The 115,343-nt window shown below is 50.6% G+C and carries 89 protein-coding genes; 75 read left to right on the plus strand and 14 right to left on the minus strand.

The features are described from left to right. From VF399_06845 to VF399_06885, 9 genes are all read right to left on the minus strand, one after another. On the minus strand, positions 1-1,223 hold a 1,223-nt coding region (locus VF399_06845; GenBank protein HEX7320052.1), incomplete at its 3' end, for a class I tRNA ligase family protein. Between the two features lie 293 nt (positions 1,224-1,516). Beyond that, a complete protein-coding gene (locus VF399_06850; GenBank protein ID HEX7320053.1) occupies positions 1,517-3,307 on the minus strand; it encodes a TlpA disulfide reductase family protein in 1,791 nt (596 codons plus the stop codon). Continuing rightward, positions 3,304-3,780 carry an anti-sigma factor gene (locus VF399_06855; GenBank protein HEX7320054.1) on the minus strand — a complete coding sequence of 159 codons (477 nt, stop codon included), beginning with the start codon at positions 3,778-3,780 and terminating at the stop codon, positions 3,304-3,306. Before VF399_06855 ends, VF399_06850 begins: the two co-directional genes overlap by 4 nt. Before the next feature lie 62 nt (positions 3,781-3,842). After that, the gene (locus tag VF399_06860) at positions 3,843-4,406 is read right to left on the minus strand and encodes a sigma-70 family RNA polymerase sigma factor (GenBank protein HEX7320055.1); all 564 of its coding nucleotides are present in this window, start codon (positions 4,404-4,406) and stop codon (positions 3,843-3,845) included. Positions 4,407-4,776: 370 nt separating this feature from the next. Next, positions 4,777-5,595, minus strand: a complete 819-nt coding sequence (gene mutM, locus VF399_06865; protein HEX7320056.1) for a bifunctional DNA-formamidopyrimidine glycosylase/DNA-(apurinic or apyrimidinic site) lyase — start codon at positions 5,593-5,595, stop codon at positions 4,777-4,779. Positions 5,596-5,745: 150 nt separating this feature from the next. Further along, the gene (locus VF399_06870; protein HEX7320057.1) at positions 5,746-8,031 is read right to left on the minus strand and encodes an AsmA family protein; all 2,286 of its coding nucleotides are present in this window, start codon (positions 8,029-8,031) and stop codon (positions 5,746-5,748) included. A gap of 79 nt (positions 8,032-8,110) precedes the next feature. Then, positions 8,111-8,752, minus strand: coding sequence for a site-2 protease family protein (locus VF399_06875; GenBank protein HEX7320058.1), 642 nt, complete (start codon positions 8,750-8,752; stop codon positions 8,111-8,113). Further along, complete coding sequence (locus tag VF399_06880) at positions 8,742-9,914, minus strand: hypothetical protein (protein ID HEX7320059.1); 1,173 nt, start codon at positions 9,912-9,914, stop codon at positions 8,742-8,744. The genes VF399_06875 and VF399_06880 overlap by 11 nt, the downstream gene beginning before the upstream one ends. Continuing rightward, entirely contained in the window at positions 9,850-10,143 is a 294-nt protein-coding gene (locus VF399_06885; protein ID HEX7320060.1) for a DUF3467 domain-containing protein, read from the minus strand. The genes VF399_06880 and VF399_06885 overlap by 65 nt, the downstream gene beginning before the upstream one ends. Before the next feature lie 123 nt (positions 10,144-10,266). Between VF399_06885 and VF399_06890 the strand changes: the two genes are divergently transcribed. The 9 genes from VF399_06890 to VF399_06930 all read left to right on the plus strand — a co-directional run bounded on the left by VF399_06890 (position 10,267) and on the right by VF399_06930 (position 25,549). Then, entirely contained in the window at positions 10,267-12,312 is a 2,046-nt protein-coding gene (locus tag VF399_06890; GenBank protein HEX7320061.1) for an HD domain-containing phosphohydrolase, read from the plus strand. Between the two features lie 42 nt (positions 12,313-12,354). Further along, positions 12,355-14,430 carry a tetratricopeptide repeat protein gene (locus VF399_06895; GenBank protein HEX7320062.1) on the plus strand — a complete coding sequence of 692 codons (2,076 nt, stop codon included), beginning with the start codon at positions 12,355-12,357 and terminating at the stop codon, positions 14,428-14,430. A 62-nt stretch (positions 14,431-14,492) separates the two neighbouring features. Continuing rightward, on the plus strand, positions 14,493-15,881 hold the full coding sequence (locus tag VF399_06900; protein ID HEX7320063.1) for a hypothetical protein: 1,389 nt from the start codon (positions 14,493-14,495) through the stop codon (positions 15,879-15,881). A 27-nt stretch (positions 15,882-15,908) separates the two neighbouring features. Continuing rightward, positions 15,909-17,072: a kelch repeat-containing protein gene (locus tag VF399_06905; GenBank protein HEX7320064.1), complete on the plus strand. Its 1,164-nt coding sequence runs from the start codon at positions 15,909-15,911 to the stop codon at positions 17,070-17,072. Positions 17,073-17,213: 141 nt separating this feature from the next. Next, positions 17,214-19,763 (plus strand): TonB-dependent receptor, encoded by a 2,550-nt coding sequence (locus tag VF399_06910; GenBank protein HEX7320065.1) that lies wholly within the window; start codon positions 17,214-17,216, stop codon positions 19,761-19,763. Between the two features lie 42 nt (positions 19,764-19,805). Then, positions 19,806-22,514 carry a hypothetical protein gene (locus VF399_06915; protein HEX7320066.1) on the plus strand — a complete coding sequence of 903 codons (2,709 nt, stop codon included), beginning with the start codon at positions 19,806-19,808 and terminating at the stop codon, positions 22,512-22,514. A 14-nt stretch (positions 22,515-22,528) separates the two neighbouring features. Beyond that, positions 22,529-23,605, plus strand: a complete 1,077-nt coding sequence (locus tag VF399_06920; GenBank protein HEX7320067.1) for a PorV/PorQ family protein — start codon at positions 22,529-22,531, stop codon at positions 23,603-23,605. A gap of 18 nt (positions 23,606-23,623) precedes the next feature. After that, complete coding sequence (locus VF399_06925) at positions 23,624-24,487, plus strand: hypothetical protein (GenBank protein ID HEX7320068.1); 864 nt, start codon at positions 23,624-23,626, stop codon at positions 24,485-24,487. Between the two features lie 81 nt (positions 24,488-24,568). After that, on the plus strand, positions 24,569-25,549 hold the full coding sequence (locus VF399_06930; GenBank protein ID HEX7320069.1) for a T9SS type A sorting domain-containing protein: 981 nt from the start codon (positions 24,569-24,571) through the stop codon (positions 25,547-25,549). 192 nt (positions 25,550-25,741) lie between these two features. Here VF399_06930 and VF399_06935 read toward each other — a convergent pair whose 3' ends face one another. The 3 genes from VF399_06935 to lexA form a co-directional block, all read right to left on the minus strand. After that, entirely contained in the window at positions 25,742-28,756 is a 3,015-nt protein-coding gene (locus VF399_06935; protein HEX7320070.1) for a PHP domain-containing protein, read from the minus strand. 119 nt (positions 28,757-28,875) lie between these two features. Further along, entirely contained in the window at positions 28,876-30,144 is a 1,269-nt protein-coding gene (dinB, locus tag VF399_06940) for a DNA polymerase IV (protein ID HEX7320071.1), read from the minus strand. Between the two features lie 123 nt (positions 30,145-30,267). Then, on the minus strand, positions 30,268-30,828 hold the full coding sequence (lexA, locus tag VF399_06945; protein ID HEX7320072.1) for a transcriptional repressor LexA: 561 nt from the start codon (positions 30,826-30,828) through the stop codon (positions 30,268-30,270). A 538-nt stretch (positions 30,829-31,366) separates the two neighbouring features. Here lexA and rpsU point away from each other — a divergent pair. From rpsU to VF399_07240, 59 genes are all read left to right on the plus strand, one after another. Beyond that, on the plus strand, positions 31,367-31,561 hold the full coding sequence (gene rpsU / locus VF399_06950; protein HEX7320073.1) for a 30S ribosomal protein S21: 195 nt from the start codon (positions 31,367-31,369) through the stop codon (positions 31,559-31,561). Further along, positions 31,534-33,543: a hypothetical protein gene (locus VF399_06955; GenBank protein ID HEX7320074.1), complete on the plus strand. Its 2,010-nt coding sequence runs from the start codon at positions 31,534-31,536 to the stop codon at positions 33,541-33,543. Before rpsU ends, VF399_06955 begins: the two co-directional genes overlap by 28 nt. Beyond that, positions 33,540-35,207, plus strand: a complete 1,668-nt coding sequence (gene dnaG / locus VF399_06960) for a DNA primase (GenBank protein ID HEX7320075.1) — start codon at positions 33,540-33,542, stop codon at positions 35,205-35,207. Before VF399_06955 ends, dnaG begins: the two co-directional genes overlap by 4 nt. Continuing rightward, a complete protein-coding gene (locus VF399_06965; protein HEX7320076.1) occupies positions 35,204-36,772 on the plus strand; it encodes a sigma-70 family RNA polymerase sigma factor in 1,569 nt (522 codons plus the stop codon). The genes dnaG and VF399_06965 overlap by 4 nt, the downstream gene beginning before the upstream one ends. A 72-nt stretch (positions 36,773-36,844) precedes the next feature. Further along, positions 36,845-38,263 (plus strand): dihydrolipoyl dehydrogenase, encoded by a 1,419-nt coding sequence (lpdA, locus tag VF399_06970; protein ID HEX7320077.1) that lies wholly within the window; start codon positions 36,845-36,847, stop codon positions 38,261-38,263. 369 nt (positions 38,264-38,632) lie between these two features. Further along, positions 38,633-39,736 (plus strand): acyl-CoA dehydrogenase family protein, encoded by a 1,104-nt coding sequence (locus VF399_06975; GenBank protein ID HEX7320078.1) that lies wholly within the window; start codon positions 38,633-38,635, stop codon positions 39,734-39,736. A gap of 147 nt (positions 39,737-39,883) precedes the next feature. Next, entirely contained in the window at positions 39,884-41,026 is a 1,143-nt protein-coding gene (locus VF399_06980) for an acyl-CoA dehydrogenase family protein (protein HEX7320079.1), read from the plus strand. Between the two features lie 87 nt (positions 41,027-41,113). Next, complete coding sequence (locus VF399_06985; GenBank protein HEX7320080.1) at positions 41,114-42,256, plus strand: acyl-CoA dehydrogenase; 1,143 nt, start codon at positions 41,114-41,116, stop codon at positions 42,254-42,256. Between the two features lie 237 nt (positions 42,257-42,493). Beyond that, entirely contained in the window at positions 42,494-43,273 is a 780-nt protein-coding gene (locus VF399_06990) for an electron transfer flavoprotein subunit beta/FixA family protein (protein HEX7320081.1), read from the plus strand. Positions 43,274-43,496: 223 nt separating this feature from the next. Next, entirely contained in the window at positions 43,497-44,492 is a 996-nt protein-coding gene (locus VF399_06995; protein ID HEX7320082.1) for an electron transfer flavoprotein subunit alpha/FixB family protein, read from the plus strand. An 87-nt stretch (positions 44,493-44,579) separates the two neighbouring features. Next, positions 44,580-45,758, plus strand: coding sequence for a (Fe-S)-binding protein (locus tag VF399_07000; GenBank protein ID HEX7320083.1), 1,179 nt, complete (start codon positions 44,580-44,582; stop codon positions 45,756-45,758). A 6-nt stretch (positions 45,759-45,764) separates the two neighbouring features. After that, complete coding sequence (locus VF399_07005; protein ID HEX7320084.1) at positions 45,765-47,435, plus strand: glutamine--tRNA ligase/YqeY domain fusion protein; 1,671 nt, start codon at positions 45,765-45,767, stop codon at positions 47,433-47,435. A 22-nt stretch (positions 47,436-47,457) separates the two neighbouring features. Continuing rightward, a complete protein-coding gene (gene meaB / locus VF399_07010) occupies positions 47,458-48,414 on the plus strand; it encodes a methylmalonyl Co-A mutase-associated GTPase MeaB (protein ID HEX7320085.1) in 957 nt (318 codons plus the stop codon). Next, a complete protein-coding gene (locus tag VF399_07015) occupies positions 48,411-50,042 on the plus strand; it encodes a methylmalonyl-CoA mutase family protein (GenBank protein ID HEX7320086.1) in 1,632 nt (543 codons plus the stop codon). Before meaB ends, VF399_07015 begins: the two co-directional genes overlap by 4 nt. A gap of 223 nt (positions 50,043-50,265) precedes the next feature. Further along, entirely contained in the window at positions 50,266-50,727 is a 462-nt protein-coding gene (locus tag VF399_07020; GenBank protein ID HEX7320087.1) for a cobalamin B12-binding domain-containing protein, read from the plus strand. Between the two features lie 43 nt (positions 50,728-50,770). After that, a complete protein-coding gene (locus tag VF399_07025) occupies positions 50,771-51,988 on the plus strand; it encodes an MFS transporter (GenBank protein ID HEX7320088.1) in 1,218 nt (405 codons plus the stop codon). Positions 51,989-52,023: 35 nt separating this feature from the next. Next, complete coding sequence (locus VF399_07030) at positions 52,024-52,869, plus strand: MBL fold metallo-hydrolase (GenBank protein HEX7320089.1); 846 nt, start codon at positions 52,024-52,026, stop codon at positions 52,867-52,869. 54 nt (positions 52,870-52,923) lie between these two features. Beyond that, positions 52,924-53,355: a four helix bundle protein gene (locus VF399_07035; protein HEX7320090.1), complete on the plus strand. Its 432-nt coding sequence runs from the start codon at positions 52,924-52,926 to the stop codon at positions 53,353-53,355. Positions 53,356-53,387: 32 nt separating this feature from the next. Further along, positions 53,388-54,935, plus strand: a complete 1,548-nt coding sequence (locus tag VF399_07040; protein HEX7320091.1) for an acyl-CoA carboxylase subunit beta — start codon at positions 53,388-53,390, stop codon at positions 54,933-54,935. 139 nt (positions 54,936-55,074) lie between these two features. After that, positions 55,075-56,568 (plus strand): acetyl-CoA carboxylase biotin carboxylase subunit, encoded by a 1,494-nt coding sequence (accC, locus tag VF399_07045; protein HEX7320092.1) that lies wholly within the window; start codon positions 55,075-55,077, stop codon positions 56,566-56,568. Between the two features lies 1 nt (position 56,569). After that, on the plus strand, positions 56,570-57,067 hold the full coding sequence (locus VF399_07050) for a biotin/lipoyl-containing protein (GenBank protein ID HEX7320093.1): 498 nt from the start codon (positions 56,570-56,572) through the stop codon (positions 57,065-57,067). Between the two features lie 143 nt (positions 57,068-57,210). After that, positions 57,211-58,758 carry a methylmalonyl-CoA mutase family protein gene (locus VF399_07055; protein HEX7320094.1) on the plus strand — a complete coding sequence of 516 codons (1,548 nt, stop codon included), beginning with the start codon at positions 57,211-57,213 and terminating at the stop codon, positions 58,756-58,758. Between the two features lie 223 nt (positions 58,759-58,981). Beyond that, entirely contained in the window at positions 58,982-60,070 is a 1,089-nt protein-coding gene (locus VF399_07060; GenBank protein HEX7320095.1) for an alanine dehydrogenase, read from the plus strand. Then, a complete protein-coding gene (locus VF399_07065) occupies positions 60,067-61,362 on the plus strand; it encodes an acetyl-CoA hydrolase/transferase C-terminal domain-containing protein (GenBank protein HEX7320096.1) in 1,296 nt (431 codons plus the stop codon). The genes VF399_07060 and VF399_07065 overlap by 4 nt, the downstream gene beginning before the upstream one ends. Then, positions 61,359-61,751: a methylmalonyl-CoA epimerase gene (gene mce, locus VF399_07070; protein HEX7320097.1), complete on the plus strand. Its 393-nt coding sequence runs from the start codon at positions 61,359-61,361 to the stop codon at positions 61,749-61,751. Before VF399_07065 ends, mce begins: the two co-directional genes overlap by 4 nt. 31 nt (positions 61,752-61,782) lie before the next feature. After that, positions 61,783-63,177 (plus strand): PLP-dependent transferase, encoded by a 1,395-nt coding sequence (locus VF399_07075; protein HEX7320098.1) that lies wholly within the window; start codon positions 61,783-61,785, stop codon positions 63,175-63,177. Between the two features lie 13 nt (positions 63,178-63,190). Then, on the plus strand, positions 63,191-64,558 hold the full coding sequence (thrC, locus tag VF399_07080; GenBank protein ID HEX7320099.1) for a threonine synthase: 1,368 nt from the start codon (positions 63,191-63,193) through the stop codon (positions 64,556-64,558). 6 nt (positions 64,559-64,564) lie between these two features. Further along, positions 64,565-65,776 (plus strand): cofactor-independent phosphoglycerate mutase, encoded by a 1,212-nt coding sequence (locus tag VF399_07085; GenBank protein HEX7320100.1) that lies wholly within the window; start codon positions 64,565-64,567, stop codon positions 65,774-65,776. Positions 65,777-66,020: 244 nt separating this feature from the next. Continuing rightward, positions 66,021-67,067 carry a hydroxymethylglutaryl-CoA synthase gene (locus VF399_07090; GenBank protein ID HEX7320101.1) on the plus strand — a complete coding sequence of 349 codons (1,047 nt, stop codon included), beginning with the start codon at positions 66,021-66,023 and terminating at the stop codon, positions 67,065-67,067. A 228-nt stretch (positions 67,068-67,295) separates the two neighbouring features. After that, entirely contained in the window at positions 67,296-68,444 is a 1,149-nt protein-coding gene (locus VF399_07095; protein ID HEX7320102.1) for a thiolase domain-containing protein, read from the plus strand. A 240-nt stretch (positions 68,445-68,684) separates the two neighbouring features. Continuing rightward, a complete protein-coding gene (locus tag VF399_07100) occupies positions 68,685-69,074 on the plus strand; it encodes a Zn-ribbon domain-containing OB-fold protein (GenBank protein ID HEX7320103.1) in 390 nt (129 codons plus the stop codon). Between the two features lie 200 nt (positions 69,075-69,274). Continuing rightward, on the plus strand, positions 69,275-70,882 hold the full coding sequence (locus VF399_07105) for a carboxyl transferase domain-containing protein (GenBank protein ID HEX7320104.1): 1,608 nt from the start codon (positions 69,275-69,277) through the stop codon (positions 70,880-70,882). Positions 70,883-71,120: 238 nt separating this feature from the next. After that, positions 71,121-71,450, plus strand: coding sequence for a cupin domain-containing protein (locus VF399_07110; GenBank protein ID HEX7320105.1), 330 nt, complete (start codon positions 71,121-71,123; stop codon positions 71,448-71,450). A 24-nt stretch (positions 71,451-71,474) separates the two neighbouring features. Beyond that, the gene (locus tag VF399_07115; GenBank protein ID HEX7320106.1) at positions 71,475-72,272 is read left to right on the plus strand and encodes an enoyl-CoA hydratase/isomerase family protein; all 798 of its coding nucleotides are present in this window, start codon (positions 71,475-71,477) and stop codon (positions 72,270-72,272) included. 53 nt (positions 72,273-72,325) lie between these two features. Next, the gene (locus VF399_07120) at positions 72,326-75,874 is read left to right on the plus strand and encodes a tetratricopeptide repeat protein (protein ID HEX7320107.1); all 3,549 of its coding nucleotides are present in this window, start codon (positions 72,326-72,328) and stop codon (positions 75,872-75,874) included. Next, positions 75,867-77,363: an acetyl-CoA carboxylase biotin carboxylase subunit gene (locus tag VF399_07125; GenBank protein ID HEX7320108.1), complete on the plus strand. Its 1,497-nt coding sequence runs from the start codon at positions 75,867-75,869 to the stop codon at positions 77,361-77,363. The genes VF399_07120 and VF399_07125 overlap by 8 nt, the downstream gene beginning before the upstream one ends. Then, positions 77,360-77,878, plus strand: coding sequence for a biotin/lipoyl-containing protein (locus tag VF399_07130; protein ID HEX7320109.1), 519 nt, complete (start codon positions 77,360-77,362; stop codon positions 77,876-77,878). Before VF399_07125 ends, VF399_07130 begins: the two co-directional genes overlap by 4 nt. Positions 77,879-77,960: 82 nt before the next feature. Next, entirely contained in the window at positions 77,961-78,926 is a 966-nt protein-coding gene (locus VF399_07135) for a Gfo/Idh/MocA family oxidoreductase (protein HEX7320110.1), read from the plus strand. 216 nt (positions 78,927-79,142) lie between these two features. After that, on the plus strand, positions 79,143-79,376 hold the full coding sequence (locus VF399_07140) for a CopG family transcriptional regulator (GenBank protein ID HEX7320111.1): 234 nt from the start codon (positions 79,143-79,145) through the stop codon (positions 79,374-79,376). Then, the gene (locus VF399_07145) at positions 79,366-79,638 is read left to right on the plus strand and encodes a type II toxin-antitoxin system RelE/ParE family toxin (protein HEX7320112.1); all 273 of its coding nucleotides are present in this window, start codon (positions 79,366-79,368) and stop codon (positions 79,636-79,638) included. Before VF399_07140 ends, VF399_07145 begins: the two co-directional genes overlap by 11 nt. 65 nt (positions 79,639-79,703) lie before the next feature. Then, positions 79,704-80,945 carry a serpin family protein gene (locus VF399_07150; protein HEX7320113.1) on the plus strand — a complete coding sequence of 414 codons (1,242 nt, stop codon included), beginning with the start codon at positions 79,704-79,706 and terminating at the stop codon, positions 80,943-80,945. Between the two features lie 65 nt (positions 80,946-81,010). Next, positions 81,011-81,787, plus strand: coding sequence for an enoyl-CoA hydratase-related protein (locus VF399_07155; GenBank protein HEX7320114.1), 777 nt, complete (start codon positions 81,011-81,013; stop codon positions 81,785-81,787). A 9-nt stretch (positions 81,788-81,796) separates the two neighbouring features. Next, entirely contained in the window at positions 81,797-83,134 is a 1,338-nt protein-coding gene (locus VF399_07160; GenBank protein ID HEX7320115.1) for a 3-hydroxyacyl-CoA dehydrogenase family protein, read from the plus strand. Between the two features lie 224 nt (positions 83,135-83,358). Beyond that, on the plus strand, positions 83,359-84,606 hold the full coding sequence (locus tag VF399_07165) for a 3-ketoacyl-CoA thiolase (protein HEX7320116.1): 1,248 nt from the start codon (positions 83,359-83,361) through the stop codon (positions 84,604-84,606). Between the two features lie 71 nt (positions 84,607-84,677). Beyond that, positions 84,678-85,424: a biotin--[acetyl-CoA-carboxylase] ligase gene (locus VF399_07170; GenBank protein ID HEX7320117.1), complete on the plus strand. Its 747-nt coding sequence runs from the start codon at positions 84,678-84,680 to the stop codon at positions 85,422-85,424. Then, on the plus strand, positions 85,421-85,930 hold the full coding sequence (gene cobO / locus VF399_07175; protein ID HEX7320118.1) for a cob(I)yrinic acid a,c-diamide adenosyltransferase: 510 nt from the start codon (positions 85,421-85,423) through the stop codon (positions 85,928-85,930). The genes VF399_07170 and cobO overlap by 4 nt, the downstream gene beginning before the upstream one ends. 47 nt (positions 85,931-85,977) lie before the next feature. Then, positions 85,978-86,163 carry a hypothetical protein gene (locus VF399_07180; GenBank protein HEX7320119.1) on the plus strand — a complete coding sequence of 62 codons (186 nt, stop codon included), beginning with the start codon at positions 85,978-85,980 and terminating at the stop codon, positions 86,161-86,163. Further along, a complete protein-coding gene (coaBC, locus tag VF399_07185) occupies positions 86,160-87,326 on the plus strand; it encodes a bifunctional phosphopantothenoylcysteine decarboxylase/phosphopantothenate--cysteine ligase CoaBC (GenBank protein HEX7320120.1) in 1,167 nt (388 codons plus the stop codon). Before VF399_07180 ends, coaBC begins: the two co-directional genes overlap by 4 nt. A gap of 24 nt (positions 87,327-87,350) precedes the next feature. Beyond that, positions 87,351-88,718 (plus strand): replicative DNA helicase, encoded by a 1,368-nt coding sequence (gene dnaB, locus VF399_07190; GenBank protein ID HEX7320121.1) that lies wholly within the window; start codon positions 87,351-87,353, stop codon positions 88,716-88,718. Continuing rightward, on the plus strand, positions 88,705-89,448 hold the full coding sequence (locus VF399_07195; protein HEX7320122.1) for an ABC transporter permease: 744 nt from the start codon (positions 88,705-88,707) through the stop codon (positions 89,446-89,448). Before dnaB ends, VF399_07195 begins: the two co-directional genes overlap by 14 nt. A 33-nt stretch (positions 89,449-89,481) precedes the next feature. Then, on the plus strand, positions 89,482-90,168 hold the full coding sequence (locus tag VF399_07200; protein HEX7320123.1) for an ATP-binding cassette domain-containing protein: 687 nt from the start codon (positions 89,482-89,484) through the stop codon (positions 90,166-90,168). Further along, a complete protein-coding gene (locus VF399_07205; protein HEX7320124.1) occupies positions 90,161-90,889 on the plus strand; it encodes an MlaD family protein in 729 nt (242 codons plus the stop codon). Before VF399_07200 ends, VF399_07205 begins: the two co-directional genes overlap by 8 nt. A gap of 19 nt (positions 90,890-90,908) precedes the next feature. Beyond that, on the plus strand, positions 90,909-92,246 hold the full coding sequence (gene radA / locus VF399_07210; protein ID HEX7320125.1) for a DNA repair protein RadA: 1,338 nt from the start codon (positions 90,909-90,911) through the stop codon (positions 92,244-92,246). An 8-nt stretch (positions 92,247-92,254) separates the two neighbouring features. Then, a complete protein-coding gene (locus tag VF399_07215; GenBank protein HEX7320126.1) occupies positions 92,255-93,055 on the plus strand; it encodes a hypothetical protein in 801 nt (266 codons plus the stop codon). After that, a complete protein-coding gene (locus tag VF399_07220; GenBank protein HEX7320127.1) occupies positions 93,030-94,043 on the plus strand; it encodes a M20/M25/M40 family metallo-hydrolase in 1,014 nt (337 codons plus the stop codon). Before VF399_07215 ends, VF399_07220 begins: the two co-directional genes overlap by 26 nt. 122 nt (positions 94,044-94,165) lie before the next feature. After that, a complete protein-coding gene (gene mutL, locus VF399_07225; GenBank protein ID HEX7320128.1) occupies positions 94,166-95,806 on the plus strand; it encodes a DNA mismatch repair endonuclease MutL in 1,641 nt (546 codons plus the stop codon). 175 nt (positions 95,807-95,981) lie between these two features. Next, positions 95,982-97,685 carry a family 10 glycosylhydrolase gene (locus VF399_07230; protein ID HEX7320129.1) on the plus strand — a complete coding sequence of 568 codons (1,704 nt, stop codon included), beginning with the start codon at positions 95,982-95,984 and terminating at the stop codon, positions 97,683-97,685. Between the two features lie 4 nt (positions 97,686-97,689). Beyond that, on the plus strand, positions 97,690-98,373 hold the full coding sequence (gene deoC, locus VF399_07235) for a deoxyribose-phosphate aldolase (protein HEX7320130.1): 684 nt from the start codon (positions 97,690-97,692) through the stop codon (positions 98,371-98,373). A 178-nt stretch (positions 98,374-98,551) separates the two neighbouring features. Beyond that, positions 98,552-101,881 (plus strand): T9SS type A sorting domain-containing protein, encoded by a 3,330-nt coding sequence (locus VF399_07240; protein HEX7320131.1) that lies wholly within the window; start codon positions 98,552-98,554, stop codon positions 101,879-101,881. A gap of 16 nt (positions 101,882-101,897) precedes the next feature. On the opposite strand, the gene VF399_07245 is transcribed toward VF399_07240, so the two are convergent. Continuing rightward, a complete protein-coding gene (locus VF399_07245; GenBank protein ID HEX7320132.1) occupies positions 101,898-105,662 on the minus strand; it encodes a tetratricopeptide repeat protein in 3,765 nt (1,254 codons plus the stop codon). Between the two features lie 175 nt (positions 105,663-105,837). Between VF399_07245 and VF399_07250 the strand changes: the two genes are divergently transcribed. Together VF399_07250 and VF399_07255 are read left to right on the plus strand one after the other, a co-directional pair. Next, positions 105,838-107,121 (plus strand): pitrilysin family protein, encoded by a 1,284-nt coding sequence (locus tag VF399_07250; GenBank protein ID HEX7320133.1) that lies wholly within the window; start codon positions 105,838-105,840, stop codon positions 107,119-107,121. Then, positions 107,121-108,446 (plus strand): pitrilysin family protein, encoded by a 1,326-nt coding sequence (locus tag VF399_07255; protein HEX7320134.1) that lies wholly within the window; start codon positions 107,121-107,123, stop codon positions 108,444-108,446. The genes VF399_07250 and VF399_07255 overlap by 1 nt, the downstream gene beginning before the upstream one ends. An 11-nt stretch (positions 108,447-108,457) precedes the next feature. Here the strand turns inward: VF399_07255 and VF399_07260 are convergent, their stop codons facing one another. Beyond that, a complete protein-coding gene (locus VF399_07260; protein HEX7320135.1) occupies positions 108,458-109,936 on the minus strand; it encodes an HD domain-containing phosphohydrolase in 1,479 nt (492 codons plus the stop codon). Positions 109,937-110,303: 367 nt separating this feature from the next. On the opposite strand from VF399_07260, the gene VF399_07265 reads away from it, so the two are divergent. The 5 genes from VF399_07265 (at position 110,304) to VF399_07285 (ending at position 115,101) form a co-directional block, all read left to right on the plus strand. After that, a complete protein-coding gene (locus VF399_07265) occupies positions 110,304-110,810 on the plus strand; it encodes a CvpA family protein (GenBank protein HEX7320136.1) in 507 nt (168 codons plus the stop codon). After that, entirely contained in the window at positions 110,807-111,568 is a 762-nt protein-coding gene (locus VF399_07270) for an SAM-dependent chlorinase/fluorinase (GenBank protein ID HEX7320137.1), read from the plus strand. Before VF399_07265 ends, VF399_07270 begins: the two co-directional genes overlap by 4 nt. A gap of 225 nt (positions 111,569-111,793) precedes the next feature. Next, the gene (locus VF399_07275) at positions 111,794-112,864 is read left to right on the plus strand and encodes a hypothetical protein (GenBank protein HEX7320138.1); all 1,071 of its coding nucleotides are present in this window, start codon (positions 111,794-111,796) and stop codon (positions 112,862-112,864) included. 9 nt (positions 112,865-112,873) lie between these two features. After that, positions 112,874-113,839, plus strand: coding sequence for a hypothetical protein (locus tag VF399_07280; GenBank protein ID HEX7320139.1), 966 nt, complete (start codon positions 112,874-112,876; stop codon positions 113,837-113,839). After that, positions 113,839-115,101, plus strand: coding sequence for a sigma-54 dependent transcriptional regulator (locus VF399_07285; GenBank protein ID HEX7320140.1), 1,263 nt, complete (start codon positions 113,839-113,841; stop codon positions 115,099-115,101). The genes VF399_07280 and VF399_07285 overlap by 1 nt, the downstream gene beginning before the upstream one ends. Positions 115,102-115,343: the final 242 nt, after the last annotated feature.

Below are 115,343 nucleotides of genomic sequence, written 5' to 3' on the forward strand. Positions count from 1 at the left end.
CAAAGCTGTCGCGAGATCACCCAGTCGATAACGTTCTCCAACCAGTGGTTGTAGAGGTTTACCCAGCGCTTGGGGTACATCTTGACAACTCCATCATGAACTGCTTTTAAGGCCGGTTCGGCGAGCGGCTTCATCTTGACGAACCATTGCTTGGAAACGCGCGGTTCGACCGCGGTATGGCACCGTTCGCATGTCGTCAGCGGCACTTTATAATTTTCAGTTTTGTCGAGCAAGGATATCTCCAGCAGCATCTGCAGGACTTTTTTGCGGGCTTCGACGCGGTCGATGCCCTTAAGTTTACCCGCATTCTCGTTCAAGGTCGCATCGGAGTTCATTGTATTGATGATACCAAGTTTATGTTTTTTAGCGAGTTCAAAATCGAATTGGTCGTGTGCTGGTGTTACTTTCAAGGCACCCGTGCCGAATTCAGGGTCAACATACTCGTCTGCGATGATCGGGATCTCACGGTCCATGATGGGAAGAAGCGCGGTTTTACCAACCAAGTGCCGATACCGTTCGTCATTGGGATTGACGCAGACCGCCGTGTCGCCCAGCATTGTTTCCGGCCTCGTGGTTGCAACGGTAATGAATTCATCGCCGTTCTTTAATGGGTATTTTATGTAATAAAGCTTATCCATGGTATCCACGGTCTCGACCTGCTCGTTTGAGATCGCGGTCAAGCACCGCGGGCACCAGTTTATAATTTTCTCCCCCCGATATATCAATCCCTTGTTGTAAAGGTCGACGAATACCTTGATAACGCTGCGCGAGTACTCTTCCGACAGGGTGAACCTTTCGCGCGTCCAATCCAGGCCGCACCCTATGGTCCTTAGCTGTTCACGGATGATCCGGGCGTAATCCTCTTTCCATTTCCAAACCTCGGCGATGAATTTTTCCCGGCCCAGGGATTCTTTTTTTACCCCTTTTTCCAGGAGCCTTTCTTCAACAACTACCTGGGTCGCGATCCCGGCGTGGTCCATGCCTGGCAGCCACAAGACCTCAAAACCGCACAGTTTCTTGTAACGGATCAGAATGTCCTGGATCGTGCTGTTCAACACGTGCCCGAGCGTGAGCTTGCCGGTTACGTTCGGCGGCGGGATCGATATCGTGTAAGTTTCTTTTTTAGAACTGGCGTCGGGCGTGAAGAGTTTTTCCTTCAGCCAGGTGTCAGACCATTTCTGCTCGATCCCTTTCGGGTCGTATTTGCTCGAAAAATCATCCATGCGTTAACTATATACAATTTTATACTAATGTCAATTGAATGGGGGGAGAGCAGTTTGACGAGCCTGAAAGCTCTACTTCAGTCGCCGCAACCTTCAGGATGCGAAATATCTTCAGATTTCGGTCAATTATTACGCAGCCTAAAGCCCCGCTTTGCAGGATCATGACCTGCGGCTACAGTTCCTGGAGTAGGGCGTTCACGCCCTTGATCATAATCCCCCTTCTTTCACCTTTGGTAAAAGGGGATAAAGTGGGGGATTTGTATTTCGAGTGATAAGTTAATAAATATTTTACGCTATTTTATGCCTAATTTTTTCAGTTTGTTTGTTATATCTTTCTCATCATTTTCCTTGTCCGAGCCGTACCACGCATCCGCCACTTTCCCGTCACGGTCGATCAGGTATGTCATGGGGCTCGCTCGCCTGCCTGCTTTTGTTTGGTATTGCTTGCATTGTATATCCTGAGCAGCGGGTGATGCGTCAATAACATTGGGATAAGTGATCGAATTTTCATTGAGAAATCGCTTGGCAATTTCATAATCGTCGTCATTGTCAATGCCGATTACAAGAAAATTTTTGTTTTTGAAACGGTTATATATGCGCTCAAGTATTTGCAACTCATCGACTGAACAACCAACACTCCAGAAATACAACAATACAACCTTTCCTTGATAATCTGATAGCTTTATCGAATTACCTTCGATCGATTGCAATTCAAAATCGGGTGCGATTGTGCCCGGTTTTAGAAGGTCATCTTCCCACGAAGGTTCAAAATATTGAGTCCAACCAGCAGGCGGCTTCCATTGATATAGAGAGTTGGCAATATTCGCGTTTATTAATACATTGGTCCATAATTCATTATAAATAAAAATATCATTAGCGCGAATAATTTGACAGATCTTTCTTGGTAACCGGTCGTTTCTCGATACCCAAAAGAATCTGCTCATGGTGTTTTTCTGGATACTCACTTCTATTACGTCGCAGAGTTCACCATTGACCATTTCAACGCCAACGCTCCGAACCCCATCTATAATTTCGTTGAATTTTTTATAACCTCCTTTAAACCAGCCAAGTTCGTAAACCGGTGAAAAATCTGCCCGGAGAAGTTGTACTTGATGAGATAGAGATCTCCCTTCCTCTTGGTATGCCGGTATCCGCATGTATTGTCCGGTTCCAAAAATATCAAGGTTTACGCTGTCAAAAGGTGTCTGTTTGCCTCCCCAGTAAATCCAAAAATATTTGCCATCACAGATAAGCGTACCGGTGACCTTATTATCCCTAATCGCTTCGATGCGCGCAAAATTTGGTTTTTTCAGCCATGCCCTGTAATATGCCTTATTTTGAATAGTCCCCTCGCGCCCACTCCAAACAATTCCTTCAAAATATATGGCATTGGCATTGTAAAAAGCGTCATTCATTTTATTGAACAGCGCACGAGCAACAGGTTCGTCTTTGAAGTTTGGATCTATGGGGTATTGTGTTACCGTTTTTCTGCTCGCCTCCGCCAATGCATTATCAAAATCTCTGCCAGCATCATAAGCCGTTGTTTTGCTGAGAGTAACTGTGATTTCCTTGCCGATTTCAGGCATGACCGGAATGCACCAGCATATCAGTTCGTCATTTATTTTCCTGACCTTTGTCACCACCCACAATTTTTTATCAGCGACATTTGATGTAAGTGTTGCCCCGCCCTTTGTGAGCATAAGGACCGCATTTCCGTCAATGTCTTTAAAAACATCATCCCACATATAGCGTATATAGACTTTACGAAATTCTGTTTTAGCTTCTTCGGTATTCCGGAGCTTTATAAAATCATTGTATATTCGGGCGTAGTTTTTTGCTCTTTCTTTTGCTGCCGGTATGGGGTCATAATCAAAATATGCGAACGATATGGCTTGCGGATCCATTTCCGGCACATCAAGCACGACACGGATCGATGCATACTTCTTTTTCATTTCCTCCAGTTCTTTTTCGGAAAATGGACTTTTCTTTACATGATCCGCAGCCCACAGGTAGCCGAACGTCGCGATAACCGCCACGTTCAACGCTAAGGAGACGATAATTACGACTAAATGCCATTTTTTCATTGCGCACCTCCATTCTGCACGTCATAATTCAATCTATAATTGAGATAATTGGCCAATTCAATGCTAGCCTGTGTTTCAAATATTTCAATTACTCTTGTGTTATGAGGCAATCGCTTGCCAGTCGTTTCTTTATAAAGTGTCCTGCCGATATGATTACCAAATAATATTGATAACAATATTACTGCTACGCATGCTGCAGCCATTATGGTCCTGCCAAATACGCTGAATGGCATTGTGATTTCCCGGTTTTTTTCTAATGTCTTGATTTTGCCGATCAACTTCGCGCTGAATTCGTCAGGGACCGGCATATCATCCAATAGACCGAGTGTGTTGTGAAGCTTTTTTAAAGTTGAAAATTCTGCCTGACAGGTCGCGCAAGTCAGTAAATGATCCGCAATCACATCTTTTTCGTTATCCGGCAAGGCATTATCCAGATAGTTGGATAGTTTCTTTTGTATTTTAGAGCATTTCATTTTTTAGTTCCCCTGATTATTTTGACAAAAAATAAACCGATATTTCGCGCGGTATATTCGCATCACAGTAATTCCTTAAGCATCTTTCTGAGGGTGATCCGCGCGCGAAAGATAAGCGAATGCACCGAAGAAGGGGAGACCTTCATGATATCGGCTATTTCCTGGTGCGATTTATCCTCAAATTGGGCAAGGATCAATGCTAGACGCTGGCGTTTAGGCAGGCTCCTGATCGCTTTTTTGATAATTTCGACTTTGACCTTGGAATCACAATCATTTTGTACGATTAATGCAGAAGAGGTGCTGCCTTCTTTTGATACGTCCTCCAGAGGGATATCCCTTCGTTGTTTTTTAACTTTTATTTTGTAATTAAGGCAGTGATTAACGACAATTCTGTAAAGCCACGTTGAAAATTTGGATCTTTCCTTAAAACTCTTTGCGTTTTTCCAGACTTTTATAAAGATCTCCTGTGCGAGATCCTCAACGTCTTCCTTGTTACCGGTATAGCGGTATATTGTGCTGAAAACCGCCTTTTCGTACTTTTTTACAAGCAGGGCAAAAGACTGCTCGTTACCCTCGGCCGATTGCTTGATCAGGTCGTTATCATTATATGAATTATTGTTATCCATGATCCGGTTTATAATATTACACTATTATTCATTAACCTCACCGTTTTGACAATTTCAGCATTATCAAAATTATTTAATACTATTTAATTAGACAATGTTTTAACAGGAAATGCGCGCTATTATATACATATGGTATGTCATTTGATACGTCACCCCTCACCCTTACCCTCTCCCACAAGGGGAGAGGAAAAAAATGAGAATCTCGCCCACAGAGACACCAGTTATGATTAATATCCTTTTTATGTAGCCGCAACCTTCAGGTTGCGAAATATCTTCAGATTTCGGTCAATTATTACGCAGGCTAAAGCCCCGCTTTGCAGGATCATGACCTGCGGCTACAGTTCCTGGAGTAGGGCGTTCACGCCCGTGATCACTTCTGGCATTTCGGGCAGTAGCGCGTGCCGCGGTTGCCGATCTTTTTGACCACGATGGGCGTACCGCAGACTTTACAGGGCTCGCCTTCCCGGCCGTACACGCAAAGCAGTTTCTGGAAATTGCCGGTCTGTTCGTTAACCCTTTTGTAATCAGAGACGGTCGTGCCGAGATGTTTTATCCCGAGGTGCAGAACATCCTTGAGCGCCAGGAGGAGCTTAAAAACTTCAGCGGTCCGCAGGCTGGACGCCCGGCGGAACGGTCTGATACCGGCCTTGAACAGAGCTTCGTCCGAATAGATATTGCCAACTCCGGCGCAAACCCTCTGGTCTAAAAGCACCGATTTGATCCTGGTCTTGCGCCCCTTTAGTTTTTTCTTAAAATACGCAAAATCGAATTCAGGTGAAATAGGTTCATGGCTCAATTCGCGAAAACCCTTCAGGATCCGCGGTCTGTCATTCTGACCGATAAGGTAGACGCGTCCCAGCACGCGCGGTTCGTCAAATACGAGCAGAGAACCGTCGTTTAACTTAAAGACAATGCGGGCGTGCCTGCTTGGATCTTCTTTTATGAGCAAGGCGCCGGATAAGCGAAGATGAAAGATCAACATTGAACCGCTTTCCAGATCCATGATCAGATATTTTGCGCGGCGCCGGATCCCGGTAATGACCGCATTCTTGATCCGGCGTTTGAATAATTTAGCAGAAGGATAGCCGATGATATCGGAGCGCAGAACGCGGCAGTTTGTTATCGTTTTGCCGGTCAGGAGCGGCTGCAGCTCCCGCTTGATGGTTTCAACTTCGGGAAGTTCGGGCATGGTTCCTTAAAATTCTAAATAAACAGGTATCTCGTTATTCGTGATTCGGCATCGCCACTCGTATCGTTTTTCGTTTGTCGTTTTAGGTGGTCCTTTACCGTATAGCAATGCCGTATAACGATACCAGTAGCCACGCCGTAAAACCATTAACTATTTTTTGAACAGATCCTTCAGTTTCTTTTCCAGGTCTTTTTTCTTCTTGTCCCACTGATCCTGGATCTTGCCCTTAAGGCGCTGCTGGATCTTCTTGGTGTCGAGCGCGAATTTCGGGTCCAGCACTTTGCCGGTGATGTTCATGTCGATGACGGCCTTGCCGGCTTTGTCATAGAACAGAACCCAGTCCGCGTGGCGTTTTTTCAACGCATCGGATTCTTTCTTGTTCAGGGTGAACGTGAGGGCAAGGTTGATCTTGCCGTCGAGTCCGATCGTACCGTTGGTTAACATGTTGCCCATGGATGTTGCCAGCGCCCAGTCATTGACCTGGGTCTTGCCATTGGAGATCTTGAATGAACAAATGAAGTCGTTGAATGGCAGATTTTTCTGGTCCTTAAAACCGAGCCAGGTAAGAAGTCCTGTGACCAGTGCGAAGTTATTGAACGAGCCGCTGCCAAATTTGAAATTTCCTGAAGCATTCATGTTAGATATAACCTGCTTCTGATCAAATCCCTTGCCCTGGAAATTGCCAACGCCGTTCAATTTCGCTTCGAAATTCTCAAACTTGAGAAACCGCTTGAGCACTTTCTGCGCGGACATGTTGGTCATCCGCGAGTTGATCCGGTACGGTTCCGGGCTGTTGATGTTATAGTACAGGTCGAACTGAACCTTGCCGTCGAAGGCGTCGGCGTTGCAGTCCTTGAGGTCGATGACGCCGTTCTCGTACGTGATATTAGTCTTGACGTTCCTGAATTCCATGTCCATGCCGCTGACTTTATTGATCTTCACCGCGCCTTGCAGGGTGATCGGGACCGCGGCACCACCGGTCTTTTTTTGGCCGGCCGCAGGCTTGGGGAACAACTCGTCGAGATCGATGGCATTCGACGTATTGGATAGCTGGATCACGGGTTTTGCGAAATTCGAAATATTCCCGGTCAGGGCAAAATCGGAATTCCCGATGCGGCCGCGGCATACATTGATCTTTGCTCCCTCGTTCTGGAGCGTGCCGTTAAATTGGAAATTAGTGATCGGTTTTGCCAGGCCGATACCGTCAACCATGCCATTGCTGACCGCGAAATCGCCGTAGTATGAAGGCTTGCCCGCCGCACCTTTAACCGCTGTCTTGACATTCATGATTCCTGCGAGTTTCATCGATTTGGTCTCGGACGTCAACCCTTCGAGGTCCTTCAGATCGCCTGCGAGTTTGAGCATAATGTCAAGTAAGGGGTTTTTGGTGAGGTTGGCGATGCTGCCGGACACGTCGAATTTGGATCCGCCGATCTGCCCCTGTACGAGGATGTTCTTTATCGAATTCTGGTCAAAAGACAGGCTCCCGTTGATCTTCTCTACGGGTTTGGTAAAACCCTTTGGTTTGACTAATATGTTCTTTAATTCGCAGCGGCCATCAACTTTGGGCTCCTGGACGGTCCCGAGTACGGACGCGACCGCTTTTATTGCGCCGGTCATCGCCTCGGGTCTGGACTGGGTCGGGATCAGGACCAGTGCTTTGGATACGTCCGGGACATCTATTTCCGCTTTCATGTTCAGGCGCTCGAGTTTCTCGATGGTTCCGCTGGCCACCAGTACGACCGGCTCGTACACCGCCCTGATGTTATTGATCGAAACGTTCTTTTTTACCGAGTCGTACTCAATGTCATTCTCGATCTTGATTATCATTTCCGGCATACTGCCGCTTTTGAGGAGGTAAAGGGTTTGGCTGCCAGAGCAGGATATATTATCACGGGCAAACCTTATGTTCTGACTTATGTCTTTGACCTGGACCTCGCTCTTTGCTATGGCATCCTGGTAAACGACAGAGCAGTTGTGAAGGCCGATGGAATTCAGGGAAACCGTCCATCCACTGCCCTTGGCGCCGGTTTTGGGAACGAACAACCCTATGTTCATCTGACCCTGGGTGTTCTTTTCCACTCTCATCTGCATCCGGTTCAGATCCACGCTGTTGATGACCACATGCCTGCCCAACAGAGGCAGCAGTTGGAGGTTTAACGAGGTTTTTCGGACGCTGGCGAGCGGGTACGCACTGAATCCCTGGGCATTGGGGATAGTCAAGTCATCAACGACGATCCCGATCTTCCAGCCCAGTTTGAGATTGACCGCGCCCATCTGTACCGGATGTTGAAGCGCATCTGATACTGCCTTGGTCGCAATAGACCGGAGATAAGCAGGTGTCAGAAAAGCCCGGATCGCGAAAAACCCGATGATGATCACTATCAACACGATGGCGATCACCAGCAAAACTATCTTTATTCCTTTTTTCAACATCGCAGACCTCCTTTTTAGAGATAAGCTGATAAATACAGGTAAATCATTGGTTTTTGTAAGCCTGTGTCAGAGACGGTCATCAGAACATTCCTGATGTTCCGGCAAACAGCCGGCCGAAGAAAGCAACGAAAGGACCGATCCACCCCCATAGAACCGGCACGCCCGTGATCCGGTCGAAGAATATCAAGCCGAGTAGGATTATGACTCCGTAACGTTCGAGCCATAATTCTACTGGCGCGAAGGAGGTCGGCAATAGACTGAAAAGGACCTTGGATCCGTCAAGCGGCGGCACCGGGATCAAGTTAAAAGCGCAGAGAATTAAATTATAAAGCAGTCCCAGCTGGAGCATGACCGCCAGCGGGTATAAGAACTTCACGGCCGTGATATCCGGTAATAAGCGCAACACCAGTCCAAAGGGTACAGCCAGCAGAAAATTAGACAGGGGGCCAGCCAGCGAAGTTATTAATATTCCTTTTCGATAGTTATAAAAATTTCTCGGATCCACGGGCACGGGTTTTGCCCAGCCAAAACGGAACAGCAGGAACGCAAGGAATCCAAACCAATCAATGTGCTTAATGGGGTTAAAGGTCAGGCGTCCGGCATATTTTGCCGTGGGATCGCCCATTTTGAGCGCCGCGTAGCCGTGGCAGAACTCATGTATGGTCAGAGCCAGCAAAAGGGGCGGCAAAGACATGATCAGGACCGCGATCTCATTGGCCATGTTTTTTCAGCGCCTCCAGCGCTTTGCTTCTGTTCTTTGCGGAGATCTTGCCGTCAAGCTGAAGTTTAAATGTCTTCGCGAGCAGCCGCTTGTATGCAGGGCCTGGCTTCAATCCTATTTTTTTCAAGTCATTGCCCGTGATAAGAGGCTTAACGTGCCGCATTTTTTTAAACGCATTGACCTTATTGTTGAGCGTAGGTTTTAATGCCGGGATGACTGACATGATCTCGGGCGGGAGAGTCGCGAGTATTTCATAGATCTGGTGATAATGTCGGGCTCGCGACAATCGAGCGATGATCTGGTCCAGACGTCCAACTTCACGTACGAGCTGCGCTTCATGGCTGGGGAGGGGCAGATGCTTGAAACGAGTGTGCGCCATGAACGCATACAGCTTTAGTTCTCCCATCCGGTCCAGCATTATCAGCTTTGCCCTGGGCAGGCTGACAATGCCATAGCGGACAAGGTCTCGTAACACCTGCGCCTCACTTTTTTCAGCGAAGATAAGTCGCAATTCGTTCAAAACGCGCTGGCCCGAAAGCCGCTCGATCATGTTCTTGGCGATCGCATCGCGCAGCCTGGCATCGGTCGCTTTATCCAGCCTGAAACCGAAACGATTCTTATACCGCAGCGCCCGAAAGACCCTGGTCGGATCGTCGACGAAACTCTGGTCATGAAGGATCCTGATCAGTCCCTTCCGGATGTCGTTGACACCCGAGAATGGATCGTATAGTTCACCGAGATCCGCGCGGTTAAGCGACATGCAGAGCGCATTGATCGTGAAATCCCTGCGCTGAAGGTCTTCCTTGATGGTCGCGGGGATGACCCTGGGTAATTCCGCGGGCGACGGATAGGTTTCGGTGCGCGCGCCGGCCAGGTCGACCCTGTTGCCGGTTTTGGTAATGATGGAGGCGGTGTTGAAATCCTTATACGCCAGGAGTTTTCCTTTCAGGATCTTATTAAGTTCCCTGGCCGCCTTCAGAACATCCCCTTCGATTACGATATCGATATCCACCGGATCGACACCGAGCACCATATCACGCGGGCAGCCGCCCATGAGGTAGGCGCGGTATCTGGAATGAACAAAGAAATCGGCGATCTTATTTAAAACCGATCTCTTTGGATTCTTTGCCGAATATTTTAATTTTACCGAACCGCTCTTCATATTTTTTCAAATTTTCATCGAGCGCATCCCTGAGCAGGCAGGCGTTCTGCGGCGTCATCAGGATGCGCGCGAACACCTTGGCTTTCTGCAGACCGGGCAGGATCCGCGCGAAATCAAGAATGAATTCCGACGGCGAGTGGGCGATGAGCACGATGTTGGAATAGATCCCTTCGGACTGTTCCGGACTGATCTCGACGCTGATCTGCTGCGGCTGTTTTTTCTCATCCATGGCATCTCCTTGTGGCCAATTATACACACCGGTCGCGCATAATCAAGAACCACGCTTTAATATGCCTTTCCACCGGTCGGCCATGCTTGACTAAACGAACTGGATAAGTATAATGTTCCATTCATGCCGTTACATAACCATCACCGTGATCAATGGACGATCAAGAGGCTTACGCAGATCGTTGACCACGCCATCGGCGAGCTGGATGCTGATTCGGGATTGATACGCGGGTTCGACCCCAAGACCAGGACCTTGAAACTCATCGCGACCGGCAGCAGCCGGATCCATCTCGACGCGACGGCGTCGGTCAAAGTGGGAGAGGGTATAAGCGGTTACGTCGCGTTGAAGAAAAAGAACGTGGTGATCGGTAATGTTGACGGGCACCCGCATCTGGGATCGCGCGAGTTCATACGCAAACACGGGATCAAATCGGTCATCGGCGCGCCGATATTCGTCGGCCGCAAGTTATACGGCACTTTCACTTTCCATTCGACAAAGAAAAATCATTTCTCAAGCAAACATTTCAAAAGACTGAAGGATGATATCCTTTTCGCCAGCGTTTTTCTGCATTACCTGTCGCTGCTTGAAACCGCGAGCCGTGAAGCAAACCATTTCAAAGCCCTCGATGAAATGAACCGCGCGGTCGCCGCGGAACTGACCACTGAGAGATTATACAAAGAGATCTTCAATCACATTAAGAAGATAGTAGAACCGCAGAACTTCCGTATTGACCTGTACACGGAAGAGGAAGATAAAGCGCGGATGGTTTTCTGCATCGAGAACGGGAAGCCCAAAAATATCGATTTTCATCCTGTCATCGACTTGAAAGGGTCCAAGGTTGCGAGAAAGATCATAACGGAAAGAAAACCCGTGCGGTTCTCCAATTTGAACCGTAGTCTCACCGGGTACGGACGAAAAGTACCCTTGGACATGATGGTCGCGTCGTTTGTCGGGCTGCCTATGATTGTCCGTAACCGCTGCATTGGCTATATAATGTGCTGGGACCGCGTACGGAAGGATGTTTTTGACAAGCAGACGGTGAAACTGTTATCCCTGGCAGCGGCCCAGGCCGCGGTGACGATAAACAACGCCCAGTTGTTTGAACAACTGAACAAATCGATCAGTGATCTGACACTCTTATACCAGATCGAATATGTCATCAGCAGTATCCTCAACCTGGAACCGCTACTCAAAACGATCGTAGACCTTATCGGTCGGGCGTTCGATGGCGTCATCACCGCGATCCTGCTGTCGGACGAGAAAGAAGAGAACCTGACGATCGGAGCGATCTCCAAAGGCGTCGAGATCCAGCCGCGTTACGCAGTCGTGCCTTTTCACCAGGGGATCATCGGCGAGGCGATCAGCAGCAAGCGCGCGGTCTACGCACCGTGCGTGACGGATAACGCTTCGTATGTGGAGGCGATACCGGGGGTAATATGCGAACTCGCCATCCCGCTTATGGTGGGTACCAAGACGCTTGGCGTCATCGATTTCGAGAGCCGGACCGAGCATTGCTTCAACCGCCAGGCGCTTGACCTGCTTGATGACGTTGCGCACCGCATATCGGTTGCGTTGGAAAACGCGCTACTGTATGAAAAACTGGAAAAGAACTATGCGGCGACCGTGCGCGCTCTGGTGTTGGCTGTTGAGGCGAAGGACGCCTATACCAGGGGGCATTCGGAACGCGTCACCAGGTTGGCGGTTAAGCTGGCCGAGGGCTTGAAATTGTCCGAGCCGACGGTGCGCCGGCTGTACTGGGCCGGGTTGCTGCATGATATCGGCAAGATCGGGGTTAGCGAGAAGGTTCTCAACAAGCCAAAGACCCTTAATGATTTCGAATTTGAAGAGATCAAAAGGCATCCGATCGAAGGCGCGCGAATGCTGGAAGAGATCGAACAAATGAAGGATATAATCCCCATAATCAGGCATCACCACGAGAATTACGACGGAACCGGCTATCCTGACAAATTGAAGGGCAGCGATATTCCAATTGAGGCGAGGATATTGGCGGTGTGCGACATGTACGATGCTTTTACCTCGGCCCGGCCATATCGCCGTCCGTATGTCAAGGTAAAGGCGCTGGACCGTTTAATATCCTTCAAGGGAACCAGGTTGGACCCGAAGATCGTTGAGACGTTCATGGCGTTGTTCAGCGACAGTTCTCTCTGAAATTGCGTCCGCAGCAACCGAGTATAACATTGGCAAATATTAATGAATACTAAAGACCGTTTTTACGCACTGGGAACAAGATACGCCGAGCAAGGCAAGATCAAGAACCTTGAAAACCTATTAGAGAAACTAAAACGCAGGAAACCGACCGCCGAGTACTTCTATCTTAGCGCCCGGTTGTGGTACCTTAAAGGCGGTCTGGCTGAGGCATTGAGTTCTTGTGACCGATCGTACTCGCTCGCGACCCGCACTGGCAGGACATCTCTGCGCTGCCAGATCCTGATCATGAAATCGGCGATACTGCGCCGCCAGGGTGAATACCTCAGTTCCAACCGCGTCCTATTAGAATGTCTGGGGATCGCCAAAGGCAAGGACCCGGCACTGTGCGGGGACATCTACAACACTATGGGCGTCAACTATTGGATGATGGCGGAGTTCGAGCAGGCTAAAAAATATTATCGGAAAGCCCACCGGATATCGAAAAATATCAATGAAAATATCCTTTTCCTGAAGTCGTCCATTAACCTTGGTATTGTGCCGTTACATCAAGGTAATTTCTTTGAAGCCGAAGTCTACCTGCGCAACGCGATCGAGCTGTGCGAAAAAGAAAAACAGGAAAGACTGAAGATCTACGCTATGCTCAACCTTGGCGAGCTTTTCGGTTTCAGCGGAAAATGGGAACTGGGCAAAAAGGTATTGGACCAGTGCCGCCGCAGCGGATCCAAGCTTGGTCTTGTTTATGAGCAGGGGGCATCCATGTGGCTGCTGGGAAATATTTTCCGGGATGACCAGGATTTCATGAAGGCAAGACAGCTCTACACGGCGGCGCTGAAACTGCTGGAAAGGAGTTCCTCCTATTCCGAGTGCCTTTATGTCTATTTCAACCTGGGCGTACTGGAGCGGTTGTGCAAAGACTATCCGAAAGCGCTCGTGTACATGAACGAAGCGGAAAAGATAATCAACCAGACCAAAGAGCGGCTGGTCCAGGGTCTATTCCATCTGGAAAAAGGTTACCTGTTGTGGCTGATCGGCGAACACGATGCTGCATTCCTTTACTTGGAAAAGGGCCTGGAAGAAACCGGCGGACGTCAATACGACCATATGGTCGGCCTTCTCTATTCCTATATTATGCGGAAGGTCGATGGCGGGAAACACCCCCGTGAATTCGAGCGGTTGCTGAAGCTCTGCGCGAAAAGGGGATACTATACAATATTTATCAGGGAACAGGAGACGCTGCTTGGGCTGCTCAGCGACAGCATGGCGCGTTCCCGAAAAGCCGTGCTGCCCAGGGTAATCCTGCTCGATCTGGCAACCAGGGATAAACGCATCGTGGACGTACTGCTGCGCCAGGAATCGCGCGCCTGCCGGGAGGCGGCGTTCTACGTCATTGAGCGGCTGCAGTTGTTGACATATATCCCGGTCGTAAAGGAGCTTGTGTGGGACCTCAATTCACCCGCGACCCAGAAAGCTGTTGAAATGCTGGAACGGATGGACACGGGGGCAAGAGTGCCGCATCTCAAGATCGATCTCATGGGCCGGTTCAAGATCACCAGGGGCGGCGACGTGAACGTGCCGATCAACCGTGAAAAAGCCCGGAACCTTTTAAAGATCCTTATTCTCCATAATAAACGCGCGCTCGTTAAAGATCAACTCATGGAAATGCTCTGGCCCGGGGATCCGCCTCGGAAGTCATTCAACTCGTTGCGCCAGACGGTTTTCCTTTTAAGGAGAGATCTGCAACATTACGGTCTGGACGCTGACGAGCTTGTTCATCGGGACCATGGCATGTATGAATTCCGCCATCCCGACCAGAAGCTCGAAGTTGATTATTTCCAGTTCATCAGCCTGGCAAAAAAGGGTGATCTGCTGATGGATAAGGGCGATACGAAGCAAGCGCTTGTCACCTATGAACAGGCGCTGGAAAAATACCGCGGGCCTTTGCTGCCGGAAAACATTTACGATGCCTGGATCGAGCCGATCCGACGGCATATCAGATCGGTCTTCGCGCAAGTCGCCAGGATCGTGCACAAGAATCTGGAAATAACGGATGCACAGAGGGCGGGGCGATTTTGGCGGGATGTGGTCGAGCGCGACCATGATGCATTCAATTTAACCTAAATAACACAAAAATAACATAATTAGATATATTATATACTAGTGGATATAGTGAAGGAGGAACTATGATCTCATGTTTTGCGGTATTATGCATTTTCTCTCAGATCGTATGGCAGAACACCGGCGAGCTCACAGGTGCAGCGAGGGTAGGGGATATTACCCAGGGGCTGGGAGGATATATCTACGCCGGTACCAGGGCCGGTCCGATCCCCGGTTCGCAGGACAGCGGTTGGGTCTATGTTTCGCAGGATTTCTGGAACTGGAGCGTGACCGCCGACCTGCCCGGCAACCAGGAAGGCGTTTATTGTTTGATCAATGGACAGGGCGATACTCTTTTTGCCGGTACCGGCATGTGGGGAGATCTGCCGCGCGTGTTCAAATCCAGCGACGGCGGGTCAAGCTGGGCGGTTTTGAATTCCTACGGCACATACCGGCCCGGTTCACGGGTCACTGCTTTTCTTGAAGATAACCTGGGCATGCTCCATCTCGGGAATGATTACATGGGGATGTCGTCGGCGATACCCCGCCGGTCGCTGGACCGCGGTTCAATCTGGCTTGTGGACAGCGGCACGATATATTACAACAGCATGCATTACTGCCTTTATCAGAGTTCAGACAATACCATCTATTTCGGGAGTTGGGGCACGGGCGGAGGGATCCACCGCTCAACCAACAATGGCCAGGCCTGGAGTCCTTGCACCGCATTACCGGGTTTCAGCGACAGCTACGCGATCATTGAAGTCGGCGCCGATACGGTCTTCGTGGGTCTTGATTCGGCAGGTATCGGCAGGATAAAGAAAACCGCTGACCAGGGTACGACATGGTCGGATGTCGGAGCCGGTTATTTTTCTACGACCACGAGTATACGATCCCTGCTGCTGGCTTCCGACGGCATGATCTTCGCAGGAACCACGCCCAACGCCGAGGTGTTCGTGTCCAATGACCGCGGCAACACGTGGATCAGCACGGGCGCATTGAGCGGCGCGACGACCGTTTACAAAATGATCGAAGCCCGGAAGACCACCGGATACGGCGACAGCGTCTTTATTTTTGCCGCCACCGGCGCGAACGGCGATGTTTTCAGGGCCCTGCTATACACTGTCGGCATTGAGGAGGACCATGCTCCCGGACAAACTTGCCAGGGGATCACGGTCGCACCCAATCCGGCTAGCGGTAAGACCACGATTAAATTTCAAATTCACCCCTACCCTTACCTTACCCCCTCAAGGGGGAGGATTGAGGAGGGGGGGACCAAATCTCAAATGTCAATGAAGATTTACAATGCTGCTGGTCGACTAGTAAAGCAATTTAACTATTTAACCATTCAACTATTTAACCAAGTCATCTGGGACGGCTCAGATGACATTGGCCGCAAACTTCCTGCCGGCGTTTATGTGTTCCGGCATGAGCATGACGGTGGAGTGGATGCCGGAAAACTTGTCATTGTGGAATAGAGGTAGATAAAGGCCTAAGGAGGTGCTATGAGCCGCGTCGACAGTGTTCTGCGTTTGGGTGTCACTCTTGTTTTTTTATCCGCTGCACTTTTCCCGATCTCATGGCAGGTAAAATCCGAAATGCTCACGCCGCGCAGTTTCCTGGGGATCGCATCGGTAGGGGGCAAGCTGTACGCGATCGGCGGCAGGAACAGCGCCGGAACGCTCGATACGCTGGAAATATATGACCAGTCATCCGATACCTGGTCGACCGGCAATTCGATGCCATCAATTAGACGCGAGTTCGGGACCGCCGCGGTCCAGGACAAGATCTACGTTCTTGGCGGATATAATGGCACCGCTGTACTATCATCGGTCCTTGAATTCGATCCCGAGTCGGGTAACTGGACAGCGAAATCAGACATGCCGGCCCCGCGGGAAGACATGGCAACAGCCGTTATCAATGACCGTATCTATGTGATCGGCGGCGACAATGGTTCGATTTGCGTGGACACGGTATACGAATATGATCCAGTCGGAGATGTTTGGACTACGAAGGCACCTCTTCCAACGCCGCGCAATTGTTTGACGGCGCAGCAGGTCAACGGCAAAATTTACGCGATCGGTGGGTGTCTGGATACCGGGAGCGCGAGCAGCGCAGTTGAGGAATACGACACGGTCACCGGGTTGTGGGTTGCAAAAACACCGATGCCCACGGCAAGATTAGGTATTGCTTCTGCTGCCGTCAACGGCAGGATCTATGTCATGGGCGGATTTGCGCCAGTCAACTATTTTTATTCAACGGTCGAGTCATATGACGAGGGTGCGGATTCATGGACCACAGATGCTTCCATGTCTGTTGCGCGCTGGGCATTGGCCGCGGACACCGCCGCTCAAAACATCTATGCGGTGGGCGGTCAGACTCTATATCACAGCGGCTGGACCGGTTTGAACGAAGAAGCCTTGGTGATAGTATCGGTCAAGGAGTACAACGTAGAGGCCAGCGATGAAAGACGGCCGCGACAGGTTTTGTTCGCAGATCGCATGGTCATTCCGGGTCTTGAACATGAGTGGCTGGCTGTTTATGACGTGCATGGTTCACTGGTTGCAAAGCAGAGGGGCAGCGAGATCGGTCTGGGACTGGCTCCCGGCGTCTATTTTGTCGTCGGCACGCAGTCCGAAAAACCGTTTAGAGTCATTAAGATCAGATAACCATGCAATGATGGCGGAGCGGTTATCTGTACGATGATCAATTAATCATTGATTTAGCATCCCGGGTAATTATAATATATTCAGTATTTTAAGCGCATGGTGATGCCTTTTGAACGATAAAAGGTAAAAGGAGCAGAAGATATGAAAAGATCAAAGATAATGCCGGTCATATTACTCTTGATGCTAATGACGCTGTTCGCTGGCGCCGGGACGGTCGGTAAAATAAGCGGCTGGGTAAGTGACGCGGCGACCACCGAACCGTTGATAAACGCCAATGTCATTATCAAAAGCCTTGAGATCGGAACTTCAGCCGACGTGGACGGGAGTTATTTCATACTCAACGTGCCGCCTGGCATCTATGAGATCGAAGCGAGCATGCTCGGCTATCAGTCGGAGATTATGAAAGGCGTCCAGGTCTATGCCGACCGGACGACTTTTCTGGATTTTGACCTTACGGAAACCGTTCTATGGATTGAACCGGTGACCGCGGTCGCAACAAGACCGGTCATTGAGATCGCGATGACCTCGAAGGAAACCCGGGTGACGGGAAGTGAATTGGACCTCATGCCGGTGGAAAAACTTAGCGAGGCGATAATCATCCAGGGCGGCGTTACAACCGACGCTTCGGGCGACATCCATGTCCGGGGCGGCCGCAGCGGCGAAGTTGCATATTACATTGACGGGATTGAAGCATCTAACCCGTTGCTCGGCAACGCGCCCTTGCTGTCGAAGAACCTGGTATCCGAGATGTCCTTGCTGAGCGGGACGTTCAATGCCGAATACGGAAATGTCATGAGCGGCGTGGTTAATGTCGTGACGCCTGAAGGGCAGAGCAAATTTTCGTCGCAGATCGAGTACACATCCCTGATGGTTAACTCGTCCCCTTATCGGAAAAAAGACTGGATGTCGGGCGGGATCCCTCCGGCATACGATAGTCATCGGGATTCTGCCGATAATTCACTTTACAGTCCGCCGAATGTCATGGATGCCAATGACCTTCCTTTTCTGGGTGAGGTCAGTGGTCATATGGAAGGACCTTTATTCTTCGACAAGAGCACGAGATTTTTTGTCGGCGGTAATTATTCGAACCAGAACTCAGTCCTGCCTTTCGGCTATGAGCTTGTGCGTACGATAAACGGCAAGATCACTAAAAAGCTGGGACCATACCTGAAGTTATTCGCTGACCTGCAGTATGCGGAGAATGAAAGCCAGGGTTACAGCCATGTGTACAAGTACATCCCCGAGAATTATCTGGTCAGCGACAACAGCGACAGCCGGGTTCTGACCGGTATCAACCACGCACCCGGAAAGAATTTTTATTACAACCTGCGTTTCGGCTATATGAGATCCACGATCAACATTAAAGTCCCGGACCTGCCTGACAGCGTGATCGAAGAACCGGTCTATGACAATTATTCCGAGTTCTATATATCGGGTTACCCGATCTTTCGGCAGACCGTTGAGACCAAAAAGTACGTGGCCAAGGCGGACTTCAATCTGTTGACCCGCTCGATCCACAACTTCAAATTCGGTCTGGAGAACAATATCTATTCGTTCGCGCAGAACAACCGGCAGCAGCTTTTTACCCGCGGACCGATCGTCTATCAGGATTACACAAAACAGCCGGTTGCAGGAGCGGTTTTCATCCAGGATAATATCGAACATCGGTACATGATATTGAACCTGGGCCTGAGGTTCGACTATAATTATCCCAACGCGGTGATGTGGGAGGATGTCGAAAATCCCAATTCTGAAACGACCGAGGTAAAACCGAGTTATCAGCTTTCCCCCAGGTTCGGGTTGTCCCATCCGATCACTGACCAGGCAATGCTTCATTTCGCGTACGGGCATTTTTTCCAGAACCCGCCTTACGAGATCATGTACTTTAACAATAACTATGTCCTGCATCCGGAAAGCATCCCGAGGTATGGTCTGGTCGGGAACCCCAGGATCCTGCCGGAACGGACAACGACCTACGAGGTTGGCGTGAAGTACGCGATCGCCGAGATCTACGGTCTTGACCTGACGCTGTTCCTGAAGGACATCAAAGACCTGCTCTCAACCACCGAAGTCCGGCTGTTCCCCTACGACTACATTGTTTATACGAACGAGGACTTCGGCAGCGTCCAGGGGTTTGACCTGACGATCACCCGGCAGCTCATTTCCAGGTTCGGGTTCGATATCAATTACACGTACCAGGTCGCGCGCGGCAACCGGTCTTTCGCGATGCAGGGTTTCTACGATGTCTACACCGGTTTACCGGAGCGCATGGAGGAATATTACCTCGATTTTGACCGGCGGCACACGCTGGCGACCAACGTCGATCTTCTCTTTAACGATTTGGGCGGGTTCGTGGCGAATTTCCGGCTGGCCAGCGGTCTGCCGTATACACCATACATCAGCGAGGGCCTGGTCGTCGAGGCAAATTCAGGCCGCATGGCATGGGAATATTCTCTGGACCTGATGATCCATCAAGGAGTGCGAACCGGTTTTGGTACGGTCACACTATTCGCTAAGGGTCTTAATTTGACGGATCACATCAATCCGCGTTATGTCTATTCCCGTACCGGTGATCCCTGGGATTCAGGCGAAGAATCGGGCGGCTTGATGGGTTCGCGCGACTACGTTGTCGATCCAGCCAATGTCGGGCAGCGTCGGACGATCAAAGCCGGCTTGAGGATCGCGATTTGACCATGAGATCAATATTGCGGAATAACAGATAAAGGAGCGATGATGCTACTTATTATTTTCTTGCTCGCCTATCCTGAAGCTGACAAGGCGGTCGGGATATCGGATAAAGGCGAACTGTCCAATGTGTCTTCGAACTTCGGTCTGATCGCCAATCTTCACTATTTTACGCCCGCCTTTCACTGGCCCAGTTCCGCGCCATTCCAGCATCAGTACTGCCCCGGCCTGGGCATTCTGGCGGCCCGAAACGATACAATGATCGAATCCTTTTTGAACCTTGCCGCGCCGGAATGGGCGCCCAAAGTCGGTTCCTTCGGTACTCTCTATTCAGGCGAAGTCATGGCTCCGGACGGAACCCCGGTGACCGCGACCTCGGATAATGAGGAGACCTGGCCCAAGGACGGGACCGGCGAAAGGTTCTGGCCAGGCCCGTTTCGGAAAGATCCGGCAACGGGCGATGAAGTCGCGGGTGAGTTTACATCCGACCAGGACTTGTACTGCGTCTTCAATGACCAGGGTGCGTTCGGCCTGCAAGTCGACCAGTCGACCTATTCCTACGGCCGGATCTACGGACAGGATTTTATCTTTTATGATTTTCATATTTACAATTCGGGCACGGCACCAGTCGACAGCGTGTATCTCGGATTCCGCGGGAATTTCAGGTGCGACTATGACATGCAGGATTACATCGGTCTGTACCGAGATTCCAGCGTGAGCTTTGTCTATTACTGGGATGCGGACGGCATACCGCAGGATCCGTGGGTGTCCGTGGGCATGATCGGTGTCGGGTTCCTTAACCAGAGAATCGAAAATTTCCATTACTACCGCAAAGAGGACGAGCCGGTGGAAGATTTCAGGTTCTATCCGATCATTACTTCCGACCCAACCGACCCTGATATCGATTCATCGCTGTATTTCCACGGTAATGACATGCACATCGATGATTGCGGTTTGGTGCAATCGCTGCCGCCGGAATCGACCAGCGCTTATGACTTCATCGTTTCGACCGCGCCGAATACTGTCGGTCCGGCGGACACATTGCAGTTCACCATGGTCGTGGTCTGCGGCGGTGATTCCGCAGACCTGTTCGCCAACCTCGACATGGCGCTGGTGATGGCAAACAATTACTTTCTCGGCAGCGGCCCTCCCAAAACGCCGATACTTTCCGGCGTGCCCGGGTCCAGGAAGGTCACGCTTTACTGGGAGCGTGAGCCATCCGAGTCGTCGACCGATATTATAACCGGCAAAGCCGACTTTGAAGGTTACAAAATATATAGAAGCGAAAACCAGGGACAGACCTGGGGCAAGAAGATCACTGATTACAACGGCGAATTAGCGGGCTACGTGCCATTGGCCCAGTTCGACCTCAAGGATTCGATATCCGGTATTGATCCAGCTTTTCCATACCAAACACTGGGCAGCGAGACCGGCATAGTTCATACGTTCGTCGATTCCACGGTTTACAACGGCATTGAGTACTGGTATTGCGTTTCGGCCTATGATAAAGGCAACCAGCAGGTAGATTCGCTGGAACCATCGTATGAGAACCCCCGGGGCCGGCCGCAGTCGCCAAATGTCGTTTCGGTAATTCCCGCGCCCGATCCATCCGGCTACAATCCTGCAGCGATCCAGGGCGGCGATACTCTACAGCCGGCCGGCGGTCAGTGCGAGGGGCTGGCAATGGTAAAGATCCTGAACCAGTCGGAGATCATTGACCACACTTACGAGGTATCGTTCAACGATTCGGTCATGACGGACAGCGTTCATACCACTTTCAACCTGTACGATATAACAGACCAGGAAACGCTGGTTACTCATGGGTCGCTGTCAGATTCCTCGCTGGATAACATACCGGTGACCGATGGATACCGGCTGACCCTGCTGAATTGCGGCAGCGGCGTGAAATCAATGGGCTGGACGACCGTAAGCGCCGATACCTGCACGTTTTTGTGGTGGACGGGGAATGTCGGTTCAATGTCCGGTAACACTTATATCAGCGGAACCGCCGATTTCAGGATCGTTGTCGATCACGCCAATCCGGCAACGGCACAGGTCGACGATGGTTTCGGAGGTTCATACCCGCCGATTCAGATACCGATCAGGGTCTATGATATTTCCGATTCGACAAATCCAGTTGATGTCAGTGATTCGACCTGGCTCGTGGATTTTGCGTACGCGTTCCCGGGTAACCCGCTCTTCGGTCCTGAAGGCTGGGACCTGATCCCGGGCGGCGCGGGTTATAATCCCGACGCAACCGGACAGGAATACGGGTTTATCGACCAGATCGGCTGCTGGAACAACGAAGAGGAGGCGGTGTATTTCGCGACCCAGAACGGTCCCGGCACCGCGACCCCTCCGTCCGAAGGCGATGCATATACGATCAGGACTTTCAAGCCGTTCTCCATGGCAATAAAGTACCAATTCGACATGATCGCTTCTTTCATTGATACTGCTGGGGTAGACCTTGCCCGGGTGCGGGTCGTACCCAATCCTTATATCCTGCATTCCAAGTACGAGAGCACGCCCTACGACCGCAGGCTCATGTTCACGAATCTGCCGGCGCGGTGCGAAATACAGATCTATAATGTCGCCGGCGAGCATATAAAAACCATCGATCACACGAGCAGCCTCGGATATGAATTCTGGGATCTGCGTACCAAGCATGGTCTGGAAGTCGCTTACGGCATGTATGTCTACGTGGTCAAAACCGAAACGGGAACAAAAGCCAAAGGCAAATTCGTGATCATAAAATAAGAGGAGAAACGCAAATGACCGATTCCATAAAGAAACACCAAATCACGGCAAACCTTCGCTATCCGGGTGCTTGTTCCGGGCGTTCGGCCGTCGCCTGCATCATATCGCTGCTCATCGTTACGTTCGCATTTTCGTTCACTAAGGTCGGCACGACCGCGGCGCCTTTTTTGAAGATCGAATTCGGCGCCAGGGCCGCGGCCATGGCTGGTTCCTTTGTTGCTCTGGCCGATGACCCTTCTGGCGTGTATTACAATCCGGCCGGGATCGCGGAGTTGGACAAGACCTATTTGATGGGCGGACATACCGTGTGGTTCGCAGGATTGATGTATGACTACGCCGCATTCGTCCTGCCTTCGAAGAGATTGAATTTCTGCATGTGGAGTTCGTTCCTTTCGAGCGAAGCCATTGAAGTGACGACGGTCGAAAAACCAGACAGTTCCGGCCTGTATTACCGCTACCTTGACGGCCTGGTCGGATTCACCGTGTCGGCGTTCTTGTCAGACCGACTTTCCATTGGTCTCAGCGGTAAATATATCCAGCAGCAACTGTATCACGAGAACGCAGCGACCGCCGCTCTCGATATCGGCACCATACTGCGGACGCCTTTAAAGGGAGCCCGGCTCGGCATGTGCCTGGTTAACTACGGCGGCCGGATGCAGCTGAGCGGGAATGACCTGCTGGTCCAGACCGATCCCTGGCCCGAATACGAGGGGAACCCGGACGCCGAAGCGCGCTTGACGACCGAGTCGTTCCCGCTGCCGTTGGCTTTCAAAATGGGGATCGCGCTGGACGTGATCGCCCGCCAGGGCGACGGACTGTTCATAAACCCGAGCCACAGCCTGAGCATCGCCATTGACGGAATCCATCCTAATGACGGCGAAGAAAAACTGCAGGTCGGAGCCGAATATGGGTTATATGACATGCTGTTCCTGAGGGCCGGGTATAAGGTAAATTACGATATTCAGAATATAACCGCCGGTTTTGGTCTTAAAGCCGGTATTGGACACCGGGAAATAAAGATCGACTATGCTTACGTGAACATGGGTATTCTTGATGCTACCCATCGAGTCTGTTTGGGTATCGGATTCTAACCGCCTCAAGGAGGCAAAATGGCAATGACGAGAAGAAGTTTTTTAAAAGCGATCGGTTTTGCCGGACCGCTGATCGTTTTTTTGGGAAAGATCCCCAGGTTATTATGGGGCGGCAAACTGGAACATTCGGAAATGAATTTCTGGGAGAACAAAAAGTTTTTCCAGAAATCGGTTGACATGTCGGGTTATGCCAAAGGAGTGATCAAGGCGAAGATCGACGGGGCATGGAACGAATATCCAATAAGAAGCGCCAGCAAAGAGTTTATCGACTGGAATGTCAAGAAACGCCAGGAGTTCATCGACGCGATAAAGACCGGAGAGATGCCGGGTTTTGGCGGACCTCATTCGGGCGCGGTCGCGACCTATGGGCTGGGACGCAAGGATTCGAGCTTCACCCTCAATAACGCGATCAAAGGCATCGGCCTCGCGCCCAAGGACGAGAACCTGGACAAGACGATAAAACTGCTAAAGGACACGTACAACAAGACGATGCCCGAAAAAATGGATATCCTAAAATCCCTGTACACGGATCCCGAATATTTCGACTGGCGCAAACAGACATCGCTTGAGCTGTATTCGACGCCCGATTTCGAGACGCACACATTCTTGAATATAATGGAAAATCCGATATCCACGATCGTGTTCCTCGATATCCCGTCGTACGAACTGCGCGCCATCGGCCGCGTCGTACATCCGGATGACAATACGGCTTTGGAATCGGAAAAAAAGCTCCTGGAGTTCGTCAACCTGGCCCATGAATACATGCACGGCAAGTTCAGTAAGGTTTTTCCCTTGCTGCTGTTCTATATCGTCGAGGAATTCGATAATACCCCGGGTTCGAAACTTGGAATACGGACTGTGCCGGAAAGACCGGTGGAATAGGGAAGGAAAGGACGCAGGAGGCGCAGGAAATGCAGGAATCGCAGAAGAAATGAAAGAAAAAGAGATGAAAGGGAGGTTATTATGAAGAAAAAAATCATCATTATGAGCATGGTGCTGGCTGGTTTGATGTTCGGTCAGATCCTTTACGAGGATCATTTTACCGGCGGCGCCACGCAGCTTACCTGGCACGCCTGGTTCAGGGACAGCGCCGGTGTCGGCGACAGCATGGGGGTTATCAACGACCCGACAACGCCGGGCGGCGATAACTGGGCGGGCAGGATCTCTAACGAATGGATGGGCGCGGCCGGCCTGACTTATGCCGGGCTGGACACGCTGAAGGACTATTCGGTCGATGCCTGGATTTATACGCGGGTGACGAACGCAAACGGACCATACAACGGGATCTCCATCAGGATGAATCTGTCATCGCGCTATTTTTACCGGCTGGTCTCGGATTTCGATAATAGTGCCCGCCTGCGTTTGGGTTTCGTCGGCAGCGGGGGAATGCCCGTGGCGATCAGGGACTGGAACGCGGGGGAGATCCCAGGCGGCGTGCCGGCTACTTCATCCTGGCACAAGTTCAAACTCGTAACGGTCGGCGACCAGATATGGGCTTACTATGACAGTGTCCTGTTGCCTTCGTGCCCGATCACGTATGACAGCATCGCGAACGGATGTTTTGGCGTTTACACTTTCAACATGGCGGACACGTCAGGCACAAAGTGCGACGATATCATCGTGCGCGCGGAAACGTGGGGCGTCGAAGAGCAGGGGAGGACGATGACGAGTCGATTAGCAGTCTATCCGAATCCATTCGGTGGAAATCTCACGATTAAATTTCAAAGTTCAAATACCAAATACCAAATGAATGCCAAATCCCAGATCTCAATCTACAATGCTTCCGGCCGATTGGTGAAACAATTTAACCATATAACCAGTCAACCAATTAACCAAGTCACCTGGGACGGTACCGACGATTCGGGCGAACGGCTGGTTCCGGGGATCTATTTCGTGACCGACCGGCAGAACGGTGCCATGGCGAAAGCGATCAAGATCGATTAGCTGTTTTGCGTAAAGGTTTCGTTATTTGGGCGCTGGTTGTCTTGCCAGCGCCCTTTTTTCATTCTCGCAGTTATCCGTCATTCCCATGAAAATGGGAATCCAGTCTTTTGTTCCTGGACTCCTGCTGGAGTTTACCCCGTACTCTGATACGGGGTGAGTGACAAAACAATTCGCTATCATTTTATGTTATCGTCAGGCCGCCAGCAGGCCGGGCATATTCGCGCACCGGTAGGCGATCAGGTTCTGGTCTTTTATGACACCGCCGATCTTCATGATCGGGCCGGAGAGACCGGGCGCGTAAACTCGTGGAAAAACGACCGCCTCGAGGATCCCGGTTTCATCGTCAAGGGTGAGAAAGGACATGAGCTGTTTTGTTTTGGTCATAACGACGCGGCGGGTGATGAGCAGGCCGGTCAGTTCAATCGGTCTGCCTTCGACCGCATCGGCGATCCGCGCCTTTCTTTGCGGATATAAAAATTCCAGAGGATGGTATGCCGGGAAAAACCCGAGGGTCTTGAATTGTTCCTGAAGCTTGATCTTGTCGTCAAAGTCGGGGAGATCAGGGATTTTATCGGACAGCAAGATGAGATTGCTTCGTCGCTCCTTCGGAACTCCTCGCAATGACAAAGGGACTTGATCCCCGCAATGACGGTCCTCTTTTGTCATTCTGAGTTTCGCGGAGCGAAACGAAGAATCTCTCAGTAATATGTAATACATCCTCGGCCAGGATTCCCCAAGGCAGTTCAGGGCGCCGGATTTTATCAGAGCCGTGCCTTCGTCGATCGCCGGCCGCGCGTGGCGAAAAAGATCTTCAGCCGACCTGAAGGGACGGTGTTTGAGTATTCTTTTCATCGTTGTTAAGGAAAGATCCTTGATCTCGGTAAGACCGGTGAGCAGGGCGCTATCGCCAAGATCACAGTGATGAAAAGAGAGATTGCTTCGTCGCTCTCGCTCCTCGCAATGACCTGTCACTCTGTCATTGCGAGCCCCGACTTCACGGAGGGGCGAAGCAATCTCCTCTGCATGACTGCCGCATCTGTTTTGCACCACCGAAAACCCGATATCGCTCCTGTTTATGTCCGGACCAAGGATCTTTATGCCCCACCGTCTTGCGTCGTTGATATAGGCATGGGACGGGTAATAGCCGCCCTTGTTATTGATCACCAGGCGGAAAAAATCATGCGGGTAATACAATTTTTGGTAAGCGGACAGATACGCAAGCGTCGCGTAGGTCGTGCTGTGCGCCTTATTGAACCCGAAAGACGAAAAGGCTGCGACGCGCTGCCAAACCTTCTCGATATCTTTATTGTCGTAACCCAGGCCCCGGGCGCGGGAGAAGAACAACTCTTCTACTTCCTTCATCCGCAGGGGATTCCTTTCCTTGGTCATGGTGCGGCGTAGCAGGTCACCCTCGCTCAATGAAAAGTCGGCGAATTTCTGGGCGATCTGCAGTATCTGCTCCTGGTATACGGGGATGCCGAGCGTGTCCTTGAGCGTATCGGCAAGCGATGGATGCAGGCATTCGATCGCTTCTTCGCCGTGAAGTCGTTTCCAGAACCTTTCTTTCATGCCACCCTGTGCCGGGCCCGGTCTGATAATGGCGATCGCGTTGGCGATATCCATGATCGTCCGGGGTTTGATATTGCCGATCATGTGCCGGACCGCCGGGCTTTCGATCTGGAAACAACCCAAACTTTTCCCGCTGCTGATGAATTCGTAGACCCTTTTGTCTTCCAGGCTTATTTTTTCCCTTTTAAGATACAGCGCCGGGAAACCGCGGACGCCGAGAATGTCGATCTTGACCAGCCCTGTGATCTCGATGCCGTCCTTGTCATAGTGCACGATATTGCCGGCCGGGCTGGGATAGAGCGGCGCGTAACTGGTTACGGGCTGAGGGGCGATCACGATGCCGCTGGGATGGCAGGAAAAATAATGGGGGAAACCATCGATCCGGTCGGCCACATTGTTGATCCTCTTGATCAGGTATTCGCCGGTATGGTCGCGGATCGTTTTGAGCTCGAGCGGCGACACGCCGTACGCCCGCGCCGTGTCGCGGAAGCGCGCCCGGCGCTGGAAACGGTTTATGACCGCGATGTGGGCGACGCGATCAATGCCGAAACGGCCGTATATCTCGCGGATCAGTCTGTCGCGCTGGTTGAATTCGACATCGACGTCGATGTCCGGTGGTTCTGTCCGCTGGGGGTTGAGGAAGCGTTCAAAGGGCAGATCGAACTTGAGCGGATCCACGACCGACAACCCGAGCAAGTACAGGATATAGGACGAAGCGGCTGAACCGCGCACGTTCATCCCGATGTTCTTCCCGAGCGCGTATTCTTTGAGCCGGTGCACCAGGATAAAATACGGTTCAAAGCCCATGGCTTTTATGATCCGGTATTCGTAATCGGCCCGTTCTTTTTGAAGACGCGTGAGATTTCGGCAGCGCGGTCCGATGATATCCAGGAGTTTTTCGCTGGAACCGGGGAACACCCAATTGGAGTTTTCCGGGACAAAACCGCAGATACCAGCGAGTTCCCGGTTGTTCTGTACTGCCCGGGGATATCCGGCAAAGCACGCGGAAAATTCACGGATCGTCATCAGGTGGCCGAAAACCCGGGGGTTTGTTTCGTGCTGGTGTTTCTTGATAGCGCACATCAGGCGGTAGATGGTTTTTTCTTCGGGCGTGACATAAAAGACTTCGTTCGCCGCGGCGGCCGGAAAATCCGCGCAGTACACGTCGTGGCCCGGAGTGAGGAGATAGAAAATATCCTTAAAACATATTTTCAGTTCTTTGAGCGCGGGGATTGAATCGGACAAAAGCACCAGGCCCGCGGCGTGGTCCTTTACGGTCTGCAGATCGAGTTTCCCGAACGCGCGGGCGGTAAGGATGGCGCAGAGGTTCTCGTAGCCACCCCGGTCTTTCATGAAAAGATAGAGGTATTGACGCACCCTGAAGGGTGCGGCTACATCTTTATCCTCTCCCTTGGCGGGAGAGGGAAGGGTGAGGGGTGAAGAAACGGGGACTCTCGCTCCGATCACCGGTTTTACGCCGTACGCTTTGGCGAACTTCAGGAACTCGGGCAAGCCGAAGAAATTATCGTCGACGATCCCGCAGGTCGTGATCCGGTATTTCAGCAGACATTCGAAGAGCGTCTTGAGATCGGAGCCGCCAAGGCCGTAGTTGGTATGAAAAAATGGGATATGGGACATGATCGTCTCGCGGGCGCCGCAGTTAAATCCTAATATCTAATATCGAAATCCCGCTTCGTGTCGAATACTCAGCATGAGACATAAACAATATCAAAATCATAAATTTCAATGTTCTAAACTCAGCATCTTCTGTTTTTGTATTTTGGTATTTGTTTAGAGTTTAGGATTTCGGATTTAGGATTTGCATTTTGGGGTTTACGCCCCAAAATGTATGCGTTCCCCGAGAACAGGCAGGCGGATCCGAGTTTATCCCGCGCCCGGTCCAGTGCGTGATTGACATGGCTCCACCGTTCTTCCTTGACCGCGAACAGGGATGGTTGCTGCCCGTCATATTCAAGCCGGGAAAGCGCGATGCCGATGAGTCTTACCCTTTTCTTTTCCTGCATCAGGTTTGCCAGCAAGGGCGCGGCGTAGGCGTACACTTTTTGCTGGCAGTTGGTGGGTTCGGGGATCGAGGCTTGCTTTGATATCGTTTTGAAATCGGAGAACCGGATCTTTACGCTCGCGACGCGGGCGATCAGGTTCTTGCTGCGTAGTGAAGCGCAGGCTTTTTCGGTCAGGCGGTAGAGCAAAGCGTTCAGGAGGTCTTTGTTCAGCGTGTCCTCGTTCAGCGTCGTGTCCCGGCTCACGGACCGGACCGGCGGACCGCCGATGCCGCGAGCCGGAGCGTCATCGGCGAATAAAAACGGCCTCATCGTTTTGCAGTAGTTGCCCAGGGCCGTGCTCAGGATCTGTTCCGGGGTTTCGAACAGTTCTTTCACGGTTTTTATGTTCAGGTTGTTCAGGATCTCGCAGTGCTTGGGGCCGATGCCGGGTAACGCGCTGACCGAAAGCGGCGACAGGAATTCCATTTCTTCGCCCGGTTCGAGTATGAGCAGCCCGTCGGGTTTTGACTGGTCGCAGGCGATTTTGGAAAGCGCCCTGGTGCGGGCGATGCCGACGGAAGTCGGCAGTTTGAGTTCATCTCTAATTTGGTCTTTCAATCTGCGGGCAATAACGGGCGGCGGTCCGAAGAGCCGTTCAGTGCCTTTGATGTTTATGTAGGCCTCGTCGATGGAAACCATTCTAACGTCCGGCGAGTAGGTTTCGATTATGCTTTTGAACCGGCGGGAAAATTTTTCATATTCCCTGAAATGCGATGGCACGAACAGACCCCGGGGGCATAACCGGTAAGCCTTTGACACCGGCATCCCCGCGCGGATCCCGAAGACCCGCGCCTCGTAAGACGCCGACGTCACCACGCCGCGCTGGCCCGGCAGAGCGCCGACGATCACGGGTTTACCCTTCAGCGAAGGGTCCAGGATCTGCTCGACCGATACGAAAAAAGCGTCAATGTCAATGCAGAGGTACATGGTCGTTAAATCCGAAACACAGTTGTGTTTCGTCATACGTTATTCGGCGTCGCCGCTCGTATCGTTTTTCGTTTACCGTCACAGGCGATTCTTTGCCGTATGACAATGCCGTATAACGATACGGGCCGCCAGGACGTATAACGTTTGCCATGATCTGGGTCAGATCTTCCTTATCACCCCTATCACCTTTCCGATGACCTCGAACGGCCTGGTGAGCAGGGGGTAGGAGTCGTTCTCCGGTTTCAGGGCAAAATTTCCGTTGAGTTTCTTGAACCGTTTGACCGTTGTCTCGCCCTCGATATTGGCGACGACGATCTCGCCGTCAGAGGCTTCTTTGTTGGGTTTCACGACCACCATGTCGCCGTCATAGATCCGGGCGTTCACCATGCTGTCGCCTTTCACCTTGAGCAAAAAACAACCCTGCCAGTTCAGCGGATCGAAATAGCCTTCCACTTCCTCAAAGGCGAGTTCAGGCAGACCAGCGGCTACCCTGCCGATTATGGGAAGCTTTACAGGTTCGATCTTTATTCCCCTCGCTTTGGTGGGGATCTTTTTGATGAGGCCTTCTCTGGTCAGATTGTCAAGGTGAACTTTTATTGCTTTGGTGCTCTTAAACCCCAGAATCCGCGCGATCTCACGGATGGTCGGCGGATAACCGTAGTCATGCACAAAATCCTGGATTATCCTCAGGATCTCATCCTTGGTCTTTGTTTTGCGCATAAAACCTCCTTCCCCTGCTATGCAGGGGATAGATTACAGTGATAAAAGTACCGGTAAATCGTTGTAATCTATCTGTTATCACCGTAATCAAGCACGTTAGGGATTTATTACTAACGTGGTAAACATTTGTTTACATAGTCATTATAAGCACCAAACCGGTTTTGTCAAGGGGTGAAATGCATTTTTCTGCCAAGGCAGAAAAATACGATTACAGTGATTGAAGCACAAGATTACAGTGATAAAATAACAAAATATGTATTATTTACTAATCAATAATTACCAATTACCAGTTACCAGTTACCAAGAGCTATTTGACCTCTTGACAAATGCCCAATTTTCAATATAATATAGTGTATAGTGATGGCTAACCTAAAGATCAAAGATCATATTCATGTTAGCACATCCGCCATAATAGTGGCGGATTTTCATTGCTTATACTACGTACAGGTATAGATGACAGTGATTCACAATACGATTACCGTGATAAAAACGTCGCTAATTCGTTGTTATCAGTCTAATGAAAGGGGGTGTAAACTAAATGACAAAGATCACCGTTTACGAAGGTGAATCATTCGAGAACGCAATGCGCCGGTTTCGTAAAACAGTCGAACGCGCCGGTATTTTAAGGGCCATAAAAAAGCACGAAGTGTACGAAAAACCGAGCGAAAAAAGAAAAAGGCGGTTTATTGCCGCCCGTAAAAAGGAATGGAAACGGCAGCGAGAGGAATTATAGAAAGAACACATGCCGAAGAGGTTTTAGAACTGCCTAAAGTCCTTAATATTCTATCCGATTATTGCCAGACCGAACCAGCAAAGAGCCTGGCCCTGGCGATCGCCCCAAGAAAAAGTTTGGATGATGTCGAATATGAATTGAACAGGATAGATGAAGTAAGGAGTTTCAGCGATGTTCCTCAATTTTTCGTGCCATTTGAGCCGGGTAGTTTAAGGACATCTTCAGCTGTTCAGTCCTGCTTATCGATAGATAATATATGTTCAGTGAAGTTGTTTCTTATTCATGTTGGTACTTTAAAGGAAAAATTCAAGAAGACCAGTATTTATAAGTATTTTGATGGGGTTGGCGAATACCGGGATGTTATTGATAAGATTGAACACATGATCGATCAAAGCAACCAGATAAAAGATGATGCGACACCTGCCCTGTACAAAATAAGGCAAAGAAAGAAAACCGTGAACAATATGATAGGCGAAACTTTGAGGCGCATACTGGCCGAGCGGTCCAATATGTTCAGTGATCAGAATATCGTTAGCCGTAATGGCCGGTATGTTTTGCCGGTTAAAAACAATTTTAAAAAGGACATGTCCGGCATTGTGCACTCCTATTCAAACTCGGGCGAAACGATCTTCATTGAACCGATCGAGATCACGGACCTGAGTGCTGAACTGGTTGACCTGGAAAGCAGGGAAGCGAAAGAGATCGAACTGATCTTGCAAATGCTGACCGCGATCATAAACGAAAGGCTTGAAGATATCGAAGCCGATATCAAAAGGGTCGTTGATCTCGATCTATTGTTCGGAAAAGCCATCTATGCCCGCGAGTCTAATTCAGTGAGGCCTGAGTTTTCCAACCGATTGAACATAGTGGACGGGTATCACCCGGTCCTGAAGAGGATAAAGAATGATGCCGTCGCTTTGAACCTGATCATGGATGGCGATAAACGAGTATTGCTGATCAGCGGCCCAAATGCCGGCGGGAAAACGGTTGTTTTGAAGACTGCCGGGCTGCTGGTGCTGATGGCTAAGTGCGGCATGTTCATTCCCGCTGCCGAAGGCTCGGCGATGCCGTTCTTTGATGAGGTTTACGCAGACATCGGCGATGAACAGAGCCTTGAATCCGACCTTTCGACCTTTGCTGGTCATATCAAGCAAATCAATGCCGCCCTGCGTTCCAGCAAGGCTTCGTGCCTTGTCCTGCTCGACGAACTTATGAACCAGACATCGGTTGAAGAGGGTTCTGCATTGGCGCAGGCGATCCTTGATGACCTGGCATCCAGGAACCGGTTCGTGATCGCAACTACTCATAATGAGAACCTGAAGATATACGTGAGCCAGCAGAATAACATGCTGAATGCCGGCATGGAATACACTGACCATCCTACCTACCGTCTGATCACGGGTATTCCCCAGCCCAGTAACGCGATCAAGCTTGCCGGTTCAATGGGCGTTGACCCGGCGATCATTAAAAAAGCAATATCATACATGGACAAGGAAAAGGTCTCGCTCAACACGATATTCGAGGACCTGTCTAGCAAACTCCAGGCCATCGATGAAGAGCGCAAGACGCTTGCCCGGCTGACCGCTGAGTATGATTCCAAACTGACCGAGTTGAAGACCCGAAAGAAAAAAGAGATCGACGACTTCAAGGAACAGCACAAAAAAGAAATGATCCAGGCGAAACGGACGGTCGAGCGGTTGATAAAAGCGCTGAAAAAAGAGGGGCCGAAAAAGGATACGGTCCAGAAAGCCAATGAATTTTTTGAAAAAAATGTGGTCGAAGAAAAACACGAGCCCTATGTTCCAGAGATCGGGGAGCTCGTTCGGATCCATGGTCTGCAAAGGGCCGGCCAGGTGATCGCAGAGCGCCAGGGGAAGTTCAAGATCAGTTTGGATAACATGTTCTTCTGGGCGGTACCGGCGGAGATCGAAAAGCTGGGACCGGCTGACAGCGAAAAGACAAAGAACAAAAAGATGCCATGATCGAGCGCGAACAGATCGAAGAGATCAAGCGGCAGACCGACATCGTGGACGTTATTTCGCAGTTCGTCCAGCTGAAGAAAGTGGGGAAGAACTACCGCGCGCTGTGCCCTTTCCACACGGAGAAGGCGCCTTCGTTCTACGTCAGCCCGGACAAGGGTATTTACTATTGTTTCGGGTGCAAGAAAGGCGGCAACGCGATCAGCTTCCTCATGGAGTATGAACACCTGGATTTTCCCGATGCCCTGCGCAGGCTGGCAAAGGCGGCCGGCATCGAGATCGACACTTCCAAAGGTCTTAAACACAAAGAATTATACGAAGTGAACGAACTCGCGTGCCAGTACTACTCCATGGTTTTGACCAAAGAGATTGGGCGCCGGGGCATGAATTATTTGAACGAACGCAAGGCTAACCTTGAAAAACTAAAAGATTTCAGGCTGGGATACGCGCCGAGTTCGGGTCAGTTAGTGACCTACATGAAGCAGCAGAACGTCAGCGCTGACCGTCTTAATCAGGTCGGCCTTACCTCGTCGGGACGGGAGGTGTTCCATGACCGTATTATTTTTCCGCTCATCAACCTGTCCGGACGCGTGATCGGTTTTGGCGGCCGCGGCATTGACGATTATATCCAGCCGAAATACCTTAACAGCCCGGAAACGCCGATATTCAGGAAAGGCGATAACCTATACGGGTTGTTCCAGGCGAAGGAAACGATGAGGCTCAAGAACGAGTCGATCCTGGTCGAAGGTTACTTCGATCTGCTCAGCCTATACCAGCACGGGATCAAGAACATATGCGCTCCGCTGGGAACGGCGCTGACCGAAAAGCAGGCCGTACTGATCTCGCGGTACGGGCATAAGGTTCACCTGCTGTTCGACGGCGATATGTCGGGGATAAAGGCCGCGCTACGCGCCATCGGCCTGTTGATCAACGCGCAGGTCGACGTGCACGTGGCATCGCTGCCTCGGGATACGGACCCTGATGATTACATCAAGAAACACGGCGCCGATAGTCTGAATACGCTGATCGGAGAATCGCCGGACTTTTTCCATTTTTATAAGAACGCGGTGAAGATCCAGACGGTCGAAGACGAGATAACGCTGATAAAGGATTTGATGCAGATCATCAACACGATCCAGGATCCGATCAGGTATGACCGTTACTTGAAACACATTGAAACAGTATTCAATCTGTCGCCAGAGACGATCAGGAAAACGGCGGCAAAAAAAGAAGCACCGGTCGGTCTAAGCGAAAGCCCGAAACCGATAAAAGCCACTGATGAAGAGCAAATGATGGCGATGATCATCAACAACCGAGAATATGCTGAAAAGATCAAGGACATATTAACCGAAAAGGATTTCAATAGTGAAAAAGTAAGGAAGCTTTTCAATCATATTATAAAGAACAAAGACGTTGGGATCGACAGCCTTTCCGGTGTGGTTGATGCCGATCTCGAACACACTATGATGGAACTTGTATTGAAAAAAGACGAACGTTTATCAGAAGAAGATTTCTTGAAAGCTGTAAAAAAATTTAAAAATAAAATAGAAAATAAACGGTTGACTTTCCTCATTGCTGAGGCAAATAAGAAGCACGATGACGATGAGGTCACACGATTACAAAAAGAACATAAGGAGCTTAGAAATAACGAAGGGGTGACAAAGTGAAATATTCCCAGGCAGTATTCGATAAGGCGAAGGAGAAGGGGAAGATAACAATTAATGAGATCAACAAGTTGATCCCGGATAATGTTTCGCCGGAAGAGATCGATGAAATACTTGATCTGCTCGCGCGGTACGGTATCAGTATCGTTCAGGAAGAAACAGCACCGGCAGTCAAACCGCAGCCAGTGGCCAAGGCGTCGGTAAAGCCTGACGAGCCGATCCGCGCGTATTTCCGCGAACTTGCGCGGTACGACCTGCTGACCAAGGATGAGGAATACGAGCTCGCGGTCAAGATCGAGACCGGTTACCGGATGATCGAGCGGCAGTTCCTGCCGTTCCCCTGTACGGTCCGGAAGCTGATCGAGGTCTGCAAGCAGGTGGAAGAAAGCCGCAAGAGCCTGGACCAGGTGTCGCGCGTCGAGATCGAAGCCATGATGGACAAACACGCATTCTGGGCAGAACGCCAGCGGTTCATCCGGCGCGTAAAATCGATCGAGAAAGATTATAATTCGCTCCTTAACCTGTACAAAAAAACACGGCACGAAAAGGCGAGAGCGCTGGAATGGAGAGTTTTCGAGAAAGAAGAACGGATATTGAGAAAACTCGCGATCCTATCGCTCCAGCACGGCGCCGTGAACAACGCGATCACGGCTTTTAAGGACAAGGCTGCGCGGCTCGAAAAAGTGGAAAAAACGATTCCTAGATTGCGCAATGAAAGCGAGATCTCGCTCTTCGAGAAGGAAAGACGTGTGCTGTTCGGTGATCTCGGTCATGAGACAGAGCGGATCAAGGAATCGCTGAATATCGTGGACGCGTGGGAAGACCTGATCAACCGCGCGCGGCAGAGGATGATCGAGGGCAATATGCGTCTGGTCATTTCCATTGCCAAAAAATACGTCAACCGTGGTCTGGAATTCGCCGACCTGGTCGGCGAGGGCAACAATGGTCTGATCAAGGCGGTAGAAAAATTCGATTACCGCAAGGGTTACAAGTTCTCCACATACGCAACATGGTGGATCCGGCAGGCGATCACTCGGGCGATCGGCGACCAGGCCCGGACCGTGCGCGTGCCCGCCCACATTCTCGACACCATGAACAAGGTTGCCCGCGCGCAACGCGATATGATCCAGGATCTGGGCCGGGAGCCGACCGTTGAAGAGATCGCCGACCATCTTGACCTGCCAACCGACAAGGTCAGGATGGCACAGAACATATCGCTCATACCGATATCGCTCGACAAACCGATCGACGACGAGGAGTCGAGTTTTGTCGGTGATTTTATCAGCGACCCGATGGCGGATTCGCCGTCGCGCAGAGCCGCGATCTCGATCCTCAAAGACCGTTTCAGCGACGTGCTGAGGGATTTGCCAAAAAGAGAGGAAAAGATCATCCGGCTGCGTTTTGGCCTGAACGACGGCTTGCCCCGGACGCTCGAGGAAGTCGGGAGAATGTTTAACATCACAAGGGAACGCGTGCGTCAGATCGAAGCCAAGGCGTTGCGTAAACTAAGACACCCGACGCGCATTCGCAAGCTCCAGATGTTCAAGGATTTGATAGAAATGGAATGAACTTCATGTAATGCCAAATATCAAATGTCAAATACCAAATGAATTTCAAATTACAATTCCTAAAACTGGATAATGGGCAATAATCATTACGATACTATAATCATCGGCGCCGGGTCGGCCGGCTATCCATGCGCGATCAGGCTGGGACAGCTTGGCAAGAAAGTGCTCGTCATCGAGGAGAAAGAACTCGGGGGAGTGTGCTTGAACCGGGGCTGCATTCCAACAAAGGCGCTGAGTTTCGCGGCTGAAATGAAAGACAACCTGAAAAAAGCCAGGATCATGGGCTACCGGATAGATGATCAGGGATTAGACCTGGCGGTCCTGCGCGACTGGAAGGATAGTGTCGTGCAAAGGCTGCGCAGCGGTGTTATTTATCTTTTCAAGCAAAACAACGTGGAAGTTAAAAACGGCAAAGCGCAGATCCTTTCCGAACACAAAGTTGAATGCGCGATCAAAGATGGCGAAGGCAGCGGCACCGCGGCTGTTTTTGAAGCTGAAAATATCGTTGTCGCCACGGGCACCGAGATCATGCCCCTGCCCGGGCTTGATTTTGACCATAAGTTTATTATTGATACTGACGACGCGCTGGAGCTGAAGGAAATACCGGGACGACTGCTCGTCGTGGGCGCGGGCGCGAGCGGGCTTGAGCTCAGCAGCATTTACAGCCGCCTGGGTTCGAAGGTAGCGGTCGTGGAGATCATGGAGCAGATCCTGCCGGGCATGGAACATGAGCTCTGTGGACAGCTTTTTAAAATCTTAAAAAAGTCAGGGATCGAGATCTTTTTGAATTCCCGGGTCAGCGGTTATGAAATGATAGGGACTGGCGATGAAGGACTCGTGGCGACGATTAAAAAAGTCGATGGCGAAACGAAAATGACCTTTGACAAGATCCTGGTGACCGTGGGCAGGAGACCGGTGGATCACGCGCTTAAAAAATTCGGCCTTGCGACGGACAAAAAAGGGTATTTGACGGTTGATGGATCTTTGCGGACCAGCGTCAAGAATATCTACGCCATTGGCGATATGATCGGACCGCCGCTGCTCGCGCACAAGGCCACCAAGCAGGGGGTTGTGTGCGCCGAGATACTCGGCGGAGAAAGAGCAAAATTTGAACCGCGCAAGGTTCCTTCGTGCGTTTTCACCATCCCGCCGCTGTCGACGGTCGGCATGACCGAGAATGAAGCAGTGGCCAAGGGATTGAAAATAAAGATCGGTCGCTTCCCGTACCGCGCTTCAGGCAAAGCCCTGGCAATGGGAGAGACCGAGGGACTGGTCAAGATCATCGGTGACGAGAAAGACCGCCTGATCGGGCTGCATATCCTTGGCGCCGAGTCGCCGAGCCTGATCGCCGGAGGCATGCTTGAGGTCGAGCAGAGCGTTCCGATCCGTGACCTTACCGAGATCATCTATCCGCACCCGACCTTGACCGAGATCATCGGCGAAGCCGCAGAAAACTACTTCAAAAAAGCCACGCATATAGCCAATAAATAAAACGCATTTTCATTCGGCATTCGTTCCATTCATCACGGAAATCAGCCATTTTATCGCAGTAATCGATACAAAAGGACTAATCCTTTCGTATTGTATTGACTTCCATCCTTAATAGTATATAATATTAGGTTGCGCATCCTAAAAAAAGCCAACATTTTATGGTCAATGCGCACTTTTTTTATCAAAAACAGCGTAATTGACAAGGGCGGTAGCTTACTTGTTTGCCTTAAAAGGCACACTAATATAGATTACAGTGATTAAAATCGGTGATTACCGTGATACCAGACCAGACAATATACAAACATACACTATTCGTTAATTACCAATTACCAATAGCCAATTACTTTTTTATGCAATGATGGAGGTATTATGCCATTGATAACACTGGATAATGAACAGAAGATGATCATGAGCGAAGTAAGAAAATTCGCAATTTCTTCACTTGAACCGATTTCTTCAGATATTGACAAAAAAGCCGTAATTTCGGATGAAATATTCAAAAAACTCAATGATCTTGGTTTGTTGTATCCGATTATACCCGCACAATACAACGGCGCAGGAATGAACGCGACAAGCCTTTGCATTATTGTCGAGGAGATATCCAAATCGCTCGCTTCCTTAGGCGCGATACTGGTCGTTAACAACAGTATCTGCGCTTTTTTTATTGACCAATGTGCCGGGGATAGTCAGAAAAAGAAGTACTTTGACCTGATGAATTCCGGAAAGATAATGGGTTATATCATGGAACCCCAGGTCGATCCGTCAGGGGCAGACGCATCCATTGATAACGCGGGTGTGATATCTGGCAAAAGGAATTTCGCTTTGAATGCTTTGTATGCCGACAGCATGTTTATTCCTTTTACCGGCAAAGAGGGCGTGGTTGCTGCTATCTTCAATAAGAAAGACAGGGGCGTTAGACTGTCCCGGATAGATCTGCTGGGTTTGAACGCGGCCGGTATTATGAGTGCCGAATTCATGGGATTGTCAGTGAATCCTGAAGCGCAAATAAAGCCGTCAGCTGCAAAAGCAGCCAGTCACTTCACCGCTTTTGCGCAGCTTGGGTTTTCCGCGGTCCTCCTTGGTATCAGTCAGGCCGGATTGGACGCCGCGGTAAAATATTCGAAGGAGCGCAAGCAGTTCGGTCGTGCGATCTGTGAATTTTACATGGTCCAGGAAATGCTGGTTAATATGAAAGTTCGGATCGAAGCAGCGCGAAACCTTGTGTACGATGCGGCGTTCAAGTACGACCACAAGGAGGATTTCACGCTGGCATCCATGCTGTGCTTTATTCACGCGTGCGATACCGCAGTATACTGTGGCCTGAATGCGATACAAGTGCACGGCGGCTACGGCTATACCAAAGACTATCCAGTGGAACGATACCTGAGGGATGCCAAAACTATTCAGAATATCGCAGGAGTGCAGTATACGGTCAAGGAGCAGGTGGCGCGGGATTTACTTGGAAAATCTTAGGATTTTCCTGATGACAGTGATAAGAGGATAAAAATTGATCACTCCGTTCTGCATCATGAAAGTCATAAATGATGAAACAGGACGCAGAAATCAGCGCCGTGATTGCAAGAAAAATTTCGGTGATAAAGAAAATAAAAGGGAGCTGACATGTCGATGTTCTTGAACGAAGCGCATAAAAAATTTAGAGAAAAGATAATAGCGTTCGCGCAGAACGAGGTCCGTCCCCGCGCGAAAGAGATCGACCAGAAAAGCGAATTTCCCGCCGACCTGGTAAAGCGGATGGCCGAGCTGCAACTGCTTGCCCTGTACGTGCCGAAGGAATACGGCGGCGCCGGACTGGACGTGACATCGTACGCGATCGCGGTCGAGGAGATCGGTCGGGTGTGCGGTTCCACCGGGATATTTCTCGCCGCGCATTCGTCGCTTGGCGTGTTCCCGGTCTGGTATGCCGGTACCGAGGAGCAGAAGCAGAAGTGGCTCATACCGCTCGCCCGGGGTGAAAAGATCGGATCCTTCGGTTTGACCGAGCCCAACGCCGGTTCGGATGCGGCCGGTACCCAGACCACGGCAAAATTGGTCGGCGACAAATACGTTATCAACGGCGCCAAGCGGTTCATCACTTCCGGGCACGTGGCCGACGTGCTGATCATAACCGCGACCAAGGATCCTAAACTCGGGTACAACGGCATATCGGCGTTCATCGTGGAAAAAGGTATGACCGGGTTTTCCTGCGGAAAAGAAGAAGACAAGATGGGTCTGCGCGGTTCGATTACTTCGGAGTTGAGCTTTGAGGACTGCGCGGTGCCAAAAGATAATTTGTTGGGCAACGAAGGCGACGGGTTCAGGATCTTCATGGAGACGCTCGACGGAGGAAGGATCTCGATCGGCGCGCTCGCGCTGGGAATAGGCCAGGGCGCTCTCGATTCGGTCTTGGAGTTCGTGAACAAGGGCACCAAGGGCGGCAAACCGCTGAGCAAGTTCCAGCAGTACCAATCCGTGATCGCCGAGATCGCGACGGAGATCGAGGCGGCGCGACTGTTGGTTTACCAGGCCGCCTATCTCAAGGATAACGGGCAGCCTTACGTCAAGGAGTCGGCAATGGCCAAATACTATGCATCGACTGCCGGCATGAAAGCGACCAGTTTAGCCATTGACGTGCACGGCGCGCTGGGTATCACTAAAGAATACCCGGTCGAGCGGTACTTGCGAGATGAGAAATTAATGGAGATCGGCGAAGGCACAAGCGAGATCCAGAAGATCGTCATCGCGAGGCAGATGCTGGAGAAATGATACTGGTTAAAAGGTTAAATAATTAAATGGTTAAATATTCAACCATTCACCAATTACCAATGTAAATTTTCTGTGGAAGGAGGTATAATGGATTTTGATTTGACCAAAGACCAGAAAATGCTGCAGGATCAGGTGAAGAAATTCGCGGACGCGGAGATAGCGCCATTGGCGGCTGAGATCGATATCTCGCGGGAGTTCCCGTGGAAATCAATAAAGAAAATGGCGAACCTGGGATTGCTGGGGATCGTTGTTCCGGAGAAATACGGCGGCGCGGGTTTTGACTTTGTGTCCCTGGCGATCGCGATCGAGGAGATCTCCAGGGTTTGTTCGTCCACCGGCGTGATCGTAGCAGTGAATAATTCGCTGACCACATATCCGATACTGCAGTTCGGTAGCGAAGAGCAAAAAATGAAATACCTGCCGCCTTTGTGCGACGGGTCAAAGCTGGGCGCTTTTGCGCTGACCGAACCCAATGCTGGATCTGATGCCGCGGCGATCGAAACCATGGCCCGCCTTGAAGGCGACAACTACATCCTGAACGGAACAAAGAGGTTCATCACCAATGGCACTGAAGCGACTATTTTCGTGGTCTTTGCCGTAACGAACAAGGAATTGAAGCATAAAGGCATCAGCGCGTTCATCGTAGAAAAAGGCATGCCCGGGTTCACCGCCGGAAAGCATGAAGATCTGATGGGTATCAGAGCGACCGGCAATTGCGAGCTGACATTCGAGGACTGCAAAGTACCAAAAGCGAACCTGCTCGGTAAGGAAGGCGACGGGTTTAAGATCAGCATGAACACGATCGATGTTTCGCGGGTCGATATCGGAGCTCAGGCAGTTGGCGTCGCCCAGGGTGCGTTGGACGCCGCGGTGAAATATTCAAAAGAGCGCAAGACGTTCGGTGTGCCCATATGCAACCACGAAATGGTACAGTCAATGCTTGCCGAGATGGCGACCAAGATCCAGGCAGCGCGCTTGCTGGTGTACTTCGCTGGTCAGTGCAAGGACAAGGGCATGCCCAGGTTCTCGAAAGAGTCGGCCATGGCAAAATATTATGCCGCCGATATCGCGGTTGAAGTGACGAGGATGGCGGTTCAGATCCACGGCGGTTATGGTTTTTCCAAAGAATACGCCGTTGAGAGAATGTATCGCGACGCCAAGATCCTCGAACTTTATGAGGGAACCCGCGAGATCCAGAAGATCGTGATCGCGAGAGAGTTGACAAGATAAAACCTAAGCACTAAATCCTAAACTCTAAACTCTAAACAATTTCAAATGACCAAAATCCAAAATTCAAAAGATATCCCCCCCACCTTAATCCTCCCCCTCGAGGGGGGAGGGAATGGGAGAGGGTGTGTTTGGGATTTAGAATTTTGATTTTGTTTATGTTTCATGCTGAGGATTCGACACGAAGCGGGATTTAGATATTGGGATTTCGAATTTTCCACTGAAGGAGGTTTTTTGAGCATGAACATTATCGTCTGCATTAAAAGGGTCCCCCAGACTGCGGAGGCCGAGGTCAAGGTCGATCCCTCGGGCAAGAATATCATTAAGGACCGTTTGACTTTCGATACCAACGAATCCGATACCTACGCGTTGGAAGAGGCGATCCTGCTCAAGGAAAGGTGCGGTGCCGGCAGCACCGTGACCGCCGTTAGTGTGGGTAATGCCGATGCTGAGGATTCGCTCCGCATCGCGCTTGCCAAAGGCGCGGATACGGCGATTCTGGTCAAGGCCGAGGATTTCGGGGAACTGGACGGGTTCAAAACCGCCCAGCTGCTGCGCGCCGTGATCAAAGACCTGCCGCACGATATCATATTGACCGGCTGCGTGGCGACCGATGACGGATATTATCAGGTCGGTCCGGTACTCGCGGAATTGCTGGGTATACCGCACGCAACGCTGGTGACCAAGGTCGAGGTTGCCGGAAACAAAGCGCAGGTCCACCGGGAATTGGAAGGCGGTTTAATCGAGCACCTCGAAGCGACCTTGCCGGTGCTGGTCACGACCCAGACCGGTATCAATGAACCGCGGTACGCTTCGCTGATCGCGATCCGACGCGCTGCGAGCAAGGAAATAAAAATCGTCGGCAATGCGGAACTGGGCGGATACGAATTGCTGGACAACTCGACGCTCGATTCCCTATTCACGCCACCGGTCGGCAAACGGGCCGAGATCCTGACGGGCGCGGCTGACGAGGTCGCGGCAAAAGTGACGGGAATCATTAAGGACAAAGGACTCATTTAATATCTAAGCACTAAATCCTAAACTCTAAACAGTCTCAAATGACCAAAACCCAAAATTCAAAAAATATCCCCCCCACCTTAATCCTCCCCCTCGAGGGGGGAGGGAATGGGAGGGGGTGTGTTTGGGATTTAGAATTTAGAATTTGTTTATGTTTCATGCTGAGGATTCGACACGAAGCGGGATTTAGATATTAGGATTTCGGATTTCTCATGAAGGGAGCCAGATGAATGATATTTTCGCATTGATCGAGCATCGCCAGGGAACGATCAGGGATATATCATATGAAATACTCGCCGCCGGCCGGAAGCTTGCCTCACAATCTAAGGGGAAATTGACCGCTGTGCTCTGCGGCCATCAGATCGGAGCTTTTGCTGAAAAGATAAAGACGCAGGCGGACCGTCTCGCGGTTATGGATAGCGAATTATTCAAAAATTTCAACGCTGAAATATACCAGATGGCTATGGTCGAACTTATCAAACAGGAAAAACCCTTGCTTGTGCTCCTGGGGCATTCGGCGTCGGGGATGGATATCGGGCCGTCGCTGGCAGTGCAGCTGAACATGCCATTTGCGACCGATTGCTGTGATCTCCAGATCGATACCGGCAGCGGCGCTGCCAGCATCTCGGTCACGAGAACCATGTATGACGGGAAGCTTAACGCAAAGGTACGACTGCGCCAGCACGGATCATACCTCGTTACCTTGCGCAGCGGCTGTTTCCCGGCCGAAGAAGGAAAACTCAACGCCGAGATGGTCAGTTTTCTGCCATCGTTCAAGACTGAACCTGAATATCGCCGGTTCGTTGAATATATTGAAGCTGCGCTGGGAGAGGTGGATATCACTAAATCCGATATCATAATTGGCATCGGCCGCGGCGTGAAGGAACAGGCTAATCTTGCACTGATCGAGGATTTTGCCAAAACCGTGGGCGGTGTCGTGGCTTGTTCAAGGCCGATCGTTGACGCCGGGTGGCTACCCAAGGACCGGCAGGTTGGTTCTTCCGGCAAAACGGTCAAACCAAAACTGTATATTGCCCTGGGCATATCTGGCGCATTTCAGCATCTCGTCGGTATGAAGAGCTCGGACCTCATCATCGCCGTTAACAAGGATCCAAATGCGCCCATTTTCAACGAGGCCGATTACGGCATCGTGGACGATCTCTTCAAAGTCGTGCCGGTCCTGAAGAACAAGATAATTGAAGTGAAACAAGCGAAAGCATGATTTTCGAATATTCCGAATTACAAATGATAATCCGCCAAACAGTGTGGCGGACCGAATAAATGCCGAATATCAAAATTCAGGAAAACGATGAGCAGCCTGATCACGATCAATAACGAGATCCGCGATATCCTGATGGAACAGGGCGCCCAAGACGCGGTAAAATGCTATCAGTGCGGCCGGTGCATGGCGGCGTGTCCATGGAATATGCTGCAACCGGTGAATTACGCCGTGTACCAGTTCCCGCAGAGCGTCAAACTTGGCACGATGACGAGCAGCGAGAAGAAAGAAGACATTGAACGGGAGACGATCGATGTCTTCAGGTGCATTGGCTGTGATAGCTGCAGGTATGAATGTCCTCGCGGAGTGAACATCTCCGATGTACTGCGCGCCGTACGCAGGATCCTCGTGGATTTCGGGTCCTATCCGACCGACCTGAAGAGTTTTATTACGCGTCTTTTCAATACCGGCAATCCTCTGGGCGAACCCGCCCTTAAACGGATCGAATGGATGAACGAAACAGGCATCCCAAAATTCACGGTATCGCACGAGTTGCTCTATTTCCCGTGTTGCATCCCTTCATACGACAGCCGGGTGAAGAAAGTGGCTCTTGCCACGGCCAGGATATTACAGACCGCCGGCGTAAGTTTTGGCGTGATCGGCGAAGATGAATTTTGCTGCGGCGAAGCCGTGCGCCGGGCAGGCGCCGAAAAGGTCTTCCAATTGGCGGTAAAGAGAAACAGCGAGACATTCCAGAAAGTAAAAGCCCGCAACGTCCTCACGACCTCTCCGCACTGCCATACGATATTTGCGAAAGAATATGTCCGTTATTACAGCGGTCTTAAATCAACGCACGCGACTGAGTTTTTCAGTCAACTTATCAAGGACAAAAAGATAGTGCCGCGAAAAAGGTTCGAAAAAAAGGTCGTGTACCATGATCCGTGCACGCTGGGCCGGCAGATGAACGTATATGACGAGCCGCGGCACGTGCTTAAGAGCATACCTGGTCTTGAATTAATGGAAGTGGCGGTGTTCAACCGCAAGTACAGCTTGTGCTGCGGAGGCGGTGCCATGGGTTTGTGGCGTGAATGGTCGCACGACGAACGACTGGCAACGGTCCGGCTGGAACAGCTAATGAAAACCGGCGCCGATGTTATCGCCGTCGCCTGTCCGTACTGCCTGCAGATGTTCGAGGAAACCCTGAAATCGATGGGCAAGGAAGTGCCGGTGATGGACGTAGCTGAAATACTGAACGAGAGTTTAGGTTAGTGGCCCATGGGTAAAGATTTTATAAGGGAAATAATAGACGAACACAACCGCACCGGCAGGTTTGGCGGAAAGGTCCGCACGCGATTTCCACCCGAACCCAACGGATACCTGCATATAGGCCACGCCAAAGCCATCTGCATCAATTTCGGGATCGCGTCCGAGTACGGCGGTAAGTGCAACCTGCGCTACGACGATACCAATCCCGCGAAGGAAGAGACCGAGTATGTTGATTCCATAAAGCGGGATATCCGCTGGCTGGGATTTAACTGGGAAGACAGGGAATTTTACGCGTCGGACTATTTTGAACAGTTGTACGAGTTCGCCGTTAAGCTCATCAAAAAGGAAAAAGCGTACGTATGTGATTGTTCGCCGGACGAGGTCCGCGAGATGCGCGGCACCCTTACGGCGCCTGGACGGGTATGCCCGCACCGTTCGCGTACGGTCGAAGAGAACCTGAAGCTTTTCGATAGCATGAGAAAAGGCGCGTTCGCCGATGGCTCAAAGATCTTGCGCGCGAAGATCGATATGGCGTCAGGTAATATCAACCTTCGCGATCCGGTCATGTACCGCGTCCTCAGGGCGGCGCATCACCGCACCGGTGACGCCTGGTGCATTTATCCCACCTATGATTTCACGCACGGCGAATCTGATTCGATTGAAGGGATCACTCATTCTATATGCACTTTGGAATTCGAGGACCATCGTCCTTTGTATGATTGGTTCCTCGATGAACTTGATGTCCATCACCCGCAACAGATTGAATTTGCGCGGCTGGACATGACGTACACCATGATGAGCAAGAGAAAACTGCTCGCTCTCGTCGACAAGGGCATCGTGAGTAGCTGGGACGATCCCAGGATGCCGACATTGTCGGGCTTGCGCCGACGCGGTTGTACGGCTGAAGCCATCAGGATATTCTGCGACACCATCGGCATCGCCAAGAACAATACGGTGGTGGATATCGAACTTTTTGAACACTGCCTCCGCGATGACCTGAACAAGCACGCGGCAAGGATGTTCGCCGTGCTGCGCCCCTTAAAGGTCGTTATCACCAATTACCCACAAGACGCGGAAGAAGAGCTGGATTGCATCAATAATCCCGAGGATCCGGCCGCTGGTGCGCGAAAGGTCCCGTTTTCACGCGAATTGTTCATTGAAAGAGACGATTTTATGGAAGAACCGCCTAAAGAATTCTTCCGGCTCGCGCCGGGGAGGGAAGTGCGGCTGCGGTACGCATATTTCCTGCGCTGCACTGATGTTATAAAGGATGCATCCGGTATGGTCACGGAACTGCGCTGCACTTATGATCCCGCGACCAAAGGCGGCGATGCACCGGATGGAAGAAAAGTAAAAAGCACCCTGCACTGGGTGTCGGCGAAGCATGCGATAAAAGCCGAGATGAGATTGTACGACCGGCTGTTCACCCGGTCCGACCCCAACGAGGGCGGTGATTATATGATGAATCTTAACAGCCGTTCGCTTGAGGTTCTGAACGACTGCCGCATTGAACCGGGACTGGCCGGTGTGCAGCCGGGAGCGCGTTTCCAGTTCGAACGGCTCGGTTATTTCTGTGCTGACCTCGACACGAAACCGGACCTTCCTGTTTTTAACCGCACTATCACGCTGCGCGATACGTGGGCCAAGATCCAGAAAAAAATGAAGGCCGGTGTCGGATAATGCGGCTGGGATTGTTCTGAACATGGATACGATCAAGCGTTTACGGCAGGGTGACAAGAGAACCATCGGTCAGGTCATGAGCGAGGTCGAGAACGGCGATTCCCGAAAGACCCTTGAAAGATTATATGTTTTTTCCGGTCGCGCTTTTCAGATCGGCATCACCGGCCCGCCGGGTGCTGGCAAGTCGACCCTGGTGAACGCGCTTGCGGAAAAGTTGTTGCGGGACAACAAAAAGGTTGGTATCATCGCGGTCGATCCCACATCACCGTTTTCAGGCGGGGCCTTGCTCGGCGACCGCGTGCGGATGACTGCGCTTGGACAAAACCCCAATGCTTTTATCAGGAGCATGGCTTCGCGGGGCAGTCTCGGCGGGCTTGCCCGCAAGACCAAGGATATTGCCCTGGTTTTGGACGCGGCGGGCATGGACTATATCGTGATCGAGACGATCGGTGTGGGGCAGGTGGAATTGGATATCGCCCAGGTCTGCGATACGACGATCGTCGTGCTCGTGCCGGAATTCGGGGATTCGATCCAGGCATTGAAGGCCGGTTTGCTTGAGATCGCCGACATTATCACGGTCAACAAGGGCGACCGGGACGGCAGCGACCAGCTGGTCATGGAGCTCAAGTTCGCATTTGACCTTAGACCGCAAAAACTTCAGTGGCAGTGTCCCATCATTAAAACCGTCGCAACCGAAGACAAGGGCGTTGCAGAATTGCTGTCAGCGGTTATCCAACATAAAGATTACCTGTTCAGGACCGGCGAATTCGAAAAAAGACGCAAGGCCAGGATTACTGTCCAGATCAATGATCTGATCCATGATCGGATAAAGGATCACCTGGAAAAAAATATTATAAGCAGCGACGAGCTGAGCAAGATCATTGATGCAATCTATCAGCGCAAAACAAACCCGTATCAAATAGCGGACCGGATCGCTATGAAGATCATCAGACCCGGGTATCGAGGAGGATCGGCATGAAAAAAGAAGCTTGGGAAGAAAAGTTAAAGGCATGCAAGGAGCGGTACCATAAGTTCACGACCGTGTCCGGCATGCCGGTAAAACCCCTGTACGCTCCTGATGACCTGCCAAATTTTTCTTACGAGAACGATCTCGGTTATCCCGGCGAATTCCCGTATACCCGCGGGGTTCAGACCAACATGTACCGGGGACGGCTGTGGACGATGCGCCAGTTCTCGGGTTTTGGTACACCGGTGGATACGAACAAACGTTACAAGTATCTTATGAAGCACGGGCAAACCGGCCTTTCCGTAGCGTTTGATTTTCCCACACTTTATGGCCGCGACTCGGACGATCCTTTTGCCCATGGTGAAGTGGGAAAATGCGGGGTCGCCATTGACACGCTCAGGGATATGGAGATCCTGTTCGACGGGATCCCCCTTGACCGGATATCGACGTCCATGACCATCAACCCGCCCGCGGCGATGCTTTTGGCCATGTATATCGTGGTTGGTGAAAAACAGGGCGTTCCAGCCGATGTACTGACCGGCACGATCCAGAATGACATGCTCAAAGAATACCAGGCGCAAAAAACCTGGATCTACCCGCCCGAACCTTCGATGAGGATAATCACCGACACGATGGCTTACTGCGCAGAGAAAGTACCAAAGTGGAATACGATCTCCATTTCGGGGTATCATATCCGGGAAGCCGGGTCCACGGCGCTACAGGAACTGGCGTTTACGCTGGCGAATGGTTTTACTTATGTTGATTATGGTATAAAAGCGGGGCTCGTGGTCGATACTTTCGCGCCGCGGCTCTCGTTTTTCTTCAATTCCCATCTTGATTTTTTCGAGGAGATCGCAAAGTACCGGGCGGCGCGCCGCATATGGGCTCGGGTTATGAGGGATAAGTACGGCGCAAAAGATCCGAGATCGTGTTTGTGCAGGTTTCATACGCAGACTGCAGGTTGTACCCTGACGGCTCAGCAGCCGGAGAACAACATTGTCCGGACCGCCTTCCAAGCCCTGGCCGCGGTCCTCGGTGGCACGCAGTCCCTGCATACCAACTCGATGGATGAAACCTATGCGCTGCCGACCGAACGCGCCGTGAAGATCGCCTTGCGGACCCAACAGCTTATCGCTTACGAGACCGGAGCCAGCCATTCCATGGACCCGCTCGGCGGTTCTTATCTCGTCGAGTCGCTTACTAACGAAATGGAAAAAGGCGCCAATGAATACTTTGAAAAAATAAACAGCCTGGGCGGCGTTGTGCCGGCGATCCAGAAAGGTTTTTTCCAGAAGGAGATCTCGCGTAGCGCTTACGATTATCAAAAGGCGCTGGAGCGGAAAGAGAAATATCATGTCGGGGTTAATGTCCTTGAGGAAGAGGAAAAGTCGACTATGGAGCTGCTGAAGATACCCGCCGCGGTTGAGCGCGAGCAGGTCAAAGCCCTGAACAAGATCAAAAAGGAACGGAACAATGCCAAAGTCAAGGAGTCGCTGGAACAGCTGCGCAAAGCCGCGGCCGGCAATGAGAATTTGATGCCCAGGCTCCTTGAATGCGTCCGTGTCTACGCGACGCTGGGCGAGATGTGCAGCACGTTGAAAGAAGAGTTCGGCGTTTATCAGGAACCGATCATATTTTAAATTCGAAGCACGAAATCCTAAATCCCGCTTCGTGTCGAATACTCAGCATGAGACATAAACAAATCCCAATGACCGAAATCCCGAAAATATCCCCCCCACCTCAATCCTCCCCCTCGAGGGGGGAGGGAAAGGGAGGGGGTGCGTTTGGAATTCGGGTGTTTGAATTTTGAATTTGTTTCGGATTTAGATATTAGAATTTAGGATTTTCCCGGAAGGAGGTTTTATGGATAAAAAGATCCGCGTCTTAGTCGCTAAACCGGGGCTCGACGGTCATGATCGCGGAGCCAAGGTTGTCGCGGCTGCCCTCAGGGATGCTGGCATGGAGGTAATTTACACCGGTCTCCATCAGACATGCGAAAGCATCGTCGAAGCCGCTGTCCAGGAAGATGTCGACATCGTCGGGCTTTCGATCTTGTCGGGTGCGCACATGACGCTTTTCCCGAAAATATTGAAGCTCTTAAAGGAAAAACGCGCGTCCAGGATAAAGGTCATCGGCGGCGGGATTATACCGCTGGGCGATATGAAAAAGTTGGAAAAAATTGGTGTTAAGAAGATCTTTGGACCAGGTACCCCGACCGGCAAGATCATCGAATGGATAAACCATAGCACTGGTAAGAATTTAGCAAAACCCGCGGCAAAAAAAGCGGTTGACAAACGACCGCGGCGTAAAAAACGCACGAAGTGAAAAGCGCGGCCAAGTGTTCATCCCGGCAACATGAGATCATGATATGACAACCGACCAGCCATTGAGGGTATACGGATACCGCTGGGCCGTACTCGCGGCTTTCATGTGGATTGCGGCCATGACTCAATTGCTGTGGATAACGTTCGCGCCCGTTACCAGTATGGCCGCCCGGTTTTATGCGACATCCGATCTGATGATCGGTTTTCTGTCCATGAGTTTCATGATCATTTTCATAATAATGGTCATTCCGTCGGCATGGGTAATAGACACGTACGGGTTCTCTTTTGCGGTCAAAGTAGGCGCCGTATTGACCGCGGTTTTTGCACTGTCGAGGGGGATCTTTGCTTCGAGTTTTACAGCCGTATTTTCGTCCCAGATGGGGATCGCCATCGGCCAGCCATTCGTGGTCGGATCGATCACCAAACTTGCTGCCCGATGGTTCCCTTCCAATGAACGGGCCACGGCCGTGGGACTAGGGACGCTTGCCGTCTACCTTGGCATACTGGCTGCCATGCTGTTAACCCCTCATCTCACTATCCATCATGGTCTGAAAGGGATGTTGATGATCTATGGGATAACTGCCGTCATCTCTGCCGGCGCTTTCGCCATCATCGCCAGAGAACACCCGCCAACGCCGCCATGCCCTGCCGAACAGGAGACTCGCAGCCTGATGTTCGATGGTCTTAAAAAGATGCTGAAACAGAAGGACTTTATCCTGCTATTGATAATATTTTTCATTGGACTGGGCATGTTCAATGGTATTTCAACATGGATCGAGAATATTATCAGGGCGAGGGGATTTTCCATATCCCAGGCCGGAGTGCTTGGTGGACTGATGCTGATTGGAGGCATAATCGGCGCGATAATCATGCCGCTGTTATCCGACCGGTATCGAAAGAGAAAAGTATTTATGCTGATATCATTGATCGGACTGACACCTGGTCTTATCGGCATGACCTTTACCACGAGTTACTGGATCTTGTTGGCCGCGGGATTTGTCTTCGGATTCTTTTTGCTTAGCTCAGGTCCGATAGGATTCCAGTACGGCGCGGAGATCACATACCCCGCACCTGAAGGAACTTCCAACAGCCTGCTTCTGCTCATGGGGCAGATCTCCGGCATTATTTTTATTGTCGGCATGGACATGTTCAAGTCACGCGAAACCGGCGCCATGACCAGTTCACTGCTGATGCTTTGCGGGTTAACGATATTGAGCGTCATCCTCTGCTCGGTGCTGAAGGATTCACTCAAGCGCAGTTAAGCGAAGACGGCAGTGATCAAGGGAGAGGTCGAATTATGAAGGATAATTCATTACGGCTGGGTGGATTCAAACTCACGCCATTGTCCGACGGGACCTTCTGGCTTGACGGCGGAGCGATGTTCGGGGTCGTGCCAAAAGCACTTTGGAACAAGCTCAATCCCGCCGATGAATTGAACCGGATCGAGCTGGCGCTGAACACGCTGCTGATACAGACGGGCAATGCGAACGTGCTTGTCGATACCGGGATCGGCGCCAAGGTCGACGCGAAATTCACCGAGATGTACCGGTTCGAGCGCGCGGAAACACTCGTCGATTCTCTCAAACGATGCGGTCTTGATGTAAATGATATCGACTACGTGATCAACACGCATCTTCATTTCGATCACTGCGGCGGCAACACGGTAGCGATCGATGGCAGGTCGGTGCCGACGTTCCCGCGTGCGAAATATATCATCCAGAAACTTGAATGGGAAGATGCATTGAATCCCAATGAAAGAACCCGGGCAAGCTATTTAAAGGAGAACTTCATTTCACTTGAGGAAAAGGGGCAGTTGAACCTGGTCGAAGGCGGCCTTGAGGTTACGCCAGGGATAAAGGTTATGAGAACACCGGGACATACGGCCGGTCATCAGTCGGTTTTGATCGAATCTGTAGGCAAGAAGGCGATGTACTTGGGCGACCTTATGCCCACGACATCGCATTTCAAAATCCCGTATGTCATGGGATATGACCTCTATCCCTTGGAGATCATGGAGACCAAGAAAAAAATTATCGACCAGGCGATCAATGAAAAATGGCTATTTATCTTTGAACACGATCCGAAAGTGATATTCGCTTACCCCGTTGAGGAAAACGGAAAACGAATGTTGAAAGAAATTTAGTTTTACGGCTTCGCCACTCGTATCGTCAAAAAAGCAAAAAGGCGTCGATAACATATGATAAAAAAACCTATAAGAAGTTTTAAAGATTTGGATGTCTATCAAAGTACTTATCGCGCATCTTTGACAATCGCCGGTAAAATTTTGCCGAAGTTACCTGATAGTGAAAAACATGATCTACGTAGTCAATTAAGCAGGTCGTCAAAAGCAGTTCCACGATTAATCGCTGAAGGGTTTGCTAAAAAACACCAGAAGCTAGGTTTTCAGAAGTATCTTGATGATGCAATGGCTGAATGTAACGAGACAATTGTCAGCCTTGAACACACTAAAGATATTTACTCATTGGAAACTGAACTATGTATTGTTCTTGTTGACGTTTATGATAAAGCCGCCCGCCAACTATTTAATCTAGCCGAAGCATGGGATTTGTTCAAGAATAGAAGACGAACGACGAAGCCGTATAACGATACGGGCAGCGATGCCGTTTAACGTTCAACGTATTTAACAGATAAGGAGTACTTATGAAAATCAAGGACAAGCTAAAACATCTTGAGCAGCTAGAGAAAGAGGCCCGTCTCGGCGGTGGCGAAGCGCGGATAAAAGCACAACACGACAAAGGCAAGCTGACGGCGCGCGAGCGCATTGACCTGTTACTGGACAAAGGAACTTTCCGGGAGACCGACATGTTCGTCACGCACCGGTGCAGTGATTTTGAGATGGAAAAGACCCGGATCCTTGGCGACGGTGTGGTTACGGGTTACGGACGGATCAACGGGCGTCCCATATGCATATTTGCCGAGGATTTTACCGTCTTCGGCGGCTCGCTTTCTATCACATATGCGCAAAAGATCTGCAAGCTTCAGGATTTAGCGGTGAAGACGGGGTGTCCAGTCATCGGCCTGAAGGATTCCGGCGGCGCCAGGATCCAGGAGGGAGTGGACAGCCTTGCCGGATATACCGACGTATTCCTGCGTAATGTCCTCAGTTCGGGTGTGGTGCCTCAGATATCGGCCGTTATGGGGCCATGCGCAGGCGGTGCCGTCTACTCTCCAGCCATGACCGATTTTGTCATTATGGCGGGTGGTTCCTACATGTTCTTGACCGGACCGGATGTCGTCAAAGCCGCGACCCACGAGGACGTGACATTCGATGAGCTGGGCGGTGCGATGGTCCATAACGAAAAGTCCGGAGTGGCGCATTTTGCCGTTGACACCGAGATAGAGTGCATCGAACTGATAAAAAAATTAATGTCCTACATCCCGCAGAATAATCTTGAAGATCCGCCGAAGGTAAGCTGCAGCGATGATGTTAACCGGGGCGACAAGGAGCTTGACACTGTGGTCCCTGACAGCCCCAACAAGCCCTATGACATGCTGGACGTCATTCATAAGGTCGTGGACAACGGTGATTTTCTGGAAGTGCACAAGCACTATGCGCGGAACATGATCGTCGGTTTTGCGCGGTTCAACGGGCAGTCGGTAGGTATTGTCGCTAACCAGCCGGCGGTCCTGGCCGGCGTTCTGGATTGCGATTCCGCAATGAAGGGCGGACGGTTCGTAAGATTTTGCGACTGCTTCAATATACCGATCGTCACCTTCGTTGACGTGCCTGGGTTCCTGCCGGGGACGGCACAAGAATGGGGGGGCGTGATCAAGAACGGTGCTAAACTGCTTTACGCGTTCTGCGAAGCGACCGTTCCCAGGGTGACCGTGATCACACGCAAGGCCTATGGCGGCGCCTACTGCGTCATGAGCTCGAAGCATACCCGCGCCGACATAAATTTCGCGTGGCCCAGCGCCGAGATAGCGGTGATGGGTCCGGATGGGGCCGTGAAAATATTGTATCGCAAGGAACTCAAGGAAGCAAAGGCGCCGCGCGATCTTGAAAAATCACTGATCGATGACTACACCGATAAATTCGCGAATCCCTTCGTGACCGCGAGCAAAGGATACATTGATGCAATCATCCGACCGTCAGAGACAAGACCGCGCATCATCGAATCGCTGGCGATGATCGAGAACAAACGGGATAAGAACCCTCCTCGAAAGCACGGGAATATACCGTTATAAAGATCGTCTGTCGTTATGGGGCATAGCCGCTCGTTTCATTTTATTCAATTTTTTTGGTTCAGATCGTTGACGTATAACGAAGCCGTACAACCATACAGGCAGCGATGCCGTAGAACGTTCAACGGAATTCATAAAAGCTATGTTTAAAAAGATCCTGATCGCTAACCGCGGCGAGATCGCGGTAAGGATATTAAGGGCATGCCGGGAAATGGGTATCGCCACTGTGGCTGTTTATTCGGAAGCCGATCAAACAGGGCTTCATGTGATCTATGCGGATGAGTCATATTACCTGGGGCCGGCGCCGGCACGCGACAGCTACCTCAAGATCGAGGCCTTAATCGCCATTGCCCGGGAAAGTGGCGCTGAAGCCATTCACCCGGGGTACGGGTTCCTGGCCGAAAATGAGGATTTTGCACAAGCCTGCGCCGATAACCGGATCGTGTTCATCGGTCCGAGCGCCCGCGCGATCCGACTGCTGGGAGACAAGATCGCTTCCAAAAAAACGATGGTATCGGCCGGCGTTCCCGTCGTTCCAGGCAGCCCGGGTGCCGTAACCGGCGATGCCGAAGCGTTGAAACTCGCCGGATCAATCGGCCTGCCTGTTCTCATAAAGGCATCGGGCGGGGGCGGCGGCAAGGGAATGAGAGTCGTGCGGGGTGAAAAGGATCTGCCGGCAGCCCTGAAACAGGCACGCGGCGAAGCGCAGTCCGCCTTCGGTAATCCAACCATCTTTATCGAGAAATTTCTCGATGCTCCCAGGCACATAGAATTCCAGATCCTGGCGGATGAACACGGCAATGTCATACACCTGGGGGAACGCGAATGCTCGGTCCAGCGGCGGCATCAAAAACTGATCGAAGAATCGCCATCCGCGATCATGAACGGTAAGCTCAGAGCCACGATGGGTGAAGCCGCCGTAAAAGCAGTAAAGGCGTCTGGTTATACCAACGCCGGGACCGTCGAGTTCATGGTCGACAAAGGTAAAAAATTCTATTTCCTGGAGATGAACACGCGGCTTCAGGTCGAACACCCGGTTACCGAGCTGGTTACTGGTGTCGATATCGTGAAAGAACAGCTGAGGATCGCTGCCGGCGAAAAGTTGAGCTTGCATCAGGAACAGGTACAGATCACGGGCGCGGCTATCGAGTGCCGCATATCGGCCGAAGATCCGGCGGCTAATTTCGCTCCCTCAACGGGCAGGATCAAGCACTGGCTGGGACCAGGAGGGCCGGGGGTCAGGTTGGACAGCGGAGTTTATGAAGGATTCGAAGTCCCGGTCTATTACGATCCACTCATCGCCAAGCTGCTGGTGTGGGCGTCCAGCAGGGAAGAGGCGATCGAAAGGATGGAACGAGCGCTCGGCGAATTCAATATTGATGGTATAAAAACGACCGTGCCTTTTCATCGTCTGGTAATGGCGAACGAAAAATTTAGAAGCGGCAATTATGATACGACGTTCATTGACAGCGAATTGGGAGCCATTGTATACGAAAAGAAAGATCAGGAAATCGCCGCGATGGCAGCGGTCGTGTTCAAGGTCAGAAAAGAACATGAAGCTTCGGCCGGCATATCGGGCGCTGACCACGGACCGGGGATAAATCCCTGGAAACAGGCCGGAAGGCCGGTCCTATAACATGGCTTACAGCGTAAAGATCGATAACCTGGAATTCAAAGTCGATGTTAAGGCGACGGACGCGGGTTACTCGTGTACCGTTAACGGGAAAGAACTCGCGGTCCGGGTTCTTGAGAAGGGGCGTCATGGTGAACTCTTATTTATGATCCAGAACCACCCCTTTATCGTGTCTTCAAGTCCTGACGGCGATCTCATCGTAGTCAATGGCATGGAATACGCTTGCGATGTCATCGACGAGCAGATCAAAAAACTACTCATGGCGAGCCCGGATGCATTGCATAAAAAGGAACTGGTCATTGTGGCGCCCATGCCGGGTTTGGTCATTGATATCGAAGTGCAGGAAGGAAACCCGGTAAAGCAAAGCCAGGGGCTGCTCATCGTTGAAGCGATGAAGATGCAGAACGAGATCAAAGCGCCAAGAGAAGGCGTTGTAAAAAAGATCTTTGTCCAGAAAGGGCAGACCGTGAATAGTAAAGACAAACTGGTAATAATAGAGTAATTGAGTAAAAAAAAGGAGTTATACGGCATGGCCACTCGTTTCGATTTACGGCATCGTCATACGGGGATTAAACAAACATATAACGACAAACGTCTTACGATACGAGCGGCGACGCCTTATAACGTAAAACAAATGATATCGTAATGCTATTCACTCCTGATAACATTAAAGATCTCGAATACACGCGGGATCTCGGCGATCCGGGCGAATATCCCTTCACGCGCGGCATCTACCCATCGATGTACTCGGGCCGCTTGTGGACAATGAGGCAGTATGCCGGTTTTGGCACGGCCAAAGAATCGAACAAACGATATAAATACCTGATAGAACACGGCCAGACCGGATTATCAGTCGCATTCGATCTGCCGACCCAGATGGGCTACGATTCCGACCACCCTTGCAGTGAAGGTGAAGTGGGTAAGTGCGGTGTCGCGATCGATACGCTCGGCGACATGGAGACCTTATTCGACAGCATACCCCTTGACCGCGTAAGTACATCAATGACCATAAACGCAACCGCTTCAATCATCCTGGCCATGTATGTTGCCGTCGCCGAGAAACAGGGCGCGTCGCCGGCGGTTCTTGAAGGCACGGTGCAGAATGACATTCTAAAAGAATATATAGCCCGCGGAGCATACATATATCCGCCAGCAGCTTCGCTGAAGCTGACGGTTGACATAATTACCCATTGCAGCAAATACCATCCCAAATGGAACACGATATCGATCTCGGGTTATCATATCAGGGAGGCCGGCGCGACCGCTGCTCAGGAAATTGCTTTTACCATCGCCAATGGCATCGCTTATGTTGATGCCGTTGTTCAACGCGGAGGACTTGATGTTGATTCATTCGCTCCGCGCATCTCGTTCTTTTTCAACGCTCATAATAATTTTTTCGAAGAGATCGCAAAATTCCGCGCGGCGCGCAGGCTGTGGGCCAAAATAATGAAGGAGCAGTTCCTGGCAAAAAACCCTAGATCATGGATGCTCCGTTTCCACACTCAGACCGCGGGTTGCACGTTGACTGCGCAGGAGCCTGAAAACAATATCGTGCGCGTTGCCCTGCAGGCACTCGCGGCCGTTTTTGGGGGAACGCAAAGTCTGCACACGAATTCTTATGATGAAGCGCTGTCTTTGCCGAGCGAACAGGCAGTAAAATTGGCGCTGCGCACGCAGCAGTTGATCGGTTATGAAAGCGGGGTTTCCGAATTTGTAGACCCGCTGGGCGGCGCTTATTGCATCGAATCCATGACCAATGACCTGGCGCACGAAGCACTGGATTACTTGGCAGAGATCAAGGCTATGGGGGGTGCCATAAGCGCAGTCGAGAACGGTTATTTCCAAAAAGAGATCCACCAGAGCGCCCGTCAGTATCAAAAGCGGATCGAAAGCGGCGAGATAAATGTTGTCAGTGTCAACAAATTTGCCGGCGAGAAGACGAATGGATACCCGGTCATGCGCATTCCCGCAAAAGCGATTGGGAAGCAGTTGAACGCGCTTAAAAAGATCAGGCTGAAAAGGGACAGGGCGCGCGTTGGATCGGTATTAAGCAAACTGTCAAAAGCTGCAATAAATAATGAAAATCTGATGCCCCCGATCCTGGATTGCGTCAGGGCATACGCAACTGTCGGTGAGATTTCTGACTCGCTGAGAGAAGTATACGGGGAATATAAAGAGAAAAATATATTTTAAATCCGAAGCACTAAATCCGAAATCCCGCTTCGTGTCGAATACTCAGCATGAGACATAAACAAATTCTAATGACCGAAATCCCAAAAATATCCCCCCCACCTCAATCCTCCCCCTCGAGGGGGGAGGGAAAGGGAGGGGGTGCGTTTGGAATTCGGGTGTTTGAATTTTGGATTTGTTTAGGATTTAGATATTAGAATTTAGAATTTACTGAGAAGGAGGTAAAATGATATTTGGGATTCCCAAGGAGCTGCCGCCATTCAAGGAGACGCCCGAATACCGGGTGGGTCTTTCGCCGATGGCGGCGAAAGAGCTGATATTATGCGGAGCTCAGGTCTATGTCGAGAGCAAAGCCGGCGAAGGCGCTGGTTTTTCCGATGATGAATACCAGAAAGCCGGAGCCAAAGTAGTTTTTTCGAAAGAGGAAGCATATATACGTTCGGACATCATCCTGAAGGTCCGGAGGCCGCAACAGGAAGAATACCAGTTCATTAAGGAGAACCAGGTGATCATGGGGTTCATGCATCTTGTGACGGCGCGCAAGGAATTTTGTACCATGGTGAACGAAAAAAAGATCACGCTCGTCGGATATGAGATCATTCAGAGGAGTGATGGCAGGCTGCCGATCGTGATCCCAATGAGCGAGATGGCCGGAAAACTGGCGGTGCAGCTGGCCGCAAGGTTACTGGAATCGCCAGGTGGAGGGCGAGGAATCCTTTTGGGCGGTCTGCCCGGCATCCCGCCGGCAGAGGTCGTCATTCTCGGTGCCGGAACGCTTGGCCGCACAGCCGCAAAATGCTTTGCCGGGATCGGCGCCAATGTCTATGTAGTGGATGTCATCCGCGACCGTCTTGATACCCTTGCCCGGCACTCTGAAGGCAGCAAGATAACGACCATGTTCGCGACCAGGCACAATATTGAAAAACTGGTCAAATTTGCCGATGTTCTGATCGGCGCCGTATTGCTGCCTGGCAAACGGTCGCCGATCCTCGTCACCAATGATATGGTGCCGACAATGAGGAAGGGTTCAGTAATTATCGATTTCTCGATCGACCAGGGCGGGTGCATTGAGACCGCCCAGGTCACGCCGACCGGTAAGTTCATATACACGGTCCATGATGTCATTCATTTCTGCATGCCCAATGCCACCACGCTGGTCGCCAGGACTGCCACTCACGCGATCTCCTCCGGCATCTACCCGTATTTAAAGATCATGACCGAACTCGGTTTTGAAAGGACGATCCGGGAATACCCGGAGATAAACCTGGGTATCTACGCTGAACAGGGTGAGATCAAGAAGGAGTACCTCGTATGAGCTGGTTCAATGACTATAAAAACAAAAGATGTTCGCTGACGGAAGCCGTCTCTGTTGTCAACAGCGGGAACCGCGTGTATATCAGCGGGAACGCTGCTACCCCGTTTAGCCTTATGGAAGCGTTATCGCAGCGAAGAGATGAGCTCAAGGACGTGGAGATCACGCACGTACTGCTCTTCGGCGATGATCCTCTTTCAAAACCCGGCATGGAAGGGCATTTCCGTCACAACTCGCTGTTTGTTGGGCCAGCTGACCGCAAAGCGGTCAACGAGGGCAGGGCTGATTACATACCGGTCTTCCTGTACGAGATACCGGACCTGTTCTATTCGGGATTGCTGCCGCTCGATGTCGCCTTCCTGCATCTTTCACCACCGGACGAGCACGGCTTCATGAGTTTGGGCGTCGAGTGCCTGTGTTCCAAGGCGGCGGCAGAGACGGCCAAGATCGTTGTTGCCCAGGTGAACGACCGGATGCCGAGGACGCTTGGAGATTCCTTCATGCATATTTCACGGGTTGCAAAAATCGTAGAGATCTCGAGGGACCTTCCCGAACTCGAGAGCGCTCCTTTTACCGAAGTGGAAAAGAAGATCGGACAGAATATCGCCGACCTGGTCGAGGATGGAAGTACGCTGCAGCTTGGGATCGGGGGTATTCCCAACGCCGCCCTGAAAGCGATGTTCAGTAAAAAAGACCTTGGTGTGCACACGGAAATGGTGTCCGACAGCATTATCGAAGCGATCGAGGCGGGGGTCGTGACCGGCGCCAAGAAAGTTCTGCATCCTTACAAGGTGGTCGCTACCTTCTATCTAGGATCCCGGAAAATGTACGAGTTCATCGATAACAACCCCACGTTCGAAACGCATCCTTCCAATTATACAAACCTGCCTTATATTGTTTCGCAGAACGAAAAAATGGTGGCGATAAACTCAGCGATCGAGGTCGACATTACGGGCCAGGTTTGCGCGGATTCGATCGGAACAAAGATCTACTCGGGGTTCGGCGGACAGGTCGATTTTATCCGGGGCGCAGCGCAGTCAAAGAACGGCAAACCCATAATCGCCTTGCCCACGACCGCGAAGAACGACACGGTCACGAAGATCGTTCCGACACTGCAGGTGGGCGCCGGAGTTGTAACCACGCGAGCGGATATTCACTACTTGGTGACCGAATACGGAGTGGCGTATCTGCATGGAAAGAACCTGAGGGAAAGAGCGCAGCTGATCATCGGAATCGCTCATCCCAATTTCAGACCAATGCTGGAAGAAGAGGCGAAGAAACGAAAGATCTTATGAAGCTGGAGCATATCGGCATCGCGGTCAGGAGCATCGAGGCTGCGTTGCGGACATGGCGGGACGCGATCGGCCTCAAGGTAGTCAGCGTCCAGGAGGTCCCGAACCAGAAAGTACGAGTCGCCATGCTGCAGTTCGGCACGTCGCACATTGAACTTCTTGAGGCGATATCCGAAGACAGCACGATAAGTAAGTTCATTGAAAAAAAAGGCGAGGGGCTTCATCATATCTGCATCGAAGTGACCGATATCGAAGAGAAGCTCCGACAGTTGAAAAAACGCGGGGTCCTGTTGATCGATGAAGCTCCGCGTCCCGGCGTAATGGCGTCAAAAGTCGCATTCGTGCACCCCCGTGACACGGGTGGTGTGTTGATCGAGTTGTGTGAAAAATAGGCAATGATGTTATGTACGCAGAGGAGGCATTATGAATGACGGCGTCAAGAAATACGTTGACCAGGCGAAGAAAGCACTGGGCGAACGCGAACGTTATATCAGGGAAGAGGTTAAAAAGTGGCGTTTTGACACGATCGCCGTTCATGGCGCGTATTCGGTCAAGGAAGCGATCGAGAACAACCAGGGTGCGATCATCGAACCCATCTTCCTCAGTTCAGCGCAGGCATACCGGGACAGCGATGAAATGGAAGCCGCGCAGTCATATCTGATCCCGAGCTGGGCGTACAGCCGGATCCATAATCCATCAGTCGGTTATCTCGAGGACACGCTGGCGCTGCTCGATGGATACGGTTATAAGGGTGATACGGGCTGCTGCGCAGCATCCTCCGGCATGTCGGCTATCGCCAGTGTTACTGATCCATTGCTGGTAAAATTGACGGATAAACCAGCCGAAGCGATAAATTTTGTCGCCAGCTGCCAGGTGTACGGCGGCACGTTCCAGCAGTTCAATGTGCGAAAAATGCAGGAACGGGGGATCGAATGCCGTTGGGTCAAAGATCCGAACGATCGCGACGAATGGGCCTCAAAGATCGACAAGAACACCCGTTTTCTATTCGGCGAACTGCCATCCAACCCGGGATTGGCTTTCTTCGATCTGAAGAAAATGATCGATCTCGCGCATGAAAACGGCGTACCGTTCATTACGGATTCCACGATCGCCACGCCGGCGCTGCTGCGGCCTATTACGTTCGGCGCGGATATTGTCGTGCATTCAGTGACCAAAACGATGACGGCAGGCGGGTTAACTATCGCCGGTGCCGCCATTGCCCGTAAGAATATCATGTCCAGGATACCAAATGATCAGCTGAAAGCGGATTTTACCAGCTATATCAAGCTGTACCCTAATCGCGATATGGGATGGAGTTTATCGCCGTTACAGGCGATCCTGTCGTTGAATGAGATCCGCACGCTCCGCACCAGGGTCGATGTCTTGAGCCAGAGTGCAATGAAGGTCGCAAAATTTCTCGAAAAGCATCCCAAGGTTGCACGGGTCAATTACCTCGGTCTTGAAAGCCATCACTTGCATGAGATCGCCCGAAAGTACCTCTGGCTGGTCGACGCGGAATATGACGAGCGGTACCAGAAGCCGGTCAACCGGTACGGTCACCTGCTTTCGTTTCAGTTAAAGGGCGGCGTCGCTGCGGCGCGCGCCACGCTTGACGGTCTGAAGAGGATATGGCGCGCCACTGATCTGGGCCGGATAAAATCGATCGCGACGATCCCCTCGATCTCGACCCATCAGCAAATGGGCGAAAGTTGCCGTTCCCTCGCTTCGATCCCGCCTGATCTGTTCCGCCTTTGTGTCGGCGCAGAACATCCCGATGATCTGATCGCGGACCTTGACCAGGCGATCGGGAAAGCCTGATACCCGCCTCGATATGGCATCACCGTTTTATTACAGTACAAACAAGAAAGCGCCGTTGGTCTCTTTGAAAGAGGCGCTTTTGAAAGGGCAGGCGCCCGATAAAGGTCTGTACATGCCATTGCGTTTCGAACCGATCCCGCTGGATGAAATATTCGCGTTCAAGGCTATGCCTTACTCCGAGATCGCTTTTAACGTGCTCAAGCGGTACACGCGCGAATTGATCCCGGATGAAAAACTGCTCCAGCTTTGCCACGAATGTTATGATTATGATGTCCCGCTGGAACACGTTCGTGATGAATGCTATATAATGAGGCTCGACCAGGGTCCAACCGCTTCTTTCAAGGATTTTGCGGCGCGCATGATGGCGCGGTTGATGCGGTATTTTCTCATGGAGGATAAGAGCCGGCTCGTCATTCTCACCGCGACATCGGGAGATACCGGCAGCGCAGTCGCGCATGCGTTCCATAATGTTGACGGTATGTCCATGGTCGTCCTGTTCCCCCAGAAAGAAGTGAGCGACCGACAGCGCAAACAGATGACCACGCTGGGGGGAAACGTTTCGGTCATCAGCGTCGCAGGAAAGTTCGACGATTGCCAGGCCATGGTCAAACGCGCGTTCACGGATCCGGACCTTGCCACGGTCCGTTTCTCATCCGCCAATTCCATCAACATCGGAAGGCTGCTGCCCCAGGCGGTGTATTATTTCTACGCTTTCGCGCGTCTTTCAAAAAAAGAGAGGGGAAAGGATCGAACCGTCGTCTATGCCGTTCCTTCCGGAAATTTTGGCGACATGATGGGCGGGCTCATCGCGTGGCGCATGGGTCTGCCGGTCGAAAGATTCGTCATCGCGACAAATACCAATGACGAATTCCCCGAATTCATGAAAACCGGCAAATACCATAAGATCGAACCGTCGCGCGTTTGTATTTCGAACGCCATGAACGTCGGGCACCCCAGCAATCTAGCCCGGGTAATTGATCTGTACGGCGGCCGCATGGACGAGACCGGCAAGATCGACAAGGACCCGAACCTCGAAAAAATGCGCTGCGACATGCACGCCTTAAGCATTGATGACAACGAAACCAGGGAAACGATACGAACAGCGTACCAGAAGCACAAACTGATGCTCGAACCCCATGGCGCGGTCGCCTGGGCGGCATTGGATAAATACCTTTCAAACATCGACAAACCCGGTCTGGTTGTTTCCATCGAGACCGCGCATCCCGCCAAGTTCCCGGAAGAGATCACAAGGATCACCGGTACAGAACCGGTTTTACCGCCGAGCTTGCAGGGTCTGGATAAGAAAAAGGAAAGCTTTCTGTCTATCGGGAACAACTATGAGGAGTTAAAAAAGATCCTTGCCAGTATGTTCAAAAAGTAATGGTCCATGAAATACATCGTTATCCTCGGCGACGGCATGTCGGATTACCCGGTCAAAAAATTAAACGGCGAGACGCCCCTCATGGTCGCGAAGAAACCATCGATCGACCGGATCGCCCGCAACGGCAGGTGCGGTCTTTTTGTCACCGTGGAAGCGGACATGCCGCCAGGGAGCGAAGTGGCGAACCTGACCGTGCTCGGCTATGACCCGAAGACCTGTTATGAAGGAAGAGGCGTTCTGGAAGCGGCGAGCATCGGCGTCGAACTGAAACCGACCGATATTGCCGCCCGCTGCAACCTTATCTGCGTGCAAGACGGAAAGATAAAGAACCATTCAGCCGGACACATTACAACGGAAGAGGCCGTAGAACTGATAAAAGAGGTTGACCGGCGCCTGGGCGGCGAGATCGTGCGTTTTTATCCGGGGTTAAGTTATCGGCATCTGCTCGTGTTGACGCAGGGTTCGAAAGATCTTGAATGTTTTCCTCCGCACGATAACGTCGGCAGGCCGATAGAGGAGATCCTGATCAAACCGCGCAGCCCTGACGCTGAAAAGACCGCGCAACAGTTGAACGATCTGATACGCCGCTCGAACGGCATACTTGTGCAGCATCCGGTCAATGAAAAGCGAAAAAGAGAAGGTAAGGACGAGGCGAACTACATATGGCCCTGGTCGCCGGGACGACGGCCAACAATGAAGACCCTGCAGGAAAAGTACGGGATCAAAGGAGCCGTAATATCCGCCGTCGACCTGATAAACGGCACCGGTATTTACGCCGGCATGGATGTTATGCAGGTAAAAGGCGCCACAGGGTTATGGGACACGAATTATGAAGGCAAGGCAGAAGCGGTTTTGAACGCGATCGCGGACCACGATTTTGTGTACTGCCACGTGGAGGCGACGGACGAGGCCGGGCACGGCAAGGACCTTGGATTAAAGATAAAAACGATCGAGTATCTTGATAACCGCCTGGTCGAACGGGTGCTTAAAGGTCTCGAAGAGAAGAATATCGAGGCGGTCGTCGCGGTCTTGCCGGATCATTCAACGCCGGTGGAATACGGGATCCACGTCAAAGACCCCGTCCCGGTGGCGATCTGGGACCCGCGCCGACCGGCTGATCCGGTAGTTCGTTTTGATGAGGAATCGGTGAAAAGTGGTTCACTGGGCATGATGCACGGCGCGCAGTTTATGGAGACATTACTTGATTACAAGCGCTAAATTCGAAATTCTAATTTCCGCTTCGTGTCGAATACTCAGCATGAGACATAAACAATATCTAATAACCGAAATCCCAAAAATATCCCCCCCACCTCAATCCTCCCCGCTCGCTGAAAGTCTCGAGCACTGCGAGAGAAGGGGGGAGGGAAAGGGAGGGGGTGCGTTTGGAATTTGGGTATTGGAATTTAGAGATTGTTTCGGATTTAGATATTAGGAATTTGAATTTACCAAGGAAGGAGGTCTAATGATCGGGATTGTCGGCTATGGTTCATATTTGCCTCGATACCGGATCAAGGTTGAAGATATAGCGCATCAATGGGGCAGGGATGCGGATACTATTAAAAAAGGCTTGCAGTTAAAAGAAAAAACCGTGCCAGGAATGGATGAGGATACGATCACGATATCCGTGGAAGCGGCAAAAAATGCTTTGAAAAGAGCCGGTATTGATCCGGAAAAGATCGGAGCAGTTTATGTCGGCTCCGAATCTCACCCCTACGCGGTAAAACCGTCTGCGACGACAGTTGCCGAAGTGCTTGGGATCGTGCCGGAAGTGCATATCGCGAGCTTTGAATTCGCCTGCAAGGCCGGCACCGAGGCGATGTTCGTCGCCTACGGCTTGGTAAAAGCAGGTTTGATGGAATATGCCATGGGGATCGGTACCGATACTTCGCAAGGCGCGCCTGGTGATGCCCTGGAATTTTCAGCCTCTGCAGGTGGCTCGGCATACATTTTCGGCAAAGACAAGGTCGTGGTTGATGTTGTGGAAACATATTCCTATGCCACCGATACTCCGGATTTCTGGCGCCGTGAGCACCAATTCTATCCGCGGCATGGCGGACGGTTCACCGGTGAGCCGGCTTACTTCAAGCACATCTATAATGCCGGACAAGGGATATTGAAGAAAAGCGGTCTTAAACCGGCTGATTTCAAGTATGCGATCTTCCATATGCCCAATGGGAAGTTTCCCATGAGTGTCGGCAAAAAGCTCGGGTTCACGAAACAGCAGATTGAACCCGGATGGATAGTTCCTTTCATGGGAAATACGTATTCAGGCTCTTCTCCTACCGGTCTTTCCGCGGTCCTTGATGTGGCTCAACCCAATGACATGATCTATCTCGTTTCGTTCGGGTCCGGCGCGGGCAGCGATGCTTTTGTCTTCAAGGTCACCGAATTGATCAATGAAGTGCGCGATCGTGCTGACAAGTTAAAGGACATGCTGGAGAATAACCGGATCTACCTTGACTACGGGCAATATGCCAAACATCGCGGCAAGATAATCATGGCGGAATAGTTACAAATCCTAAATCCGAAATACTAAACAAATGCTATCGGAAAAAACGTCTTACGTTATACGTCCTGGCTGCCCGTATCGTTATACGGCGTTGTTATACGGTACTGGATCGTCCCTGACGACAAACGAAGAACGATACGAGCGGCGATGCCGAATAACGAATAACAAGATACCAATGGTTTAGGATTTCGATATTAGGATTTAGAATTTCCCAATGAAGGAGGTTTTATGCGTGAGGTTGTAGTAATCGGCATCGGGATGACAAAATTCGGCGAACTATGGACAAAATCCCTCCGCGATATATACGTCGAAGCAGCGCTGAAAGCGATAAAGGACGCCGGTGTTGACAGGATCGATTCGTTATATGTCGGCAGCATGACACCAGGGCTTTTCGTCGGACAGGAGCACATCGGTGCTTTAATGGCCGATTATCTGGGGTCGGCACCGGTACCAGGGGTGCGGATCGAATCTGCCTGCGCATCCGGCGGTTTTGCCTTCCGACAGGGGTTCTTCGAAGTAGCATCGGGCATGAGCGATATCGTCCTGGTTGGCGGCGTTGAGAAGATGAACGACGGCGCGGATGTCACATACGCGCTGTCTACCGCTGCTGATCAGGAATACGAATGTTATCAGGGTATCACTTTTCCCGGTCTATACGCGATGATCGCCAATGCATACTTTGCCAAGTATGGGGCATCGCGCAAGCACCTGGCAATGGTTGCCGTTAAAAACCATCACAACGGGTCCATGAATCCGAATGCCCAGTTTCCGGTGGAAATTACGGTCGATGACGTGCTTAAGGCGACGATGGTGGCTGATCCGATAACCGTTATGGACAGTTCACCGGTTTCGGATGGCGCAGCGTGTGCAATCCTGACGACACTAGATATTGCGAAAAAAATAAAGAAACCGGCAATAAAAGTGATCGGTTCGGGCGCTGCCTCTGATACACTTGCTTTGCACCAGCGCGACGATATCCTTGATCTTAAAGCCATCCGCGTGGCTGCTGAGCGCGCCTATAAAATGGCCGGATTGAAGCCCGAGGATATCAGTTTTGCCGAGGTCCATGATTGTTTTACGATCGCGGAGTTGTGCATAATCGAAGAGCTCGGATTCGCGAAGAAAGGGAAGGGCGCGGAATCCACGGAAAAGGGCGAAACGGCATTGACCGGCAGGATCCCGATCAATACTTCAGGCGGGCTCAAATCCAAAGGGCACCCCGTAGGCGCGACCGGGATCGCGCAAATAGTCGAAGTGGTGGAACAATTGCGCGGTACAGCCGGAAAACGCCAGGTAAAAAATGCCAAGATCGGGTTGACGCAGAACATGGGTGGCTCGGGCGCGTCGAGCGTGGTACACATCCTTCAGGTTGTTTGACGACCCATGCGCTGGGAGCAACCGCGTGGGCTTTATGATAATCATGAATAGAAATACTAAATTCGAAATCCGAAATCCTAAACAATTTCGAATGACCAAAATTCTAAATATATCCCCCCCACCTCAATCCTCCCCCTCGAGGGGGGAGGGAAAGGGAGGGGGTGTGTTTGGAGCATTGGGATTTTGGATTTATTTAGGATTTAGATATTAGGATTTAGGGTTTTCCATAAAGGAGGTATAATGCCTTCACCGAGATACCGACGCGAGATGCCGCAGCGGTACCGTCTGGAAGCGGCAAAATGCAAATCTTGCGGCAAGATATTCTTTCCGCCAAGGTTGATCTGTTCAAAGTGCAAATCGCAGGAATTCGTTCCGGTCCGACTTTCCGATCATGGCAAGATCATTACGTACACGATCATCAGGGTAGCCCCGGACCAATTCAATACCCAGGTGCCGTACAGCGTCGCGATCGTTGAACTGAAGGACGGAGTGAGGATCACAACTCAGGTCGTGGACTGCCGCCCTGAGGATGTGGCGATCGGCAGAACCGTGAAACTCGTATTCAGAAAAATCCAGCAGGAAGGACATGCCGGGATCATCTGCTACGGGTACAAGGCAGTATTAGTATAAATTCTAAATACGAAATCCGAAACTCCGCTTCGTGTCGAATACTCAGCATGAGACATAAACAATAGCTAATGACCAAAATTCTAAAAATATCCCCCACCTCAATCCTCCCCCTTGAGGGGGGAGGGAAAGGGAGAGGGTATGTTTGGAACATTAGGATTTTGAATTTGTTTAGAATTTAGAAATTTAGCCAAAGGGAGTCTATGTATAAAATTGAATCCAAGATAAGAACAGACAGCACCGACTTCAGGGAGAATGCTGCCGCCAGTGAACAGGCCGTACAGATTCTGAAAGACAGGCTGGCCATAGTAAAAAGGGGCGGTCCCGATTACATGCATAAGAAGCACAAGGACAGAGGGAAAATGTTCGTTCGGGAACGGCTTTCGCTGCTGCTCGACCACGGGACACCGTTCCTCGAATTAAGTACGCTCGCAGCATGGGACCTTTATGATAATGAACACCCGGGAGCCGCGATCGTTACCGGGATCGGAGTGGTGAACAACCGCGAGGTCATGATCGTGGCCCATGATGCTACGGTCAAGGGTGGTACTTATGTTCCCGAAACTATAAAAAAACATATTCGCGCACAGGAGATCGCGATTGACAATCGCCTGCCGTGCATTTACCTGGTCGATTCAGGCGGGATCTTCCTGCCCATGCAGGTCGGTACTTTCCCGGACCGGTTCCACTTTGGCAGGATCTTCTACAACCAGGCGATCATGTCCGCGGCTAATATCCCTCAGATATCAGTGGTCATGGGTTTCTGTACCGCCGGTGGAGCATACCAGCCGGCGATGAGCGACGAAGTGGTTCAGGTAAAAGGAGTCGGTACGATCTATATCGGCGGTCCGCCTTTGGTCAAAGCGGCAACGGGCGAAGTGGTGAGCGAAGAAGATCTGGGAGGCGCAGATGTTCATTGCCGGATATCCGGCGTTAGCGATCATCTTGCCGCCAATGATGAACAGGCTATCGAAATCACCCGGAATATCGTTGAAAACCTAGGTGCCACGCAGAAGTTCCATCTGGAAAGATCGGCGCCGGAACCACCTCACTATGACCCGCGGGAATTATATGGAGTTATCCCTAAAGACCTTCGGAAATCGTTCGATATGCGCGAAGTCATAGCCCGTCTGGCCGACCGCAGCGAGTTCCAGGAGTTCAAAGAACTTTATGGTCCGACCCTTGTATGCGGTTTCGCCAGGGTCATGGGTTACCCGGTCGGCATCCTTGCCAATAACGGCGTGCTTTTTTCAGAGTCTTCCCAAAAGGGAGCGCATTTCATCGAATTATGTTCGGTGAGAAAGATTCCGCTGTTGTTCCTCCAAAACATCACCGGTTTCATCGTCGGCAAAAGGTACGAGCATCAGGGGATCGCCAAGGACGGGGCTAAGCTCGTGCACGCGGTCGCGAACGCGCAAGTCCCGAAATTCACCGTGATCATCGGCGGTTCGTACGGTGCGGGCAATTACGGCATGTGTGGCCGGGCTTATGACCCACGGCTGCTGTTCATGTGGCCGGCAGCCAAGATCTGCGTAATGGGCGGCGAACAAGCTGCGGACGTATTGACCGATATCAAAGTCAAGGCGCTCCAGAAAGAAGGGAAGAAACTCAAGCCGGAAGATGTTGATGAGATCCGGAAGCCGATGCTTGCAAAATATGAATTTGAATCAAGCGCTTATTACTCGACCGCGCACTTGTGGGATGACGGTATAATCGATCCGCTTGATACCCGCGAGGTGATCGGTCTGAGCATCGCCATGAGCCTGAATGCGCCAGTGCCCGATCACCGGTTCGGCGTGTTCAGAATGTAATCCGCCAAGGTGGAAATCCTAAGCACTAAATTCTAAACTCCGCTTCGTGTCGTATACTCAGCATGAGACATAAACAATGTCAAATACTCAAAATTCAAAATCCAAAAGATATCCCCCCCACCTTAATCCTCCCCCTCGAGGGGGGAGGGAAAGGGAGAGGGTGTGTTTGGAATTTCGATTTTTGGATTTGTTTAGGATTTAGATATTCGGATTTTGGATTTTACTAAACGGAGGATCAATGACGAAAATATCTTTTAAAGAAGCGATCAAGGATCTTGATGATCCATGGCAGCCGAAGGAAGTTGCCTACATAAACGATACGGCTTTGCGCGTCGCGAAAATTCACGGTGAATATCACTGGCATACGCACAGCAAAGAAGATGAATTTTTCTATGTGCTTAAAGGTAAAATCAATATCGATTCCGAGAACCAGAGCATTGAACTTAACGAGGGTGATGGTTTGGTTGTCAAAAAAGGGATAAGACATCGTTCGCGCGCCGTCAAACCAGCATGGATCCTGCTTGTCGAGCCGATCGCGACCAAAACCAAGGGCGAAGAGCCGGCATGACAGGCTTAACCTGGAGGTAGAACCATGTCCAATCCAGCATTCGAAACGGTCCAGCTAGATCTAAATATTGAAAAGACCATCGCTTACGTTATCCTTAACCGACCCGAAGTGCACAATGCCTTCAATGACATCATGATCAAGGAATTGACGCAGATCTTTCAAAAGATCGATTCTGATGTCGGGGTTCGCGTCGTCGTGCTTCAGGGTGCGGGCAAATCATTCTGCGCCGGCGCCGACCTTAATTGGATGAAGAGGGTTAAGGATTACTCGTATGTGGATAATCTCAAGGAATCGATGGAACTGGCAGTAATGTTCGACACGATGTATTCGTTGACAAAACCGACGATCGCCAAGGTCCAGGGAAACGCGATCGGAGGCGGTACGGGTCTGGTGGCGGTATGCGATATGGCGATCGCTGCCAGCGACGCACGGTTCAGTTTCAGCGAGGTAAAACTCGGGTTGATACCGGCGTGCATATCGCCTTATGTCATAAAAAAATGCGGTGAGGGAAAGGTCAGGGAGCTGTTCCTGAGCGGGGAAAGGATCGCGGCTGAAAAAGCGATGTCAGCGGGGCTGGTGAATATCGTGGTCCCGCCCGGCGAGCTGGACAGCGCGGTCGATGATCTGGTCATTAAACTGCTGAGCAGCGGTCCTGAAGCGATCAAAAAATGCAAAGAACTGATCACGAAACTGCCGACATTGAACCATGACGAAGTGAAAAAGTATACTGCCGAGGTCATCGCGCATATGCGGATGTCCGAAGAAGCTCAGGAAGGCATGAACGCTTTCTTGGAAAAGCGAAAGCCGCATTGGAACAAATGAAAAGCGCGTGGTGGTATGGCAAATATGCCTAACATGACCTCTTGGGTGCAACCATGAAATGTCATCTATGTGGATTTGAAAATCAGGATAACGCGAGCATGTGCAAGGAATGCGGCACGCAACTCGCCGGATTCGTGCGCCCGTCGGACGTATACCGGCTTATAACCGCGATGTCGGTCGAACTGGTGGGCTACCGGTCGCTTTTCAATATACTTGAACATGATACCGCGAAAATTGTTGCCGGAGAGTATATCGCTCGCATTTCGGATATTATCAAGAAATACAATGGTTTCATACATCGTTGCGAAAGTGACTATATCCTGTGTCTTTTCGGCGTCCCCGCGATCCGGGAAGACGACCCCGAGCAGGCGCTGACCGTAGCGGCTGAAATGTTGAAGTCAGCAAAAAGCATAAACGAACTCCTTGCCGGGAAATACAAGGCAGCGATCTCGCTGACGCTGCGCGTTGGCATCCACAGGGGCAAAGCTATTGTTAAAACGAGGGATAACAGACCGGGAGAGTATGCTGTGATCGGGGATGTCATAGACATCGCCGTAAGGATAAAGGACTACTCCAGTCACGACGACATTCTAGTGTCGGAGTCAGTATTCAGCGCCACCAGGTATTTGTACGATTACGAGGCACTGCCGCCCGTCCCATTGACCGGCACACGCGATCGCAACAAGATATTCCGTCCGATTCGGTTAAAACCGAAGCCTGATCCAAAACACGGCATCTCAGGATTGTATTCCCCGCTGGTCGGTAGAGATGACGAATTGGGTACTCTGAACGGATACGTATCAGCGCTGGAAGAAGGCCACGGTGGTTTTGTTTTTATCATGGGTGACGCCGGGATCGGCAAAAGCCGGCTATGGATTGAAATAAAGAAAATGACGGTTCAAGGTCAAAAAGCGGTCCAGGTATTTGAAGTAAACGGCCAGTCGTTCACCGAGACCGTTCCCAACCACGTGATGATCTTGATAACCAAGCTGATCTTTGATGTGTTAGATAACGATCTGCCCCAGATCGTGGGAGAAAAGATCATAAAAAAAACGCGGGAGATCGCAGCTCAGGATTGGAAAAGGATCGCTCCGTATATCGGTTCCTTACTGGGTGTCCGTTTCCATGGCGAGCTCGATGAACTCGTCAGTCATCTTGACGCTCATGAACTCAGGCAGCGGACCATGTCCAGCATCAAGGAATTGCTCCTTGCGATCGCAATGAAACAGCCATTACTGTTAGTGATCGATGATTTCCATTATATTGACAGCGCTTCCCTGGAATTCATAGAAGCATTGATGGCCGATTATTCGCGCGATCATCCTGGCGAATACAGCAACACGGATAGGTTCTTTCCGATCATGTTCATTGGTGTCGCCCGCCGCGACAAAGAAAGATCATTCTGGGCGGCCAAAGAACGCCTGCGCGAAAAAATGAAAGACGATTACCATGAGATTTTACTGGCGCCGCTTGAGCCGTCAATGAGCTTACAGGTCATTGATAATCTCTTGACCCTTAACGAGATCCCGGACGACTTTAAGGCCAAGATCGGTGTCGCCGCCGCTGGAAATCCATTCTACATTGAGGAAATGATCCGCTCTTTTATCGATAACGGAGCGCTCTTCTATGATGCCGGCATATGGCGTTTGAGCAAGAAGAGCGAATCAATAGAAATACCTTCCAATATCCAACTGGCGATATTCTCGCGCCTTGAGCAGCTTGGCGATGAACGGGATATTCTGGAAAAAGCCGCCGCGGTCGGCAGGATCTTCCAGGAACGCATTTTGGAATGCCTGGAGGGGGTTGACCGGCTGGCACTGTCAGTAAAGTTGGCTTCGCTCGAGGACCTGGAATATATCAGCAGGATCCCGCACGTGACCGAACCCGAATATATGTTCAAGCATCCCCTGGTCCGGGAAGCCATTTACAACAGCATGTCCGCCGGACAGTTGAGAAGCTTGCACCGCCAGGTGGGCGAGTGCGTCAAAACTATTCACGCCGATGATCTTTCCGGATATTACGAGGTCCTGGCGCATCATTACTACATGGCCGAAGAATGGGATAAATCATATGATTATTCCATGAAATCGGCGAAGAAGTCGATGAACTACTATCTTAACCGTGAAGCGTTGTTGTTCCTTAACCAAGCCCTGCGGAGTATCCGGCTGACCAAGGAGGCGTTCGGGGAAAGACAGTCCGCCATGGCGATCGAAGCGATCAAGGAAAAAGTGAAGATCCTTCTCTTGATAGGCGATAACGATAAGGCGCTGGCCGAATTGAACAAGGGAATGGCGATCTCCCAAAAAATAAAAGACAAAAAATGTGAAGCCGATTTTCTTTTAATGCAAAGCGAGATACATGGAGCCACGAGCGCGTACGATCAGATGCTGACAGCGGCAGAAAGCGCGCTCTCCCTGTACAAGACGATCGGTGATGCCAAAGGGCAATCCGAGTGCTACAATAATATTGGCGTGGTCTATAATAATCTCGGTTCCTATGATAAAGCGTTCGAATTCTATAATCATTCCCTCCGCTTGATGGAAGAGATCAACGACCGCCAAGGAATCGCCATCAGTCTGAACAACATCGGATACGTACACCACCAGCTGGGTAATCTTGAAAAAGCATTGGACTATTACAACCAGACCTTCGTGATCATGAAAGAGATCGATAACAAAAGGGGTGCCGCAATCGCTCTCGACAATATCGGGACCGTGCACATCGGACGCGGCGAATATGAAAAAGCCATCGAGTGCCATGATCGATCGCTCATGATCAAGGAAAACATCGGCGACCGCTGGGGCGAATCAGCCAGCACCAATAATATCGGCTACGTGCACTATTTGCTGGGGCATTACGACCAGTCACTGCACTATCACCTGAGGTCGCTCAAAATAAAAGAGGAGATCGGCGACCAAGGGGGACAGGCGATCAGCTTGAACAACATCGGTCACATATACCTGGTGTGGGGTGATTACATCAAGGCTTTCGACCACTACACTGCATCGTTGAAGATCTCGGAACGGGTGGGTAACCGTTTAGGCATAACGGTGAGTATCCTCGGGATCGGCCAGCTTTTCAGCGCACAAGAACGGTTCGTTGAAGCCCGTGATTATCTGGTAAGAGCCGAGCTGCTGGCCCGGGAGACAGGCAACAAGGATTATCAAAAAAGGGTTTCGCTCGCTCTATGCAGCCATCTGCTTCTGACGATAACCGCGGCGGGCGATGAGAGCGCATCGGATATCATAAAACGGGCGCTGGAATATCAGCAACGCGCCTACAACCTGGCTGTGGAACTGAAATCAAATGCCGATATTGCACGTTCCATCACGCTGAAAGCGCGCATTTTTGCAGTGCAGGGAAAATTCGAGGATGCCCAAAAAGCTTACCTGGAGGCGAGAAAAGTGTTCGAAGAGCTGCAGTTGCCGCTCGAACTTGGCGAAGCATGCCATTATTATGGTCAAATGCTGTGCCAGCATGGCCAAGAGTGGGAAGGAGGCGAACAGTTGGAAAAAAGCAGGAAAGTCTTCCGGACCATTAATGCCCGGGACTGGTTGAGAAGACTGGGCGATGATAAGAACTGGGAGAAAGATCATGTTTAAGAAAATACTGATCGCCAACCGCGGCGAGATCGCTATCCGCGTCGCGCGTGCCTGCCGGGAACTCAATATAAAGACGGTCGGCATCTATTCTTCCGTCGACAAAGAATCTCTTCATCTGAGGTACTGCGATGAAGCGGTGGATATCGGTGAACCGGCGCCGCTCGCGAGCTATCTGAACATCAAACGTATCTTAGGGGCGGCCCGGGAGACCGGTGTAGAGGCCATCCATCCGGGATATGGATTTCTTGCGGAAAATCCCGAATTCGCAAAAGCATGCGAAACAGCACGGGTCGTGTTCATCGGGCCGTCGTCGCGTGCGCTGTCGCTGGTCGGGGACAAGGTGGCGTCAAGAATAACGGCCCGGGGCGTGGGTGCACCCATCATCCCGGGTATGGAGATGGTGGGCGTGAATAACGCGGATTTCCAGAATAAAGCGCAGGAAGTAGGATACCCGGTTTTGATCAAGGCTTCCATGGGAGGCGGCGGCAAGGGCATACGGATCGTGCGCAATGACGGGGAACTGCTGGAAAGCGTGGAGGCCGGAAGGCGGGAGGCAAAAAGCGCTTTTGGCGATGAATCGGTTTATCTTGAAAAGTACATTGAAAGACCGCGCCACGTCGAATTCCAGGTGCTGCGTGATTCCTTTGGAAATGTTGTCCATCTTGGCGAACGCGAGTGTTCGATACAGCGCCGGCATCAGAAGATCATAGAAGAGACACCCTCACCGGCGCTGACACCGGAACTTCGGGAAAAAATGGGCGAGACCGCGAAAAATATAATCGCGGCCGTTGACTATACGAACGCCGGTACCGTCGAATTTCTCCTTGATGCTGATAAAAAATTTTTCTTTCTCGAAGTTAACGCGCGTGTCCAGGTTGAGCATCCTATTACTGAGCTGGTGACCGGTCTGGATATCGTAAAAAGGCAGATCATGATCGCGTCAGGAATGAAACTGGATGTGAAGCAGGAACAGGTGGTGCAGCGTGGTCATGCGATCGAAGCGAGGATTTACGCGGAAGACGCGGAGAATGGTTTTCTGCCTTCACCCGGTGTAATATTGTATCTAAAGGAACCGCAGGGTCCCGGGATCCGCGTTGACTCAGGCATTTATCAAGGATGGAACGTGCCCCCTCATTATGACCCGATCCTGGCAAAATTGATCGTCTATGATGAATCGCGGCAAGGCGCCATCACCCGGCTTATCAGTGCGCTGAAAGATTACACGATCCTCGGTATCAGGTCCAATTTGGGATTTCTGAAGCGCATTGCCGAGTCATCTCAATTCAAGGATGGTGCGTTGCATACTCATTTCATTGATGAAAATACGGATGCACTAATGCCGCGCCATGCCATGCTGGAGATGGCTCTGGTCGCGGTTGCGTTGAAATCGACCGGGAGCGCGGCGGTTCCGGCGACCATGAGCGGTATTGGATCGCTAACTTCAACGCCATGGCAGGAACTTGGTGAATGGGAATTAGGTGCGTCATGAAGATCATCATAGCATATGAAGGAAAACCATACACCATCGAAATGGTAAAGGATGGCTCAAAGAACAAAGTGACAATAAACGGCGACCGATCGTTCAATATCGACTCGTACGATGTCCGTTCAAATTCCCTGACGTTTGTATGCGATGGCAAAATGAGTTCCGCCTTCATTGCCGGCGATCGAGAGCGAACGTATATCGCCATTGATGGCGAGTATTATGTCTTTGACCAGGTGAAAGGAACCAAGGGAACGACGGCAGATCAGAAAGGCGACTCCGTAGCCTCCCCGATGCCCGGTCTGCTCGTTAAGATCCCGGTATCACCGGGCGACAAGGTGCAGAATGGAACGACCTTAGCGATCGTAGAAGCGATGAAAATGCAGAATGAACTGCATTCCCCGCGCGACGGGGTTGTCAAAAGGATCAATTTCAAAGAAGGCGATCAGGTGGACGCGTTCGTACCGATCGTCGAGCTGGAGGCTCAATCAAACGCAATTGCCTCTCTACCTCCAAATTAGTAACATATACGCAATTATTGCGTCTCTGAACGAGTTAGGCGATATATTTGGTTTATGTTACTTTGATCTATAGGCGGGCAATATGAAACTTGGTATTTTAGGAGCAGGTTCTATGGGTAACTTGCATTTCGATTGCTACAAAGGAATGCCTAATATAGAGGTTTCTGCTATCTGCACCCGATCAAGTGAAAAAGCCGCGAGCCTCACCAAGAAATTAGGTGTTAAAGTAGTCACGGATTTTGATGAAATAATTAATGATATGGCAATTGATGCAGTAGATATTTGCTTGCCGACTTATTTGCATAAAAGGCATGTCATTTCAGCATTACAGGCAGATAAACATGTATTCTGCGAAACTCCAATTGCACTTGATATAGATGAAGCCATTGAAATGCAGAAAATCGCTAAGGAAAAGAAAAAGATATTCATGATAGCCTTACTCATGAGAAATGTAGCGGAATACGGAACTGTAAAAAAGATTATTGATTCGAATGAATTAGGCAAACCATTGACTTTTCGAGCATATAGATTCAGCAAACCATATCCAATAGATCATTATCCTGGACCAGTAATTGAATTATTAAACTTTGACTTTGATTTTATAAACTGGACTTTCGGACTACCCAATTCAATTATTTCAAGTAGGATTGTAAAAGAAGAACGTCACGAACACGCCACAATACTATTAAAATATAATAACGGATTGTTGGGACTTGCAGAAACAAGCAATATTATGCCCGAGAGCTTTCCTTTTAGCGCAGGAATCAGAATCATTTGCGATAAAGGAGCAATAGAGACCTTTTTTACTATTGATAAAAACGGCTATCCAGATTTTACGACAATCAAGTACCCTTCACAAGGGAATCCAGAAGAATTGAATTTTGAAATCATTAATCCGTATGAAGAGGAATGCAAACTATTTGTTGAAAGTTTAAATAAAAGAGAAGAAAATAATCTGTTATCTGCGCAAGCAGCCATAGATGCTCTCACTATATGTCTTAAAGCTAAAGAATCTTTAGAAAAAGGAAAAGAGGTATTTTTTGGATAGAAAACCAAAAACATCGCCCAACACAGCATAAAAGGATCCTGCCTTATGGCACTCCCTAAATTTTGGCATCGCCGAAACCATGTATTTGTTGGAAACGTTAGCCATTCAGACTTCGTTTGTGCCAATACCCTTAGTGCCATGCCCGCGGACGAATTGATACTTGACATTGTGAATATTTATGAATATAATTGAATGCATTTAATAATGGAGGTTATTATGCCAAAAACAATTACCATTAGATTGAAAGACGATATTTACGATCTTTTCAAAAAAGCCGCAGATGGCGAAAAAAGAAGCATATCCAATTTTATTGAATGGGCTACCTATTCTTATCTTTATGAAGAGCTCTTTGTTTCCAATAATGAAATGAAGGATATTTTAAAGGATAAGAGTAGTTTGAATGTCGGAATAAAAGAAGCAAAGCAAGGGAAATATCACCTTGTTAAATGAACTAAAAATAGCAGAAACCCGGCATTTTCAGGATAAGATTAAAATTGAACCTTTCAAGAACGCCTATAACAAAATATATAATTATGTTTATACTCAATTAAAAGAAAATCCTTTCTTTGGTAAAAATATCAAGAAACTTAAAGGCGATTATAAAGAACTTTATAGATATCGAATAGGAGACTTCCGATTGTTTTATTTGATTTATGAAGACAAGCGGTTGGTAATCATGGTTGATATAGACCAAAGAAAAGACAGTTATTAAGGGCTCCACCTATTTATAAAATTGAAGAGCACTTAATAAATCCGCAGTTGAAATAGGAGGTTAAAATGAGTCATTGGTTACCCTGGAAAATCAGACCAGACATAACTGTGATTTTATTTTTAGCCGTTGTTATGGTTTTTGGGCAATCAACCGATGACAATGGCGCAGCGCAAGAGGGGATCAGCAGCGTTGTTAATGCCAATAACCGATTCTGTCTGGAACTTTATGCGAATCTTAAAAACGAAGAAAAAGGGAATATATTTTTCTCCCCCTACAGTATTTCCACGGCTTTGGGGATGGTTTACGAAGGGGCTCGGGGGCAAACCGCCCAGGAGATTCAAGCGGTTTTCCATTTCTGCGAGGATGAAAACATTCGTAAACCAAATGTTGCTGAGATCTATGAACAGCTCAACAAGAAGGATGCGAAATACAAACTTAACACGGCAAATGCACTCTGGGTGCAGCAAGGTCATAATCTGTTAAATGAATACGCAAAAACAGTTGAAAAATACTATTCGGGAAAGGCGACAAACGTTGATTTCAAGGGAGCGGCTGAGCAGGCACGTAAAAAGATCAATAAGTGGGTCGCGGATAGAACTAATGATAAAATCAAGGATCTCTTCCCGCCTAATTCTTTGACTCAATTTACCAGTCTTGTCCTTACCAATGCCATTTACTTCAAAGGCACCTGGGTCATGCAATTCGACAAGAAAGAAACGCAGGAAGAGGATTTCAAGACCGGTAGAGGCGAAACCGTAAAGGTTCCGATGATGCGAAGGACCGACGAAAATGCGAGATTCAGTTATGCCGAGACAGAATACCTGCAAATCCTGGAAATGGACTATGAGGGCGGTGAATTAAGCATGCTTATTCTGCTTCCTAAGAATATTGATTTGGATACGCTTGAGGAACGGCTTACGGTCGAGAATGTTACTGAATGGAAGAACAGCCTTCACGAACAACGCGTAAAGGTATTCGTGCCTAAATTTACATTCACCACAAAATATTTACTTAATGATAATCTCAAAGAGCTGGGTATGCCTTTGGCATTTTCAGAAGCAGCTGATTTATCGGGGATCGATGGAACGAAATCTCTATTTATCCAGATCGTGGTCCATCAGGCTTTTATTGACGTGAACGAAGAAGGGACCGAAGCGGCCGCAGCGACGGGCGTGGCAGTCGGCATTACATCGGTCGCACCACCGGTTCCGATTTTCCGTGCTGACCATCCTTTTATATTTATGATCTTGGAAAGAAGCGTGGGCAATATTTTGTTTTTAGGCAGAGTGAGCGATCCAAGGCAGTGATCTTGCCTGATCCCATTGAAGAGCAGTAAAGCGGATTCTATTTGGGAAAAAATCAAGGAGGCAATATGGTTTACAAGAATATCGTGATTGACACAGCAGACAGTATTGCTGTACTGAAAATCAATCGTCCAGAGGTTATGAACGCGGTAAACATTGAAGCTATACTGGAGATCGAGTCGGCAATGCATGAACTCAATGCGAACAAGGAAGTTATTGTCATAATCATTACCGGTGAAGGCAAATCCTTTGTATCCGGTTCTGATATTTCGCGGCTGGCGGTAATGGATGCCCTGGCCGCAAGGGAATACAGCCAGGTCGGGCAGAGGGTCCTTAGCTTCATCGAAAACATGGAAAAGGTTGTGATCGCAGCGGTCAATGGTTTTGCGCTTGGTTCAGGATGTGAGATCGCGATGGCATGCGATATCAGGATCGCTTCGGAAAAAGCCAAGCTTGGGCAACCCGAGGTAAAACTCGGTTTGATACCCGGGCATGCCGGCACTCAGCGGCTGGCGCGTATAGTTGGCATTGGTAAGGCGAAGGAGCTCATTTTTACCGGTGACCTTGTAGATGCGCAAGAAGCCCTGAGGATCGGCCTGGTCAACAAAGTTTGCGCACCTGAAGCGTTACTTGAAGAGACACGCAATTTAGCCCGAAAAATCATCGAAGTCGGACCAACGGCAGTGCGCTTCGCCAAAACAGTGATAAACCGCGGGATCGATTCTAACCTGACGACCGCTAATTCGTACGAAACCGAAGCTTTCAGTATTTTGTTCTCGACCAACGAGGCAAAAGAGGGAATGAAAGCTTTTCTTGAAAAAAGAAAACCAAATTGGAAAGCGTAGGAGGTTTTAATGTCCTTGGATGAAAGACTGCAGAACGTATCCGTCATAGGAGCGGCAGGTAAAATGGGCAGCGGCATCGCCGCTTTGATCGCGCAGGAGATCGCCCGACTCAAGTTCAAGCCCGAAAACCGGGACAAGGTCTACCGGTTGAACCTGATCGATATAAGTGAAAAAGCGATCGACGGACTGAAAGGTTATTTGAAAAGCCAGCTTGTGAAAGCCGCCGAGAAAACGATCGTCCAGCTGCGCGATGCCTACAAAGATCGCGATGATCTTATCGAGAACAGCGATATCGTGAACGCCTATATCGATGACGCGAGTCAGAGCCTTAACTATGGCACTGAACTGGCGCTGGCTAAGAACAGCCATATCATATTTGAGGCGATCGTCGAAGATCAAAAACTAAAAGTGAAGATCTACAAGCAGCTCAGTAAGATCTGTTCGCCCGAGACCGTTTTTTTAACGAACACTTCAAGCATTCCCATCGGGTACATAAACGACAACGCGGGACTGGGAGGACGGCTTATCGGTTGCCATTTCTACAATCCGCCGGTCGTTCAGAAACTGGTCGAAGTGATCGCTCCGGAGAAAACCACTGATGAGTTGAAAGAATTGATGCTGGACCTCGGCAAAAGACTGCGCAAGACACTGGTGAATGCCAATGATATTTCCGGTTTCATCGGTAACGGGCATTTCATGCGCGATGGTTTGTACGCGCTGGCTGAGGTCGAACGCCTGAAAAGCAGCTACAAGTATCCCGGGGCGGTGTATGCCGTTAACAAGGTCACCCAGGACTTCATGCTGCGTCCGATGGGAATATTCCAGCTTATCGACTATGTGGGCATTGATGTTTTCCAGCTGATCCTGAAAGTCATGCGTACCCATCTTCACGATGAAACATTGCGCAACAAGATCGTCGATAAAATGGTCAAACAAGGGATACGGGGCGGCCAATTCCCTGATGGGTCGCAGAAAGACGGATTCCTTAAATATGAAAAGAGCCGGCCTGTGGGCATCTATGACATCCGCAAAATGGAGTATGTCGCATTAAGCGATGAATGGCGAAAGAAATATGACGCCAAACTGGGCGGATTGCCGGTCGGGTTTGTACCCTGGAAAGCGCTTCTTGGTAATCCCAGGAAGGACGATCTGCTCAAGAGCCATTTTGAAAATCTCAAGAAGATGCAGACGCCCGGAGTCGATCTGGCTTTGAACTTCATGAAGAGAACGAAAGCGATCGGTGAACTGCTGGTAAAACAGGGGGTTGCAAAGTCGGCCAGCGACGTCAATGCCGTACTGATCAACGGGTTTTACTGGGTGTATGGACCGATAAACGAGTACGTTTAATTTGAAAATTCGGAGCTCTAAATTCGAAATTCCGCTTCGTGTCGAATACTCAGCATGAGACATAAACAATATCGAACGACCAAAATTTTAAAAATATCCCCCCCACCTCAATCCTCCCCCTCGAGGGGGGAGGGAAAGGGAGAGGGTGTGTTTGGAGCATTAGAATTTAGAGTTTGTTTAGGATTTAAATATTAGGATTTGGGATTTCTCCTGAAAGGAGCACTATGTCTTTTTTAAGGAAAAAAATATACGCCTGTGCAGGGTATAATACGATCGCCATGGGGACAGGCCGGAAAGAATTCCATCCCAAAAAAGCAAGGCCTGGTATCGAGCATTACATCAAGGAAGCGGGACAAGGGGCGATCGATCAGATAAAGAACCCGGCGGCCCTTGACGAAGGCGTGATCGGGAACTTCGCGGCGGAGCGGTTCTGTCACCAGGGAAACCTGGGTGGTTTTTTCCCCATGATCCATGAGACTTTCCAGTACAAACCATGCATCCATGTCGAAGGGGCATGTGATTCTGGTGGCCTTGCGCTCGTCACCGCGGTGAAGACGATCCTGTCCGATCTTGCTCAATCGGTTCTCTGTATCGGTGTGGAAGTGCAGAATACGGTAAAGGCTATCTACGGTGCGGATTACCTGGCCGCCGCCGGCTGGTTTTCCGGGGAACGCAAGAAAGGACATGCGTACTTTTTCCCCGATGCCTTTTCACAGCGCGCCGGCGCCTATATGAACAAGTTTGGGAAGGAAAAAATGCGTGAAGGTATGGCGCAATGGTATGTCAATGCCATTGAAAACGCCCGGAAGAATCCCAAGGCCCAGGAATATCATAACAACATGCCTGACCTGCATGCCATCGGAATGACCGCTCCCAATCCTAAAGCATTCTGTGAATTCATTAACGTATTCGATTGCTCCAAAGTCTCAGACGGCGGCTCGGCGATCATATTCGCTTCCGAGGAAGGACTGAAGAAGATCGGCGTTGATCCGGGACTGGCGGTTGAGGTCGTGTCGTTCGCACAGGTACAGGATAATATCACGACCGCACCCGCGGACCTGACCAGACTGCGGACCTGCGAGATCGCCGCCCAGCGCGCATATGAACGGGCCGGGATTTCACCGGACAAGCTGGGTGTGCTGGAAGTCCACGATTGTTTCACGGCAGCCGGCATCATGGCAATTGAAGCAGCCGGTTTTGCCAAGCACGGGGAAGGCGCAGATTATGTAAAAGCGGGTCAGACCAAGGCCGGCGGTTCCATACCCACGAACACGACCGGGGGTTTGATCGGTTACGGCCATCCCACGGGTGCGACCGGTGTAAGGCAAGCCGTCGATGTCTCTCATCAGCTCATTGGGGTGGCCGGTGATTGCCAGATCAAGTTCAATCCACAAAGACCTTACGGCATGCTATCGAGCATGGGTGGCAACGACAAAACAGTGGTTACTATGGTGTTCAAGAAAGCGGGATGACGTATGGCAGCATATGACCGCCTAAAACAAGGTAATAAGCAGCGATCGATGCATTTTAAAGTGAAAAAAACATGATCATCGGCAGCAAGCTCTATTATGAGGACGAAGTTGATTCAACGAATATCTATGCCAAGAGTTTGTTGAAGACGGCATCCGACGGCACGATCGTTCTTGCCGATCTGCAGACCGCGGGCAAAGGCCGGCTCGATCGGCCATGGTACTCGCCAGTCGGCGGGATCTGGATGTCGGTGATCCTGAAACCCGAAAAGCCCAATCTGATACCCGTGCTGACGTCGGTTTCCTTATGCGAAACATTCATGACGTACGATATACTGCTTGGTCTGAAGTGGCCTAACGATGTGACGCTCAACAAGAAAAAGGTCGCTGGAATATTGTGCGAGGTTGTCGATCAAAGCGTTATTGTCGGCATCGGGCTGAACCTGAACATCAAGGAGTTCCCGCCGGAATTACGGCATACCGCAACATCGGTCTTCATCGAGACTAAAAAATCCTTTGACAAGATGGCGGTTTTCCAGATGCTCTGCAAGGAGATAGACTACAACTATATGATGCTTAAAGGGGATCACGTATCGCACTTGCTGACAAAATGGCGTCATTACACGATCATGTTGGGAAAAGACGTGATGATCGAACTGCCCGGCAGAAAAGTGACCGGACGGGTTCTTGACATAAGCAGCGACGGCGGACTGGTGATAATGAAACCGGATAACACTATCGAGCGCATCCTCGCCGGCGACTGCCAACTGGTGTCCATGGAAAAAGCAACCAGAGACGATCACGCAAAACCAGGGACATGATCCAAATATACACGGGAAATGGCAAAGGCAAGACCACGGCTGCGCTGGGCATGGCATTGAGGGCGGTTGGTCACGGCAAAAGAGTGATCATGATACAGTTCATGAAAGGACAGATCAAGTACGGCGAGCTCAAAGCCGCCCGCATCCTTAAGAAACTGGTCATCGAACAGTACGGCAGAAAAGAGTTCGTGGACAGGGACCGGCCTGCCGCTATTGACCGCGAGCTCGCACGCCGGGGGATGGACAGAGCATGGCAGGTCTTGAAGGACCGGCATTACGGTATTATCATTCTGGATGAGATCAATGTCGCAGTAGAGTACGGATTGGTGCCGGCGGCGGAAGTCATCAGGTTCATGCGCAAAGCGCCTAAAAGGACTGAACTGGTGCTCACGGGTCGGTATATGCCGCCCGAATTCATCCGATATGCCGATCTTATAAGTGAAATAGTTGAAGTGAAGCATCATTTCGAAAAGGGCGTCCAGGCGCGATGCGGTATTGAATATTGACGTCCCCATATAAAGTCGCTATAATAGCGATCACAGGAGGTTGATCTATGATATTTTCGATTGAAAACATTTGGGAAAAATACGGCAACAAATACAGGGCCATAAACATCGGTTCACTCGAAGCCAGGAGATTGAAAGACGAACAGTCAAAGGGCTTGCTTGATGCCAACACGAACCAGATACTGGAGGCGCTCAAAAAGCTCGTGGGCGGCAGGATAAAGCTGAAGAGTTGAAAATTCTCTTGGGCATAACCGGTTCCATTGCCGCCTACAAGGCGCTGGAACTGATCCGGTTGATCATGAAAAACGGCGACGAAGTGAAGGTCGTGCTGACCGAATCGGCCTGCCAATTCGTGACGCCTCTTTCCTGCCAGACATTATCACAGGACGAAGTTTACCACGAGCAATTCGTCCTGAGCAAAGGAATAAAACATCTGGCCTTATCCGATTGGGCGGATGTCATGGTCGTGGCACCGGCCACCGCCAATCTGATTGGCAAGGCGGCGTCTGGCATCGGCGACGATCTGCTGACAACGATTCTTCTGTCGTTCCCCAAGCCGATTTTACTGGTGCCGGCAATGGACGAGGGCATGTGGCAGAACAAAATAATCTCGGAGCGTGTCGCGCAGCTAAAGTCGGTCGGATTCCATATTCTAGAGCCCGATGTTGGGCCTTTAGCGTCCGGGAAGATCGGTAAAGGAAGATTCCCGTCAGTCCGTCTCATTTACCTGACGATCAAGACCCTAATGATGAAACGACTATCACTGACGGGTATGAAATTTTTGATCACCGGCGGCCGCACCGAAGAGGAGATCGACCCGATACGCGTGGTAACCAACCGTTCGAGCGGTAAGATGGCGCTTGAGCTATTCGACGCGGTAAACAGTCGGGGAGGCATGACGCGTTTGATCCTGGGGGAGATCGGCGTCGAAGCTCCAGCGTGTGGCGATATCATTCGCGTCAGAACGGCAGCCGATATGTTGTTTGCCTTGAAGGATAATATAGAATGGTGCGATTGCCTGTTGATGAGCGCGGCCATTGGTGATTACCGGCCCAGGAACAGAAGCGCCGGTAAGCTGCACGGTGATAAATTAAGCATTCAATTGGTAAAAAACGCCGATATGCTCGTGTCCCTGGTACCGTTCAAGAAGAAGAAAATATACGTAGGATTTTCACTCGAGGTCGCTGACCAGTTGAACCGGGCAAAGCAAAAAATGATGACAAAAGGTCTTGACCTGGTCGTACTTGACACTGCCCAGGCGCTGGGCGCCGATTCCGCAGAATTCCATTTATTAAGAAAGAAAGGCCGTATCGTTAAGCTCGGTCACCAAACCAAGCAGGAGGTCGCTCATATCATATTGGATGAGTGCCAGGCCCTGCTGCGTCCGAGAAAATGATATAGCAAAATAGCATAATCAATAATGGAAGAAAAAAGAGTTCCTCCCCATTCACTGGAAGCGGAAAAAGCGGTCCTTGGCGCCATGCTTCTCGACAGCAACGCACTGGCCAAGGCCATGGAGATCCTGCAGGAATCACATTTTTATTCACCAGCCAACCAGAAGATCTTCCGGGCGATCGTGGAGCTGTTCAATCGTAATGTCGCAGCCGATCTGGTGACCTCGACTGACTGGCTGAGGCAGAACAAGGCGATCGACGAGATCGGCGGTCCAGAATACCTTTCAGCGCTTGTGTCCGAAGTCATAACCACCGCCAACATCGAGCATCACGCCCGGGTTGTGCTCGACAAGGCGCTTAAGCGGAGCGTGATCCAGATATCCATGGAACTCTTAAAGAGCGGTTTTGAGGATACCGAGAGCGCGGCTGAAGTGATCGATTACGGCCAGAACCTTATTTTCCAGATCAAAGAAAAAGGATTGAGGAAAGAACCGGTCCACATTCGCAATTACATCATGCAGATCCTGGAGAAAGCCGAATCGATGCGCGGCGAGCGCCTGATCACGGGCGTCGAAACCGGGTATTTTATCCTTGACGAGGTGACATCCGGTTTTCAGAAAGGGGATTTCATCGTGGTCGCGGGGCGTCCGTCCATGGGCAAGACGGCTTTTGTTCTGAATGTTGCGGCTTTCGCGGCGATCAAGAACAATATCCCCACCGCGATATTTTCGCTCGAAATGGCGGGCGAATCCCTCGTGCAGCGTCTGCTGTGCAGCGAGGCTGAGGTCAACCTTCGCGACTTGCGGCGCGGCCGGTTGTCCAACCAGGACTGGGTTAACCTCGCGACCGCGGCCGGCAATCTGGACAAAGCTCCCATTTTTATCGATGATTCGGCCAGCGCCTCGGTGCTTGAGCTGAAAGCCAAGGCCCGCAGGCTCAAAGCCGACAGTAATATTCAAATGATCATGATCGATTACATGCAGTTGCTGGAAGGATCGAAATCCGCCAAGATGATGAACTCCAGGCAGCAGGAGATCTCGGAAATATCCAGGGCGCTTAAGGGACTGGCCAAAGAGCTGGATTGCCCGGTTATCGTGGTCTCTCAGCTCTCGCGCATGCCGGAACACCGCGAAGACCGGAGGCCGCGTTTGGCCGATCTGAGGGAAAGCGGCGCCATCGAGCAGGATGCCGACGTCGTGATATTGATATACCGCGAAGAGGTCTATGATCAGAATACGGAAAAGAAGGGGATCGCCGAGATCAATATCGCCAAGCAGCGCAATGGTCCGACCCGGACGTTTGAACTGGGATTCTTCGGCGATCATATGCGGTTTGGCAATCTGCTGCAGCGCGAAGAGATGGCGTTGGAAGAAGGGGGGTATGAACCTTTTTAGCTCGATCGCGAATTACGCTCTGTTCTTTATCAGGAGCGTATTTTTGCCCTGGCGCCTGCACAAGACCGGCTTCCTGATCCTTGAACAGATCTACGATGTCGGCTTCGGTTCTCTGCCATTGATCCTTGTGATCGCGACGTTCGTGGGACTGGTATCGACCGTGCAGACCCTCTACCAGATCGTGGGAGCCGGTACGGTACCGAAATATATTCTGGGCTACACGGTTGGCCGGATGGTGCTCATCGAGCTGGGACCTGTTCTCACCGCGCTTATGGTCAGCGGCCGCTGTGCATCGTCGATGGCAGCGGAGATCGGGACCATGCGCGTGACCGAGCAGATCGACGCGCTCGAAGCCATGGCCATAAATCCTTACCGTTTTCTCAACCTGCCCCGTATCATCGGGACGTTCATCGCTGTTCCAATACTGGCGGTCATCGCCGAATTCGATGCTTTACTCTGCGGGGGCGCGTATGCTCATTTTTTTCTCGGCGTGCCGTTCAGCGTGTTCAATTACGGCCTTATCCATTTTTTCTTTTCGCGCGATCTATACGGCGGTTTGATAAAGACCCTGTTCTTTTCGATTGTTATCGCGACTTCTGGCTGTTATTTCGGGTTCAATGTAAAAGGCGGAGCGCGGGGAGTTGGGAACGCATCGACCAAAGCGGTGGTTACCGCATCGATCATGATCCTTATCCTCGACTTCCTGGTCGCCCTGATCGTTTTCCGGTGATGCTTTGAGCAACCCTTTAAATACGACCGGCCCGTGATTAAGGTCATCGAAGTATCAAAGCGGTTTGACGATCTTATCGTACTGAATAAGGTCAGCTTCGAGGTCGGGGACGGCAGGTTGGTGGTGATCCTTGGCCCATCCGGTACCGGAAAGACGGTTCTTTTAAAGTCGATCATCGGACTGTCCCCGCTTGACAGCGGGGAAGTGTTCATCGACGGGCAATCGGTTCAAAAGGCCAGCCAGTCGCAGTTGTACGAGATCCGGAAGATGATCGGTTATGTTTTCCAGGGCGCAGCGCTCTTCGACAGCCTGAACGTCCGCGATAATATCGCGCTGCCGCTAGACGAACACACTCAGCTTGGTTCCCGCGATATCCGGAAAAAAGTTACCGAAATTCTGGCGATCGTCGGACTGCCCGGCAAGGAGCGTTTATATCCCCGTTCATTGTCCGGCGGCATGAAGAGGCTCGTTTCGGTCGGCCGCGCCTTGTCCCTCGATCCCAAATACATTTTTTATGATGAGCCGACAACCGGTCTCGATCCGATCATGAAGGACCGGATCGTGAAATTGATCGTGAATCTCAAACGGGATTACAAAAAGAGTGGCATCGTGGTAACCCACGACCTGGAAACAGCACGGGCGATCGGGGACGATATATTCATGCTCAAGAACGGTGAAATCACGAAATTAGAGAAGATAGGAAAGGAATACTATGGGTAAGAAAGTCAAGGAAACACTGGTCGGCATTTTTATCGTTGTGGGCGTTGTGCTGTTCATAGTCATCTACACCTGGCTTACCGGTCGCATCGGCATGCGCAACACCCGGGAAGTAAAGGTGTATTACAGCGACGTGGGCGGTTTGAGGGTGGGCGACCCCGTGCTGATATACGGTATTGAGAAGGGAAAGATAAGATCGCTCACCATTGAGAACGCCAGGGTATTGGTGGTGGTGTCGGTCAGCAAGGATATACCGATACCGGAAGACTCTAAATTCTCGCTCCGGTCGGTCAGCTACCTGGGCGGCGACAAGTATGTTAAGATCACGCCGGGCGTAAGCGCGAAGCCCGGCACGGTTTTTGAAGGCGAGGGCGAATCCTTCGATCTTGAATCCATAGCAAGCGAGCTTAAAAATGCGATCGCCGCGATCCAGGATTTCAAGATGCCCGACATGAGTAATGTTGGCGATCAGATTGCAGTGGTCGTTGACAAGAATGTTAAGAGCCTTGCCCTGATGGTCGCGGAGCCGACCGAACGGCTGGGTACGCTCATCGCGCGGATGGATTCGGTTACGGCCATGATGAAAGGCGAAGGGACGATCGGGCAGCTTCTGAGATCCGATGACCTTTATCAGGAACTGCGCGAGACCAACCAGTCGCTTAAAGCCCTGGTCGACGACATCAAAGCCAACCCCAAGAAATATCTCGACGTTAAACTTTTCTAGATCAACGCGACCGCCGGTCATGAAAACTCAGTTCGTATGCCAAAACTGCGGCGCCTTTTCCATGAAGTGGATGGGTCGCTGTCCTTCCTGCGGGACTTTTGATTCGATGGTGGAAGAGCAATTGGATGAAAAAAGCGCGTCGTCGAGACGGAAGTCAGCATTCAAGCCGGCACTTTTATCCGACATACCAATCGGGCTGGAGGAGCGGCGATCCGTTGGGCTTCATGAGGTCGATCGTGTGCTGGGCGGCGGTTTTGTTAAAGGCTCGGTCGTTTTGCTCGGCGGCGATCCGGGCATAGGTAAATCCACGCTTACCCTGCAGATCGCTGAAAAAATGGCATCAGGCAACGGAAAGGCACTGTACATAAGTGGCGAAGAATCATCAATCCAGGTGCGGCTCCGCGCTCAGCGTTTAAAGATCGCTGGTGACGGAATCGTTTTCCTGCCTGAAACGGAAATGGAATCGATTCTTGAACAGGCGGAAACCATGATGCCGGCTTTCTTGATCATTGATTCGATACAGACCGTCTATAAATCGAGCATGAACTCGTCTCCCGGCAGTGTCGGGCAGGTCCGGGAATGCTGCAGCGATATCATGAAGTTTGCCAAAGACAGGGGCATACCGACCATCATTATCGGCCACGTGACGAAATTCGGCGCGATCGCGGGGCCCAAAACGCTGGAACATATTGTGGACACGGTACTTTATTTCGAAGGTGAAAAAGATCAGCAGTACCGGATCCTGAGAGCGTCTAAGAACCGCTTTGGTTCCACGAACGAGATCGGTGTCTTTGAGATGACCGCAGATGGACTGGTCGAAGTCGAAAACCCGACCAGCATCTTCGTGACCGATAGTCAGGCTTCAGGATCGGTTATCGTCAGTATCATGGAAGGAACGCGGCCTTTACTCCTGGAGGTGCAGGCTTTGACAAATCCCACTTATTTTAACTATCCGCAGAGAGTGGCGACGGGGATCGATTACAAGAGACTGACCATGCTACTTGCGGTCCTTGAACGCAGAGTGGGTATCAATGTTTTTGGTCTGGATTGTTTCCTTAATGTCGTGGGCGGCATTAAGGTCTTTGAAACAGCAATCGATCTAGGCATTATCGTTGCGGTTGCATCGGCGGTCAGGAATAAACCGGTTGCCAAGGGCACGGTGATTATCGGCGAGGTCGGACTTGGCGGCGAGGTCCGGTCAGTATGGGGGATAGAGAACCGTCTGCGGGAAGCCGATAAACTCGGTCTGCAGACTGCGATAATACCGGCTAAAAGTCCTTCACCGCAGGGCATAAAATTGAACGTGATACGCGTCGCTGAAGCGCGTCAAGCAGTGGAACAACTAATGAATTCGTAGGAGGATCTATGTTGCTATTCAAGCACGAGGACAAATATGTCCTTGATTCATCAAGCATTCTGGACGGAAGGGTGATACAGCTTTTTGAAAAGAAATTCTTTGAAGGAAGGATCCTGATTCCGATGACGGTTCGGACGATCATAAGAAGGACTATGGGCAGCGATGCCGAACGGCATCTGAATAACTTGAAAAAAAATATGCACGTGGAATTTGTGGACAAAGAAACCACCACGGGTCTTTCCGAAGAACTGTCAGTACTAAAGATGGCAGCAAAGCGCAAAGCCCGCGTGATCACTACTTCAGACGAACTTTGCCGTAAAAGCAAGGAATTCCCCAATATCCGGGTCATTGATCTCAGGGAACTGTATCGAGCGCTGACACCGATCTTTGCACCCCAGAAAATGATGTCGGTCAGGATATTGAAAAGGGGCTTGAATCCTACGGAAGGGGTGGGGTATATCGAGGGCGTCAAAGTCGTGGTGGAAGACGGAGCAAAGTATATCAGCCAGACGATCCAGGTCCGCGTGACATCCATGCTTTCCCTGGAAACGGGCAACCTGGTGTTCGCCGTCACGGCTGACAAGACGAATCAGCCGCAGCAGCAACAACACCAACAGCATCCGCAGCAACACCAACAGCACCCGCAGCAACACCAACAGCACCCGCAGCAACACCAACAGCACCCGCAGCAGCACCAACAGCACCCGCAACAACACCAACAGCACCCGCATCCTCATTCTCACCCGGTCCAACAGAAAAACCGTCAACGCGGCAGCTATAACGATGGAAACCATCGACCGTCTTCTTGAAAAGCTGACATCCGCTGCGGCGATCGGCTACGCCGGTGACGCACCGCAGCTTGTCATCGAGGAACTCAAAGCTGCAGGACTCACGGCCGCACTCACGAAAGACCGAAGCGTTCATGCCATTGTCAACGGTACTGATGGACGTGACGTCATCATCGCCTGTCACCTCGATGAGATCGGTTTTGTAGTTACTGGCATAGATGGCAGCGGTTTTATAAAAATAAACGAGGTAGGCAAGTCGGATGTCCGCATATTGATCGGCCAGGAGATGTTGATCCATGGTCGCGAAACCATTGCCGGATATATTGGCGCAAAACCGCCGCATCTGCTGAGCCCGGCGGAAAGATCCCGGGTGTTTCCGTTGCCGGACTTGTTCGTCGATACCAGCATGCCGGTCGATGCGTTGAAGTCCATTGTCCGGATCGGAGATATGGTGACGTTCAAGAACCGGTATCAAAAGCTCCATGATTCGTTGCGCAGCGCCAAAGCAATGGACAATCGGGCGAGCGTTGCCGCCGGCATTATGGCGCTCGTCGAATTGCAGAAACATCCGGTTAAGCCAAACGTGCATTTCGTGGCGACCAGCCAGGAAGAATTCAGCGGGCTTGGCGCGCGGCTATTGTCGCAGCGGGTGCACGCCTGCTGCGCCATTATTGTCGATGTCACGTTCGGCGACCAGCCCGATTTGCCGGAAACCGAGGTATTCCCGCTGGCAAGCGGTCCGACTCTGGGCCGGGGTGGAACCCTGCCCGCGAAGTTCTTTAAACTGCTCGTACAGTGCGCTCAGGAACTTGGTATCCCATACCAGGTCGAGCCCTTGCCCACCAATACCGGCACCGACGCCGACAGCATCGCTTTCAGCGTCGATGGGATCCCCTGCTGCCTGCTGGGTATCCCGGTGCGCAACATGCATACGCCCGTCGAGGTCGTATCGCTGCAGGACATCGAGCGCACGTCGCAGTTGATCGTCCATTTTGTCAAAAAACTGTAGCTTCCTTAACGCAGGGTTTCCTGCTTTGAATATCGAAGGGCACGTCGTAAACGTGCCCTTTTTACTTTCTCGTAATCCGGGTGCCGTACTTGACTTAAAGAGCGAATTTATTACAATAGACAATGGGTAAAATTATGATTCTGCCGGCCGATGTGAGAGGTAAGATCGCGGCCGGCGAGGTCATCACCAGACCTAATTCGATAATCAAGGAACTGATTGAGAACGCGCTCGATGCCGTTTCGACACGGATCGAAATCGAGATCGAGGACGGCGGGAAAAAAAAGTGCCTGGTCAATGATGATGGTTCCGGTATGCCCCACGATGACGCGCTGCTGTCGATCGAGCGTTTTACGACGAGCAAGATCAACTCCCTGACCGACATCGAGAACATAAAAACATACGGATTCCGCGGCGAAGCGCTGGCCAGCATTGCTCAGGTTTGCAGCGTTGAGATCGAAACCTCGGACGGGGGAGAAGGCACGCGGATCGAGATCAAAGGCGGTGAGATAAAAGCGGTGCACGAATCGCACCGTCGCCGCGGGACCAGGGTCAAGGTGACAGATCTGTTCTACAATTTGCCGGTCCGTTTGAAATTCCTAAAATCATCGGATTGGGAGCGCAGGCTCATTGTCGACACGGTAAAATCTTACTCTTTAGTTCACCCGACCGTCGGGTTTTCATTGACCGAATCCGGACGAACGCTGCTCATAATGGGCCCGGCGCAGTCAGTCGAGGAGCGTATTGCTTTTCTTTTCGGATACCTGCAGGATACAATGGTGCGCGTCGCGTCTGACGTGGATACTTTCTCCTTTAACGCTTTCATATCCAAACCGGACTCGGCAGAAAAACGATCGGTCAATCACATCTTTGTGAACGGCCGTCCCGTCAAGTATCCCCGGATCTACCGGACAATACTCGAGGCCTATCAGAACCCGCAGAATACCCCGAGTTTCATCCTTTTTGTCATGGCCGACCCCGCCTTTGTCGATGTCAACATACACCCGGCCAAGAGCGAAGTGAAGTTCCAGGATGAACGTTACGTTGCGGATGTCCTGCTTCAGGCCATAAGGAAGAAACTACAGACGCATACGCTGACCGCCGGTTATGTCCCCGGCGATGACTCGGCAGCCATTTCTTTAGATAAAAAATATGTCCGGATAGTGCAGGATAACCTGATCCCATACGAAACAGGCGAGCAGCAGGTTTCGGCGCTGCCGCGGGAGCCGGCAGAGTTCTGGCAGATACACAACATGTACATCCTGGCCCAGACCAAAACGGGGATGATCATCGTCGACCAGCATGTCGCACACGAGCGGATCCTGTACGAGGCCCTGATCAGCGGCAAGGTCGCGTCTCAGCGGTTGTTGTTCCCGATCACCCTTGCCCTTACTCCCGATGAATACGAAATTTACGCCAAGACCAAAGACCTTCTTAACGACCTCGGTATCGAGTTCAAGGAGTTCTCGGACCGGACCCTGGTGATCGACAGCATCCCCGTCGATGCCAGAATAGGTCGCGAAGATCTGACTGACTTTTTTAGTGAGATCGGCGGTCTCGGCTCCTTGATGAAGGAAAAACTGGAAGTTGCAAAGATAGTGGCCTGCAAAAGTGCGGTCAAGGCCGGCCAGAAGTTATCGCTGATCGAGATGCAGACGCTGATCGACAGGCTGTTCGCGTGCGAGAACCCCTACACCTGTCCGCATGGAAGGCCGATCGTCCTGAAATTCTCACTGGACGACCTGGCGAAGAAGTTTGGCAGATAGATGTTAAATCCTAAATCCGAAATCCTAAATCCTAAACAAATCCTAATTTCAAAATTCCAATGCTCCAATTTATGTCATCACTTTCGAATTTTGGATTTAAAGGATTGTTTCGATATTAGTGCTTGGAATTTAGAATTTCAGATAATCAGCGAGCCCATACTTTAAAGCGACAAATATGATGATTCTGCTGACATTAACGATAATCGCTTTCCCGCAACGAGGTCTCTGGCTGCGGGCTATGTCGATCGCGGATTCCACGAAGATCCCGCGGATCTGCGCGATCATGGATACGCTGCATATCACTGACGTATATATCCAGGCCGTTGTGGGCGGTTATGCCTACTACGACTCGCGTGTCCTGCCGCGGAGCGAGGTGCTCGTGCGCGCTGCCGGGCCGGACTACCAGCCGTTCGAGACCATGTACCGGATTTGTAAGAACCGTGGTGTGAGGGTTCACGCCTGGGTAAACGCACTGCTTGCCTGGTCCCTTGAGAAAAGACCTGATTCGTCAAGCCACGTGCTGTTGCAGCATCCGGAATGGTTCATGCAAGACGTGTTCGGGCGACGCATGTCAGACTACCCATACCAGGACTGGCGCCGGTTCGGCATTGAGGGTTTGTATCTGGATCCGGCGAATCCCGCGGTCCGCGAATACATTGCGGATATTGTACATGATATTACCAGCCGGTATGATGTGAATGGGATCCACCTGGATTTCATACGATATCCGGGTATCTGGTGGTCTTTGGAACCAACCGAGCAAACATGTCTATTGTCGGGAATGATATCCGACACTCTGCAATGGATGACCTTGATTCGATACTGCCAGCTGCCGTTCAAACTGCGATGGATGACCTGGAACACCTGGCGGATGATGAAAAGCAGGGAAGGAAACATTGATGCCGCGGTCAGTCAGGCGTTCGGTGGGACGGCCGTCAATATGAAATCGTGCGCGGTCACGGCGAACCCGGCTAACGCCCGGTATAAATACGGACAAGCGTGGTGGCAATGGCAGGATAAAGTTGTTTTCCCTCTTTTGATGTCCTACACAGAAGATGTCGGACTTTTCCAGGACATGACTGACTTTGCTGCCGCTCATGATGCGGGCGCGGTTATGGGAATAGGGGTGATCTGGCCAAATATGGAACGGGAAGCCGCGTATGAGCAGCAAACTGCTATCCGGCGTGGTGCTGGTTTTTGTTTTTTTGATTTCGAGTCACTCGATACGCTCGCTGACCTGTCAGTGCTGTTAGATACGGTTAATATCGTCTTTGACAGTCTGACGATCGACTCGACCCGTTACCGTCCGGTCAATTCAGTATTTACAGACCGCCCGGCTTCGGTTTATGGAAGGTCTGATGGTCATTATCATGATCTGGATTCTGCTCTGGAATTCGCTCGTTACATCATGTCGCTGTCTTTGAACCGGCCACGCGATCTAAGTAGGCTGGGGCTCGATAGTGCTTCATGTATGCAAATGATACGTTCTGATGCGGCTGCGTTTGAATATGTTAACGGTGAGGTATTTCCGCTGGGAACGATGCTGATCGAACCCCCCAGTAGACTTATATCGTATGACTCACTGTGCCGGAGCCAGGGTGATTCGGAACAGATCAATGCGAAGATGAATAAAACGGATCAGCTGGTCAGCCACCGCAAGGTTTATCCGTTACCGCTTGACCGGTTCGCCAAAGCGGTGTTCAATGCAAAACCAGGTGTCAGAACAATGGTCGAGACACCGGACTGTGCTTACGCGTTTATAGTTGACAAGATCGTTGAAGACAGCGTGTTAATACCGGAATTCCAGGTGCCGGCTGATCTTAGGTCGCTCTTTTCTTTCAACACCGCCATGATAAAATTAGATAAATTGTTAAAGTGAGAATATGAACGACAAAAAAATGATTGAGGCGGATAAGCTCGCGTCATGTATTGATCAGACTATCCTGAAACCGGATGCGTCGCTGTTCGATATCGATGGTTTCGCAGCGGGATTCTGGAAGTACCATTTTTTATGCGCCTGCGTGAATTCATGCTGGATCGGATACGTGCGCGGACACATCCCTGCCGGAACAAAGATCTGCAGTGTTGTCGGTTTTCCCCTGGGCGCGTGCCATGACACGGTCAAGATGCACGAAGCGAGGGAGCTCGTCGCGCTGGGATGCGATGAGATCGACATGGTCATGAACATCGGCAGGTTCAGGAGCGGGGACTATGATTACGTGGGGAAAGAGATAAGCGCGGTGGTAAGCGCGGCTGAAGGCCGCGTCGTGAAGGTCATCATCGAAACTTGCCTGCTTGACGAACAGGAGAAAGAAAGCGCAGCAAGACTGGTGAAGGAGAGCGGCGCTCATTTTGTAAAGACGTCAACGGGATTTTCGACCGGCGGTGCCACGGTCGAAGACGTAAAGCTGCTGCGGAACGCCGTGGGCGTTGATTTTGGCGTGAAGGCATCGGGCGGGATCCGTGATCATGCGTTTGCCTGCGCTTTGATCAAGGCCGGCGCGAGCCGTATCGGGACATCGGCCGGCGTTGCGATCATGAAAGAGGCATGGAATAGAGAAGGATGATAGTGATATAACTATGATTTACATCACCGTAATCTCCGGTTAATCATTGGAATCGAAGATTTCTGGTTTTTCCAGAAATCTCAAAATAAACCCTTGACAATCGAACATTATTGAGTAAAATAACCTATTGTTGTGAAGTCTATTATTAAATAGACTTAAGTGTAGTTAGGAGGTAATTATGAACAAAATAGTGGTTGTGGTTTGTTTAATTGTCATTTCCACCACGTGTTTATTCGCACAGGTCGGCCAGGATTCCATTTATCTCTGGGATAACGATTGCGGCAAGGTCAGCCAGTTTTACCCTGCTGTAGGGACCACTAATACACGCGGATTCATCTGCTGGCAGGACGCGCGTACCGGTGATTACGACATATGGCGGACCTACAGGAATTGGGTTGGTACTTTGATCGGCCCGGACCGCTGCATCAGCCCGGATGATGGCGGATGGCGGCTGCAGAGTAGTATCGATGTGGAAGGCAACCCGAGCACCGGTGTCGTATATACCTGGGAGGATTCGCTGTACCGGGGAACACCTGCGCCGACACGGATCATGGCCGCGATTTATAACGGACCTCCGTTCGTGGTTTTTTCCAACGCGATGTCCCACAAAAACCCGTCGGTTTCCTGCGCGAACAACGGTGATTTCGTGATATCGTTCACGTCCTGGGCATCCGCGGTTTCGGCCATACGCGCGATCCGATACAATGCTTCCGGTGTCCAGCAGGCTACCTATTCGCTGTGGCTATCAGATTCCCTGCGTCAGTGGCCGCCCATATCGCGTGTCGCTTTCTGCGACTCCGGTTTCGTTGTGGTCTATGAGGATTCCACGACCTCCAACGCCCGATCGGTTTTCCTTGCATACCGCAAGCGGGATGGTACTAACGTCGTAAGCCGGTTAAAGGTCACGAATCCTGGATATCCGGCTGAGCCCTACAATGAATATGCGCCGGCCGTAGCGGTCAATGCTACGGGTTACGTCGTGGTCGTGTGGCAGGATGAACGCAACGGCGCGGTGAATCCGGACATATTTTACCGGACGTTCCAGATGCAGCCAGGGATCGACAATCTTGTACAAAATTCCGAAGGGGTCGTGAGCAACGCCTCTTACCGCGACGAATGGCCGAAAGTCACGGTTTTTCCAAATGGTGATTTCTTCGTAGTCTGGCACCAGTACCAGGGTACGCCGGTGACTGCATACGATATACGAGGCCGGGTTTTTTACGGCACAAACCCCAAGACAACGTTTACGCTGAACACGATCGATACCCTGAATCAGATCATGCCGGACGTAGAATGCCGCAATTCCGATACCTGCTATGTGGCATGGATGAGCAACGCGGCAGACAATTTGTTTGATGTATATTGCCGGTGTTATTTCAAATTCTCAGGACTTGATTACGGAATGGCACCGGGGTTCACTCCGGAGCTGCTCCTGACGCCGGACACAATCGGCGGAAGGAAAATATGGTACTTTGATAATGAGAATTATGACAACCCCGCGACCCCGGGCTGGGATGAGGATCCGATCGCGGAACCGGAATCTGTATACGTGGACATTGACTTTGCCATGGTCGATCAGCTCATGGAGCTCAACACCAATAACCAGTATGCGATTTTCAATATGGATACGCTGCCACGGCGTCAATTCCAGCGTGATCTATCATTGTATGATGCTTTGTTCCTCGATCTCGGCTACCGGACCGCGTACGCAACAGCCGGTGTGATCTCCAACACGCAACAGACGACAATAGAGGAATACCTGAACCCGGGGACGGGCAACGGCGGGCCGGTCATGGTCGAGGGCAATGATTTCGGATACATGTACAGTGCCACGTCGCTTTTCAGTCTGTTCCATGCCCAGTACATGGGCGATGGCGCGCCCTATACAGTGGGTAATATTGATACACTATTTGGCACGTCGAATACTTTTGCCCGAGCCGAAACGCTCACGTACAATTACAAAGACATGGCAGATAACTACCCTGACTCTTTCAGGGTGCTGGATCGGGCGAGGATCGTCCTTTATGGCAGCGGTGCGACTACTGATTATCTTACCGGCCGTTCGGTCGGCTATTCTCCTTCCTGGAAAAAGGATTCGCGCATCCAGGGTGGCACGATCCTCAATGGTTTTGCGCTTGGCAGCTTAACCGGCAGCACGCATCCCCATACTTACGCCGAGTATTACCGGCGTGCGCTCGGATTCCTCGGTCTTCAGTGCCAGCCCGAGCCCATCACTACGCTCACAGCGGTTCCTGGTACAACCGAGGGCAGGGTGACAATAACCTGGCGCGTGGTCAACGACGACACGCTGGGTGAATCGGCCGAGGGGCTGTACAAACTGAAATTCGCGCGCGCAAAGATATCATCAGAGGCAGCCTATGATGATTCCACGGAAACATATTACCAAACATGGAAAACAGTAGACAGCGCCGTGGGTCGTCTTGTTACGCAAGACCTTTCCGGCTTGCCGCCACTTGACACACTTGTGTTCGCCTTGAAGGTAAGCGATGAAGACACGCTATGGGATGCGCTGGGTGCAGAACCGCAAGTCGTCGTGTTCGGTGATTCGGTCACGCCTCACAGTCTTACCCTTGGGCTCAACTATGTCAAGGACTTTTCTAACGCCTACGAATTCCTGCACCGCCGCCGGCCGAACGACGCGGGTACCAATTACGACTCACTCTTCGTGACCTGGAGCGCTTCATATTTCTATGCAGGCTTTGCGCGATGCAACTTCCGCACTGAAGGAGATCTCTTTGTATACATGGACACGAAAACCGGAGGAGGCGACAGCACGGTTGATTATAACCTATCCAGTGGAACATCATCGTTCATACCTGCTTTCCGCCCGGATTACGTGATAATAGTTGAGGACAGCGGAAATGTTCTGTACAAACGCTATGTTTCGTCGAAAGATGGCAGGGGTAGCTGGCAGGATACGGCTTTCAACGGCGCCGTGACGATCGACAATATGGTGAACAATCTTTTATATACGGAACTAAGAGTGCTGTTTGGCGGCATGGGGTACACTTCTCCCGCACCCTTCAAACTCGTGGTGATCGTGCAGAGCGAATCAAGCAACCAGATAATAAATGCCTTCCCCATATCGAATCCTCTGGGTTCAAGCCAAAACGTTGCGGCATATTATTACTGGGATGGCGGTCTGGCGTCCGGGTACGTGCCTAATAAAAGCTACGCGATCATCGGCATCGAGGAGGAGACGCACGTACAACATGAGGGCGATGTCCAGTATATGACCGCGGTTCCCAATCCCTTTATACATGCGATCGATATCAGGATACCGCAGAGCGCGGTCCTCAACGGGCGCAAAGGAAGTTTAAAAATATATGACGTGACCGGCCGCCTGGTCAGGGTTTTTGGATTGGCCAGCACAGTACAGTGGGATGGCACAAATGATGACGGCTTGCAGCTGCCATTCGGTATTTACTTCTGCTGCCTGACGACCGATAAGGCATGCGATGTGTTGAAGGTAATTTATAGCAAATAGTGATTTGTGTTTAAGATTATTTTCTGCCCGTGATCCATATCACGGTACGTTTTATCTTTTCATCAAGTAACCGTTCCTGGATTTTGTTTAATTCACCGCTGATATTTTCATATAACCTCTGCGCTTCTAACTGATTGCGCAGCGCCTCGTCTTTGTCGCCGATGCGCGTAAAAATATCATGAAGCACCAACAATGCGATCACGAGCAGTTCCCGGTGGTTACCGGTTCGTAGATCGGCTGCGGCCGGTGACAGGACAGTCAGCGCATCGGCCGGATTCTTGCAGGCCAAAAATATTCCCGCTTCAACCAGCGCGTTGAGACCAGCCAGTCTTTTATCCTGCAGATCCGCAGATAGTGATCTTGATCCGGCGATGGTGTCGTTGTCCTCGGATAACAGGCTGTTTGACAACCGAAAAAGCGCTTTTTTTCCAAGGGTCCACGCGTGTAACCGTTTTTGACCAAGTGAAAGGCTGATCTGCAGGAGTTGATCAAATAAGTTCAAAACAACGGCAGGTTCGACGCCTGGCTCATACATTTTATGATCAGCGATGATTTCAAGCGCCAGCATTTGGATCTCAGGAACATTTTTTTCAACCGCTTTTTCCTTGGTTTCGCTGACAAATAAGATGGCGTCTGGATTTGGTTCAAAATGGAGGGCAACGGCGCAACTGGCCAGCATGCTGATGACGCCGTTGCGCCGGTCGTTGATTTTCATGAAAATATCATGGCTTTTTTTAAATTCCGCTTGGGCACCGGTGAAACCAGCGGAATTGAAAAGATCCCATCCCAATGAACGACGGATATTGCCTTCGCTATATAGATCCTGTATTTTGATGGATAATTCAAGCGCGCTTTGGTGGTGCTGGACCGCGGAGACCAACTCTCCCTGGAAGAACTCAACGTCACCGATATTGTTTTTCATGTTCATGATCTGCAGAGGTTCTCCAGTAACATGCGCCAGAGCGAGCGACTGTTCGAAAAAAGCCAGCGCTTTTTCCAGCTGCCACAACTGCGCATAGATTTGTCCTACATTGCCCAGCGCTTTGCTTTGATTGAGCGGGTCACCGATTTTTTCCGAGAGCGCAGCAGATTCCTCAAAACGCTTCAAGGCCTCATCCATGTTTCCTGAATACATCTGTGCTGCTCCGATCAGGTTCAGACACTTCGCAATATTGTCTTTCTCACCGATCGTTTCAAAAGCAGTGATCGCTTTACGATAAAATTCTACGGCTTTGGCAAAATCACCCATTCGCTCGTAGACACTGCCGATGTTCATCTGGCCAATGGCGATCTCTCCATGCAATCCAATCTTTTGACTTAAAGATAACGCCTGTGCGTAATGGTCAAGCGCCTTCGTTAGTTCACCCGATTGCAGAAAAAGATGACCAAGATTGTTTATGGCCTGAGTTTGGAGCCCGGTATCGTCGATCTTGTTGCCGATCGATTGAGCGCGGCTCCAGTAAGCAAGCCCCTTTTGGGGAATACCGAGTTCATGATAGATAATGCCAATATTATTAGCAGCCATGCCTTCATCCTTAGGACTATTGATTTCCCGGGCGAGTTTCAGGGACTTTTTCTGACTTACGAGTGCTTCCTGCAGTCTGCCTGATATCTTAAGGACCCATCCCTGTCTGCGCAGCACCTCAAGCGCGTCTTTCTTTTCATCGGTCGACAAATCTTTTTTCTTTAACAACGCGAGCGCATTTTCAAAAAATGATAGGGTTTCTTTTAAAGCGTAAAGGTGATAGGTTTTATCAGCCGCTGCTTTCAGATAGTATATTCCTTTACGTTCATCGGTGGAAAGCGAAAAATGATGGGCTAACTCCTCAAGGTGTTCCGTTATCCGCGATGATTGCACGGATTCCACCTCGTTGCCAATAAGCAGATGGAGTTCTTTGCGGCGTTTCCGCAGAAGAGAAGAGTATACAACCTCATATGTCGTGGAAGCGGAGAATTCGTAGGCGTCAGCAGTCGCTCCGCGCGCCAGCAGGCCATCAAAGTGCTGTAGTTTATCAAGATAAGGCGACAGTTCATGATCCGGGATCTTAAGGATCGCCGTCAGCAGTCCGCGGTTAAAGGTTTTACCGATAACCGATGCGTATTGCAGAATGCGCCTTTCCAGTTCGGTCATTCGGTCAATTTGGTCAAGTATGAGGGAGGAAATGGATTCCGCGATCTCAATGGTCTTAAAACGCTCGGTCGCGACATAGCCATCTTTGGTCCTGCGGAGAGCGCCCTTCTTGAGCAGCAGCCTTGTAACTTCCGCCGCGAACAGAGGATTCCCGCTGGATTTTTCGTAGACAAGCGCGCTTACAGCATCGGGAATATTCTCACCCTGAAGAGCGACCTGGCAGAATTCCCTGGTTTCGTTTGGCGACAAATTCTTAAGCGCCAGGGCTTGGCAGTATCCAGACTGGAGCCAGGGAAAAGCGTAATCCGAGCGGCACTCGAACAAAAATAATATTGGCGTATCCCGCTGGATCTCCTTCAGGAAATAATCGATCAATTCCATGCTCGTCGGATCAGACCATTGGAGATCTTCGATCCGGATAAAGACCTCGTTATGTTCAGCCTCGGTTTGAAAGATATTTTTTAGTGCCCTGAATATTTTCTTTTTTACTTCTTCGGGCGGTTCATTTTTTGTCTGGTCATATTCAAAGCCGATCAAAATACCGATATAAGGCAATATATCTTTCAGGTCAAGATTTCGATTCTTTAGCGCCAGGCTGACTACAATTCTTTTTTCCTCATCGGACGATTCCGGTTTGATACTGTACAATGCGTTCAGCAGGCTGGTGATCATCCGATACGGTATGCTGGATTCGTATGGCATGCACCTTGCGGTCAGCACCGTGTATCCACTGGCTGCAGCCATTGACTCGTTCTCCACGCCCAGCCTCGTTTTGCCGCTGCCGGGATCGCCGATGACCGGCATGATAAGCAGATTCTTCTGTTTCACCTTTTGCAGGGCGTCTTTGATCTTTTGCAGCTCTTCGCGCCGGCCCACCAGTCTGGTTTTGATCGTCACCGGCACGCTGCGGTGTTCTTGCATTGATTTTACCAGGTAATTGATGACCGGTTTCTTCTTGCCTTTGACCTTTACCGACGGCATTTTTACTGCTTCCGCGATATCGGCAATATGCTCATAGGTAAAATTGCTAATGATGATCTCGCCGGCTTTTGACACGCCCTCCAGACGGGCAGCCAGATTCACCGTGTCGCCGATAACGGTGTACTCCATACGGTCTTCGGACCCGACATTGAGGGCAACCGCCGGTCCGGTGTTGACCCCGATGCTCATCGCCAGCGGCGAGGCAAAGTTCTTTTCGCTGTTGAACCTGCTCATTTCCTCCTGCATCTCCAGCGATGCCCGGATCGCGCGTTCCGGATCATCATGATGTGCGACGGGCGCACCGAAGAGCACCATCAACGCATCGCCAAGGAATTTATCAACGCTGCCGCCGTATTTGTGAACGATCCTGACCATGCGCGTGAAAAACTCGTTGATGACGCTTGCTATGTCCTCGGCATCCATGGTTTCGGATAACGCTGTGAACCCTGAGAGATCGGCAAAAACAACCGTGATATTTCTGCGCTCGCCGTCGATCCTTTTGGAATAAGGATCGACCTTGATCTTTTCGATCACGCGTGCGGGCAAGTATCTTTTATACGCCTCGATCAGATGTCGTAGATAATCCAGTCTTTTTGACCGTTCATCAGGACCGTGGTAACCATCGGTCAATTCGCGTATGAACTTTTCAATATCCTGGTTTTCAGCCATGCTGAATTGTATACAATCCAGCGGGAAGGTCAAGCATAAGCACCTTTCTTAGTCATTGCGAGGAGTTCCGCAGGAACAACGAAGCAATCGCGGAAAAATGACAAAGCGAACCTGCGCTTGACTGGTCAGGCAAAAAGGGTATAATGATACTTCATAAGTTCGAAAGGAGAATCCGATGATCAACATACTGCTATTTTTGACCTGCGTGCAGCCTATTAAGGTCAATGAATACATCCTTGATAACGGCCTGAAATTACTGATTTACGAAGATCATTTCGCGCCGGTCGTCGCAACGCAGATCCATTACCGGGTCGGCTCGTATAACGAGCCGAGCGGCAACACTGGTATTTCCCATCTGCTGGAGCATATGATCTTTAAAGGAACAAAGAAATACGGTCCCAAGGTCTATGATGAGATGATAAAACGGTCCGGCGGCGAGGAGAACGGTTTTACGTCAACACACCAGACCGCTTATTTCGCCAACCTTAATAAGGACCGTTACTCGATCGAACTCGAAATGGAAGCCGACCGCATGCAGAACAGCCTTATCGACGCGACCGAATTTGTGCCGGAAAAGGGTGTGGTAATGGAGGAACGCCGGCTTGGGGAGAACGATCCATATGGCTCCTTTTTTGAGTTGATCGATCTGATGAGCTACACAACGCATCCTTATCGCAACCCGGTTGTGGGATACATGCAGGACCTTGAGCGGATCACCCGCGACGATGTATACAAATGGTACAAGAAGTACTATAACCCCGCAAACGCGATTATCGTCGTCAGCGGCGATGTTGATCCGGCACAGGTCCTGGAACAAGTGGAAAAATATTACGGGCATATCAAAGGCATAAAGACGGGCGAGCCGGTCTTTCACGAACCGCCTCAGCATGGCGAGAGGGTCTTCAAGTTCAAACGCGATGTCATGGTTCCGGCTGTCTGTTTCAACTACCATACGGTGTCCATGAACCATAAGGATTCGTACGCGCTTGATGTATTGGCGATGATACTATCCGAAGGGCGAAGCTCGCGTTTTGAGAAAAAACTGGTGAGGACAAAGAACTGGGCGACCCGTGTCAACGCTTATCCAAACCATGCCAAATACGAAGGCACGTTCACTATCTTCGGGGTTCCACAGATCAGTATCGATATCGATACGCTGCGCAATGGTATTGATGATGAGATCGGGCGGTTGCAGAGTTCGGGCATAACCGACGAGGAACTTGCAAAAGCGAAAACGAGTGCCCTTGCTCAGGCGGTGTATCTTCTTGATTCGCCGACCGGTATCGGCTACTACCTCGCTTATTGGGAAATAACCGGCGGCGGCTGGCAGGGCATAAACACCTATCAGGAGAATATCCAAAAAGTGACCAGAGACGATGTCCAACGGGTTGTCAATACTTATCTGATCGAAGATAACCGGACGGTCGGATACCTGCTGCCGCAGGGTGGGGGTGAATAATGATACCGGCCATTATGATCAGCGCGCTATTCTTGAACGGTTTTGCGATCGAACAGGATACATTGTCCAACGGTCTTGTTATTATGACCATCGAAGCGCACAAAATACCGCTTGTCTATGGTAAGATACTGATCAACGCCGGAAGCGTGTTCGATCCATCGGGAAAAGAAGGCATCGCCAACGTTACCGGCGAACTTTTGACGCGGGGTACAAGTAACCGCACCGCGGATGAACTTTTTGACGCGATCGAGTCAGTCGGCGGAGATCTCAACGCTTTCACGGACGAGGATTACTCAGGGATCTCGGGTCGTGTGTTGAGCAAGGACCTGGAACTTTTCATTTCGCTCATGGCTGATTGCATCATGAATCCGGTTTTTGATCCTGCTGAAGTGGCAAAGATCACACGTGAAGTTGCATCCCAGATAAAGGCAGATAATGACGACCCTTGGGTGGTCGGCGAAGGCAAGATGAGAGAGCTAATATTCGGTCCGCACTCTCTGAATCATGTGCCTTACGGGTTTGAGAATTCGGTAGTGACATTAAAGCGCGAGGACATCGGTGATTTTTATGGTTCTTTCTATTCCCCCAACGAAGCTTTCGTCGTGCTGGTCGGTGATTTTGACACGCCGTCGATCCTGGCGACGCTGGAAAAGTATTTTGGCGCCTGGAAAATAAGGTCGGTAAAACTCCCCGAATGTTTTGCTGCGCCGCTGATACCGGCAATAGACCGTCCTAAAGGGTTGATCGTCAAACGCGATATTTCGCAGGCGTATATCTTTCTCGGGTTCGCCGCGAGCGGTTATTATTCAAAAGATTGGATACCGACCAGGATCATGAATAACATCCTGGGCGGCAGCGGTCTTACATGCCGGATCTCCGACGCGATCCGCGAGAAGAAGGGACTTGCATATTCGGCGGGTTCGTATTACGCTCGGTTCGGGGAGGGCGGTTTTTTTGAGGCCTACGTGCAGACAAAAAGGGAAAGCGCGACTGATGCGATCTCCACGCTGGTTGGGGAGATCGCCGGGATGCAAAAGGGAGCGATTAAGAAAGAACTTGATGATGCCAGGAATTTTTATATTGGGCATTTCCCGCTTACTTTCGACACTTACCGCGAACTTGCCGATTTTGCCGCGCAGATCGAAATAGAGAAACTCGGCCTGGATTATGCTGAAACATTCCCGCGGACCGTGGAACAGGTCACCTTGGACGACATTGAAATGGCAGCGCAAAAGCACCTGTCTCCGGGCGCTTATTACCTGGTCGTCGTAGGCGACCTGGATCCGGAAGATATTGAGGTCGAAGGGATCGATTGGATACGCTGATAGAAAAAAGCTTAGCTTGGTTTGCAGCGACGGATAGCTTTAAAGAACGCTTTTACGATCCGCGGGTCAAATTGACTGCCGGCGTTTTCCTTCAGCCGTCTGATCGCTTCTTTTTTTGACAGCGCCTTGCGGTACGGCCGGTATGTTGTCATAGCGTCATACGCGTCGGCAACCGCAATGATCCTGGCGCCGACCGGGATATTGTGTTTTTTCAACCCGTTAGGATAACCCGTCCCATCGTATTTTTCGTGTTCCGATCTTATAATATAACTTGCCTTTGTCAAATGGTTTATGTCCCTTATCATGTTGTAGCCGATATTTGGGTGTTCTTTCATAAGCTCGTACTCATGTGTTGTCAGTGATGAAGGTTTTGTCAAAAGAAAATCGCTGATCCCGATCTTGCCAATATCATGCAGATAACCGGCGTAGTTCAGTTCTTTCTGCTCGTTCTGGGTGAGACTCAGATGGCGGGCAATCTGGTTGGCATATTTACGCACCCTTTGCGAATGTCCTTTTGTGTACGGGTCTTTGGCTTCGACAGCTGAAACCAGGGCTTTTATTGTTTCGAGATAGCTGTTTTCCAGAGATTCGTACAGCTGGCTATTTTCAATGGCTATGGCTGCGACCTGGGAGATAAGGGTCAGGAGCTTGATATCGTTTTCGTCGAACATATTCGGTTTGTAGCTTTCGATATTTATCACACCGGTCGCAATGTCATAAATCTTTAGCGGTACGCAGACTTCAGACCGTGTTTTTGTGTCAAAAATGAGATAACGGCGCTCTTTCCGCACATCGTTTGACAGGTACGGTTTGCCAGTCATCGCGACGTGCCCGGTGATCCCCATATCCGGCTTTATACGCAGTCGCCGTACCGCCACCGGGTATGGTTTCTCCGCGGCCCGGATGATCAATTCGTTGGTTGTTTCATCGAATAGCAATATGGCCACGCGCTCATAGCCGAAAGTATGCTTAAGGTGAAAGATAATGCGCTTAAAGACCGCTTCAGGGTTCATGATCGAGACCAGTTCGTTGCCGATATTGCAGAGCATTTTTAGATCTTTGATGGTTTTTGATAATTCGGACGTTGTTTTCCTGAATTCCGTTATATCCGCAGCTATTCCCAGCGTGCCGATATATTTACCCTTGTATTTCAACAGGCTCTCCGTCGTTTTTATATGTACCCGCTCACCATTTTTATCGAGCAGTACCAATTCAAACGGTTTTTTCGTACTGCGGCCAGCGCGGCCCGCTCGGTCCGAAGCAAGCGCGGCTTTCATTGATTCCGGCGCAACCAGTGTGGTAAAATGCTTGCCCACCAGTTCACTCGCTTTAAAGTGACCCATGGTCTCGACATATTTGTTGACATACCTGATATATCCCCGGTCATCGATGATATAGATCGCTTCCTTGATATTATGAAGGAATTCTCGAAAGTAGCGCTGGATGATATCTTTGAGACTGGTGTCTATGGTCTTGAAATTCCCGGGCATTATTTATATTCTAGCGATTTAAGTCTCAATGTCAAGACAAGAACACTTTTTTGTCATTGCGAGGAATCCTTTTTCTTTCTGTCATTGCGAGGAGCGCAGCGACGCGGCAATCCAGGATAAAAGAAACAACGGGGATTGCTTCCCCTCGTTCTTCGGGACACCAGTTATCCCCCCCGCCCCCGTATCGAGTACGGGGCAGGCTCTTGCCCTCCCTCCCACAGGGACACCATTCATTGCAATTCATCTATTTTTTCCACGTTGCCTCGAGGGGGGAGGAAAAAGGAGGGGATGTAAGGTGGCGCACAAAGAATGCCCGCAATGACCAGCTTGTTGACAGAAGTCATATTATCGGTATAGTTTATCGGCAATGTCCTGGATCGATATCGTTATGCTGATTCTCTTTGTGGTATTGATGGTCCACGGAGCGATCACCGGTCTGATCAGAAGCTTGTTCGACCTTGCAGGAATAATCGTAGGTTATCTGCTGGCGATCAATTTTCACAACATTTTGAACATCCCAAAATACATCGCCATAGTCCTTATCTTTCTGGTCACAGTCATCGCGGTATCTATTGCCGGAAGGCTGCTCTCAAAGCTCATACGGCATACGCCTCTGGGGACTTTCGACCGGCTCGCCGGTGGATTTCTCGGTCTGCTGAAAGCTTATGTTTGCGGATTCGTTTTTCTGATCGCGCTATTGTTGCTGGGCAAATACGACGATGTCATGAAGCAGTCGGCGTTCGGACCGTGGGTCATCAGTAGCGGTGTATATACCAGCAGTTATGTCCTACCCGGGAAATGGTCCGACTGGATAAAAAAGGTGGCGTTTAAAAAAGAGCTTGTTGTCAGCGCACGTTGTCGCCGGTTGTCATGATCGCAGCCCGCAAACATCGTATCATAACGTTCTTATCTGATTTTGGCACGCGTGATTGGTTCGTACCCGCGGTCAAGGGTGAGATCCTGCAGAAAAATCCCGATGCGCTGATCATAGACATCACCCATGAGCTTGCTTCTTTTTCTATACGCGAGGCGGCATTCATCCTTATGAACACGTATCACAGTTTTCCGCCAGGAACTGTTCATCTCGCGATCGTGGACCCCGGAGTTGGATCGCTGCGTCATGCCATTATTGCCTGCTCCCACGGGCATTATTTTGTCGGTCCTGATAATGGGTTGTTTTCCTATATATATAGCGGCAGCACCAGTGTCTACGCGATCAAGGACAAAAAATCCGCCAGCCGGACATTCCATGCCCGGGATATCTTTGCGCCGGTTGCGGCAAAATTGTCCCGGGGGATAGAACCCCATGCGCTGGGTGTGAAATTAAAAAAATTCGTATGCTTTACATTCCCACCCGTCGTCAAAAAAAATCGGTTGGTAAAGGGGGAAGTTGTTTATATCGACCGGTTTGGCAATTTGATCACGAACATACCCAACAACAACATGGTCAGGCAGTTTATTATGAAAGATAGTTACAGGGTACCCGTCGGATCGCACTATGGGCAGGTAAAACCGGGAAGGCTTATCGCGCTGCGCGGCAGTGCGGGATATTACGAAATAGCGTCGTACCAGGGGAATGCCGCACGCAAGACCAGCGCGGGGATCGGAATGAAGGTAGTCGGGTATTTGTGACACACTTTCCGTCATTGCGAGGAGTCCCGCATCCTTCAGTGTTTTTTAATGCCAAGCGGGAGACGAAGCAATCTCGGATAAAAGAAACAACTGGGATTGCTTCGCACAAAGATCGCTCGCAATGACAAATTGGACTGGGATTGCTTCGTCCGCCATACTACCTGGCGGACTCGCAATGGCAATGTTCTTGTTGACATAACTCAGAAATTGGTTAATATTAACGACATGAGAAAATACCTGTGGTTATGCGCTGTTGTTGTGTTATACTGCAACAAACTGCCTATTGGTGATGATGAAATGAACCAGCGGGGTGGTTTTGAAGGGCAGGTCCTTGAACTGCAGACCATAAATTCTTTCACCGAGAACAAGAAGATCGCATTGGGAACGTCAGGCAACCTTGTCATTGGCAAGGGAGACAACTACGAGTCTCACATTATTTTGAAGTTTACGTTCTCGGACACGTCCTTCGAGGGACTTGACGAAATCAAACTTGTTATGCGGATAAACAGCTCGTTTGACAATGATACGGTACCGGTGGGGATACACATCCTTACCAATTCGTTCACTGAAGATGAAGCAACCTGGGAGAAAAGGTCCAATACCGCAGGGTGGGATTCTGCCGGCGGGGACTATGAAGAGCAACCCCTGCGGAACGGTGTCATCATAGGCGATTCGATGGTGGTCTACTTTAATTATGTCGAATTGAACCGCATCAAAACGGCCCAGGGTATAATCCTCATACCTCAGGATTCGGGGTTCGCCTACCTTTATTCGCGCGAAGGAGGACATGCCACCACCTTTCAACTTGTCAAAAACGGCGAGGTTGCTGTCTACAGCACCACTGGTGACTGTCACGTTCTCAATGGACCCCTCCCATTCTATGTTGAGAACTGGATCGGTTCCGGGATCGCTTCGAGAAATTTCATTATTTTCAACTATGACAGCACGCTGGCGGATAAACGGGCGATCTACGGGGAATTGCGCTTCACGTTTGACAGCTTCTTTTCCCGACTTGATTCAGTCGAGATCGGCGTCAAGGAACTGAACGAACACGCGTCCGGGTTCGATACAGAATTGGGTCCGCTGATCGCATTGAAAAGCGTTTCCGTTGATGACACAATATGCACGATCGATATCGTGCACTATGTCCAGCGAATGATCGATTTCCCGGATTCTAATTTCGGATTATGCCTTTACATTACGCCAGAAAACTACGATCTGTCAACGGTCAAGATAACTGATGGTTCATTCCGGCTGAAGGTCGGTTATCTTTCGCCTCCCGAACCGCGAGACTGATAGAATAATATGATAACCCTGCTTTTCCTGGTCCTTACCGGCGCCTCTGTTTTTTCTCTTGGTGGTATGGGCGAAGACCAGAGCGTTTTCCGCGACGATTTCGTCCGCCGTTTGAATAACGCTCAAATCGGTTTCTCGCTAAGACCGGAGTTCGAGATCCTGAACGAGAGCACGGATTTCCGAGGGTTATTTTGGACCAATCCGTTCGTTTTTAACCTAAAGATCCCGGTGACCAGCACGATCGTCGCGTCGGTCGGTAACCAGGAACGGTTCAATCAGGCTTTCGATACGTATCTCGAGAACGATCAGCTGAACGTACACCTGGTGAGCGAAGGCGGCGTCGAAGAAATATATGGACAGATCAATAACCGGATCGGGACTGCCGGCGAGTCCGGAATACCGGTGGCTGAGGTTTATTTCCGTGGTTCCTATCTTTTTGGCGGGACCCGCGAGATGTGGACGTACACCATCAGCGATTATTCGATCGCCGACACTTTCGTCTATAAATACCTTGGGTGCGTGTTTGGTGGCGGCGTTTCCGTTTCGATCCTGTCGTGCGCGTTTGAAGGTCTTGGGTTCCTTGACATGGATATGAACAACAGTGATACAGCATTGTCCAAGGATCTGCCCGAACGTTTATCGATCGGATTGCATCCCAGCATGAATGAATATCAGATTGATCTGGTCTATGAACATCCATTCTGGTCCGATTCGGGTTTTCGGTCGGTTAACCGTTTTTTGGCTGGGATCCATAAAAATTCCATTGGCATTGCTTATGCGTATAATCCCTGGTACATCCCTGGCGTCACCGAACACAGGCTCGCGTTAAACAGCAGATATAGTTTTAAGGGCCTGGGATTTGGCGAACTTACGGTATCAGCGGCAATCCGGAACAAGAATTCGATCAGGGAGATCGCCATCGTTCCTGAATTGAAATTTGTGATCGAGGAAATTTTCGCCCGCAGAAAAAAATAATGAAAAAAAATAAGATCCTGATCCTCGACGACGAGGAAAGCCTGATCAAATGGCTTTCTTACGCGCTGGGAGAAAAAGGATTTTTCGTTTTTGCCACCACCGAGCCGAACGAGGCGCTTGCCCGGCTGCGCGCGGAAAAGTTCGACTGCATTATCAGCGATATCAAAATGCCGCATATCGATGGTTTTGCTTTTTTGAGAAAAGTGAGATCGATCTATCCTTCTGTTCCCGTCATCTTTATAACCGCCTATGGATCCATGGAATCAGCGATAAACGCGCTGCGGGACAAGGCCAGCGATTATATCCTGAAGCCGTTCGGGATCGAAGAGATCCTGGTCAGGATCCGGGCCAATCTGACCGGTGATAGACCGGCATTGACCCATATAATCGGCGAAAGCCGGCAGATCAAAAATATCCTTTCGCTGGTGGACAAGATAGCGGCTACCGATATCACGGTTTTAATCCTTGGCGAATCGGGCACCGGCAAGGAGCTGATCGCTCACGCCATCCATGACCGCTCCAAGAGGGTGAAAAGAAGCTTTGTCAGCTTATCATGCGCGGCCCTGCCCGAGACACTCCTGGAGAGCGAGCTCTTCGGGTACAGGAAGGGCGCTTTTACCGGTGCTGTGGGTGATAAGGATGGTCTGTTCATGACGGCCGACCAGGGCAGTTTTTTCATGGATGAAATAGGTGACACACCCCAGACCATACAGATGAAGATTCTGCGATTGCTTGAAGAACAGGAAATAACTCCCCTGGGGTCAACGCAACCCGCAAAAGTTGATGTCCGGCTGATTGCCGCGACCAATAAAAATTTGCTGGAAGAAGTTAAACTCGGAAATTTCAGGGAAGACCTGTATTACCGGTTGAATGTCATTCCCATAGTCCTGCCGCCTTTACGCCAGCGCAGGGATGATATCATAATGCTGGCAGAGCATTTTTTGTCCTCGATCTGCAAGCGCGAGAACATCGGGGAGAGAAAGCTGTTAAAAACCACGGTCGAAGCTTTGCACGACTATGACTGGCCGGGTAATGTACGGGAACTGAAACACGTGATCGAAAGAGCGGTTATCCTGACGGATTCGTTCTACATAAAGCCTGAGCATCTTGCGCTGCAGACGGCTAAAAGCAAGAGCCTTGACGAGATCGAAGACACCGAGATCCAGCGGGTGCTTGCCGAATGCGACGGGAACATGACCGAGGTGGCGAAAAAACTGGGCATCAGCCGGGCGACCCTGTACCGGAAAATACATAGTAAATAACCGAAATGGCTTAATACTAAATGTAGTCGCACCTTTTAAGGTGTGTAAAAATGAACGCAGGTTTAAACCTGCGGCTACCTGTAACATTAAAAAATTAAGACGTTAGTAAACGGAATAACTTGATAGCCTACAACCTATATCGCAAACCTAAAGGTTTGCCCTACAAAAAATGTTGACATAATGCAGGGCAAGGTCATGACCCCGCACAGCGGGGTTTCAACCTTGCAAATTTTTTTTTGGGG

The sequence above is a fragment of the bacterium genome (assembly GCA_036382775.1).
Taxonomy (GTDB): domain Bacteria; phylum Hydrothermota; class Tepidihabitantia; order SM23-42; family JAOAFX01; genus DASVHD01.

What these genes read in the sequence shown, in the direction of transcription:
- VF399_06850 (HEX7320053.1), bottom strand. Translation starts at nt 3,307, where the DNA reads ATGAAAAAATGGCATTTAGTCGTAATTATCGTCTCCTTAGCGTTGAAC.
- VF399_06855 (HEX7320054.1), bottom strand. Translation starts at nt 3,780, where the DNA reads ATGAAATGCTCTAAAATACAAAAGAAACTATCCAACTATCTGGATAAT.
- VF399_06860 (HEX7320055.1), bottom strand. Translation starts at nt 4,406, where the DNA reads ATGGATAACAATAATTCATATAATGATAACGACCTGATCAAGCAATCG.
- mutM (HEX7320056.1), bottom strand. Translation starts at nt 5,595, where the DNA reads ATGCCCGAACTTCCCGAAGTTGAAACCATCAAGCGGGAGCTGCAGCCG.
- VF399_06870 (HEX7320057.1), bottom strand. Translation starts at nt 8,031, where the DNA reads ATGTTGAAAAAAGGAATAAAGATAGTTTTGCTGGTGATCGCCATCGTG.
- VF399_06875 (HEX7320058.1), bottom strand. Translation starts at nt 8,752, where the DNA reads ATGGCCAATGAGATCGCGGTCCTGATCATGTCTTTGCCGCCCCTTTTG.
- VF399_06880 (HEX7320059.1), bottom strand. Translation starts at nt 9,914, where the DNA reads ATGAAGAGCGGTTCGGTAAAATTAAAATATTCGGCAAAGAATCCAAAG.
- VF399_06885 (HEX7320060.1), bottom strand. Translation starts at nt 10,143, where the DNA reads ATGGATGAGAAAAAACAGCCGCAGCAGATCAGCGTCGAGATCAGTCCG.
- VF399_06890 (HEX7320061.1), top strand. Translation starts at nt 10,267, where the DNA reads ATGCCGTTACATAACCATCACCGTGATCAATGGACGATCAAGAGGCTT.
- VF399_06895 (HEX7320062.1), top strand. Translation starts at nt 12,355, where the DNA reads ATGAATACTAAAGACCGTTTTTACGCACTGGGAACAAGATACGCCGAG.
- VF399_06900 (HEX7320063.1), top strand. Translation starts at nt 14,493, where the DNA reads ATGATCTCATGTTTTGCGGTATTATGCATTTTCTCTCAGATCGTATGG.
- VF399_06905 (HEX7320064.1), top strand. Translation starts at nt 15,909, where the DNA reads ATGAGCCGCGTCGACAGTGTTCTGCGTTTGGGTGTCACTCTTGTTTTT.
- VF399_06910 (HEX7320065.1), top strand. Translation starts at nt 17,214, where the DNA reads ATGAAAAGATCAAAGATAATGCCGGTCATATTACTCTTGATGCTAATG.
- VF399_06915 (HEX7320066.1), top strand. Translation starts at nt 19,806, where the DNA reads ATGCTACTTATTATTTTCTTGCTCGCCTATCCTGAAGCTGACAAGGCG.
- VF399_06920 (HEX7320067.1), top strand. Translation starts at nt 22,529, where the DNA reads ATGACCGATTCCATAAAGAAACACCAAATCACGGCAAACCTTCGCTAT.
- VF399_06925 (HEX7320068.1), top strand. Translation starts at nt 23,624, where the DNA reads ATGGCAATGACGAGAAGAAGTTTTTTAAAAGCGATCGGTTTTGCCGGA.
- VF399_06930 (HEX7320069.1), top strand. Translation starts at nt 24,569, where the DNA reads ATGAAGAAAAAAATCATCATTATGAGCATGGTGCTGGCTGGTTTGATG.
- VF399_06935 (HEX7320070.1), bottom strand. Translation starts at nt 28,756, where the DNA reads ATGTCCCATATCCCATTTTTTCATACCAACTACGGCCTTGGCGGCTCC.
- dinB (HEX7320071.1), bottom strand. Translation starts at nt 30,144, where the DNA reads ATGACGAAACACAACTGTGTTTCGGATTTAACGACCATGTACCTCTGC.
- lexA (HEX7320072.1), bottom strand. Translation starts at nt 30,828, where the DNA reads ATGCGCAAAACAAAGACCAAGGATGAGATCCTGAGGATAATCCAGGAT.
- rpsU (HEX7320073.1), top strand. Translation starts at nt 31,367, where the DNA reads ATGACAAAGATCACCGTTTACGAAGGTGAATCATTCGAGAACGCAATG.
- VF399_06955 (HEX7320074.1), top strand. Translation starts at nt 31,534, where the DNA reads ATGGAAACGGCAGCGAGAGGAATTATAGAAAGAACACATGCCGAAGAG.
- dnaG (HEX7320075.1), top strand. Translation starts at nt 33,540, where the DNA reads ATGATCGAGCGCGAACAGATCGAAGAGATCAAGCGGCAGACCGACATC.
- lpdA (HEX7320077.1), top strand. Translation starts at nt 36,845, where the DNA reads ATGGGCAATAATCATTACGATACTATAATCATCGGCGCCGGGTCGGCC.
- VF399_06975 (HEX7320078.1), top strand. Translation starts at nt 38,633, where the DNA reads ATGCCATTGATAACACTGGATAATGAACAGAAGATGATCATGAGCGAA.
- VF399_06980 (HEX7320079.1), top strand. Translation starts at nt 39,884, where the DNA reads ATGTCGATGTTCTTGAACGAAGCGCATAAAAAATTTAGAGAAAAGATA.
- VF399_06985 (HEX7320080.1), top strand. Translation starts at nt 41,114, where the DNA reads ATGGATTTTGATTTGACCAAAGACCAGAAAATGCTGCAGGATCAGGTG.
- VF399_06990 (HEX7320081.1), top strand. Translation starts at nt 42,494, where the DNA reads ATGAACATTATCGTCTGCATTAAAAGGGTCCCCCAGACTGCGGAGGCC.
- VF399_06995 (HEX7320082.1), top strand. Translation starts at nt 43,497, where the DNA reads ATGAATGATATTTTCGCATTGATCGAGCATCGCCAGGGAACGATCAGG.
- VF399_07000 (HEX7320083.1), top strand. Translation starts at nt 44,580, where the DNA reads ATGAGCAGCCTGATCACGATCAATAACGAGATCCGCGATATCCTGATG.
- VF399_07005 (HEX7320084.1), top strand. Translation starts at nt 45,765, where the DNA reads ATGGGTAAAGATTTTATAAGGGAAATAATAGACGAACACAACCGCACC.
- meaB (HEX7320085.1), top strand. Translation starts at nt 47,458, where the DNA reads ATGGATACGATCAAGCGTTTACGGCAGGGTGACAAGAGAACCATCGGT.
- VF399_07015 (HEX7320086.1), top strand. Translation starts at nt 48,411, where the DNA reads ATGAAAAAAGAAGCTTGGGAAGAAAAGTTAAAGGCATGCAAGGAGCGG.
- VF399_07020 (HEX7320087.1), top strand. Translation starts at nt 50,266, where the DNA reads ATGGATAAAAAGATCCGCGTCTTAGTCGCTAAACCGGGGCTCGACGGT.
- VF399_07025 (HEX7320088.1), top strand. Translation starts at nt 50,771, where the DNA reads ATGACAACCGACCAGCCATTGAGGGTATACGGATACCGCTGGGCCGTA.
- VF399_07030 (HEX7320089.1), top strand. Translation starts at nt 52,024, where the DNA reads ATGAAGGATAATTCATTACGGCTGGGTGGATTCAAACTCACGCCATTG.
- VF399_07035 (HEX7320090.1), top strand. Translation starts at nt 52,924, where the DNA reads ATGATAAAAAAACCTATAAGAAGTTTTAAAGATTTGGATGTCTATCAA.
- VF399_07040 (HEX7320091.1), top strand. Translation starts at nt 53,388, where the DNA reads ATGAAAATCAAGGACAAGCTAAAACATCTTGAGCAGCTAGAGAAAGAG.
- accC (HEX7320092.1), top strand. Translation starts at nt 55,075, where the DNA reads ATGTTTAAAAAGATCCTGATCGCTAACCGCGGCGAGATCGCGGTAAGG.
- VF399_07050 (HEX7320093.1), top strand. Translation starts at nt 56,570, where the DNA reads ATGGCTTACAGCGTAAAGATCGATAACCTGGAATTCAAAGTCGATGTT.
- VF399_07055 (HEX7320094.1), top strand. Translation starts at nt 57,211, where the DNA reads ATGCTATTCACTCCTGATAACATTAAAGATCTCGAATACACGCGGGAT.
- VF399_07060 (HEX7320095.1), top strand. Translation starts at nt 58,982, where the DNA reads ATGATATTTGGGATTCCCAAGGAGCTGCCGCCATTCAAGGAGACGCCC.
- VF399_07065 (HEX7320096.1), top strand. Translation starts at nt 60,067, where the DNA reads ATGAGCTGGTTCAATGACTATAAAAACAAAAGATGTTCGCTGACGGAA.
- mce (HEX7320097.1), top strand. Translation starts at nt 61,359, where the DNA reads ATGAAGCTGGAGCATATCGGCATCGCGGTCAGGAGCATCGAGGCTGCG.
- VF399_07075 (HEX7320098.1), top strand. Translation starts at nt 61,783, where the DNA reads ATGAATGACGGCGTCAAGAAATACGTTGACCAGGCGAAGAAAGCACTG.
- thrC (HEX7320099.1), top strand. Translation starts at nt 63,191, where the DNA reads ATGGCATCACCGTTTTATTACAGTACAAACAAGAAAGCGCCGTTGGTC.
- VF399_07085 (HEX7320100.1), top strand. Translation starts at nt 64,565, where the DNA reads ATGAAATACATCGTTATCCTCGGCGACGGCATGTCGGATTACCCGGTC.
- VF399_07090 (HEX7320101.1), top strand. Translation starts at nt 66,021, where the DNA reads ATGATCGGGATTGTCGGCTATGGTTCATATTTGCCTCGATACCGGATC.
- VF399_07095 (HEX7320102.1), top strand. Translation starts at nt 67,296, where the DNA reads ATGCGTGAGGTTGTAGTAATCGGCATCGGGATGACAAAATTCGGCGAA.
- VF399_07100 (HEX7320103.1), top strand. Translation starts at nt 68,685, where the DNA reads ATGCCTTCACCGAGATACCGACGCGAGATGCCGCAGCGGTACCGTCTG.
- VF399_07105 (HEX7320104.1), top strand. Translation starts at nt 69,275, where the DNA reads ATGTATAAAATTGAATCCAAGATAAGAACAGACAGCACCGACTTCAGG.
- VF399_07110 (HEX7320105.1), top strand. Translation starts at nt 71,121, where the DNA reads ATGACGAAAATATCTTTTAAAGAAGCGATCAAGGATCTTGATGATCCA.
- VF399_07115 (HEX7320106.1), top strand. Translation starts at nt 71,475, where the DNA reads ATGTCCAATCCAGCATTCGAAACGGTCCAGCTAGATCTAAATATTGAA.
- VF399_07120 (HEX7320107.1), top strand. Translation starts at nt 72,326, where the DNA reads ATGAAATGTCATCTATGTGGATTTGAAAATCAGGATAACGCGAGCATG.
- VF399_07125 (HEX7320108.1), top strand. Translation starts at nt 75,867, where the DNA reads ATGTTTAAGAAAATACTGATCGCCAACCGCGGCGAGATCGCTATCCGC.
- VF399_07130 (HEX7320109.1), top strand. Translation starts at nt 77,360, where the DNA reads ATGAAGATCATCATAGCATATGAAGGAAAACCATACACCATCGAAATG.
- VF399_07135 (HEX7320110.1), top strand. Translation starts at nt 77,961, where the DNA reads ATGAAACTTGGTATTTTAGGAGCAGGTTCTATGGGTAACTTGCATTTC.
- VF399_07140 (HEX7320111.1), top strand. Translation starts at nt 79,143, where the DNA reads ATGCCAAAAACAATTACCATTAGATTGAAAGACGATATTTACGATCTT.
- VF399_07150 (HEX7320113.1), top strand. Translation starts at nt 79,704, where the DNA reads ATGAGTCATTGGTTACCCTGGAAAATCAGACCAGACATAACTGTGATT.
- VF399_07155 (HEX7320114.1), top strand. Translation starts at nt 81,011, where the DNA reads ATGGTTTACAAGAATATCGTGATTGACACAGCAGACAGTATTGCTGTA.
- VF399_07160 (HEX7320115.1), top strand. Translation starts at nt 81,797, where the DNA reads ATGTCCTTGGATGAAAGACTGCAGAACGTATCCGTCATAGGAGCGGCA.
- VF399_07165 (HEX7320116.1), top strand. Translation starts at nt 83,359, where the DNA reads ATGTCTTTTTTAAGGAAAAAAATATACGCCTGTGCAGGGTATAATACG.
- VF399_07170 (HEX7320117.1), top strand. Translation starts at nt 84,678, where the DNA reads ATGATCATCGGCAGCAAGCTCTATTATGAGGACGAAGTTGATTCAACG.
- cobO (HEX7320118.1), top strand. Translation starts at nt 85,421, where the DNA reads ATGATCCAAATATACACGGGAAATGGCAAAGGCAAGACCACGGCTGCG.
- VF399_07180 (HEX7320119.1), top strand. Translation starts at nt 85,978, where the DNA reads ATGATATTTTCGATTGAAAACATTTGGGAAAAATACGGCAACAAATAC.
- dnaB (HEX7320121.1), top strand. Translation starts at nt 87,351, where the DNA reads ATGGAAGAAAAAAGAGTTCCTCCCCATTCACTGGAAGCGGAAAAAGCG.
- VF399_07195 (HEX7320122.1), top strand. Translation starts at nt 88,705, where the DNA reads ATGAACCTTTTTAGCTCGATCGCGAATTACGCTCTGTTCTTTATCAGG.
- VF399_07205 (HEX7320124.1), top strand. Translation starts at nt 90,161, where the DNA reads ATGGGTAAGAAAGTCAAGGAAACACTGGTCGGCATTTTTATCGTTGTG.
- radA (HEX7320125.1), top strand. Translation starts at nt 90,909, where the DNA reads ATGAAAACTCAGTTCGTATGCCAAAACTGCGGCGCCTTTTCCATGAAG.
- VF399_07215 (HEX7320126.1), top strand. Translation starts at nt 92,255, where the DNA reads ATGTTGCTATTCAAGCACGAGGACAAATATGTCCTTGATTCATCAAGC.
- VF399_07220 (HEX7320127.1), top strand. Translation starts at nt 93,030, where the DNA reads ATGGAAACCATCGACCGTCTTCTTGAAAAGCTGACATCCGCTGCGGCG.
- mutL (HEX7320128.1), top strand. Translation starts at nt 94,166, where the DNA reads ATGGGTAAAATTATGATTCTGCCGGCCGATGTGAGAGGTAAGATCGCG.
- VF399_07230 (HEX7320129.1), top strand. Translation starts at nt 95,982, where the DNA reads ATGATGATTCTGCTGACATTAACGATAATCGCTTTCCCGCAACGAGGT.
- deoC (HEX7320130.1), top strand. Translation starts at nt 97,690, where the DNA reads ATGAACGACAAAAAAATGATTGAGGCGGATAAGCTCGCGTCATGTATT.
- VF399_07240 (HEX7320131.1), top strand. Translation starts at nt 98,552, where the DNA reads ATGAACAAAATAGTGGTTGTGGTTTGTTTAATTGTCATTTCCACCACG.
- VF399_07245 (HEX7320132.1), bottom strand. Translation starts at nt 105,662, where the DNA reads ATGGCTGAAAACCAGGATATTGAAAAGTTCATACGCGAATTGACCGAT.
- VF399_07250 (HEX7320133.1), top strand. Translation starts at nt 105,838, where the DNA reads ATGATCAACATACTGCTATTTTTGACCTGCGTGCAGCCTATTAAGGTC.
- VF399_07255 (HEX7320134.1), top strand. Translation starts at nt 107,121, where the DNA reads ATGATACCGGCCATTATGATCAGCGCGCTATTCTTGAACGGTTTTGCG.
- VF399_07260 (HEX7320135.1), bottom strand. Translation starts at nt 109,936, where the DNA reads ATGCCCGGGAATTTCAAGACCATAGACACCAGTCTCAAAGATATCATC.
- VF399_07265 (HEX7320136.1), top strand. Translation starts at nt 110,304, where the DNA reads ATGTCCTGGATCGATATCGTTATGCTGATTCTCTTTGTGGTATTGATG.
- VF399_07270 (HEX7320137.1), top strand. Translation starts at nt 110,807, where the DNA reads ATGATCGCAGCCCGCAAACATCGTATCATAACGTTCTTATCTGATTTT.
- VF399_07275 (HEX7320138.1), top strand. Translation starts at nt 111,794, where the DNA reads ATGAGAAAATACCTGTGGTTATGCGCTGTTGTTGTGTTATACTGCAAC.
- VF399_07280 (HEX7320139.1), top strand. Translation starts at nt 112,874, where the DNA reads ATGATAACCCTGCTTTTCCTGGTCCTTACCGGCGCCTCTGTTTTTTCT.
- VF399_07285 (HEX7320140.1), top strand. Translation starts at nt 113,839, where the DNA reads ATGAAAAAAAATAAGATCCTGATCCTCGACGACGAGGAAAGCCTGATC.